At 40.0% G+C, this 115343-nt stretch carries 115 protein-coding genes and 5 tRNA genes (2 of these 120 cut by a window edge); 72 read left to right on the forward strand and 48 right to left on the reverse strand.

Annotated elements, in window-relative coordinates; genetic code table 11:
- The 10 genes from yidC to agaF form a co-directional block, all read left to right on the forward strand.
- Positions 1–1601, forward strand: the 3' portion of a protein-coding gene (gene yidC, locus L4F91_RS01565; protein WP_395896897.1) for a membrane protein insertase YidC. 13 nt of this gene lie to the left of the window's left edge; the window shows 1601 of its 1614 coding nt (coding positions 14–1614); its start codon lies beyond the left edge, outside the window; it ends in the stop codon at positions 1599–1601.
- Positions 1602–2113: 512 nt separating this feature from the next.
- Entirely contained in the window at positions 2114–3472 is a 1359-nt protein-coding gene (gene mnmE / locus L4F91_RS01570; protein ID WP_395896899.1) for a tRNA uridine-5-carboxymethylaminomethyl(34) synthesis GTPase MnmE, read from the forward strand.
- A 180-nt stretch (positions 3473–3652) separates the two neighbouring features.
- The gene (gene ribF / locus L4F91_RS01575; RefSeq protein ID WP_395896901.1) at positions 3653–4600 is read left to right on the forward strand and encodes a bifunctional riboflavin kinase/FAD synthetase; all 948 of its coding nucleotides are present in this window, start codon (positions 3653–3655) and stop codon (positions 4598–4600) included.
- Between the two features lie 185 nt (positions 4601–4785).
- A complete protein-coding gene (ileS, locus tag L4F91_RS01580) occupies positions 4786–7605 on the forward strand; it encodes an isoleucine--tRNA ligase (protein ID WP_395896903.1) in 2820 nt (939 codons plus the stop codon).
- An 89-nt stretch (positions 7606–7694) separates the two neighbouring features.
- Positions 7695–8189: a signal peptidase II gene (gene lspA / locus L4F91_RS01585; RefSeq protein ID WP_395896905.1), complete on the forward strand. Its 495-nt coding sequence runs from the start codon at positions 7695–7697 to the stop codon at positions 8187–8189.
- On the forward strand, positions 8186–9130 hold the full coding sequence (gene ispH / locus L4F91_RS01590; protein ID WP_250350950.1) for a 4-hydroxy-3-methylbut-2-enyl diphosphate reductase: 945 nt from the start codon (positions 8186–8188) through the stop codon (positions 9128–9130). The genes lspA and ispH overlap by 4 nt, the downstream gene beginning before the upstream one ends.
- A 375-nt stretch (positions 9131–9505) precedes the next feature.
- A complete protein-coding gene (gene agaV, locus L4F91_RS01595; RefSeq protein WP_250350949.1) occupies positions 9506–9979 on the forward strand; it encodes a PTS N-acetylgalactosamine transporter subunit IIB in 474 nt (157 codons plus the stop codon).
- Between the two features lie 18 nt (positions 9980–9997).
- Positions 9998–10774 carry a PTS N-acetylgalactosamine transporter subunit IIC gene (agaW, locus tag L4F91_RS01600; protein ID WP_250350948.1) on the forward strand — a complete coding sequence of 259 codons (777 nt, stop codon included), beginning with the start codon at positions 9998–10000 and terminating at the stop codon, positions 10772–10774.
- A complete protein-coding gene (gene agaE / locus L4F91_RS01605) occupies positions 10764–11606 on the forward strand; it encodes a PTS N-acetylgalactosamine transporter subunit IID (protein WP_395896908.1) in 843 nt (280 codons plus the stop codon). The genes agaW and agaE overlap by 11 nt, the downstream gene beginning before the upstream one ends.
- 59 nt (positions 11607–11665) lie before the next feature.
- Positions 11666–12100 carry a PTS galactosamine/N-acetylgalactosamine transporter subunit IIA gene (agaF, locus tag L4F91_RS01610; protein WP_395896910.1) on the forward strand — a complete coding sequence of 145 codons (435 nt, stop codon included), beginning with the start codon at positions 11666–11668 and terminating at the stop codon, positions 12098–12100.
- A 2-nt stretch (positions 12101–12102) separates the two neighbouring features.
- Here the strand turns inward: agaF and greB are convergent, their stop codons facing one another.
- The 3 genes from greB to L4F91_RS01625 are packed head-to-tail and all read right to left on the reverse strand — an operon-like array spanning position 12103 to position 13300.
- Positions 12103–12579 (reverse strand): transcription elongation factor GreB, encoded by a 477-nt coding sequence (gene greB / locus L4F91_RS01615; protein ID WP_250350945.1) that lies wholly within the window; start codon positions 12577–12579, stop codon positions 12103–12105.
- 33 nt (positions 12580–12612) lie between these two features.
- Positions 12613–13032: a type II toxin-antitoxin system VapC family toxin gene (locus L4F91_RS01620; protein WP_265762298.1), complete on the reverse strand. Its 420-nt coding sequence runs from the start codon at positions 13030–13032 to the stop codon at positions 12613–12615.
- A gap of 7 nt (positions 13033–13039) precedes the next feature.
- Complete coding sequence (locus L4F91_RS01625) at positions 13040–13300, reverse strand: type II toxin-antitoxin system Phd/YefM family antitoxin (protein WP_250350943.1); 261 nt, start codon at positions 13298–13300, stop codon at positions 13040–13042.
- 160 nt (positions 13301–13460) lie between these two features.
- On the opposite strand from L4F91_RS01625, the gene L4F91_RS01630 reads away from it, so the two are divergent.
- Together L4F91_RS01630 and brnQ are read left to right on the forward strand one after the other, a co-directional pair.
- Positions 13461–15779, forward strand: coding sequence for a Tex family protein (locus tag L4F91_RS01630; protein WP_395896913.1), 2319 nt, complete (start codon positions 13461–13463; stop codon positions 15777–15779).
- Between the two features lie 12 nt (positions 15780–15791).
- The gene (gene brnQ / locus L4F91_RS01635) at positions 15792–17114 is read left to right on the forward strand and encodes a branched-chain amino acid transport system II carrier protein (protein ID WP_395896915.1); all 1323 of its coding nucleotides are present in this window, start codon (positions 15792–15794) and stop codon (positions 17112–17114) included.
- Between the two features lie 31 nt (positions 17115–17145).
- Here brnQ and glpE read toward each other — a convergent pair whose 3' ends face one another.
- Positions 17146–17481 (reverse strand): thiosulfate sulfurtransferase GlpE, encoded by a 336-nt coding sequence (gene glpE / locus L4F91_RS01640; protein WP_250364076.1) that lies wholly within the window; start codon positions 17479–17481, stop codon positions 17146–17148.
- Between the two features lie 130 nt (positions 17482–17611).
- Here glpE and ubiA point away from each other — a divergent pair, with 130 nt between their 5' ends.
- From ubiA to L4F91_RS01665, 5 genes are all read left to right on the forward strand, one after another.
- Positions 17612–18487 carry a 4-hydroxybenzoate octaprenyltransferase gene (gene ubiA, locus L4F91_RS01645; RefSeq protein WP_250350939.1) on the forward strand — a complete coding sequence of 292 codons (876 nt, stop codon included), beginning with the start codon at positions 17612–17614 and terminating at the stop codon, positions 18485–18487.
- A gap of 82 nt (positions 18488–18569) precedes the next feature.
- Positions 18570–19094, forward strand: a complete 525-nt coding sequence (gene hslV / locus L4F91_RS01650; RefSeq protein WP_017805350.1) for an ATP-dependent protease subunit HslV — start codon at positions 18570–18572, stop codon at positions 19092–19094.
- Positions 19094–19414 carry a DMT family transporter gene (locus L4F91_RS01655; RefSeq protein WP_395896918.1) on the forward strand — a complete coding sequence of 107 codons (321 nt, stop codon included), beginning with the start codon at positions 19094–19096 and terminating at the stop codon, positions 19412–19414. Before hslV ends, L4F91_RS01655 begins: the two co-directional genes overlap by 1 nt.
- A gap of 46 nt (positions 19415–19460) precedes the next feature.
- Entirely contained in the window at positions 19461–20792 is a 1332-nt protein-coding gene (gene hslU / locus L4F91_RS01660; protein ID WP_395896920.1) for an HslU--HslV peptidase ATPase subunit, read from the forward strand.
- A 28-nt stretch (positions 20793–20820) separates the two neighbouring features.
- Entirely contained in the window at positions 20821–21234 is a 414-nt protein-coding gene (locus tag L4F91_RS01665; protein ID WP_395896922.1) for a hypothetical protein, read from the forward strand.
- 109 nt (positions 21235–21343) lie between these two features.
- Here L4F91_RS01665 and ligA read toward each other — a convergent pair whose 3' ends face one another.
- Both ligA and zipA read right to left on the reverse strand, forming a co-directional pair.
- A complete protein-coding gene (gene ligA / locus L4F91_RS01670) occupies positions 21344–23374 on the reverse strand; it encodes an NAD-dependent DNA ligase LigA (RefSeq protein ID WP_250364079.1) in 2031 nt (676 codons plus the stop codon).
- A 119-nt stretch (positions 23375–23493) separates the two neighbouring features.
- The gene (zipA, locus tag L4F91_RS01675; protein ID WP_395896924.1) at positions 23494–24486 is read right to left on the reverse strand and encodes a cell division protein ZipA; all 993 of its coding nucleotides are present in this window, start codon (positions 24484–24486) and stop codon (positions 23494–23496) included.
- 149 nt (positions 24487–24635) lie between these two features.
- Between zipA and cysZ the strand changes: the two genes are divergently transcribed.
- Together cysZ and cysK are read left to right on the forward strand one after the other, a co-directional pair.
- Entirely contained in the window at positions 24636–25484 is an 849-nt protein-coding gene (gene cysZ / locus L4F91_RS01680; protein ID WP_395896925.1) for a sulfate transporter CysZ, read from the forward strand.
- 118 nt (positions 25485–25602) lie between these two features.
- Positions 25603–26553 (forward strand): cysteine synthase A, encoded by a 951-nt coding sequence (cysK, locus tag L4F91_RS01685; RefSeq protein WP_250364082.1) that lies wholly within the window; start codon positions 25603–25605, stop codon positions 26551–26553.
- A 280-nt stretch (positions 26554–26833) separates the two neighbouring features.
- Here the strand turns inward: cysK and L4F91_RS01690 are convergent, their stop codons facing one another.
- From L4F91_RS01690 to L4F91_RS01705, 4 genes are all read right to left on the reverse strand, one after another.
- Positions 26834–27124, reverse strand: a complete 291-nt coding sequence (locus tag L4F91_RS01690; RefSeq protein WP_250350932.1) for a type II toxin-antitoxin system RelE/ParE family toxin — start codon at positions 27122–27124, stop codon at positions 26834–26836.
- A complete protein-coding gene (locus tag L4F91_RS01695) occupies positions 27114–27374 on the reverse strand; it encodes a type II toxin-antitoxin system Phd/YefM family antitoxin (RefSeq protein WP_395896929.1) in 261 nt (86 codons plus the stop codon). Before L4F91_RS01695 ends, L4F91_RS01690 begins: the two co-directional genes overlap by 11 nt.
- Before the next feature lie 131 nt (positions 27375–27505).
- Positions 27506–27796: an Arm DNA-binding domain-containing protein gene (locus L4F91_RS01700; RefSeq protein WP_250350930.1), complete on the reverse strand. Its 291-nt coding sequence runs from the start codon at positions 27794–27796 to the stop codon at positions 27506–27508.
- A 227-nt stretch (positions 27797–28023) separates the two neighbouring features.
- A tRNA-Ser gene (locus tag L4F91_RS01705) sits at positions 28024–28113 on the reverse strand.
- 231 nt (positions 28114–28344) lie between these two features.
- Here L4F91_RS01705 and mfd point away from each other — a divergent pair.
- From mfd to mltF, 3 genes are all read left to right on the forward strand, one after another.
- Positions 28345–31779: a transcription-repair coupling factor gene (gene mfd / locus L4F91_RS01710; RefSeq protein WP_395897789.1), complete on the forward strand. Its 3435-nt coding sequence runs from the start codon at positions 28345–28347 to the stop codon at positions 31777–31779.
- Between the two features lie 86 nt (positions 31780–31865).
- On the forward strand, positions 31866–32450 hold the full coding sequence (gene lpcA / locus L4F91_RS01715) for a D-sedoheptulose 7-phosphate isomerase (RefSeq protein WP_250350929.1): 585 nt from the start codon (positions 31866–31868) through the stop codon (positions 32448–32450).
- A gap of 111 nt (positions 32451–32561) precedes the next feature.
- Positions 32562–33950 (forward strand): membrane-bound lytic murein transglycosylase MltF, encoded by a 1389-nt coding sequence (gene mltF / locus L4F91_RS01720; protein WP_395896933.1) that lies wholly within the window; start codon positions 32562–32564, stop codon positions 33948–33950.
- Positions 33951–34404: 454 nt separating this feature from the next.
- On the opposite strand, the gene mutT is transcribed toward mltF, so the two are convergent.
- The 3 genes from mutT to secM form a co-directional block, all read right to left on the reverse strand.
- Positions 34405–34806 (reverse strand): 8-oxo-dGTP diphosphatase MutT, encoded by a 402-nt coding sequence (gene mutT / locus L4F91_RS01725; protein ID WP_250350927.1) that lies wholly within the window; start codon positions 34804–34806, stop codon positions 34405–34407.
- Positions 34807–34920: 114 nt separating this feature from the next.
- On the reverse strand, positions 34921–37629 hold the full coding sequence (gene secA, locus L4F91_RS01730; protein ID WP_250350926.1) for a preprotein translocase subunit SecA: 2709 nt from the start codon (positions 37627–37629) through the stop codon (positions 34921–34923).
- Positions 37630–37717: 88 nt separating this feature from the next.
- Positions 37718–38029, reverse strand: a complete 312-nt coding sequence (secM, locus tag L4F91_RS01735) for a secA translation cis-regulator SecM (protein WP_395896936.1) — start codon at positions 38027–38029, stop codon at positions 37718–37720.
- A 106-nt stretch (positions 38030–38135) separates the two neighbouring features.
- Here secM and L4F91_RS01740 point away from each other — a divergent pair, with 106 nt between their 5' ends.
- Complete coding sequence (locus L4F91_RS01740; RefSeq protein WP_250350924.1) at positions 38136–38450, forward strand: DciA family protein; 315 nt, start codon at positions 38136–38138, stop codon at positions 38448–38450.
- Here L4F91_RS01740 and L4F91_RS01745 read toward each other — a convergent pair.
- The 8 genes from L4F91_RS01745 to L4F91_RS01780 form a co-directional block, all read right to left on the reverse strand.
- Entirely contained in the window at positions 38438–39304 is an 867-nt protein-coding gene (locus L4F91_RS01745; RefSeq protein WP_250364101.1) for a Dam family site-specific DNA-(adenine-N6)-methyltransferase, read from the reverse strand. The two genes, L4F91_RS01740 and L4F91_RS01745, sit on opposite strands and share 13 nt — an antisense overlap.
- A gap of 5 nt (positions 39305–39309) precedes the next feature.
- Entirely contained in the window at positions 39310–40398 is a 1089-nt protein-coding gene (aroB, locus tag L4F91_RS01750) for a 3-dehydroquinate synthase (protein WP_395897791.1), read from the reverse strand.
- A 20-nt stretch (positions 40399–40418) separates the two neighbouring features.
- Positions 40419–40967 (reverse strand): shikimate kinase AroK, encoded by a 549-nt coding sequence (aroK, locus tag L4F91_RS01755; RefSeq protein ID WP_326938203.1) that lies wholly within the window; start codon positions 40965–40967, stop codon positions 40419–40421.
- Positions 40968–41101: 134 nt separating this feature from the next.
- Positions 41102–42514, reverse strand: a complete 1413-nt coding sequence (locus L4F91_RS01760) for a type IV pilus secretin PilQ (RefSeq protein WP_395896938.1) — start codon at positions 42512–42514, stop codon at positions 41102–41104.
- 9 nt (positions 42515–42523) lie between these two features.
- Complete coding sequence (locus tag L4F91_RS01765) at positions 42524–42889, reverse strand: pilus assembly protein PilP (RefSeq protein ID WP_395896940.1); 366 nt, start codon at positions 42887–42889, stop codon at positions 42524–42526.
- Positions 42886–43425: a hypothetical protein gene (locus tag L4F91_RS01770; protein ID WP_395896943.1), complete on the reverse strand. Its 540-nt coding sequence runs from the start codon at positions 43423–43425 to the stop codon at positions 42886–42888. The genes L4F91_RS01765 and L4F91_RS01770 overlap by 4 nt, the downstream gene beginning before the upstream one ends.
- Positions 43406–43930, reverse strand: a complete 525-nt coding sequence (locus L4F91_RS01775) for a hypothetical protein (RefSeq protein ID WP_395896945.1) — start codon at positions 43928–43930, stop codon at positions 43406–43408. The genes L4F91_RS01770 and L4F91_RS01775 overlap by 20 nt, the downstream gene beginning before the upstream one ends.
- Positions 43920–44708 (reverse strand): competence protein ComA, encoded by a 789-nt coding sequence (locus L4F91_RS01780; RefSeq protein ID WP_395896946.1) that lies wholly within the window; start codon positions 44706–44708, stop codon positions 43920–43922. The genes L4F91_RS01775 and L4F91_RS01780 overlap by 11 nt, the downstream gene beginning before the upstream one ends.
- Before the next feature lie 157 nt (positions 44709–44865).
- On the opposite strand from L4F91_RS01780, the gene L4F91_RS01785 reads away from it, so the two are divergent.
- Positions 44866–47439 carry a penicillin-binding protein 1A gene (locus L4F91_RS01785; protein WP_395896948.1) on the forward strand — a complete coding sequence of 858 codons (2574 nt, stop codon included), beginning with the start codon at positions 44866–44868 and terminating at the stop codon, positions 47437–47439.
- Between the two features lie 109 nt (positions 47440–47548).
- Here the strand turns inward: L4F91_RS01785 and L4F91_RS01790 are convergent, their stop codons facing one another.
- Together L4F91_RS01790 and asd are read right to left on the reverse strand one after the other, a co-directional pair.
- Positions 47549–48181: an FKBP-type peptidyl-prolyl cis-trans isomerase gene (locus tag L4F91_RS01790; protein ID WP_395896950.1), complete on the reverse strand. Its 633-nt coding sequence runs from the start codon at positions 48179–48181 to the stop codon at positions 47549–47551.
- A 25-nt stretch (positions 48182–48206) separates the two neighbouring features.
- A complete protein-coding gene (gene asd, locus L4F91_RS01795; RefSeq protein WP_395896952.1) occupies positions 48207–49091 on the reverse strand; it encodes an archaetidylserine decarboxylase in 885 nt (294 codons plus the stop codon).
- A gap of 943 nt (positions 49092–50034) precedes the next feature.
- Here asd and bioA point away from each other — a divergent pair.
- The 18 genes from bioA (at position 50035) to hflC (ending at position 66658) form a co-directional block, all read left to right on the forward strand.
- On the forward strand, positions 50035–51324 hold the full coding sequence (gene bioA, locus L4F91_RS01800) for an adenosylmethionine--8-amino-7-oxononanoate transaminase (protein ID WP_395896953.1): 1290 nt from the start codon (positions 50035–50037) through the stop codon (positions 51322–51324).
- Positions 51317–52486: an 8-amino-7-oxononanoate synthase gene (gene bioF / locus L4F91_RS01805; RefSeq protein ID WP_395896954.1), complete on the forward strand. Its 1170-nt coding sequence runs from the start codon at positions 51317–51319 to the stop codon at positions 52484–52486. The genes bioA and bioF overlap by 8 nt, the downstream gene beginning before the upstream one ends.
- A 5-nt stretch (positions 52487–52491) precedes the next feature.
- Positions 52492–53196 carry a DUF452 family protein gene (locus L4F91_RS01810; protein WP_395896955.1) on the forward strand — a complete coding sequence of 235 codons (705 nt, stop codon included), beginning with the start codon at positions 52492–52494 and terminating at the stop codon, positions 53194–53196.
- Positions 53196–53957 carry a malonyl-ACP O-methyltransferase BioC gene (bioC, locus tag L4F91_RS01815; RefSeq protein ID WP_395896957.1) on the forward strand — a complete coding sequence of 254 codons (762 nt, stop codon included), beginning with the start codon at positions 53196–53198 and terminating at the stop codon, positions 53955–53957. Before L4F91_RS01810 ends, bioC begins: the two co-directional genes overlap by 1 nt.
- Positions 53958–53967: 10 nt before the next feature.
- The gene (bioD, locus tag L4F91_RS01820) at positions 53968–54615 is read left to right on the forward strand and encodes a dethiobiotin synthase (protein ID WP_265778660.1); all 648 of its coding nucleotides are present in this window, start codon (positions 53968–53970) and stop codon (positions 54613–54615) included.
- An 83-nt stretch (positions 54616–54698) separates the two neighbouring features.
- Positions 54699–55223 carry a 23S rRNA accumulation protein YceD gene (gene yceD, locus L4F91_RS01825; RefSeq protein ID WP_250364115.1) on the forward strand — a complete coding sequence of 175 codons (525 nt, stop codon included), beginning with the start codon at positions 54699–54701 and terminating at the stop codon, positions 55221–55223.
- A 17-nt stretch (positions 55224–55240) separates the two neighbouring features.
- A complete protein-coding gene (rpmF, locus tag L4F91_RS01830) occupies positions 55241–55411 on the forward strand; it encodes a 50S ribosomal protein L32 (protein ID WP_005544470.1) in 171 nt (56 codons plus the stop codon).
- Between the two features lie 23 nt (positions 55412–55434).
- Complete coding sequence (gene plsX, locus L4F91_RS01835) at positions 55435–56466, forward strand: phosphate acyltransferase PlsX (RefSeq protein WP_265778661.1); 1032 nt, start codon at positions 55435–55437, stop codon at positions 56464–56466.
- Between the two features lie 141 nt (positions 56467–56607).
- Positions 56608–57558, forward strand: coding sequence for a beta-ketoacyl-ACP synthase III (locus L4F91_RS01840; RefSeq protein ID WP_395896971.1), 951 nt, complete (start codon positions 56608–56610; stop codon positions 57556–57558).
- Between the two features lie 47 nt (positions 57559–57605).
- Positions 57606–58550: an ACP S-malonyltransferase gene (fabD, locus tag L4F91_RS01845; protein WP_250364118.1), complete on the forward strand. Its 945-nt coding sequence runs from the start codon at positions 57606–57608 to the stop codon at positions 58548–58550.
- A 17-nt stretch (positions 58551–58567) separates the two neighbouring features.
- On the forward strand, positions 58568–59296 hold the full coding sequence (gene fabG, locus L4F91_RS01850) for a 3-oxoacyl-ACP reductase FabG (protein WP_250364119.1): 729 nt from the start codon (positions 58568–58570) through the stop codon (positions 59294–59296).
- A gap of 295 nt (positions 59297–59591) precedes the next feature.
- Positions 59592–59822, forward strand: a complete 231-nt coding sequence (gene acpP, locus L4F91_RS01855) for an acyl carrier protein (RefSeq protein WP_005544465.1) — start codon at positions 59592–59594, stop codon at positions 59820–59822.
- Positions 59823–59987: 165 nt separating this feature from the next.
- On the forward strand, positions 59988–61322 hold the full coding sequence (locus tag L4F91_RS01860; protein ID WP_250364120.1) for an anaerobic C4-dicarboxylate transporter: 1335 nt from the start codon (positions 59988–59990) through the stop codon (positions 61320–61322).
- 146 nt (positions 61323–61468) lie between these two features.
- Complete coding sequence (htpG, locus tag L4F91_RS01865; protein ID WP_395896976.1) at positions 61469–63352, forward strand: molecular chaperone HtpG; 1884 nt, start codon at positions 61469–61471, stop codon at positions 63350–63352.
- Positions 63353–63422: 70 nt separating this feature from the next.
- Positions 63423–63686: a DUF5339 family protein gene (locus L4F91_RS01870; RefSeq protein ID WP_250350899.1), complete on the forward strand. Its 264-nt coding sequence runs from the start codon at positions 63423–63425 to the stop codon at positions 63684–63686.
- Positions 63687–63716: 30 nt separating this feature from the next.
- On the forward strand, positions 63717–64454 hold the full coding sequence (locus L4F91_RS01875) for a 4'-phosphopantetheinyl transferase family protein (RefSeq protein WP_395896979.1): 738 nt from the start codon (positions 63717–63719) through the stop codon (positions 64452–64454).
- 84 nt (positions 64455–64538) lie between these two features.
- Complete coding sequence (gene hflK / locus L4F91_RS01880; protein WP_395896981.1) at positions 64539–65771, forward strand: FtsH protease activity modulator HflK; 1233 nt, start codon at positions 64539–64541, stop codon at positions 65769–65771.
- The gene (hflC, locus tag L4F91_RS01885; RefSeq protein WP_250350896.1) at positions 65771–66658 is read left to right on the forward strand and encodes a protease modulator HflC; all 888 of its coding nucleotides are present in this window, start codon (positions 65771–65773) and stop codon (positions 66656–66658) included. The genes hflK and hflC overlap by 1 nt, the downstream gene beginning before the upstream one ends.
- 62 nt (positions 66659–66720) lie before the next feature.
- Here hflC and yjgA read toward each other — a convergent pair whose 3' ends face one another.
- Positions 66721–67254 carry a ribosome biogenesis factor YjgA gene (gene yjgA / locus L4F91_RS01890; protein WP_250350895.1) on the reverse strand — a complete coding sequence of 178 codons (534 nt, stop codon included), beginning with the start codon at positions 67252–67254 and terminating at the stop codon, positions 66721–66723.
- Positions 67255–67373: 119 nt separating this feature from the next.
- Here yjgA and pmbA point away from each other — a divergent pair, with 119 nt between their 5' ends.
- Together pmbA and hpt are read left to right on the forward strand one after the other, a co-directional pair.
- Positions 67374–68723, forward strand: coding sequence for a metalloprotease PmbA (gene pmbA, locus L4F91_RS01895; RefSeq protein WP_395896984.1), 1350 nt, complete (start codon positions 67374–67376; stop codon positions 68721–68723).
- A 243-nt stretch (positions 68724–68966) separates the two neighbouring features.
- Entirely contained in the window at positions 68967–69509 is a 543-nt protein-coding gene (hpt, locus tag L4F91_RS01900) for a hypoxanthine phosphoribosyltransferase (protein ID WP_250350893.1), read from the forward strand.
- A 63-nt stretch (positions 69510–69572) separates the two neighbouring features.
- Here the strand turns inward: hpt and L4F91_RS01905 are convergent, their stop codons facing one another.
- The gene (locus L4F91_RS01905; protein ID WP_250351602.1) at positions 69573–69878 is read right to left on the reverse strand and encodes a DUF5339 domain-containing protein; all 306 of its coding nucleotides are present in this window, start codon (positions 69876–69878) and stop codon (positions 69573–69575) included.
- Between the two features lie 427 nt (positions 69879–70305).
- Between L4F91_RS01905 and L4F91_RS01910 the strand changes: the two genes are divergently transcribed.
- The 19 genes from L4F91_RS01910 (at position 70306) to recC (ending at position 84725) form a co-directional block, all read left to right on the forward strand.
- Positions 70306–71871: a cytochrome ubiquinol oxidase subunit I gene (locus tag L4F91_RS01910; protein ID WP_250350892.1), complete on the forward strand. Its 1566-nt coding sequence runs from the start codon at positions 70306–70308 to the stop codon at positions 71869–71871.
- 14 nt (positions 71872–71885) lie between these two features.
- On the forward strand, positions 71886–73022 hold the full coding sequence (gene cydB / locus L4F91_RS01915; RefSeq protein ID WP_250350891.1) for a cytochrome d ubiquinol oxidase subunit II: 1137 nt from the start codon (positions 71886–71888) through the stop codon (positions 73020–73022).
- Between the two features lie 11 nt (positions 73023–73033).
- A complete protein-coding gene (locus tag L4F91_RS01920; protein ID WP_103853713.1) occupies positions 73034–73132 on the forward strand; it encodes a cytochrome bd oxidase small subunit, CydX/CbdX family in 99 nt (32 codons plus the stop codon).
- A gap of 4 nt (positions 73133–73136) precedes the next feature.
- Positions 73137–73439 carry a cyd operon protein YbgE gene (gene ybgE / locus L4F91_RS01925; RefSeq protein WP_250350890.1) on the forward strand — a complete coding sequence of 101 codons (303 nt, stop codon included), beginning with the start codon at positions 73137–73139 and terminating at the stop codon, positions 73437–73439.
- A 171-nt stretch (positions 73440–73610) separates the two neighbouring features.
- On the forward strand, positions 73611–74009 hold the full coding sequence (gene ybgC, locus L4F91_RS01930; RefSeq protein ID WP_250350889.1) for a tol-pal system-associated acyl-CoA thioesterase: 399 nt from the start codon (positions 73611–73613) through the stop codon (positions 74007–74009).
- 44 nt (positions 74010–74053) lie between these two features.
- Positions 74054–74737 (forward strand): protein TolQ, encoded by a 684-nt coding sequence (gene tolQ / locus L4F91_RS01935; protein ID WP_395896988.1) that lies wholly within the window; start codon positions 74054–74056, stop codon positions 74735–74737.
- A gap of 49 nt (positions 74738–74786) precedes the next feature.
- The gene (gene tolR, locus L4F91_RS01940) at positions 74787–75209 is read left to right on the forward strand and encodes a colicin uptake protein TolR (RefSeq protein WP_250351601.1); all 423 of its coding nucleotides are present in this window, start codon (positions 74787–74789) and stop codon (positions 75207–75209) included.
- Between the two features lie 16 nt (positions 75210–75225).
- On the forward strand, positions 75226–76440 hold the full coding sequence (tolA, locus tag L4F91_RS01945; RefSeq protein WP_395896990.1) for a cell envelope integrity protein TolA: 1215 nt from the start codon (positions 75226–75228) through the stop codon (positions 76438–76440).
- A gap of 39 nt (positions 76441–76479) precedes the next feature.
- Complete coding sequence (gene tolB / locus L4F91_RS01950; RefSeq protein WP_395896992.1) at positions 76480–77787, forward strand: Tol-Pal system beta propeller repeat protein TolB; 1308 nt, start codon at positions 76480–76482, stop codon at positions 77785–77787.
- A 10-nt stretch (positions 77788–77797) separates the two neighbouring features.
- Positions 77798–78265, forward strand: coding sequence for a peptidoglycan-associated lipoprotein Pal (gene pal, locus L4F91_RS01955; RefSeq protein ID WP_395896994.1), 468 nt, complete (start codon positions 77798–77800; stop codon positions 78263–78265).
- A 181-nt stretch (positions 78266–78446) separates the two neighbouring features.
- A tRNA-Lys gene (locus L4F91_RS01960) sits at positions 78447–78522 on the forward strand.
- 28 nt (positions 78523–78550) lie between these two features.
- Positions 78551–78626: transfer RNA gene (locus L4F91_RS01965), tRNA-Lys, on the forward strand.
- A gap of 28 nt (positions 78627–78654) precedes the next feature.
- Positions 78655–78730, forward strand: a tRNA-Lys gene (locus L4F91_RS01970).
- 28 nt (positions 78731–78758) lie between these two features.
- Positions 78759–78834 (forward strand) — tRNA-Lys (locus tag L4F91_RS01975).
- A 267-nt stretch (positions 78835–79101) separates the two neighbouring features.
- Entirely contained in the window at positions 79102–79626 is a 525-nt protein-coding gene (locus tag L4F91_RS01980; protein WP_250350884.1) for a prepilin-type N-terminal cleavage/methylation domain-containing protein, read from the forward strand.
- Positions 79627–80349, forward strand: a complete 723-nt coding sequence (locus L4F91_RS01985) for a type II secretion system protein J (RefSeq protein WP_250350883.1) — start codon at positions 79627–79629, stop codon at positions 80347–80349.
- Positions 80346–81023, forward strand: coding sequence for a DUF2572 family protein (locus tag L4F91_RS01990; RefSeq protein WP_250350882.1), 678 nt, complete (start codon positions 80346–80348; stop codon positions 81021–81023). Before L4F91_RS01985 ends, L4F91_RS01990 begins: the two co-directional genes overlap by 4 nt.
- The gene (locus L4F91_RS01995; RefSeq protein WP_250350881.1) at positions 81004–81309 is read left to right on the forward strand and encodes a DUF5374 domain-containing protein; all 306 of its coding nucleotides are present in this window, start codon (positions 81004–81006) and stop codon (positions 81307–81309) included. Before L4F91_RS01990 ends, L4F91_RS01995 begins: the two co-directional genes overlap by 20 nt.
- Before the next feature lie 11 nt (positions 81310–81320).
- Positions 81321–84725: an exodeoxyribonuclease V subunit gamma gene (gene recC, locus L4F91_RS02000; protein ID WP_250350880.1), complete on the forward strand. Its 3405-nt coding sequence runs from the start codon at positions 81321–81323 to the stop codon at positions 84723–84725.
- Between the two features lie 34 nt (positions 84726–84759).
- Here the strand turns inward: recC and L4F91_RS02005 are convergent, their stop codons facing one another.
- The 5 genes from L4F91_RS02005 to ulaG form a co-directional block, all read right to left on the reverse strand.
- Positions 84760–85578 carry a pyridoxal phosphatase gene (locus L4F91_RS02005; protein WP_250350879.1) on the reverse strand — a complete coding sequence of 273 codons (819 nt, stop codon included), beginning with the start codon at positions 85576–85578 and terminating at the stop codon, positions 84760–84762.
- A gap of 27 nt (positions 85579–85605) precedes the next feature.
- Positions 85606–86301, reverse strand: a complete 696-nt coding sequence (gene araD, locus L4F91_RS02010) for an L-ribulose-5-phosphate 4-epimerase (protein WP_395896388.1) — start codon at positions 86299–86301, stop codon at positions 85606–85608.
- Positions 86295–87155, reverse strand: coding sequence for an L-ribulose-5-phosphate 3-epimerase (locus L4F91_RS02015; RefSeq protein WP_395896998.1), 861 nt, complete (start codon positions 87153–87155; stop codon positions 86295–86297). Before L4F91_RS02015 ends, araD begins: the two co-directional genes overlap by 7 nt.
- A gap of 38 nt (positions 87156–87193) precedes the next feature.
- Positions 87194–87940: an HTH-type transcriptional regulator UlaR gene (gene ulaR, locus L4F91_RS02020; protein WP_250350876.1), complete on the reverse strand. Its 747-nt coding sequence runs from the start codon at positions 87938–87940 to the stop codon at positions 87194–87196.
- A gap of 253 nt (positions 87941–88193) precedes the next feature.
- Positions 88194–89285, reverse strand: coding sequence for an L-ascorbate 6-phosphate lactonase (gene ulaG, locus L4F91_RS02025; RefSeq protein ID WP_250350875.1), 1092 nt, complete (start codon positions 89283–89285; stop codon positions 88194–88196).
- Between the two features lie 332 nt (positions 89286–89617).
- Between ulaG and L4F91_RS02030 the strand changes: the two genes are divergently transcribed.
- Genes L4F91_RS02030 through L4F91_RS02040 form a run of 3 tightly spaced genes read left to right on the forward strand, consistent with a single transcriptional unit; the run spans position 89618 to position 92630 of the window.
- A complete protein-coding gene (locus L4F91_RS02030) occupies positions 89618–91396 on the forward strand; it encodes a PTS ascorbate-specific subunit IIBC (protein ID WP_250350874.1) in 1779 nt (592 codons plus the stop codon).
- Positions 91397–91453: 57 nt separating this feature from the next.
- Entirely contained in the window at positions 91454–91927 is a 474-nt protein-coding gene (locus L4F91_RS02035; protein ID WP_250350873.1) for a PTS sugar transporter subunit IIA, read from the forward strand.
- A 22-nt stretch (positions 91928–91949) separates the two neighbouring features.
- Entirely contained in the window at positions 91950–92630 is a 681-nt protein-coding gene (locus tag L4F91_RS02040; protein WP_395897001.1) for a 3-keto-L-gulonate-6-phosphate decarboxylase UlaD, read from the forward strand.
- 265 nt (positions 92631–92895) lie between these two features.
- On the opposite strand, the gene hemB is transcribed toward L4F91_RS02040, so the two are convergent.
- The 10 genes from hemB to L4F91_RS02090 all read right to left on the reverse strand — a co-directional run bounded on the left by hemB (position 92896) and on the right by L4F91_RS02090 (position 101966).
- Positions 92896–93918: a porphobilinogen synthase gene (hemB, locus tag L4F91_RS02045; protein ID WP_395897003.1), complete on the reverse strand. Its 1023-nt coding sequence runs from the start codon at positions 93916–93918 to the stop codon at positions 92896–92898.
- Between the two features lie 37 nt (positions 93919–93955).
- Positions 93956–94723 carry a twin-arginine translocase subunit TatC gene (gene tatC, locus L4F91_RS02050; RefSeq protein ID WP_250350870.1) on the reverse strand — a complete coding sequence of 256 codons (768 nt, stop codon included), beginning with the start codon at positions 94721–94723 and terminating at the stop codon, positions 93956–93958.
- A 9-nt stretch (positions 94724–94732) separates the two neighbouring features.
- The gene (gene tatB, locus L4F91_RS02055; protein ID WP_265762253.1) at positions 94733–95272 is read right to left on the reverse strand and encodes a Sec-independent protein translocase protein TatB; all 540 of its coding nucleotides are present in this window, start codon (positions 95270–95272) and stop codon (positions 94733–94735) included.
- A 3-nt stretch (positions 95273–95275) separates the two neighbouring features.
- The gene (tatA, locus tag L4F91_RS02060) at positions 95276–95503 is read right to left on the reverse strand and encodes a Sec-independent protein translocase subunit TatA (protein ID WP_250350868.1); all 228 of its coding nucleotides are present in this window, start codon (positions 95501–95503) and stop codon (positions 95276–95278) included.
- A 138-nt stretch (positions 95504–95641) separates the two neighbouring features.
- The gene (gene ubiB, locus L4F91_RS02065; RefSeq protein ID WP_395897006.1) at positions 95642–97279 is read right to left on the reverse strand and encodes a ubiquinone biosynthesis regulatory protein kinase UbiB; all 1638 of its coding nucleotides are present in this window, start codon (positions 97277–97279) and stop codon (positions 95642–95644) included.
- Positions 97280–97283: 4 nt separating this feature from the next.
- Positions 97284–97913: an SCP2 domain-containing protein gene (locus L4F91_RS02070; protein WP_395897008.1), complete on the reverse strand. Its 630-nt coding sequence runs from the start codon at positions 97911–97913 to the stop codon at positions 97284–97286.
- Between the two features lie 12 nt (positions 97914–97925).
- Positions 97926–98759, reverse strand: coding sequence for a bifunctional demethylmenaquinone methyltransferase/2-methoxy-6-polyprenyl-1,4-benzoquinol methylase UbiE (gene ubiE, locus L4F91_RS02075; protein WP_395897010.1), 834 nt, complete (start codon positions 98757–98759; stop codon positions 97926–97928).
- A 135-nt stretch (positions 98760–98894) separates the two neighbouring features.
- Positions 98895–100280, reverse strand: coding sequence for a DASS family sodium-coupled anion symporter (locus tag L4F91_RS02080; protein ID WP_250364141.1), 1386 nt, complete (start codon positions 100278–100280; stop codon positions 98895–98897).
- Positions 100281–100509: 229 nt separating this feature from the next.
- Positions 100510–101010 carry a ribonuclease E activity regulator RraA gene (rraA, locus tag L4F91_RS02085; RefSeq protein WP_395897012.1) on the reverse strand — a complete coding sequence of 167 codons (501 nt, stop codon included), beginning with the start codon at positions 101008–101010 and terminating at the stop codon, positions 100510–100512.
- Between the two features lie 50 nt (positions 101011–101060).
- Entirely contained in the window at positions 101061–101966 is a 906-nt protein-coding gene (locus L4F91_RS02090) for a 1,4-dihydroxy-2-naphthoate polyprenyltransferase (RefSeq protein WP_395897794.1), read from the reverse strand.
- A gap of 102 nt (positions 101967–102068) precedes the next feature.
- Here L4F91_RS02090 and tsaA point away from each other — a divergent pair, with 102 nt between their 5' ends.
- Positions 102069–102788 carry a tRNA (N6-threonylcarbamoyladenosine(37)-N6)-methyltransferase TrmO gene (gene tsaA / locus L4F91_RS02095; protein WP_265778681.1) on the forward strand — a complete coding sequence of 240 codons (720 nt, stop codon included), beginning with the start codon at positions 102069–102071 and terminating at the stop codon, positions 102786–102788.
- 57 nt (positions 102789–102845) lie between these two features.
- Here tsaA and L4F91_RS02100 read toward each other — a convergent pair whose 3' ends face one another.
- Positions 102846–103583 (reverse strand): MIP/aquaporin family protein, encoded by a 738-nt coding sequence (locus L4F91_RS02100; RefSeq protein ID WP_395897014.1) that lies wholly within the window; start codon positions 103581–103583, stop codon positions 102846–102848.
- A 399-nt stretch (positions 103584–103982) separates the two neighbouring features.
- Between L4F91_RS02100 and glpK the strand changes: the two genes are divergently transcribed.
- Entirely contained in the window at positions 103983–105491 is a 1509-nt protein-coding gene (gene glpK, locus L4F91_RS02105) for a glycerol kinase GlpK (protein ID WP_250364143.1), read from the forward strand.
- A 164-nt stretch (positions 105492–105655) separates the two neighbouring features.
- Positions 105656–108193, forward strand: coding sequence for an autotransporter outer membrane beta-barrel domain-containing protein (locus L4F91_RS02110; protein ID WP_395897016.1), 2538 nt, complete (start codon positions 105656–105658; stop codon positions 108191–108193).
- Between the two features lie 118 nt (positions 108194–108311).
- Here the strand turns inward: L4F91_RS02110 and L4F91_RS02115 are convergent, their stop codons facing one another.
- From L4F91_RS02115 to rpe, 4 genes are all read right to left on the reverse strand, one after another.
- A complete protein-coding gene (locus tag L4F91_RS02115; RefSeq protein ID WP_265778677.1) occupies positions 108312–108944 on the reverse strand; it encodes a hypothetical protein in 633 nt (210 codons plus the stop codon).
- 129 nt (positions 108945–109073) lie between these two features.
- Positions 109074–110075: a tryptophan--tRNA ligase gene (trpS, locus tag L4F91_RS02120; protein WP_265777714.1), complete on the reverse strand. Its 1002-nt coding sequence runs from the start codon at positions 110073–110075 to the stop codon at positions 109074–109076.
- Positions 110076–110098: 23 nt separating this feature from the next.
- Positions 110099–110773, reverse strand: a complete 675-nt coding sequence (locus L4F91_RS02125; protein ID WP_265762249.1) for a phosphoglycolate phosphatase — start codon at positions 110771–110773, stop codon at positions 110099–110101.
- Positions 110773–111447 (reverse strand): ribulose-phosphate 3-epimerase, encoded by a 675-nt coding sequence (rpe, locus tag L4F91_RS02130; protein ID WP_265754347.1) that lies wholly within the window; start codon positions 111445–111447, stop codon positions 110773–110775. Before rpe ends, L4F91_RS02125 begins: the two co-directional genes overlap by 1 nt.
- Before the next feature lie 144 nt (positions 111448–111591).
- On the opposite strand from rpe, the gene L4F91_RS02135 reads away from it, so the two are divergent.
- Complete coding sequence (locus L4F91_RS02135; protein ID WP_250350854.1) at positions 111592–112203, forward strand: LysE/ArgO family amino acid transporter; 612 nt, start codon at positions 111592–111594, stop codon at positions 112201–112203.
- Between the two features lie 53 nt (positions 112204–112256).
- Here L4F91_RS02135 and L4F91_RS02140 read toward each other — a convergent pair whose 3' ends face one another.
- The 3 genes from L4F91_RS02140 to L4F91_RS02150 all read right to left on the reverse strand — a co-directional run bounded on the left by L4F91_RS02140 (position 112257) and on the right by L4F91_RS02150 (position 114413).
- Positions 112257–112646, reverse strand: a complete 390-nt coding sequence (locus tag L4F91_RS02140) for a RidA family protein (RefSeq protein WP_265762247.1) — start codon at positions 112644–112646, stop codon at positions 112257–112259.
- A gap of 181 nt (positions 112647–112827) precedes the next feature.
- A complete protein-coding gene (locus L4F91_RS02145) occupies positions 112828–113418 on the reverse strand; it encodes an aminotransferase class IV family protein (protein WP_265762246.1) in 591 nt (196 codons plus the stop codon).
- On the reverse strand, positions 113418–114413 hold the full coding sequence (locus tag L4F91_RS02150) for an aminodeoxychorismate synthase component I (RefSeq protein ID WP_265762245.1): 996 nt from the start codon (positions 114411–114413) through the stop codon (positions 113418–113420). Before L4F91_RS02150 ends, L4F91_RS02145 begins: the two co-directional genes overlap by 1 nt.
- Positions 114414–114469: 56 nt before the next feature.
- Here L4F91_RS02150 and L4F91_RS02155 point away from each other — a divergent pair, with 56 nt between their 5' ends.
- Positions 114470–115039 carry an anthranilate synthase component II gene (locus L4F91_RS02155; protein WP_250364152.1) on the forward strand — a complete coding sequence of 190 codons (570 nt, stop codon included), beginning with the start codon at positions 114470–114472 and terminating at the stop codon, positions 115037–115039.
- Positions 115040–115158: 119 nt separating this feature from the next.
- On the forward strand, positions 115159–115343 hold the 5' end (the start) of the coding sequence (locus L4F91_RS02160; RefSeq protein WP_265762244.1) for a Dps family protein. Its footprint extends 295 nt past the window's final position; the window shows 185 of its 480 coding nt (coding positions 1–185); the start codon lies at positions 115159–115161; its stop codon lies beyond the right edge, outside the window.

Genomic DNA, 115343 nt, shown 5'->3' on the forward strand with positions numbered 1-115343 from the left:
GTAGCCTGTTAGTGCTCGCACTACTCTTTATTTCTTTTCTTGTTTATCAGCAATGGCAAGTGGACTATCATTCACCTAAGCCAGTTGCCACTGAACAAGTTCAGACAACGAATAATCAAAGTGAATTTGCTTCAAATTCGGATCTAACTAACCTTGCACAAGGTAAAGTAATTACTTTAGAAAATGACGTTTTCCGCTTACAAATTAATACATTAGGTGGAGATGTTGTCGGTTCTGAATTATTAAAATATGATGAAACGTTACATTCTAATACGCCATTCATTTTGTTAAAAGATACGCCTGAGCATATTTATATTGCACAAAGTGGTCTGGTTGGTAAAAACGGGATTGATACCAAAGCCGGTCGTGCAAACTACCAAGTAGAGGGGGATACCTTCAAATTGGCAGATGGGCAAAATGAACTTGTTGTCCCTTTCGTGTTTGAAAAAGAGGGGGTAACTTATCGCAAAATTTTCGTATTAAAACGTGGTGAATATGATGTGGCAGTGAATTTTGAAATTGCTAACCAAAGCAATCAAGCCATTGAAGTTGAACCTTATGCCCAATTAACCCATACATTGGTTGAAAGCTCAGGTAGTATGGCGATGCCAACCTATACAGGCGGTGCTTATTCTTCTTCTGAAACAAATTATAAAAAATATAGTTTCAAAGATATGGAAGAAAAAGATCTTTCGCTACAAACCAAAGTGGGCTGGGTTGCAATTTTACAACACTATTTCGTTTCTGCTTGGATCCCAAATCAAGATGCAACCCATCAATTTTATTCTACAACTGACAAAGCACGTAACTTAGGCTCAATCGGTTATCGTGGACCAGCTATTGATATTCCATCAGGTGCAACAGAAACCATCACCAGCAAATTATGGACAGGGCCTAAATTACAAAATGAAATGGGACAAGTGGCAAACCATTTAGATCTTACCGTTGATTACGGCTGGGCGTGGTTTATTGCGAAACCCTTATTCTGGCTACTTACCCACATTCACGATTTAGTGAAGAACTGGGGGCTTGCGATTATTTGTGTAACCTTAGTGGTGAAAGGGCTTTTATACCCATTAACTAAAGCACAATACACTTCAATGGCAAAAATGCGTATGCTGCAACCGAAAATCCAAGAAATGCGTGAGCGTTATGGGGAAGATCGTCAGCGAATGAGCCAAGAAATGATGAAATTATATAAAGAAGAAAAAGTAAACCCACTCGGTGGTTGTTTACCAATTTTATTACAAATGCCAATTTTCATCGCCTTATATTGGACGTTTATGGAAGCCGTTGAATTACGCCACGCCCCATTCTTCGGTTGGATTCAAGATTTATCAGCACAAGATCCATATTATATCTTGCCTATTTTAATGGGCGTGTCGATGTTTTTATTACAAAAAATGTCGCCAACTCCAGTGGCTGATCCAATGCAGCAAAAGGTAATGACCTTTATGCCAGTGATTTTTACCGTATTCTTCCTATTCTTCCCGGCAGGATTGGTACTCTATTGGTTAGTCTCTAACCTTATCACTATTGCGCAACAACAATGGATTTACCGTGGGTTAGAGAAAAAAGGATTACATTCCCGTAAAAAATAACTTGCTAGCGTAGATAATTGATTTATGGGCGACCCAAGTGTTCGCCCATTTTAGATCAAAAAATCCCTTTAATTCATTGATTTTTTATATAACTGGCTGTTTGAAAAGAACGTTAGTGATTACTTTTAATCTGTAATACAATTATCCCCGTGTAGGGGCGAACCTAAGTGTTCGCCCATTTTAGATCAAAAAATCCCTTTAATTTATTGATTTTGTTATATGACTGGCTGTTTGAAAAGAACGTTAGTGATTGCTTTTAATCTGTAATACAATTATCTCCCTGTAGGGGCGAACCTAAGTGTTCGCCCTAGCTATTGAATTGAAAAATTGCCTTATGGTAACGCTTGAATGAACAATGGCAATGGTTGGACGGTAATCAGGAAACAGGTTCACCATTGGTCGAAGAAATCTAATAAAATAAAGATTATTCACCGCACGGCTTATTGTGCTTTTACAAGTATGAGATAATATTTGAGCATTTTTAAAAGTGCGGTCGTTTTTTAGGAAAAATTATGTCAAAAGAAACCATAGTCGCCCAAGCCACGCCGATTGGACGTGGCGGTGTCGGTATTTTACGGGTATCAGGGCCACTCGCCCAACAAGTGGCTGAGACGGTGCTAGGCAAAAGCCTTAAGCCTCGTATTGCCAATTATTTACCCTTTAAAGATAGCGATGGCACGGTGTTAGACCAAGGGATCGCGCTATTTTTTAAAGCCCCAAATTCTTTCACCGGTGAAGATGTATTAGAGCTACAAGGCCACGGTGGGCAGATTATTTTAGATCTCTTGCTCAAACGCATTTTGCAAGTTAAAGGCGTGCGCTTGGCTCGCCCGGGGGAATTTTCTGAACAGGCATTTTTGAATGATAAATTGGATCTTACCCAAGCAGAGGCGATTGCAGATCTGATTGATGCCACTTCTGAACAAGCGGCACGTTCTGCGCTGAAATCCCTCCAAGGGGAATTTTCTAATAAAATCAATCAGCTTGTTGATGATGTCATTTATTTACGCACCTATGTGGAAGCTGCAATTGATTTCCCTGATGAAGAAATTGATTTCTTAGCTGATGGTAAAATTGAAGCCAAATTGCGTGAGATTATTGCTCAACTTGTTGCTGTGCGAGCGGAAGCCAAGCAAGGGGCGATTTTGCGCGAAGGAATGAAAGTGGTGATCGCGGGGCGGCCAAATGCGGGCAAATCTAGCCTATTAAATGTCCTTGCTGGACGTGAAGCGGCGATTGTGACAGATATTGCTGGTACAACCCGAGATGTGCTGCGTGAGCATATTCATATTGACGGAATGCCATTGCATATTATTGATACCGCAGGTTTGCGTGATGCCACCGATGAAGTGGAGCGTATTGGGATTCGTCGTGCATGGGACGAAATTGAGCAAGCCGATCGCATCATTCTGATGTTAGACAGCACGGATAGCGAAGAAAATCTCGCCCAAGTGCGGTCAGAATTTTTAGCAAAATTGCCGAACAATATCCCTTTGACCATTGTGCGTAATAAAGCGGATTTAAGTGGTGAAGCGGAAACCATTCGCGAACAAAATGGACAAACCTCAATCAGCCTTTCGGCGAAAACACAAGTTGGTGTGGACTTACTGCGTGAACATCTCAAACAATCAATGGGCTATAACACCAGTACAGAAGGTGGTTTTCTTGCACGCCGTCGCCATTTAGAGGCTTTAGAACAAGCGGATATTCACTTGCAAGCAGGACTCATTCAGCTGACCGAGTTTTATGCCGGTGAACTGCTCGCCGAAGAATTGCGAATGGTACAAAATCACCTGAGCGAAATCACAGGACAATTTACCTCTGATGATCTGCTTGGCAATATTTTCAGTTCATTTTGTATTGGTAAATAAGTGAGTGAAAATCAAAGTGCGGTGTGATTTTGCCAATTTTTTAGCTGAAGTAACTTAGTGACAAAATGATAGCTAACACAAATTGAGCGAGTATTTCCTCACTGACAAGCCACAGAGGGCTTGAATAAATCAGCGCCATATGGTGTGTATGGCGAAAAATGAAAGAGTACGGAATTTTTAATGCAATTAATTCAAGGGTTAAAACAACTACCAGCCACTTTGCGACAGCAAGGCTGTGCCTTAACGATTGGTAATTTTGATGGGGTGCATTTAGGGCATCAGGCAGTGTTACGCCACTTGCGTGAAAAAGCCACCAGCCTTTCTTTACCAATGGTGGTGATGCTTTTTGAACCGCAACCAAGCGAATATTTTATGGCAGATAACGCCCCGCCACGTTTGATGCGGTTGCGTGATAAATTGAGTGCATTGGCTGAATTAGGCGTAGATTATGTGATTCGCATAAAATTTGACCGCACTTTTGCCCAGCTTTCTGCTGAACAATTTATTCAACAATACTTGGTACAGAAACTCAATGTGAAATTTTTAAGTATTGGTGATGATTTCCGTTTTGGGGTTGGGCGTACAGGGGATTTTGTTCTGTTACAACAAGCGGGAGAGCAATACGGCTTCCGTGTAGAAGATAATTGCAGTTTTCGTTTAAATGAACAACGTATCAGTAGTACAGCGATCCGTCAAGCCTTAGCTGATGATAATTTAGCCCTTGCCGAGCAGCTTTTAGGCAAGCCTTATTGCATTTATGGGCGCGTGGTGCAAGGCAATAAATTAGGGCGAACCATCGGTTTTCCAACGGCAAATATTCGTCTGCAACGCCAAGTGAACCCTGTGAAAGGCGTTTATGCCGTTCGAGCCAAATTGCCTGATGGCACGGAATATGAAGGTGTAGCAAATATTGGTCGCCGCCCAACTATCAATGGTATAAAACAGCTATTAGAAGTTCATCTCTTTGATTTTAAAGGCGATATTTACGGGCAAGCTCTTCAGGTGGCGCTCTGTCATAAAATTCGAGATGAAGTCAAATTTCCGTCTTTTGACGATCTTAAAGCACAAATTGCAAAAGATGTGGACGTGGCGAAGGATTATTTTAGCCACGCAAAAAGAACCAGATAAATAGCTTAAAGTGCGGTAAAAAATTTGCGAAAAAATCACCGCACTTTAGGAACTGTTGATAATTCAGGATTGAATAACAATTCCCACGCCCCCATTCTTTAACATTGGGCTATTTATGCGTATAATGCCAAGGTTATTGTGCATTTAATGCAAGATTTTATTTTATACAACGTGGAAAAAACAAAATGTCGAATGAAAACGTAGATTACAAAAATACGCTAAACCTGCCAGCAACAGGTTTTCCGATGCGTGGTGATCTGGCAAAACGTGAGCCAGCAATGCTAAAAAATTGGTATGAGAAAAAACTTTACGAAAAAATCAGACAATCTGCTCAAGGAAAAAAATCCTTTATTTTGCACGATGGGCCTCCTTATGCTAACGGCTCAATTCATATCGGGCACGCTGTAAATAAAATTCTGAAAGACATTATTGTAAAATCCAAAACCGCCGCAGGTTTTGACAGTCCTTATATCCCGGGATGGGATTGCCACGGCTTGCCGATTGAATTGAAAGTAGAAGGTTTGGTAGGGAAACCGGGCGAAAAAATTTCTGCTGCACAATTCCGCCAAGAATGCCGTAACTATGCCCGTGAACAAGTGGAAGGGCAAAAGAAAGATTTTATCCGTCTAGGCGTCTTGGGCGATTGGGATAATCCTTATTTAACAATGAATTATGACACTGAGGCCAATATCATTCGCACGCTGGCTAAGGTGGTCGAAAACGGGCATCTTTACAAAGGCTATAAACCTGTGCATTGGTGTTTGGATTGTGCTTCTTCTTTGGCAGAAGCCGAAGTGGAATATGAAGATAAGACTTCCCCGTCTATCTATGTAACATTCCCTGCAACGGATGAAAGTGCGGTGCTAAATAAATTTAATTTAATCCAAGCAGGTAGCGGTGAAGTAGCGGCAGTGATTTGGACAACCACCCCTTGGACATTGCCATCAAACCGTGCCATTGCAGTGAATGCAGAGCTGGTTTATCAATTATTACAATTTGGCAATAAGCGTTTAATTTTAGCGAAAGCATTGGTCGAAAGCGTGCAAAAAGCCTTAGGTGAAGAAAACGTGAAGGTGCTAGGTGAAGCAAAAGGGGCTGACTTAGAACTTCTCCGTTTTAACCACCCGTTCTATGAGTATAGTGTGCCAGTGATTTTAGGCGATCACGTTACCACCGATGGCGGTACAGGTTTAGTGCATACCGCACCAGATCACGGTCAAGACGACTATTTGGTTGGCTTGAAATATGGTTTAGAAATGGCGGCATTAATTAATGATGCAGGCGTATTTAAAGCTGAAACGCCATTTTTTGCGGGTAAAGGCGTGTTTGAAAGCAATGATTTGGTTATTGAAAAACTTACAGAAACAGGTAACTTATTGAAATTAGAAAAAATTCGTCATAGTTATCCGCATTGCTGGCGACACAAAACGCCAATTATTTTCCGTGCGACACCGCAATGGTTTATTGGAATGGAAACAAATGGCTTACGTCCGCAAGCGCTAAGCGAAATCAAAAAAGTACGTTGGATTCCAGATTGGGGGCAAGCACGCATTGAAACAATGGTGGAAAACCGCCCAGATTGGTGTATCTCTCGTCAGCGTACTTGGGGCGTGCCAATGGCGTTATTTATCCATAAAACCACAGAAGAATTGCACCCTCGCACACTTGAACTTATTGAGCAAGTTGCGCAACTCGTGGAACAATCCGGCATTCAAGCGTGGTGGGATCTGGATCCGAAAGATTTGCTTGGTGAAGATGCTGAACATTATAAAAAAGTGCCAGATACCCTTGATGTTTGGTTTGATTCAGGATCAACGTATTCTTCGGTTGTGAAAGCACGTCCAGAATTTAATGGGCAGGAAGCCGATATGTATTTAGAAGGCTCGGATCAGCACCGTGGCTGGTTTATGTCATCATTAATGCTTTCAACTGCAACGGATAACAAAGCCCCTTATAAGCAGGTACTAACCCACGGTTTCACCGTTGATGGCAAAGGGCGTAAAATGTCTAAATCTATCGGTAACATTGTTACCCCACAAGAAGTGATGGATAAATTTGGTGGCGATATTTTACGTTTATGGGTGGCTTCAACGGATTATACAGGGGAAATGTCTGTTTCAGACGAAATCTTAAAACGTGCAGCCGATAGTTATCGCCGTATTCGTAATACCGCACGTTTCCTTTTGGCGAACTTAAATGGTTTTGATCCGAAACGTGATTTAGTTAAACCAGAAGAAATGATCGTACTCGATCGCTGGGCGGTAGATTGTGCTTTAAATGCACAAAAAGAAATCCAAGAAGCGTATGATAATTATCAATTCCACGCCGTTGTTCAGCGTTTAATGAAATTCTGTTCAATTGAAATGGGATCATTTTATTTAGATATTATCAAAGATCGTCAATACACCACCAAAGCGGACAGCCTTGCACGTCGTAGCTGTCAAACAGCCTTATGGCATATTGCCGAGGCGTTGGTTCGTTGGATTGCGCCAATTTTATCTTTCACTGCCGATGAAATCTGGCAATATATCCCAGGTGAACGTGCGGAATTTGTGTTTACAGAGGAATTCTATAACGGCTTATTCCCATTAAACGCAGAAGAAACAATGAATGATGCCTATTGGCAACAAGTGTTGAAATTGCGTGATGAAGTAAACCGTGTGTTAGAGCAAGCCCGTGCAGATAAAACCATTGGTGCCGCATTGGAAGCAGAAGTAACCCTTTATGCCAACGATGAATATGCGAAGATCTTATCGCAACTTGAAAATGAATTGCGTTTCGTCTTAATCACGTCAAAAGCTCAAGTCAAACCATTGGCTGAAGCCGATGTTGAAGGGGGCGAGGTAGAAGGCTTTAAGGTGAAAGTGGTGCGTTCTGCAAATGAAAAATGCCCACGCTGTTGGCACTATTCTGATACCATTGGTACAAACCCAGCACACCCGACGCTGTGTTCGCGCTGTGTTGAAAATGTCGATGGCAAAGGCGAAGTCAGACGTTTTGCGTAAAAATTCATAAAAATTCCACCGCACTTTAATTTGCTGAAATCATAAAGTGCGGTGATTTTTTAAGGCGTTTTATAAAATAAGGAAACCCAATGTTAAAAAACTCAGGACTTGCTTTTCTCTGGCTAAGTGCAGTGGCGTTTTGTTTAGATTTATTGACTAAATATTTCGTGGTCAGTCATTTTGAGCTATATGAAAGTATCCAAATTTTGCCTATTTTTAACCTCACCTATGTGCGGAATTATGGTGCGGCATTTAGTTTTTTAGCGGATCATTCAGGCTGGCAGAAAAGTTTTTTTATCTTACTTGCCATTGGGATTTCCGTAATACTCACGGTTTTCTTAGCAAAAAATAAAGCGAGCCAACGCTTACAAAATAGTGCCTATGCGTTGATTATTGGTGGGGCATTAGCCAATATGGCTGATCGGGCTTATCGCGGCTTTGTGGTGGATTTTTTTGATTTCTACTGGCAACAATGGCATTATCCCGTGTTTAATGTAGCGGATATTGCTATTTGTATTGGCGCGGCATTGCTTGCTATTGATGCGATTAAAAATAATGAGAAAAAAACGGAGAAAGCCAAGTGAAAATTATTTTAGCCAACCCACGTGGCTTTTGTGCTGGGGTAGATCGTGCAATTAGCATTGTCGAATTAGCCTTAGAAATTCACGGTGCGCCGATTTATGTGCGCCACGAAGTGGTACATAACCGCTTTGTGGTTAATGGATTGCGTGAACGTGGCGCCGTGTTTGTAGAAGAATTAGATGAAGTGCCAGATGGTGCTATCGTCATTTTTTCTGCCCACGGCGTTTCTCAAGCTGTTCGTCAAGAAGCCAAAAGACGTGCATTGAAAGTCTTTGATGCGACTTGTCCGTTAGTAACCAAAGTGCATATGCAAGTGGCACGAGCTAGCCGAAAAGGCACTAAAGCTGTGCTAATCGGACACGAAGGCCACCCAGAAGTAGAAGGTACAATGGGGCAATATGATAATGCAGAAGGCGGAATTTATTTGGTGGAAGATGTGGAAGATATAGCAAAATTAGCCTTAACAAAGGATGATGACATCACTTTTATGACGCAAACCACCCTTTCTATTGATGATACCAGTGAAGTGATCGCCGCGTTGAAAGAGAAATATCCCGCTATTCAAGGACCGCGTAAAAATGATATTTGTTATGCCACCACCAATCGCCAACAAGCGGTAAGAGAATTAGCTAAGATGGCGGATTTAGTCATCGTAGTTGGCTCAAAAAACTCTTCAAATTCCAACCGCTTAGCAGAACTTGCCACAAGAATGGGGGTAACGGCTCAATTGATTGATGATGCTAATGATATTGACATTGCTTGGCTCAAAGAGGTCTCCACCATAGGCATTACCGCCGGCGCTTCTGCGCCAGAAGTGCTAGTGCAATCTGTGGTAAATCGCTTAAAAGAACTAGGTGTAACGCAAGTAGAAGAGCTACAAGGCTGCGAAGAAAACACCGTGTTTGAAGTACCAAAAGAGCTGCGAATTAAAGAGGTGCATTGATCCTCAATCCGTTACGAAACCACTTATAGGATAAGTGGTTTTTTTATCGCTAATCAAAATTAAGAATAATACCCTTGCTTTCTTATTATCGTTAGTTGAAATCATTATTTCATATCAGTTGTAACTTATTGTCTTATTTATTTGAAAGGTAAGTGATGTGTATTTTGCGTATAATCTATGTGCTTGTCTTTTTTCTTTTTATTATTCTATTTTAAAATGAGACCGCATAAGCTGATTTTTATGATGCTAATGTTCCTTACTATACGATAAAAATATTTTTAGATCTTCATCACACTTCCTTATTTTGTTCTTTGCATTTCCTATTTTTTAGGCGTAAAAAGAAGATACTCAGAATGAGTTATCAAGGAGTGTACTATGCCAAATATTGTGTTAAATCGAATTGATGAGCGTTTAATCCACGGGCAGGTTGGGGTGCAGTGGGTTGGTTTTGCGGGAGCTAATTTGGTGCTGGTTGCTAATGATGAAGTGGCCGAAGATCCAATGCAACAAAACCTAATGGAAATGGTATTAGCGGAAGGGATCGATGTGCGTTTTTGGCCATTACAAAAGGTGATTGATAATATCCATCGCGCAGCGGATAGGCAAAAAATCTTGCTTGTGTGCAAAACACCGAGTGATTTTTTAACCTTAGTGCAAGGTGGGGTACCCATTGACAAAATCAACGTAGGCAATATGCATTATGAGGAGGGCAAAACGCAGATCCATAAAACCGTATCCGTAAATGAGAAAGATAGAGCGGCATTTGAACAGCTACGTCAGCTTGGTGTGCAGTGTTTTATCCAAGGTGTACCAACCGAAGAGGCAATAGATTTATTTAAATTATTGTAAGAAAGAAGAGAGGAAACGATGGAAATTGGACTTTTACAGGCACTCTTATTGGGTGTACTCGCATTTTTTGCAGGTCTTGACCTCTATAATGGTTTAACACATTTTCATAGACCCGTTGTATTAGGACCTATTGTAGGGGCGATTTTAGGGGATTTACAAACAGGGATCTTAGTTGGCGGTACCCTCGAATTAGTCTGGATGGGGCTTGCACCATTGGCAGGTGCGCAACCACCCAATGTGATTATCGGCACTATTGTGGGAACTGCATTTGCCATCACGACGAAAACCGATCCGAAAGTTGCGGTTGGCGTGGCAGTGCCTTTTGCTATTGCGGTACAAATGGGAATCACCTTTCTGTTCTCTGTTATGTCAGCGGTGATGTCTCGTTGTGATCAAATGGCGGAAGAAGCGAATCTCAAAGGCATTGATTATGTGAACTATCTTGGTTTGTTAGTGCTAGGTACATTCTATTTCTTCTGTGCGTTCTTGCCAACTTACTTTGGCGCGGAATATGCAGGGAAAATCATTGCAATGTTGCCAAAAGAAGTGATTGACGGCTTGGGTGTCGCTGGAGGCATTATGCCGGCCATCGGGTTTGCAGTATTGATGAAAATTATGATGAAAAATGCCTATATCCCTTATTTTATTCTCGGTTTTGTGGGGGCAGCTTGGCTTAAGCTTCCTGTGTTAGCGATTGCTGCTGCGGCGGTTGCAATGGCTCTCATTGATTATATGCGTAAGGGGAATACTGAAACGAAAGCAACGCCAAAAGAGGAGTTTCAAGATGGAATCTAAAGCACGTCAAAACGTACAAAATGATAATGTGTACGAAGATCAAACAATGGGAAAAGAACTGACTAAAGCTGATATTAATACGATGGCGTGGCGTTCTTTATTACTTCAAGCCTCTTTCAATTATGAGCGTATGCAAGCAGCAGGTTGGTTATATGGAATTAGCCCTGCATTGAAAAAAATTCATACTAACAAAGCGGATTTAAGCAAGGCAATGAAAGGGCATTTGGGCTTTTTTAATACCCATCCATTCCTTGTTACGTTCGTTATGGGAATTGTGCTGGCAATGGAGCGCTCCAAACAGGAAGTAAACGCCATTCAAAGTACAAAAATTGCAGTGGGTGCGCCCTTAGGCGGCATTGGGGATGCCTTATTTTGGTTTACCTTGCTACCCATTTGTGGCGGGATCGGTGCAAGCCTTGCTTTACAAGGCTCAATCCTAGGGGCGATTTTCTTCTTTGTCGTATTCAATATCGTGCATTTCGGTTTACGTTTTGGTTTAGCACACTATGCCTACAAAATGGGAGTTGCGGCTATTCCAACCATTAAAGCTAACACGAAGAAAGTGTCACACGCTGCTTCAATGATTGGTATGACTGTGATTGGCGCACTAGTTGCCACTTACATTCGTTTCCAAACTACCGCAGAAATCACCGCAGGCGATGCCGTGGTGAAAGTGCAAGCGGATGTGCTTGATAAACTTATGCCAGCTTTCTTGCCGTTGGTGTACACCTTATTGATGTACTACTTGGTGAAACGTAATTGGTCGCCATTACGCTTAATTATTCTCACCGTCGTCATTGGTATTGGCGGACGTTTTGCGGGTATCTTATAAAATGAGTGATGACAAATGCCGAGTATTTGCTCGGCATTTTTTATCAATAAGGAGAAAAAATGACAATCTTGATCGTGAGTGGACACGGACATTTTGCAACAGGACTACAAAGCGCGTTGGAACAAATTATCGGGCAATATCCCAATGTGGCATTTTTTGATTTTGATGATAAGCAAATCACGCCCGAACAGCTACATCAAAACATCGCACAATATCTCACAGCGGAAAATGCAAGTGCGGTACTTTTTTGCTGTGATATTTTAGGCGGCACCCCATTTCGTCAATGTGCAATGATTGCCCAACAGTTTGAGCGCACGGAAGTTATTGTTGGCACGAATTTACAAATGTTGATTGAAACCATAATGGCAAAGGATGAACTGACATTTCCAGAATTGGTGGCGCAAGCCCTAGCCAGTGCAAATCAAGGCATCACGACCCTTTCAGCACAACAAAAAATAAAAAGAACGGCTCGCGTGGAAGATGAGGGGATTTGAAGCTATATCTCATACCAAATTTTATTCACAAATAATGTTACCAAGCCCGATGGTGTATGGACTTTCACTTCATCATCGACTTCTTTGCCAATCAACGCGCGGGCTACGGGGCTGTCGATGGAAATCCAATTCTTAGCTGGATCAAATTCATCGCAGCCCACAATACGGTATTGACTTTCCTCTCCATTTTCATTTTCAAGGCTAACCCAAGCACCAAAAAAAATTTTGCCTTCTTGTCTTGGGTGATAATCTACAATCTGCAACACTTCTAAACGTTTTGTCAAAAAACGCACACGGCGATCAATTTCACGCAAACGGCGTTTACCATAAATATATTCGGCATTTTCACTACGATCGCCTAACGCAGCGGCATCAGAAACCGCTTGGGTAACTTTTGGGCGCTCTTCTTTCCATAGAAATTTTAATTCTTGATCTAATTTATTCCAGCCACTGCGTGTGATGTAGTTTGATTTTGGCATTTTGCTATTCCTTTACCTTTGAATGGATAAAACTTATTTATCAAATGGATTCAATAATTTTACGCCCATACGCGAGAAATCTGCGGTATTTCGTGTAACCAGCGTCAGACCATATTGAATAGCGCTGGCAGCAATCCAAGCGTCATTCTCAGGACAATGATCGGGAATGTGTAAGGTAGCACAAATTTTCGCTGTTTTATCATCAAGATGAAGGATACGATTTGAAAAGCCTGTCTTTATCGTATGTTCAAACCATTGACGGAGTATTTTTCCTTGCCAAGGATCTTTACGTTCTTTGGCTAAAATGCCACGTTCCAATTCCATCATTACGATAATATTCGTATAAATTTGTTGTTCATTAATTCCAGATAACCAATTAATGACCCCTTGGTTCGCTTTACCACTTTTAATTTTACGAATTTCACTTAATACATTGGTGTCAATAAAATACATTTTTCCCTTATTCATCAAACTCAAGCGGCGTGCGTTGCTTTATTGAACGAGGTGGAATGTCTAACTCAATATCCGCCTCATCTTGTGGCGTTAATGCCTCTAAAGCATTACGAGGAGAATGAGATTGCAACATTTTCTGGTAATCTGCATAGCTCATTAATACATAAGTGGGTTCACCGCGATTTGTTACAATAACAGGCGCGATTTGTGCCGCTTTTTGTGCCTGATTGAGATGCTGGTTAAATTCTCGGCTAGTCATAATCGTCATTTTTATCTCCTTGTAGCAATGTTTCTACAATTTAGTGTAAAAGTAAAAAAATAACAAGAAAAATTGTAGGCTAACTTTATGAGCAAAGAAACATTTGAGCAAAGCCCATAAAACCAGTATCCTATGGCGAATTTTTACTTTTACTAATGAATAAACGCTAATGTTAAATCAACAAATTTCACAGATCATTGCCGCTGAATTAACGGTGCAACCACAGCAAATTCTTGCTGCCATTCAATTATTAGATGAAGGCAATACCATTCCTTTTATTGCGCGTTATCGTAAAGAGGTCACTGGTGGCTTAGATGACACTCAATTACGCCATTTTGAAACGCGCTTGATTTATTTGCGTGAGTTAGAAGATCGCCGTCAAACGATTTTAAAATCTATTGAAGAACAGGGCAAATTAACGGACGAATTACGCAACCAAATCCAACAAACTCAAAGCAAGACGGAGTTAGAAGATTTATATTTGCCGTACAAGCCGAAACGCCGTACCAAAGGGCAAATCGCCATTGAAGCTGGGCTTGAACCGCTGGCTGATCGTTTATGGAATGATCCAAGCCAAGATCCTGAAACCGTAGCAAGCGCTTATATTGATGCGGAAAAAGGCTTTGCCGATAGCAAGGCGGTGTTAGATGGCGCACGTTATATTTTAATGGAACGCTTTGCGGAAGATGCCCAATTATTGGCGAAAGTGCGTCAGTATTTACAAAAAAGTGCGGTATTAATTTCTAAAGTTTTAGAGGGCAAAGAACAAGAAGGCGAAAAATTCCAAGATTATTTTGATCACCAAGAGCTTTGGCATAATGTGCCTTCTCACCGCGCTTTGGCAATGTTCCGTGGACGCAATGAAGGCATTTTACAGTTAAGTTTAAATGCGGATCCCGAACAAGAAGAAGGGGCGCGTCAAAGTTATTGCGAGGAAATTATTCGTCAGCATCTGGGCGTACATTTTAACCAACAGCCAGCGGACAAGTGGCGTGAGCAGGTGATAAGCTGGACGTGGCGGATTAAGGTTTCACTCCATTTAGAAACGGAATTAATGAGCCAATTGCGTGAAAAAGCAGAAGATGAGGCAATCAATGTATTTGCTCGAAATCTTACCGCACTTTTAATGGCGGCACCAGCCGGGGCAAAAAACACAATGGGGCTAGATCCCGGTTTGCGAACAGGGGTAAAAGTGGCGGTTGTGGATAATACGGGTAAATTATTGGCAACGGATACGGTTTATCCACACACAGGACAAACGGCAGCAGCAATGGCAAGCCTTTATCAATTAATCGAACGCCATAATGTGGAACTGATTGCTATTGGTAATGGTACGGCATCAAGAGAAACGGAGCGTTTTGCTAAAGAGGTGGTAAAACAAATCTCAGGGCAAAAACCACAAACAGTGGTAGTCAGTGAAGCGGGGGCTTCCGTGTATTCAGCATCAGAATTAGCCGCACAAGAATTTCCACAGCTTGATGTGTCTTTACGGGGGGCGGTGTCTATTGCGCGCCGTTTGCAAGATCCATTGGCAGAATTAGTGAAAATTGAGCCGAAAGCCATTGGCGTGGGGCAATACCAGCACGATGTCAATCAAACTCAACTGGCGCGTAAATTAGATGCGGTGGTGGAAGATTGTGTAAACGCGGTAGGCGTGGATCTCAATACCGCCTCTGTACCGTTGCTTTCTCGCGTGGCAGGAATGACCAAAACGCTCGCACAAAATATCGTGCAATTTCGTGATGAAAATGGCCGTTTTGAAAACCGCGAAGAGCTGAAAAAAGTTTCTCGTTTAGGGCCAAAAGCCTTTGAACAATGCGCAGGCTTTATGCGTATTTCAGCTGGGCAAAATCCTCTTGATGCGTCAGGTGTTCACCCAGAAACCTATCCTGTGGTGGAAAAAATCTTGCAAGCAACTCAGCAATCCATTCAAGATTTAATGGGCAACGCCAGTGCAATTCGTCAGTTAGATGCAAAACAATTTATTGATGAACAATTTGGTTTACCAACGGTGCAAGATATTTTCAAAGAATTAGAAAAGCCGGGACGTGATCCGCGTGGCGAGTTTAAAACCGCCACCTTTATTGACGGTGTGGAAGAAATCAGTGATTTGAAAGCAGGAATGATCCTTGAAGGCACGGTAACCAATGTAACCAATTTTGGGGCGTTTGTGGATATTGGTGTTCATCAAGATGGGCTTGTGCATATTTCTTCGCTTTCTAATAAATTTGTTGAAGATCCGCACGATGTGGTGAAAACCGGTGATATTGTAAAAGTGAAAGTCTTAGAAGTGGATGTGGCCCGCAAGCGTATCGCTTTAACGATGCGTTTAGATGAACAAGCAGGGGATAAAGCAGAAAATAATGAAAAAAATCACCGCACTTTAGCGGCAAAAAATCCTCGTAGCCCACAGCCACAGCGTAAACCACAAAATAATAGTGTAATGGGTAACGCCTTTGCCGATGCGTTGAAAAACTGGAAAAAATAAAGGGAAAGTTGAATGACAAAAAATACCTTTATTATTGGGTTTATGCTTTTTGCGATTTTTTTTGGTGCGGGAAATCTGATTTTCCCGCCTAAATTAGGCTTTGAAACAGGAACGGCATTTTTGCCTTCTATTTCAGGCTTTGTGCTAACTGGTGTGGGCTTGCCATTGCTTGGTATTATTGTGAGTGCTTTTTACCGTGGTGGATATATTGTGGCATTAAGACAAATTCATCCGTGGTTTTCTGTGCTGTTTTTGGTCTCCATTTCCCTTGCAGTTGGGCCTTTTTTTGCCGGACCAAGAACCGGCGCAATGTCTTATGAAATGGTGATGATTCCCTTTCTTAAAGAAGCCGATAGCCTTTCTCAATTATTATTTACTTTTGTATATTTTATGCTCAGCTTATGGTTGAGCCTAAATCCGTCTAAAATGGTGGAACGTATTGGCTCTATTCTCACGCCAGTATTGTTGCTTGCGATAATTGCTTTAGTGGTAAAAGCGGGGATAATGCTGGTTGGGAAAACACCTTTGCCAATGCCGACTGTCGCAAGTCATACGGATTTTTTCAATGGAGCAATTAACGGCTATTTAACGATGGACGCATTGGCTTCCATCGCATTTTCTACGATGGTGTTAGGGGCGATCAAATCCAGTGCGGTAAAAACCGTTTCATTACAAAAACAAACCATTTTTGCCGCAATAATCGCCGGTATTGCCTTAGCATTGATTTACATTTCCCTTGGCTGGGTAGGCAATCACTTAATGATTAGCCCTGACGTGCTGGCACAGTTACAGCAAAATAAGCAGGATCTTGGCACTTATATTTTAAATCAGGTTACGACAATGGCTTTTGGTGAGCTAGGGCGAATGGTGCTGAATATCATTGTATCGTTGGCTTGTTTGACTACCGCGGTTGGGCTGTGTGCTTCGGTTAGTAGTTATTTTCACCAACAATTTCCGCGATTTTCTTACCGCACTTATGCCATCTTATTTTGTCTGATTAGCTTTGTGATCGCCAATCTTGGCTTGAAAGAAGTGATTGGGCTTTCTTTGCCTGTGTTGATGATTTTATACCCTATTACCATTACGGTGATTTTGCTGTTGCTACTGAATTTATTTTTGCCAATGCCGATCTTGGCTCACCGCTTAGCGATTGGTTTGGTGACATTGGTGTCGATTTTATCCGTGCTAGGTTCAGGCAAAATTGATTTGCTCGACCAACTTCCACTTAAGCCTTATTCCATAGAATGGCTACCTTTTGCATTTGTGGGCTTGGTGGCAGGATATTTGTTAGCTAAATCAAAAGAAAAAGTGATTTTTCCGATTAAATCAGAATAAACAGAAGGCGGTATCTCCGCCTTTTTCTTGTTTAATTTTCTGGTACAGCTTCGCCTTCTAGCGGTAAATCAGCTTGTTCCCACCCCATAAAGCCACCCTGCATACTATATACGTTATCGTAGCCTTGCTCGATAAGAAACGCACCTACATTGCGGCTGCTAATACCGTGATAACAGCTCACGATGATAGGATCATCATAATCTACTTTTTGTTGAAATTCGCCATAGCTTTGATTCGTCAAGTGAAAAGCCCCTTTTGGGTGGCTATGCGTAAAACGAGGGAAATCGCGAATATCCACCAACGTGGCATTTTCTTCATTCATCATTTGCCAAGCTTGCTGTGGTGTGATTTCTTTAAGTGCGGTCATTTTTTTCCTTGCTTTTAGCGGTGAATAAAAGAATAAAACGCTATCTTATTGATATAGATCAATTTGTTCAAGACCTTTTCCCTTTTTTCAAGTAAAATAACCGCACTTTTGATTTAGCTAATTTAGGACTATGCCACAACTTTCGGAAAAACTGACTGCTTACGCACAATTAATGCGTTTTGACAAACCCATTGGCACATTATTGTTATTGTGGCCAACACTTTGGGCATTGTTTTTGGCAGAGAAAAGCATTCCGCCTGTTTCGGTGTTAATCGTTTTTGTCCTTGGCGTCATCATTATGCGTGCCGCCGGTTGTGTAATCAATGATTATGCCGATCGCCATATTGATGGCAAAGTGAAACGCACTTCACAACGCCCTTTGGCAACAGGAAAAGTCAGCGAGAAAGAGGCGAAATTACTTTTTGCCGGGCTTATTTTCTGCGCTTTTATTTTGGTGCTATTTTTGAATTATTACGCGATTGGTTTGTCATTTATTGCCGTCTTGTTAGCCTTTATTTATCCCTTTATGAAGCGTTATACCCATCTTCCCCAGTTTTTCTTAGGGGCAGCTTTCGGCTGGTCTATTCCAATGGCTTATGGCGCATTAATTGAACAACTTCCTTTGGAATGTTGGTTATTATTTATTGCCAATCTTGCTTGGACAGTGGCTTATGACACCCAATATGCAATGGTGGATCGTGATGACGATTTACGAATTGGGGTGAAATCCACGGCGATCTTATTTGCGCAATATGACAATAAAATCATTGCATTATTGCAATCTATTGCTTTGGGGCTGTTGGTTATTATCGGCTACCAATCTCATTTGCATTACAGCTATTTTATTGTACTTGCGCTAACCGCACTGCTTTTTATTTATCAATGTAAACTCACCCGTCATCGTCGTCGTGAAGACTGCTTTAACGCCTTTCTTAATAATAATTATGTGGGATTAGGCATTTTTCTTGCTTTTCTTATGGGAATCGCTGGGACAGCATTTTTCTAAAAGAAATACAGATTATTATCTTGAAATTTAAATTTTTGCCCTAACCTTATAGCCATCTCTTTTAGCTAAAAAAGGAAAAAGTATGACCACAATAGTAAGTGTTCGTCGCAACGGGAAAGTTGTTGTCGGTGGCGATGGCCAAGTCTCTCTCGGCAATACGGTAATGAAAGGCAATGCCCGTAAAGTTCGCCGTTTATATAATAACAAAGTGTTAGCAGGATTTGCTGGAGGAACAGCAGATGCCTTTACCTTATTTGAATTATTTGAGCGTAAATTAGAAATGCACCAAGGGCATTTACTAAAAAGTGCGGTGGAATTAGCGAAAGATTGGCGGACAGATCGTGCGTTACGCAAGTTAGAAGCGATGCTTATTGTCGCCGATGAAAAAGAAAGTTTAATTATTACGGGGATTGGTGATGTGGTTCAGCCAGAAGAAGATCAAATTCTGGCGATTGGTTCAGGCGGCAATTATGCGATGTCTGCGGCACGTGCGTTAGTACAAAACACCGATCTTTCTGCCCGTGAAATCGTAGAAAAATCACTCAAAATTGCTGGCGATATTTGCGTTTATACCAACACAAATTTCACCATTGAAGAATTGCCATAATGGCGTGGCTTTATTTAGTTTGTGCTGGCTTGCTTGAAATTGGCTGGCCAATTGGACTAAAAATGGCCACTCAACCCAATAAAGTGGTGCTAGGTTCATCACTTGCCGTTGTTTTTATGGTGGGCAGTGGATTATTACTTTACCTTGCACAACGGACTATCCCAATGGGAACCGCCTATGCGGTATGGACAGGAATCGGTGCTGCTGGTGCGTTTATCGTTGGCGTGCTTTGTTACAATGATGCACTCACATTTTGGCGAGCATTGGGAGCAATAATGATTGTAAGTGGTGTTATTGTACTTAAATTAGCATCACATTAATTCCATTTATTCATACTATAAATGGCTTATCAAAAAGGATTAAATTATGTCTGAAATGACCCCTCGTGAAATTGTTTCTGAATTAGATCAACATATTATCGGACAAGCTGATGCTAAAAGAGCCGTGGCAATCGCATTGCGTAATCGCTGGCGTAGAATGCAATTACAAGAGCCATTACGCCACGAAGTAACACCAAAAAATATTTTAATGATCGGGCCTACTGGGGTGGGTAAAACGGAAATTGCCCGCCGTTTAGCAAAATTAGCCAATGCGCCTTTCATTAAAGTGGAAGCCACCAAATTTACCGAAGTGGGCTATGTTGGGAAAGAAGTGGATTCGATCATTCGTGATCTAACCGACAGTGCGATGAAATTAGTCCGTCAGACAGAAATTGAAAAAAATCGTTTCCGTGCAGAAGAAGCGGCAGAAGATCGCATTTTAGATGCACTCTTACCACCAGCGAAAAACCAATGGGGCGAAGTGGAAAATCACGATACCAATAGCAGTACTCGTCAAGTGTTCCGCAAAAAATTACGTGAAGGACAGCTTGATGATCGTGAAATTGATATTGATGTTGCTGCCCCTTCAATGGGCGTTGAAATTATGGCGCCACCGGGAATGGAAGAAATGACAAGCCAGTTGCAATCAATGTTCCAAAATCTTTCCAGTGGCAAAACCAAAACTCGCAAAATGAAAATTAAGGACGCATTCAAAGCCCTTGTTGATGATGAAGCGGCGAAATTAATTAACCCTGAAGATCTCAAACAAAAAGCAATTGAAGCGGTAGAACAAAACGGTATTGTCTTTATTGATGAAATCGACAAAATCTGTAAAAAAGGCGAATACAGCGGTGCAGATGTTTCCCGTGAAGGCGTACAGCGTGATTTATTGCCATTAGTTGAAGGCTCAACGGTTAGCACCAAACACGGAATGGTAAAAACCGATCATATTTTATTTATTGCTTCTGGCGCATTCCAAGTGGCGCGCCCTTCTGATCTCATTCCTGAATTACAAGGTCGTTTGCCAATTCGGGTAGAACTCTCGGCACTAAGTGCAGAGGATTTTGAGCGAATTCTTACTGAACCAAACGCCTCTCTAACAGAGCAATATAAAGCGTTAATGGCAACAGAAGGCGTAAACATCACCTTTACCCAAGATGCAATTAAGAAAATTGCTGAAGCGGCTTTCCGCGTAAACGAAAAAACGGAAAACATCGGTGCGCGTCGCTTACATACGGTGATGGAACGCTTAATGGATAAAATCTCGTTTAATGCCAGCGATATGAATGGTGAACAGGTAACCATTGATGGTGCTTATGTTGCAGAAGCCTTAGGCGAAGTGGTAGAAAATGAAGATTTAAGTCGTTTTATTCTCTGATAATATAAGACAAATTATGGAGGTCTTGATGACAAATAAAAAAAACACAATTATTATTTATATTTTTATGCTCGTCACGTTTGTAGGAGCGATTATAGGAATTTTTTATGATTTTCTTTCAACGGCTATATGTTGTTTAATGTCCTTCATAGCTATTTTTTCGCCTTATATAAAATACTGGCGTAAACTTTTTTATTCAATATTCTTCCTTTTGATTTTGGCGTTAGCTGTCGTTATTTTTATAACCCCTTCTCTCTGTGATGAAAATGCACTTAGCGCTAAACTTTTCTCTTTTAGGAAAGATCAAGTTGATATGTTCCTGTCAGGAATAATAATTCCTCTGTTATATATTTTGTTTTCTAATCGCATAAGTAACGCTTTAAAAGCTGTACTTAGAGAGGAACGAAAAAAATTGAAGAATAATAATGCTGCAAGAAAATAAGTAATAAGATCAACTAATTGATTATATTTACTTTTATAAATATTTGCTGAAATAAAGAGCGGTAGAAAATTTCAAGATTTTTTACCGCTCTTTATTATTTTCGGCATAATTAAATTGAATTCGCCATAGCGAGAAATTCCTCTTCGGTTAAAATCTTAACCCCTAATTCAAGGGCTTTGTTGAGTTTTGAACCTGCGTTATCGCCTGCGATCAAATAATCTGTTTTGGCAGAGACACTGCCTGTTACTTTACTGCCGAGTTGTTGCAATAAGGCTTTGGCATCATTGCGTGCCATTTGGGTGAGTGTGCCAGTGAGTACCACGGTTTTACCTTTCAGTGGATTTTCGCCCACTTCTTGCACTTGAACATCGTCCCAGTGTATGCCTTGATTGATAAGATCATTCACCACATCTACATTATGCTGTTCACGCCAGAAGACAAAAATACGATTTGCCACAACTTCGCCAACATCTGGAACTTCTTGGAGTTGTGCGATCTCTGCCTGTTTAATAGCATCCAGATTTTTGAAATGATTAGCGAGATTTTGCGCGGTCGCTTCTCCAACATCTCGAATGCCTAAGGCAAAAATAAAGCGTGCAAGCGTGGTATTTTTGGCTTTTTCTAAGCTATTTAACGCATTTTCTGCCGATTTTGCCCCCATACGTTCTAAACGCATTAAGGTTACTTCATCTAATTTAAACAGATCCGCTGGGGTGTGAATAAGCTCACGATCTACCAGTTGCTCAATCAGTTTTGCGCCCACACCATCAATATCCATTGCTTTACGAGAAACGAAGTGTTTGAGTGCTTCTTTACGTTGTGCCTCGCAGAATAAACCACCGGTGCAACGCGCTACGGCTTCACCATCAATACGCACGATCACAGAACCACATACAGGACAATGGCTTGGAAAAATAATGGGTTTAGCATCGGCTGGACGGCGATCTGCCACTACGCCAATAATTTGTGGGATCACATCACCAGCACGACGGATAATGACTGTGTCGCCAATAGCGATATTCAAACGTTCGATTTCATCGCCATTATGTAAGGTGGCATTGCTGACGGTAACCCCGCCAACAAAGACCGGTTCAAGTTTTGCCACAGGTGTGATCGCACCCGTTCTGCCCACCTGAAATTCCACATCATTTAGCACGGTGAGTTCTTCTTGCGCGGGGAATTTATAAGCAATTGCCCAACGTGGTGCTTTGGAAATAAAGCCAAGCTGTTCCTGCAATGCAATATCGTTAATTTTTAGCACCGTACCATCAATGTCGTAGCCTAAATGAGGGCGTTTTTCTGCCATAGTGCGGTAGAATTTCAGCACATTTTCGACACCATTACAGCGTTCAATTTCTTTATTAATAGGAATACCGATAGATTTTAGCCATTGTAGGCGATCAAAATGGGTATTAGGTAGCGACACGCCTTCGGCAACGCCAATACCATAAGCATTCAGCATTAATGGGCGTTGGCGAGTGATTTTGGGATCAAGCTGACGCAATGAGCCTGCTGCCGCATTGCGAGGATTGGCAAAGGTTTTTTCCCCTTTGGCTAACGCCATTTCATTGAGTTTTTCAAAACCTGCTTGTGGCATAAACACTTCACCGCGAACTTCCAAACGTGTGGGGGGATTGTCAGTTAAAAGTTGCAAAGGAATATTGCGAATGGTACGAATATTCGCCGTGATGTCCTCTCCAGTCGTTCCATCGCCACGGGTGGCGGCTTGGGTGAGGATACCATTTTCATACAAAATACTTACCGCTAAACCATCTAATTTGGGTTCACAACAGAAGGTTAATGGATCGGGCAACACGCCCAAACGATCTTGAATACGTTTTACAAAGGCAGTAAATTCCTCATCAGAAAATGCGTTATCTAAGGACAGCATTGGAATTTCGTGGGTTACCTGAGCAAAGCCCGAAAGCGGTTTTGCCCCCACGCGTTGGGTGGGCGAATGGCTATCCGCAAATTCAGGATATTCCTGTTCTAATTGTTTAAGTTTTTTAAATTTTTTGTCATATTCATAATCAGATATTCTTGGGGCATCTAGTACATGATATTCGTATTCTGCACGCATCAATTTCTTTTTTAATAGTTTGATTTCTCTTCTTATACTTTCTAAATTTGCTTTTTTCATTGTAACTTTCCTTCTAAAAAATCATCGCACTGTTGTTTTACCACAAGGCAAATAATTAAGGCGGACACTTTGGCCCGCCATTTGCGATAAAAGAAAGTGCGGTGCTTTTTTCTGTCTTTTTAAGCACTCACTTTGGCGAAATAAGTTTTTTCCGCATTGTCATCAAAAATTTCTTGTTTATCGGTAAGTACAAAACCACCCAGTTCTTCGGCAATGGTTTTGGCAGCACGGATCATCATTCGCAAATTGACTAAATCATTACCGTGCGACGGTAGTTGCATAAATAACGCAATGCCCACTGTGTAGAAATCTGCCATATTGTTTGGCTCAAACGTACCGGGCTGTTGAATATTGGCTGCACTGAATAGCACAGGGCTTGCAACGCTGAGATCCAAATGGCGGTGGTAAATTTGTTGATATCCAAAAAGAAAACCAAGGTCATCAAGCACTTTGGCTAATTCCGCCCCATTAAAATCACGATTTTCTGGTGAGACAACATAGAGCATTAGAAAATCTGCTGCTTGCGTTGTCTGTTTTTCTTCCACTTGTGGTGTTGGCGTGTTTTCTGTGATTTCCTCAAATTCGATGGTTGGACGTTCACGTTCAATTTGAAGGTGAGTTTCAGATGCGCTAGCTAGCACCTCAGATAATTTGTGTTCGGCGTGAATCCCTTCATCAGTATTGAGGGTTGCTTCAATTTCCGAGATAGTTGCCGTTGCCAAATGTTGGGGTGTTTGATAGTTCACAACTGGCTCAACACTGGCTTGAATGGGTTCTGGCTCATTTGGCAAGCTAATTTTAATTTGATTAATTGCCTGCTCTACATTTTGAGATTCTTCTCGTTGAGGTGTTGCAAAGGTATATTGTTCAGCCTCAAAATCTAAATGCTGTTGGGCTGGCTGAAGGTTTTCAGGCACAGATTGTGAAGCATTTTCATTCTGAATGTGCTGATTAATATTTTCTTGTGGCTGGCGAACGCGATAATCTTTGCTAAATGTATTTCCATTTTCAAAAATTTGCGATTTTTCACGGCGGTTAGACCATATTCCATGAATTACTAAGGCAATTAAGGCAATTACCCCTAAAATAATCAAAATAGTATTCAAATCCATTACTTGCATTCTCCCAACATTAAATTAAAGGGCGGAATAAATTTGCCGATAGCTTACCATATTTTGCAAATTCGGTGATATGTAAAAATTGATTTTTTTTACCGCACTTTGTATGCTACATCGCATTTTATTTGATTAGGAAACAAAAAATGTTACAAGCAAAGGAACTTAGCGAAGGTTTTCATTATTTCGTGATGGGCTGGCATTTGATTACACAAAAAGGCTTAAGACGTTTTGTTATTATGCCGGTTTTGCTCAATATCTTATTACTTTCAGGCTTGTTTTGGCTATTTATCAGTAATATTGGTGGATTAATTGATGAATTGATGAGTTATGTGCCTGATTGGTTAGCATGGCTTAGTGGGATTTTGTTAGCATTATCCATTTTTATGATTTTAACCCTGTTTTATTTTGCATTTACTATGCTTTCAGGCTTTATTGCAGCCCCGTTTAATGGCTTATTAGCGGAAAAAGTGGAGCAAAGGCTCACGGGGGAAAATCTGATTGAAATGAGTACAATTGATTTCCTCAAAGATATTCCTCGAATGTTAGGGCGTGAATGGCAAAAATTATGGTATAGCCTACCAAAAATAATTGCCTTGTTTTTATTAAGTTTTATCCCTATATTAGGGCAATCCGTGGTGCCTGTGCTAACCTTTTTATTTACTGCGTGGATGATGGCGATTCAATATTGTGATTATCCTTTTGATAACCATAAAATTCCTTTTCGCATTATGCGTAATGAATTAGGTGAAACGCGTACGCTCAGCTTAACCTTTGGTAGCTTAGTAACTTTTTGTACCTTTGTACCAGTCATTAATTTAGTGATTATTCCCGTCGTAGTATGCGGTGCAACAGCAATGTGGGTGGAAAAATATCGAGATAATGCCTTATTTGCATTTAAACCACATAAGCAGTCAGCGCAAAATCACCGCACCAAAATTGTTAATCATCAACAAGAGCAATTAAAACATCAGTCAAATCGTTTTATTAATTAGTTGAAATGAGTGCGTAAATAGCCGTTGGTTATAAAATATAGCCAACGGCTATTTTTTATCGCAGAAAAACTATGCTAAAACTAACCGCACTTTCAATTAAATTAAATAGGTGAACACAATGACGATTTACAGTGATAATTCTTATTCAATCGGCAATACGCCATTAGTCCGTTTAAAACATTTTGGTAATAATGGAAATCTGGTCGTAAAAATTGAAGGGCGAAATCCAAGTTTTAGTGTGAAATGCCGTATTGGGGCGAATATGATTTGGCAAGCGGAAAAAGATGGCATTCTCACCAAAGAGAAAGAAATTGTTGATGCCACTAGCGGTAATACAGGCATCGCACTCGCTTATGTGGCAGCAGCGCGAGGTTATAAACTGACTCTCACTATGCCTGAAACAATGAGTTCTGAACGTAAACGTTTATTAAGAGGTTTAGGTGTCAATCTAGTGCTAACAGAAGGCGCAAAAGGAATGAAAGGGGCAATTGCTGCCGCAGAAGAAATTGTGGCCAGTGATCCTAACCGTTATGTGATGCTCAAACAATTTGAAAATCCAGCGAATCCTGATATTCATCGTCAAACTACGGGCGTAGAAATTTGGAATGACACAGAAGGCAAGGTAGATGTTGTGGTAGCTGGCGTGGGAACAGGGGGGACAATCACGGGGATCTCACGTGCGATCAAACTAGATAAAGGGAAACAAATTCTTTCTGTTGCCGTTGAACCCGAAGAAAGTCCAGTCATTACGCAAACCTTAAATGGCGAAGAAGTGAAACCCGGTCCACATAAAATCCAAGGTATTGGTGCAGGGTTTATCCCGAAAAACCTTGATCTTTCTTTAATTGATCGCGTAGAGCAGGTAAACAGTGAAACCGCTATTGCCACAGCGCGCCGTTTAATGGCGGAAGAAGGTATTTTAGCGGGGATTTCATCAGGTGCGGCGGTCGCAGCAGCCGATCGTCTGGCAAAATTGCCTGAATTTGCCGATAAACTGATCGTTGCGATCCTTCCTTCCGCCGCAGAGCGTTATTTAAGTACTGCATTGTTTGAAGGGATTGAGGGGTAATCGTCATTTTACAATGAATAGACTAAGGGATTTATTTTACGGAATAAATCCTTTTTTAATGACAAAAAAGAGAATTTTGAAAGATAGAATGGCGGTGAGAGGGTATTTCAATTCTTTTGCCTAACTTACTGTATTTTCTATGGTTTTCTATTTTCTTTATCTGCTTCAGGGATCTAAACCCCTTGCTTGAGTATAAAGTAGGAATAGAAAAGGCGGCAAGGCTAGGGATTTTTACAAGCGATTTCCCCATTTTGTTCCGTTCAGCTAGCACAAAATCCCGTTACTGGGTTTTTCTTAATAGGGCTTTTTTATAGGCTTCTAGTCGATTTCTTTTGCCAACTGAAAGCACGATCACCGTAATTTTATTGTCATTTACATCATAAACAAGCCGATAGCCTGCTGATCGCAATTTGATTTTATAGAGTGTTTGATAACCGTGCAATTTATCACTTGGAACGTGAGGGTTTTCTAACCGTTCAATAAGTTTTGCTTTGAATTGCTGGCGTAAGGTGTCGCCTAATTTTTGCCATTCCTTTAATGCCCGTTTATCGAAAAGCAGTTTATAGGTCATCTAGGCTAACCTCTACAGGGTTAAGGGTGGCAAGACGTTTTGTGGCAATTTCGCCTAATTCTTTATCTTCTAGCATTTCTTGGATAGCAGCAAACAGTGCGGGATTGATACAGTAAAAAACGGGTTCATTACGGTTTAGAATAGCGATTGCACCTTCTTCTACTGTACCTTCTGATACGATCCCCATTGGATTTTTTTTCAAGTCGCTAATGCTTGCGGTGTGGCGGGTTAAGATTTGATGAATTGCCATTATGTTATTCCTTATTATGTTTAATTCGGTCAAATATTAGCACTATTAAAAATCTTATAAAAGATTTTTAAGTCTTGATGTAGTAAAAAAGGCGGTGATAAAACCGCCCAAAGTTTACAGCCTAACGAAAGCTAATCTAGCATATTGATGTTCTCAATTAATGCTAAGGCGTTATAGTTTTTAATAATAAAATCAGCTAAGTAAGAAATCGTCATATTTAACGCTTCTTCAAGGGAAATAATATCAGCCCGCCCAAGGTTCTTTTTTCTAATCGCCTTAGTATCGGGTAAGCGGTAAATATAACGATAAGACTTGCTACCCTTAGGGGTCATCACTAAAAAGAGTTTATGCCCTAATGAATAGCGTTCTTCTTTGCCTGTGGCTTTCAGTTTATTGATAAAAGTCTGGTTAATTTTAGTCATAGTGTTAGCTCTTGATTTAATTAAAAAATTTCAAGAAATGATCCCTAAAATCTAAAAAATCCATTTTTGTAAGTGAGAGCTAACAAAAAAGGGATCATTTGGGATCATTTCGCCAAGAACAAAAACACGCAAAAAGAACAGAAAAAACAGAACGAACTATAAAAAGCCTTGTTTTTTAGTAAGTTAGTGAAAAATACGAACAAAAAGAACTGAAAAAATATCAGCTATGGCGGTGAGAGGGGGATTCGAACCCCCGATGCACTTTCGCACATACACGCTTTCCAGGCGTGCTCCTTCAACCACTCGGACATCTCACCATTGGGAATAGAGGCAGAATATAAAGATTTCATCGGCTTTCGTCAAGCGTTTTTCTGTCTTCATCACCTAACTGATTAAAATAGGGACAGTCAATGCGAATGGTCATTTTTGGCATTTTTATACTGTGTAAAAAAACAGTGTTCTTCTTTGCAAATGCGTGGATTTCCGTTAGACTAGCCGTATTTTTAATCTTAAAAAATACGGAAAAAAACACCGCACTTAGTATTATGATGTATTTTGATTTGAATATCCCAACAAAAGCGAATGATCACAAAATTTTAGCTAATGTCATTGCAGGTAGTGATGTTTTAGCAATTGCTGAAATTGCCCAACAACATCAAGGACTAACAGTTGTCGTTACGCCAGACACACGAAGTGCGGTACGTTTATCTAAAATTTTGGCAGAAATTATCTCTGAGCCGATTACCTTTTTTCCTGATTGGGAAACCTTGCCTTATGACAGTTTTTCGCCACATCAAGATATTATTTCTTCCCGACTCAGTGCGTTATTCCATTTACAAAATGCAAAAAATGGCATTTTTATTTTGCCAATCAGTACCTTAATGCAAAAAATTTGCCCACCAGCGTATTTGCAACATAATGTTTTACTGGTTAAAAAAGGTGATCGTATTGTTATTAACGATTTCCGTTTACAGTTAGAAAATGCAGGATATCGTGCTGTGGAACAAGTGTTGGGACACGGGGAATACGCATTGCGCGGGGCGTTACTCGATCTCTTTCCTATGGGAAGTGCGGTGCCTTTTCGTTTAGATTTTTTTGATGAGGAAATTGAGAGCATTCGCACCTTTGATGTGGATAGCCAGCGAACATTAGAAGAAATTCCTTCTATCCGTTTATTACCAGCACAAGAATTTCCTACGGATCATAAAGGCATTGAGTTTTTCCGTACAAAATTTCGTGATACTTTTGGTGAAATTCGCCGTGATCCAGAGCATATTTATCAGCAAGTGAGCAAAGGCACATTGGCAGCTGGGATTGAATATTGGCAACCTCTGTTTTTTGAGCAAATGGCAACCTTATTTGATTACCTGCCTGAACAGACTTTATTTGTTGATTTTGCTAGCAATCAGCAACAAGGCGAGCGTTTTTATCAAGATTGTGAGCAACGTTATGAAAGTCGCCGTGTTGATCCTATGCGCCCTTTATTACCACCAGATCAGCTTTGGTTGCCGATTGACCAAATTAATCATCAGCTCAAACACTTTCCTAAAATCACCTTGAAAGCGGAGAAAGTGGCACGCGCTTCTGTACGTCAGCAAAACTTACCCGTGCAAAGCTTGCCGGATTTAAGCTTAAAGCTACAACAAAAAGAACCTCTCCAAAATTTGCGTGAGTTTATGACGCAATTTAATGGGGATATTGTGTTTTGTGTTGAAACAGAAGGGCGTCGAGAAACCCTGCTTGATTTGCTTAGTTCGTTGAAGTTAAGACCAAAGCAAATTACGCATCTTTCCAATTTACAAGCGAAGCAAAATTTACTGATTTGTAGCCAAGATCGAGGCTTTATTATTGATAAAGGCAACGATTCCATTGCATTGATTACGGAAACGGAATTACTTGGTGAACGTGTGCAACAGCGTAGCCGAGATCGACAAAAATCGGTTAATCCAGATACTTTAATCCGCCATTTGGCTGAACTGAAAATTGGTCAGCCTGTGGTGCATTTAGATCACGGTGTAGGGCGTTATGCAGGCTTGGTGACACTAGAAAATGCAGGGATAAAATCGGAATTTTTACTGTTGCAATATGCTAATGATTCTAAACTTTATGTGCCTGTTACTTCACTCCACTTAATTAGCCGTTATGTAGGTGGTTCAGAAGAAACTGCACCATTGCATAAATTAGGCAGTGATGCTTGGGCGAAAAGCCGTCAGAAAGCGGCTGAGAAAATTCGTGATGTGGCGGCAGAATTATTAGATGTGTATGCTCGACGGGAAGCACAAAAAGGCTTTGCATTTCATTATGATCGCGATGAATTTAGGCAGTTTTCAGCTACTTTCCCTTTTGAGGAAACCCTAGACCAAATGACCGCAATCAATGCGGTGATTTCTGATATGTGCCAGCCGAAAGCAATGGATCGTTTGGTGTGTGGTGATGTTGGGTTCGGTAAAACAGAAGTGGCAATGCGTGCCGCATTTTTAGCGGTGATGAATCATAAGCAGGTTGCCGTACTTGTGCCGACCACGCTCCTTGCACAACAACATTATGAAAATTTCAAAGATCGCTTTGCTAATTTACCTGTGAATGTGGAAGTGCTTTCCCGCTTTAAAACAGCAAAAGAGCAAAAAACGCTGCTTACAGCTTTAGCAGAGGGGAAAATTGATATTTTGATTGGCACACATAAACTTATTCAGCCAGAAGTTAAATTTAACGATCTAGGCTTGCTGATTATTGATGAGGAACACCGTTTTGGCGTGCGTCAAAAAGAAAAAATTAAGCAATTGCGAGCTAATGTGGATATTCTCACCCTTACGGCAACGCCGATTCCACGCACGCTAAATATGGCAATGAATGGTATTCGCGATCTCTCTATTATCTCCACGCCACCAGCACGCCGTTTGACGATTAAAACCTTTGTACGGCAAGCTGATGATTTAATTATCCGCGAAGCCATTTTGCGTGAAATTCTACGTGGTGGGCAGGTTTATTATTTGCATAATGATGTGGCGAGTATTGAAAATTGTGCCGAAAATTTAACCGCACTTGTGCCTGAAGCGCGCATTGTTATTGGACACGGACAAATGCGTGAACGCGAGTTAGAGCGTGTGATGTCAGATTTTTATCATCAGCGCTACAACGTACTGGTTTGCTCGACCATTATTGAAACAGGGATTGATGTGCCTACTGCGAACACCATCATCATCGAGCGTGCGGATCGTTTTGGTTTAGCCCAATTACACCAACTGCGTGGGCGAGTGGGGCGTTCTCATCACCAAGCTTATGCCTATTTATTGACGCCTCATCCGAAAGCGATGACAAAAGATGCGGTAAAACGCCTTGAGGCATTAGAAAGTCTCGATAACCTTGGCGCAGGTTTTATGTTGGCAACGCAAGATTTAGAAATTCGTGGAGCTGGGGAATTACTTGGTGATGAACAAAGCGGACAAATTGAAAGCATTGGTTTCTCTTTGTATATGGATCTGCTAGAAAGTGCCGTGAATGCGCTGAAAGAGGGACGTGAGCCTTCCCTTGATGAACTCACTCAGCGTCAAGTTGAAATTGATTTACGCATTCCTGCCTTGTTACCTGATGATTATTTAGGCGATGTGAATATGCGTCTTGGTTTTTATAAACGCATTGCTGGTGCTGAAAACGCCCAAGAGCTTGATGAATTAAAAGTGGAATTAATCGATCGCTTTGGCTTATTGCCGACACCTGCAAAAAATTTATTACAGATTGCCCAGTTGCGTTTGCAAGCTAAGCCATTACAGATTATTCGTATGGAAGCCACGGCGCAAGGTGGCTTTATTGAGTTTTCTCCTAAAGCCAGCCTTGATCCGACAAAATTCTTGCAACTTATTCAGCAATCACCGGCGGTATATCGCTTTGACGGCCCAACGAAATTTAGATTTCAGCGTGATTTAACAGAGAATAAAGTGCGGTTGGATTTTGTAACGGAATTACTCCAAACATTAAACGCATAGCAACGGAAATATAATGAATTAATGGCAAAATCGTGATAGATTAACGCCATTTTAATTTTGAGGCGTGTTTGCAAAAGGAGAATAAAATGTACTTAGATCAAATTAAAGCCGAGCTTAACGAAGCACAAGATGTGCTTAATAAATTCGTCAATGATGAAAAAAATATTGAATTAATTCAACAAGCTGCGTTGTTAATTGCGGAGAGTTTTAAACAAGGTGGAAAAGTGCTTTCGTGCGGAAATGGCGGATCGCACTGCGATGCAATGCATTTTGCTGAAGAACTCACTGGGCGTTATCGTGAAAACCGCCCCGGCTACCCTGCCATTGCGATTTCTGATGTCAGCCATTTAAGCTGCGTGAGTAATGATTTTGGCTATGATTATGTGTTCTCTCGTTATATTGAGGCAGTGGGGCAAAAAGGGGATGTACTCTTTGGTTTATCCACTTCAGGTAATTCTAAGAACATTTTGAATGCGATTAAAGCGGCAAAAGAGAAAGGAATGAAAGTGATTGCCATGACAGGTAAAGATGGGGGACAAATGGCGGGGCTTGCCGATGTCGAAATTCGCGTGCCACATTTCCGTTATGCCGATCGCATTCAAGAAATTCATATCAAAGTGATCCATATTTTAATGATGTTGATTGAATTTGAAATGGCGAAAGCAGCATAATTTCGCTTTCATTTATTTGATAAGTGCGGTACAAAATTAAATGATTTTTTACCGCACTTTTAACTTTAACTAAACACAGACAATGTGTTGTGATGATAGAGTAGAGCAAGATTGAAAGGTTTATTTTTACGTATAGTGAGTGCCGTTGCCTTATTATTGTGGGCCATTGATATGGTGTTCCCGTGGCAACGCATAATGCAATCGGAAGATAATCCTTATGCAATGGTGCAAACCAAAGGTAAATTGATTGTTGGCACACTGAATAATCCCATTTCTTATTTTATTGGTTCAGAAGGCGCAACGGGGTTTGAATATGAACTCACGAAAGCCTTTGCAGATTATTTAGATGTGGAATTGGATATTCGCCCAATGGAGAGTGTTCAAGCACTGTTTTCTGCCTTATCCGCGCATCAAATTGATTTAGCGGCAGCGAATTTGCTTTATCAACCCGAAAAGTTAGAACAATTTCAGCTTGGTCCTGCGTATTCTTCTGCCTCGTGGCAACTGGTTTACCGTAAAGGAGAAAATCGCCCTACTTCGTTAGAAAAATTAAATGGACGCTTAGTGGTGGCGAAAGGCTCTGAACTCAATCTGTTACTTAATCGTTTTAAAGAACAATATCCTGATTTGCAATGGACAACCGTGGATCAAAGCCAAGAAGAATTATTACTGCAAGTCGCAGAAGGTAAACTGGATTACACCATTGCCAATTCAATAGATATTTCTATTACGCAACAAATTAAGCCACAGCTGGCGGTTGCCTTTGATGTTACTGACGAAGCGACCATTCATTGGTATTTCGCGAATAATACCTATAATGAACTTCAAGCCGCATTGCTCGATTTTATGAATAATGCCATTGAAACAGGGCTTATTGCACGCATTGAGGAAAAATATTTTAACCATTTAGCCCAATTTGACTATGTGGATACCCGTTCTTATTTAAATGCAATTGAAACGATTTTACCGAAATATGCGGATCTTTTTGATAAGTATAAAGGGGAGTTAGATTGGCGTTTATTGGCTGCGATTGCCTATCAAGAATCCCATTGGAATCCAGAAGCCACCTCGCCAACAGGCGTACGCGGAATGATGATGCTGACTAAGGCAACAGCGGAACGAATGAAAATCAACAATCGTTTAGATGCGGAACAAAGCATTAAAGCGGGATCGGAATATTTGCATTTATTACTGGCGCAAATGCCAAATACCATCCGCCAAGAAGATCGTATTTGGTTTGCTTTGTGTGCGTATAATATGGGGCTTGGTCATTTGCTTGATGTACGCCGCTTAACAAAGAGCCTTGGTGGCGATCCCGATAACTGGCTTGATGTGAAGAAAAATCTGCCTTTATTGGCGGAAAAACGTTATTACACTAATTTAAAATATGGCTATGCACGAGGTTATGAGGCTTATCAATATGTTGAAAATATTCGTCGCTATATGAACAGCATTGTGAATTATCACCGCATACAGCAAAACCAAGAAGCACCACACTAAGGTTTACCCTAACATAGAAAATCATTTAGAGGATTTTCCTTAGGCTGTGAATAGAAAAGAGAAGGACATTATGGCAATAAAAAGAAAAACATTTTTGAAGAAAAATAACACGAAATTATTCCGTTTATCTCAGGTACGAGCGTTAAGACTAAAACGTTTGAAGCAAAGAAAATTCCGCTTACACGAACGTCATTCATTGCAATTTGTGATACAGGATATTTGTTGCTAAGGCGCTATTTGGGTAACGGGACTAAAAATAGCCAAAATCGCACACAACACAAGACAACGTGTTGTAGAGCATAGAGGAATTTTCTCAAGCAATTTAACCACGTTTTATAAGATTTTTTGGGTGAGATCACCACGTCGTTGGCGTGCTAAATGGGCATAGCACCTAATTCGTTGAAAAAAGAAAAGCATTATATTTTTCATATAATGCTTTTTTATTGGTGATAACTTATTGATTTTCAGCTAGTAAACGTTGAATAAGCTTGCTGTTAGCGGGCGGAAATTGACTGGCATCGAGTTCAGATTGTGCAATCCACATTCCTTCCTGCCCTTCTCGACCAAAAGGTTCGCCCACCCATTGTTCCACAAGGTAAAAATAAAATTGAATGACCTTGCTGGGATATTCAAAGGTAAAACGCTCAAATAACTCGGCGTTGAGAATATGAATACCGATTTCTTCTTCAAGTTCTCTGGCAAGGGCTTGCTCGGGCGTTTCACCTTTATCGACTTTCCCGCCGGGGAATTCTAAAGATTGCGCAAAATCCTGCCCTTCAAGGCGTTGAGTAAGATAAATTTGCCCAAATTCATTACGAATGATCCCGGCTGCAACTTGGATAATCGGTTTTGCCATTTTTTCTCCTTAGGGTTTGTGGATAACTCAAATGTAAAATGAATGATCAACAGACCCTCTATAAAGTGCGGTAAAAAAATCAGAAATTTTTACCGCACTTTTATATTTTATCAATTAACGATAGTTCGCCGCACGATTGCCGTGGCAATGTTTGTATTTTTTCCCTGAACCGCACGGGCAAGGCTCATTACGCCCAATCTTACGATCTGAAGGCGGCAATGGCGTTTGTTCCGCCTGTTCATCGTCAGTGTTATATTGCATTTGCGCCTGTTCACGGGCAGCCATTTCTTGTTGTAATCTTTCTGCTTGTTCAATTTCTTCTTGCGTACGGATTTGTACACGGCTTAGTGTCGTGATAACGCTGAGCTTTAATGCGTCAAGCATATCTGTGAACATTTGGAAAGATTCTTTCTTATACTCTTGTTTTGGATCTTTTTGTGCATAACCACGCAAGTGAATGCCACGGCGCAGGTGATCCATTGCCGATAAATGCTCTTTCCAAAGTTCATCAAGGGTTTGTAACATAATGCCTTTTTCAAAATGGCGCATTGATTCCGAACCAACTAGTTCTTCTTTACGTTTATATTCCGCAACAGCCGCTTCAATAATGCGTTCACGCAAGGTTTCTTCGTGTAAGGCATTATTTTCTTCTAACCATTGTGCGATAGGTAAATCTAACGCAAAATCTTGTTTTAAACGTTGTTCTAACGCGGGAATATCCCACATTTCTTCCAGAGAATTTGGTGGAATATATTGATCAATAACCGTGTTAAACACATCTTGGCGGATCACTTCAATGGTGTCAGCGATGTTTTCATTATCCAGTAATTCATTACGTTGCTGATAAATCGCGTGGCGTTGATCGTTCGCAACGTCATCAAATTCTAATAAGTTTTTACGCCCGTCAAAGTTATGTGCTTCCACTTTCGCTTGCGCTGAGGCAATTACTTTGGTGAGCAACTTAGATTCCATTGCTTCCCCCGGTGTGCTGAAGGCTTTACGCATCATATTCAATTTACCTTCGTTCAGGTAAATTCGCATTAAGGCATCATCTAAGGATAAGTAGAAACGTGATGAACCGGGATCGCCTTGACGTCCTGAACGTCCACGCAATTGGTTATCGATACGGCGTGATTCGTGGCGTTCTGTGCCGATAATATGCAAACCGCCAGCTTGTTTTACAATGTCGTGGCGTGTTTGCCAGTTGGCTTTGATCGCGTCGATTTGTGCGTCAGTTGGATTATCTAATTTCGCCACTTCTGCTTTCCAATTCCCGCCAAGTACAATATCTGTACCGCGTCCTGCCATATTGGTGGCAATAGTCACGGCAGCGGGATAACCAGCATTAGCAATGATTTCAGCTTCTTGTGCGTGGAATTTGGCATTTAACACACTGTGCTTAATTCCCGCTTTGGTTAACGCATCAGATAATAATTCTGATTTTTCAATCGATGCTGTCCCTACTAATACAGGTTGGTTACGGGCAATGCAGTCTTTGATTTCTTCGATAATCGCCGCAAATTTGTATTGTTCATTTTCAAACATTAAATCAGTACGATCATCACGAATCATTGGTCGATTGGTTGGGATCACAATGGTTTCCAAGCCATAAATTTGTTGAAATTCAAAGGCTTCCGTATCTGCTGTTCCGGTCATTCCGGCTAATTTTTCATAAAGACGGAAATAATTTTGGTAAGTAATGGATGCCACCGTTTGGTTTTCATTTTGGATTGGCACCCCTTCTTTGGCTTCAATGGCTTGGTGTAAACCTTCTGACCAACGACGCCCTGCCATTGTACGCCCTGTATGTTCATCAACAATGATAATTTCACCATCTTTTACGATGTAATCAACATCACGCTCAAAGAGGGTATGCGCACGCAATGCAGCATAAACGTGGTGTAATAGTGCGACTTTGGCTGGGGAATAAAGGGATTCTGACTCTTGCATTAATCCTTGTTCAATCAGCCAGGTTTCGATTTTTTCTTGCCCACGTTCAGTCAGATAGGCTTGTTTTGTTTTTAAATCTAAGGTGTAGTCCCCATCACCTTGATAGTCTTCGGTGTCTTCTTTATCTTGTTTAATTAAATGTGGGATTAACTTATCAATGGCAATATAAAGTTCCGAACTATCTTCCGCAGGCCCTGAAATAATCAGCGGAGTACGAGCTTCGTCAATCAAAATAGAATCCACTTCATCCACTAAGGCGTAGTAGAGTTCTTTCTGGAAACGTTCTTGAGCAGAATGAGCAAGGTTATCGCGTAAATAATCAAAGCCTAATTCGCTATTTGTTGCATAAGTAATATCTGCGGCATAAGCTGCACGTTTTTCCTCAGCAGGTAATCCCGGAATATTTACGCCCACAGTCATACCTAAAAATTCAAATAAAGGACGGTTAGTTTCTGCATCTCGGCGAGCAAGATAATCGTTTACCGTTACAACGTGTACCCCTTTCCCAGTTAAGGCATTAAGATAGCAAGGTAAGGTAGCGGTCAGCGTTTTCCCTTCCCCAGTACGCATTTCTGCAATGCAGCGATCATTCAGCACCATACCACCAATTAATTGCACATCAAAATGACGCATACCAAGTACACGTTTGCTTGCCTCACGCACCGTAGCAAAAGCTTCAGGTAATAGACTTTGTAAGGTTTCACCGTTTTTTAGGCGTTCACGAAATTCTGCGGTTTTGCCTTGTAATTGTTCATCGCTTAACGCTTCAAATTCCGGTTCCATTTTGTTGATTTTTGCCACTTGTTTGTTTAAGCGACGTAGAATGCGGTCATTACGACTGCCAAAAATTTTTGTAAAAATAGTTCTAAACATAATCTTATTTCTTTTATATCAATAGGTTAAATTAAACTTCAGCAAGGCGCTGAAATCATTCAAAGGATATATATTTGGCGGAAAAAGGCTAAGCGGCAGGGCCTGCGCGGATTGGTGTAGCCGCACGCAATACAGGAAAAATAAAGTGCGGTGCTTTTTGATGGAGAATTTTTGGGGCAACAAAATGGTTTTTCGTTGGTTTGTGTTGCTGTTGAATAATTTGTTTGTGCGCAACAAGCTGATGACAAGCAAGCTGTTGCGTTTGGCGTTGTTCCCGAGAATAATTTTCACAAGTAAGCCCCGCATTTTCTACACCTTGTGCATTAGGCAAGGCAAAGATCGCAATCATACTGAGTAGGAATTGCGACCAAAAATTCTGTGTGCTTTTAGATGAAATCATTCGGTAACTTATTTTTAATCAAAAAATCGCTGTCATTGTAGCGGAAAATCACTACAATGTCTTACTTTGATGTGTAATATTAGGTCAAAAAAGTAGAAAACAAGTAATGCGATACAGTAAACCCACCAATGTACAAGATGTGTTAGAAAATTCTCGCCTTGGCAAAATTATGCAAAAAGGCATTTTGTTACAACAATTAAACGAGCAATTAGCGCGGTTATTTCCAAGTCAATTTAACGGTTTTTATCGTGTGGCGAATTTTTCTGAAACGGTATTGGTGATTGAAGTGGCAAATGCGATGGTGCGCCAAGGTTTGTTATTCAGAGAAAAAGAGCTATTAGCAAAAGTAAAGGAGTTAAATCCGCAAATTCAGCAACTTCAATTTAACGTCAATCCTGCCTTGCTCAGTCAGCCTCGTTGAGTTTGGTTGCCGTGAAAAGTCGCGATTAACTCATTGACTTTAATCCGTTTATGAGAGGCTTGGCTGATTGAACGTTGCACTTTTAAACGTTTGATTTTCGCCCCTTGATAAATTTGACGTGTAAATTTGGTATCGTGATTGGAAATCAAGACAGGAATTTGATGTTCCTTGGCGGTATGTTGTGCTAAGTTTGCCAAGGCTTGTTGATGCGCTAAAGAAAAATCATTCCCCGCATAACTGGTGAAATTGCTTTCTTGCTTAATCGGCGCATAAGGCGGATCACAATAAATAACGGAATTTTCATCCGCAAATTTAAACGCTTCGTGAAAATCGGCGCAAATAAACACCGCACTTTGTGCTTTGTGGGCAAAATAACGTAGCTCAAGTTCCGGGAAATAATGGGTTTTATAACTTCCGAAAGGCACGTTAAATTCCTGCTTGCTGTTATAACGGCATAACCCATTGAAACCAAAACGGTTGAGATACAAAAACAAAACGGAACGTTCAAAGTGATTGCTGGATTGATTAAATTGGCTGCGCTGTGCGTAATAATACTCAGGTGTATTGGCATCAGGGTGGAAAAAGACCGTTTTCACTGCCTCAATATACAAATTTACATCTTGCTTAACCGTATTAAACAGATTAATTAAATCCGCATTAATATCTACCAAAATATAGCGTTCAAATTGGCTATTCAAAAAAACTGCCCCAGCGCCGACGAAAGGTTCAATAAGGCATTGTTTTTTCTTAGGAAATAATTTATTAATTTGATCGGTAAGACGAAATTTTCCGCCTGCCCATTTTAGAAAAGGGCGGTATTTTTGTTGTGGGAAAATTGTCGCATTAGGATACATTGAAGTTAGTCAGTTTGTGTGCAACGGGCAATGGCTGCAAGAACAAGATCTTTGTCGCTATCGGTAGCAACATAAGCCTGTCCAAGTGATTTCAGCAATACGAGGCGTAATTTTCCGGCTAATACTTTTTTATCACGCATCATATGTGGTAGGTAATCTTCAGGTTGCATTGTATCTGGCGAAACCGTAGGTAAGTTTGCGCGCGCAAAAAGTTTTTCTAAACGCCCCACATCTTGTACGGATAAATCGCCTAACATTTCAGAAAGGGCTGCTGCCATCATTGAGCCAGCGGCGACGGCTTCACCGTGTAACCATTGCCCATAGCCTAAATGGGTTTCAATGGCGTGACCAAAAGTATGACCTAAATTGAGTAAGGCTCGGTCGCCTTTTTCGGTTTCATCTCTTGCCACCACATCGGCCTTAATTTGGCAACAACGGGCAATACAGTGCTGTAACGGGGCTTGTTCAAGGGCAACCAATTCATCAATATGTTGTTCTAACCATTCAAAGAATGGGTAATCTAAAATAGCGCCGTATTTAATCACTTCCGCTAAACCTGCATTGACTTCGCGTTTCGGTAAGGTATGAAGGGTGAGGGTATCTACAATCACCGCACAAGGTTGATAAAACGCCCCAATCATATTTTTACCGAGTGGGTGATTCACGGCGGTTTTTCCACCAACAGAAGAATCGACTTGAGCAAGTAGCGTGGTTGGAATTTGGATAAAACGTACACCACGTTGATAACTGGCTGCAGCATAGCCCACGACATCGCCAATCACCCCGCCACCTAACGCAATCAAAGTCGTGTCGCGACCGTGATTTTTTTCTAATAATGCAGTGAAGATCAGATTGAGCGACTCAAGATTTTTATATTGCTCACCATCGGGTAACAATACGTGATCAACTTGGCAACCAAGCTGAGTTAATGTTTCGGTGACTGGAACAAGATAATGTTGTGCAATGGTTGGATTACTCACAAGCATCACTTTATCGCCTGCTTTTAGGGGATAAACACTAGGCTCGGAGAGCAAACCTGCGCCGATATAAATAGGATAACGACGTTCTTTTAATTCAACATTTACGCACAACATCATTTTTTCCTTTTGCTTAATTAGCCGTTGATATTTTCAATTAAATCAACGATTTGATTTGCCATTACTTTGGCACTTTGATCATCAGTGGGTAAGGTAATATCCGCTACTTCTTGATACAGCGGATTACGAATTTTTGAAAGTTCCTCAAGCACTTGACGTGGATCTTCTACATCTTGTAGTAACGGGCGTTTTTTATCGCGTTGCGTACGTTGAAATTGTTTTTCTACGGTGGTTTCTAAATAGATCACAATGCCACGCGCAGAAAGATGGTTGCGGTTTTCTTTTGACATTACCGCTCCGCCACCCGTGGAAAGCACAATGCCTTGTTTTTGTGTTAATTCATTAATAATACGTTCTTCGCGCTTGCGGAAACCTTCTTCGCCTTCAACATCAAAAATCCAGCTAATGTCAGCACCGGCACGTTGTTCAATTTCCGCATCGGTATCAATAAAATCCATTCCTAACATTTGCGCTAATTGACGACCAATAGTGCTTTTTCCCGCGCCCATTGGACCTACTAAGAAAATATTACGTTTTTCTGCCATTTCTCGTTGTTCTTCTTTAATAAAATTTAAAATAATTGATCTTAACGACAAATAAAAAGACAACCATAAAAATAAATATGGTTGGAAAAGATCACCCAAAAAATAAGTGCGATTATCGCAATAAATGCCTACCTTTTTCAACCGTCAAAATAAATTTATTTGCGAGATTTGGACGAAATTTTCAAAGAAGATGGCGAAGTGCGGTGATTTTTTGGTGGATTTTTCACCGCACTTGGTTTTTCTGCGCGTTGCCCTTTTTTGATCAAATGTGGTGTAACGAAAATAACCAGTTCCCGTTTTTGATGACGTTCCACTTCTTTACTGAATAAACGTTTAATCACGGGAATATCACCTAGCACCGGCACTTTATCTAAGGCTTTGGTAATGGTGTCGTGGAAAATACCCCCTAGCACAATGGTTTCCCCATCTTGGGCAAAGACTTGCGTGTTAATTTCTTGCTTATCAATGGCAATCACTTCGTTTTCACCGTAAGCAACACGTCGCCCCGGCGCATTTTGGCTGACGACTAAATCCAGTAAAATGCCGTTATTTTTTGATAAATGAGGGGTAACGTCTAATCCTAGCACGGCTTCGCGAAACTCAATGGTCTGGCTATCATTTTTACTATTATTCACCACATAAGGGATTTCCGTCCCTTGCTTGATGCTAGCGCTTTTCTTATTCGTTGTAAGCAAACTTGGGCTAGCGATGATTTCCACGCTATTTTCGCGCTCCAACGCAGTTAATTCTAAATCAAGCAATCGTCCATTAATTTTGGCAATTTGCAGTGCCACTGAGCCGGCGGGCGTATTCGTGGTGGCAAAATTCACATTAAGATTATCGGTAATATTGGCAAAGCCATTCGCATTCAGACTGCCACTCACTTTATGGCTTGCCTCTGTCGGCGTGAAAATCCCCCAACGCACGCCAAGTTCTTTCAGGCTTTCATCACTAATGGTAACAATACGCGCTTCAATAGCGATTTGCTCAATGGGTTTATCCATTTCCATTACTATCCCTTTAATTTGTTTCAATATTGCTTTTTCATCTTTAATGATCAAGAGGTTGCTACGATCGTCAAAGCTTATACTGCCATTTCCAGAAAGCAATGAACCACTGCCTGAAGTCAGTGTTTTCATCATTTCAGAGGCTTTAGCATAGTGTAATTTTATCGTCATTGTGGATAGCGTGGGCAACACGGGGGCGCTCATTTCGGGCAATGTATCGACAAATTCAATGGGAAGGGGATTGGCACTTTCTGATGAAGAATGTGGCGTGGCTTTGCTCAAATAATAAATGCCATTTTCCTGCCAAAATTGGAGTTGTTTAATTTTAGCCACCACTTGCAGAAATTGCGCAAGCGTTGTTTGTTGCAGTTGTAACGAAATTGAGCCTTGCAATTCATCATCGATCACTAAATTCACGTTTTGTTGTGCCGCGAGTTGTTGCACGGTATGTACCAAAGGGGCTTGCTGTAAGCGAATTGAAAAGGTTTCATCGGTTTTTTCGCTTGCTGAGGCAAGCAATGAAAAACTCAGAAAAAATGCACCGCACTTTAATAATCGCATTTTTCTCTCCTAAAAGGTTAGATAAACAACTTGTGATTGCGCACAGTCAAAAAGTGTAATTTGCTGTGGTGAGATTTCCGTAATCTGTAATCTTTCTTGAGCGATCACATCTTGGTTTTTAACAAAGATAATTTGTTGATGTTGATGACTAAAAATGGCGTTGAAATGTTCTGGTAACTGAATAATGCCGACTAACTTAAGTTGCTGGAAAGAGGAATTTTCCGCCAAGACTTTTTGATGACTAGGGCAGTGTGCAGAATTTGCTTGATTGATAACTTTCGTTTGTGTTGTACGTTGAGTATGATCAAAGGGATCCTGTGCTTGCGCAGAAAAAAAGGCATTGAACAGGATCAAAAAAAGAAACGATTTTTTCATTGCTTATCCTTATATAAAGAAAGTTTAAAGCGAACCTCAGTGATGAGTGAGCGTTGTGAGAGTGGATTTTCTTGTGTTTTGTAAATGTGAAGTTGTAATACATTGAGCTGTGGCGTGCGATCTAAAAGTGCGGTCAAAAATTGGCGTAAATGCTCAAATTTGCCAGCTAACTGCATTGTTAAATAAGGGGCTTGGTAAAAATGCCACTGGCTATTTTTGACTTGTAATTGAAAATCCTGTGGGCGTAGTGCTTGGTTTATTTCAGCGATATCGCGTGTGAGTTCGGGGGTAAAGGAGCGTTGTTTACTTTGCTGTAATGAACTTAAAATTTGTTTTTGATGATCCAAATCTTGCGTTAATTGCACAATTTGACGCGCAGTTTGCGCATTTTGCTGTTGGGCTTGCTGATATTCGATCACCAAGAAAAACAACGGCAAAAAGGTGCAAATGAGCAATATGGCATATTGCTTGAAGGTGGAAAGTTGGGCGAACTTGCCAAGTAAATTATGCGGATTGTTAAAAAGTAGCATCATCATCTTGTTCATTGCTTAATTGAAATTCAAACGTCAGTTGTGAACCCGTGGGCTGAAATTGAGTAAGTTGTGAGTGGTTAAATTGTTCTAATTGCGTAATACGTTGCTGTAATCGTTCAAATTCTTGCTGATTTTCCGTAAAACCGCTGAGTAATAATTTTTGTTGTGTCAGCGCCACTTCATTTAATTCCCCTTGTTGCAAAGGAAGCGCCGCAAGCCAGTTTAAAAATTGAACAATGCTTTGTGCTGGTAAAGGTTGTTGTTCTTGTTGAGAAACATAGTTTTGCCTTAACGCATTAATTTGTTCAATGGTTTCGGCTAAACGCTGTGAGAGGCTTTCATATTGCTCATTTTTTTGTGGTGCGATGGCTTGCTCTGCGTGCAAAACGTGACGCATCATAATCTGACCAGCAAGGCTAATGACTAAGCAAATGCCTGCCCGAATCAGCAATTTTTTTACATTCTTATGATGAGTCGCCAATCGCCACGGTAGTAAATTAATCGCCATTCCCTGCCCCTTCTTGTCGCCATAACGCATTACCTAACGCGATAAAAGGCAAATGGGTTTCTACGGTCTGCCATTGGCTAGGCAAGGGTTGGGCTTGTACATCACCGCAATAGACATAAATTTGTTCAGGCTGAAAGGAATAACGTTGGCAGAACATTTCAGCAAGTGCGGGGAGATTTTTATCAATATGTTGTATAAATTGCATCGTGGGTGCGTTGGGCTGAATGGTAAAGGTGTATTGCTCATCTTGGTAAAGAAAAAGTACCTGACTTTCCGTGCCAATCCCCGTCAGGTAGTGAAATGCTCGGATAATAGCGTGAATACAGCAATCCAGCACTTGAATGGGCAAAGGGGCGTAAGCGTTTAGATAATCCAAGGCGGTTTGTCTTTTTATCGCAACAATACTCAGTTTTGCGCCCTGTTTGAGCGTTTCTAATTGATAATCAAACCAAATTTCTTCAAGAGGAAGAGGCAAGGCTTGTGAGAATAAAAATCGGCATTGTTGCTCACATTCTGCGGCCGTTAAAATTTGTGGTAATAACAGAGTTTGTATCCACGTGTATTGTGGTGAGATTGAGGTAATAAACCTCATTGTTTTCAAGGAATGGCAACTTGATGATGGCATATGTCGTGCAAGCTGTGGTAACGAAATTGGTGAGGATAGCGTGCAACACTGCACTTGATTGGTTTCATCAAACCAAACACATTGGTAATTTTCGCCCTTTTTCCATACACCCACTTGTTGTTTTTGTGTGGCGCAATGCGTTATTTTCCTCATTCTTTCTACCTAATATTCATTTTAAATGCACTTTTAGCTTTGGATTTCTTTGACTAAACTTTATACTTACGTTTTAAGGAAGTAGTTAAGCTAAAATTTTGGGTTTTAGTTTTTCTGATTTTTTTCAATTTTGCACGAATGAAGAGAGAATTTTACGATGCGGATCGCAAAATTAATTTTAAGTAGCTTGCTGACAATCATTATTTTAGGCTGTGTTGTCGCAGGAATTTTTTATGTTCAATTAAAATCAAGCTTGCCAAGTGTAGATTCCCTAAAAACGGTGGAATTACAACAGCCGATGCAGATTTATACGGCTGATGGCAAGCTCATTGGTGAAGTGGGAGAACAGCGCCGTATTCCTGTAAAACTGAATGAAGTGCCAAAAAAATTAATTGATGCCGTATTGGCAACAGAAGATAGCCGTTTTTATGAACATCACGGTTTAGACCCTGTGGGGATTGCGCGTGCAATTAGTGTCGCGGTAATGAAAGGGGGGGCATCTCAAGGGGCAAGTACTATTACTCAGCAGCTTGCACGAAATTTCTTTTTAACGCCAGAAAAAAACATCGTGCGTAAAGCAAAAGAAGCCATTTTGGCGATCGAAATTGAAAACACCCTAAGCAAAGATGAAATTTTAGCGCTTTATCTGAATAAGATTTATCTTGGCTACCGTGCTTATGGTGTTGCTGCAGCGGCAAAAACCTATTTCGGCAAATCGCTCGATCAACTTACTTTATCAGAAATGGCGGTCATTGCAGGATTACCAAAAGCGCCCTCCACAATGAACCCTCTCTATTCGCTTAAACGAGCCACCGCACGCCGAAACGTGGTGCTTGGACGAATGTTAGAAATGAAATATATCAACCAAGCAGAATATGATGAAGCGATTAACGAACCGATTGTGGCAAGCTATCACGGCGCACAATTAGATTTTAAAGCGGATTATGTTACTGAAATGGTTCGCCAAGAAATGGTGAAACGTTTTGGTGAAGAAAATGCCTATACCAGCGGCTATAAAGTTTATACGACGGTGCTTTCTGCTGATCAGGCAGAAGCACAAAAAGCAGTGCGTGATAATTTGCTTGCCTATGATATGCGTCACGGTTATCGTGGTGCAACGGTGTTATGGAAAAAAGAGGAAAGCGCGTGGGACGAAGATAAAATTATCGACGCCCTAAAAAAACTACCTAATTCAGCCCCTCTCGTACCTGCTGCGGTATTAGAAAATAGTAAAGCTGGCACAAAAGTATTATTAGATGATGGCAGCAGCCTAACCCTTTCGCCAAACGCAATGCGCTGGGCGGGTAAAAAACAGCCAAAAGCAGGTGAACAAATTTGGTTGCGCCAACGTGGTAATGGAGAGTGGCAACTTTCCCAACTCCCTGAAGTCAATTCCGCGTTGGTTTCTCTCAATAGTGATAATGGCGCGATTGAAGCATTAGTCGGTGGCTTTAGCTTTGAACAAAGCAAATTTAACCGTGCCACTCAATCTTTAGTGCAAGTGGGATCATCTATCAAACCTTTTATCTATGCAGCCGCCTTAGAAAAAGGGCTAACCTTATCAAGTGTGCTACAAGATTCCCCGATTGTGATCAAAAAACCGGGGCAAAACGTGTGGACACCGAAGAATTCACCAAACCGCTATGATGGGCCAATGCGCTTGCGCGTGGGGCTAGGGCAATCCAAAAATATGATTGCGATCCGAGCAATCCAAATGGCAGGCATTGAGTTTACTGCGGATTTCCTACAACGCTTTGGTTTCCAACGCGATCAATATTTTGCCAGTGAAGCCTTGGCTTTAGGTGCAGCGTCATTCACCCCACTTGAAATGGCGCGTGCTTATGCCGTGTTTGATAATGGGGGGTTCTTGGTAAATCCTTACCTTATCGAAAAAATCCTAGATAATAGCGGCAAAGAACTGTTTGTTGCGAACCCACAAATTGCGTGTGTAAGCTGTGATAACATTCCTGTGATTTATGGGGAAACTGAAAAATTAGATGGCTTTAAAAACCTTGATTTAGAAAAACCAGATAATTTAGCCGCCACGGATAGCAGCACCAATGGTGAGGAGCTAGATCAAGATGAACAGCCTAACGATATTCCAGAACTTGATCGTCAAAATAAAAAGTTAGATGAAAATGCACTGGATTTTATGGCACAAGATAAAAAAGCCAATGCCCAAGTGCAGTATGCCCCTCGTGTCATTAGTGGTGAACTGGCGTTCTTAATTCGCAGTGCGTTGAACACCGCAATTTATGGCGAACAAGGCTTAGGTTGGAAAGGAACCAGCTGGCGAATGGCAAATCAAATTAAGCGTTCGGATATTGGCGGAAAAACAGGGACTACCAATAATTCAAAAGTGGCTTGGTATGCAGGTTTTGGGGCAAATATCACCACGGCGGTCTATGTTGGCTTTGATGATAATAAACGTAATTTAGGAAAAGGCGAGGCTGGCGCACAAACAGCAATGCCTGCGTGGATTGATTATATGAAAACAAGCTTGAAAGATGTACCCGAGCGTATTCTTCCACTTCCACAAAATATTATAGAAAAGCGTATTGATACAGGTTCTGGTTTGCTTTCTAATAGTGGTGGACGTAAGGAATACTTCATCAAAGGTACTGAACCTAAACGCGCTTATGTGAAAGAACGTGGTTATTATGTACCGCCTGAATTATTGGAGCGTTTAAACGGTGGAGTGAAATCCTCTGAGCAACAAGAACTATTCTAGCCTGACTTAAGTGAGCGCATAAAAACAAAGTGCGGTTGTTTTTTCACGCATTTTTCTAATTGAAAAAAGACCTAGCCATTAGCTAGGTCTTTTTTACGGAGAAGATCAATTAAAGAATATCTAACAATTCCACTTCAAAAACAAGGGTGCTAAATGGTGGGATTGACGTACCAGCACCGCGTTCACCGTAGGCAAGGTTATGTGGAATAGTGAGTTTCCATTTTGAGCCTACTGGCATCATTGAAAGGGCTTCAACCCAACCTGCAATCACACCACTTACAGGGAATTCCGCCGGCTGACCGCGTTGTACAGAGCTGTCAAAAACGGTGCCATCAGTAAGGGTACCTGTGTAATGAACGCGTACTTGATCTTGTTTACTTGGGATCTTGCCATTGCCTTCAACTAAGATTTCATATTGTAAGCCTGAATCTGTTACTTGCACGCCCTCTTTTTTTGCGTTTTCCGCAAGATAGGCTTTACCTGCTTCTTCAATTTGTTTGAATTGTGCTTTCGCCGCCTCGGCAGCTTGTTGTTGAAGTTGTTGTAAGGCTTGAGTCACTTCGTTTAAATCAATCGCTGGAGGATTTTGATTTAACACATCGAAAATCCCTTTGGCAACGGCTTCAGGCTTAACCGCTAATTTACTTTCTACTAATTGTTGACCAATTTGTAAACCGATACCATAGCTACCTTTTGCTGAGATATCATCTAAAGAGACTTGATTAAAAAATTGTTCTGACATTGTTTTTTCCTTTTTATTAAATAAATTACTGTTTGTAGGCTAAGACTTCACCCATATGGACTGGTGTATCAACGGCTAATTGCTCGGCTAATTTCACTTGATTTTGTTGGAATAAGTTAATTACCGTAGAACCAAGTTGGAAAGCCCCCATTTCTTGTCCTTTGTGCAGTTTTACCGCATTTTCACCCTCATAGGTCCAAACTTTCACTTCATTTGAGCGTGGAGGATTAATAATGCCAGCCCATTGCGTGCTAATGCTCGCCGTGATGGTCGCACCAACTAAAATTTGTACCATTTGCCCAAATTCTGTATCAAAAAGACAAATGACACGCTCATTACGTGCAAATAGATTTGGTATATGCTCGGCTAAAAATGGATTTACTGAAAAAAGCGCACCCGGAACATAAATCATTTTGCGTAATGTACCATCACAAGGCATATGTACACGGTGATAATCTCTCGGTGAAAGATAGATAGTGGCGAATTCACCATTTTTAAAGGTCTGGACTAATTCGTCATCATTCGCTAATAGATCCTCTAAATGAAAATTATGCCCTTTAGCTTGTAATAAACGATTGTCGTCAATGTGTCCTAATTGGCTGATTCTGCCGTCCGCAGGTAAACAAAGTGCGGTAGGATTTTCATCAATTTTTCTTGCACCTTCTGCTAAGGGACGGATAAAAAATTCATTGAACGTCGCATAATCATTAAAATGAGGTTTTGCGGCCTCTTGCATATTGACTTGATATTTTTTAGCAAATAATTTGATGACAAAATGGGTAACAACTCCCCAGCGTTGTTTAGCAAACCAACCCGCAAGTTGAGTTAAATAAAGCTGCGGCATCAGATATTGAAATGCCACTTTTACACGTTGCCAATAAGTTAAAGGCATTTGCGTTTTTACTGTCATAAAGTTTTCCTTTGTTAAAATGGAAAGGGGATTATATCAACTTATCCTACTTGTGCAATGATATGCAGAATTTGCCTTGATTTCTCGTGGGAATAGGGGTAGTGTTCATTTTCGATTATATGGCTGTAGGGGCAGATCTGTGTGTCTGCCCGAAACATTAATGATTACGGACGGACACACAGATCTGTCCCTACAGAAAAATGATATGAAATACGGGCGAATACATCGTTCCCCTAAAATAGGTTGGAATAATAGATTAAAAATAGTAATGTTCGTCCTCTATTATAATTGGTGTAGGGGAGACTTATGTGTCAGCCCGAAACATTAATGATTATACGGACGGACACATAGGTTCGTTCCTAGTGAAAAATGATATGAGATGCGGGCGAATACATCATTCCCCTAGCATAGGTTGGAATAATAGATTAAAAAATAGTAATGTTCGTCCTCTATTATAATTGGTGTAGGGGCAGATCTATGTGTCTGCCCGAAAAATTAATGATTATATGGACGGACACATAGGTTCGTTCCTAGTGAAAAATGATATGAGATGCGGGCGAATACATCATTCCCCTAGCATAGGTTGGAATAATAGATTAAAAAATAGTAATGTTCGTCCTCTATTATAATTGGTGTAGGGGCAGATCTATGTGTCTGCCCGAAAAATTAATGATTATATGGACGGACACACAGGTCCGTCCCTACAGAAAAATGATACGAGATGCGGGCGAATACATCGTTTTCTAGAATAGGTTGGAATAATAGATTAAAAATAGTAATGTTCCTCCTCTATTATAATTGGTGTAGGGGCAGACCTATGTGTCTGCCCGAAACATTAATGATTATACGGACGGACACATAGGTTCGTCCCTACTGAAAGATGATATGAGATACGGGCGAGTACATCGTTCCCCCTAAAATTTGCTGGAATAATAGGATAAAAATGCAAGAACAATCCCTTCTTAATATTGATAAAAATCATATCTGGCATCCTTATTCATCAATAAATAGCGATGCGCCTATTTTTGCGGTGGAACGTGCTGACGGGGTGGAGATCACATTAAAAAATGGCAATACCTTGATTGATGGAATGTCCTCTTGGTGGGCAGCATTACACGGTTATAATCACCCCAAATTGAATCAAGCGGCGAAAGCCCAGTTAGACAAAATGAGCCATATTATGTTTGGCGGATTGACTCACGATCCTGCGGGAGAATTAGCACAACGCTTGGTGAAATTATTGCCTGAAGGACTGGATAAAATTTTTTTTGCAGATAGTGGCTCTGTCGCGGTTGAAGTCGCGATGAAAATGGCGGTGCAATATCAGCAAGCAAAAGGTGAAACTGGACGATATAAATTTGCCACGATACGTTCGGGCTATCACGGCGATACTTGGCACGCAATGTCAGTGTGTGATCCTGTTACGGGAATGCACAGCCTGTTTGCTAAAGGCTTGCCCGTGCAATATTTTTTACCGCAACCTAAAACCCCCTTTGATGGACAATGGCAAGAAGCGGATATTCAACCGCTTAAAGCGTTACTTGCAGAAAAGAGCGGTGAAATTGCCGCCTTAATTTTAGAGCCGATTGTACAAGGCGCTGGCGGAATGTATTTTTATTCGCCCACCTATTTAGAAAAAGCACGGGCGTTGTGTGATGAATATGGCGTATTGCTGATTTTCGATGAAATCGCCACAGGATTTGGACGCACAGGCAAGCTGTTTGCCACCGACTATACTGCCATTAAAGCGGATATTATGTGCTTAGGCAAAGCCTTAACGGGCGGTTATTTAACACTTTCTGCAACGGTAACCACCGCGCATATTGCCCAAACCATTTGTCATGGCGAAGCAAAATGCTTTATGCACGGGCCAACGTTTATGGGGAATCCACTTGCTTGCGCCATTGCCAGTGCATCCATTGATTTATTATTAGAAAGTGATTGGCAAGGCAAGGTCAAAGCCATTGAACAACAATTAAAAACAGAGCTTGCGGTAGCGAAAGATTTTCAATCGGTGAAAGACGTTCGTGTATTAGGGGCCATTGGGGTGTTAGAAATGAAATCCCCTGTGGATTTAGCCGTATTACAGCCAAAATTTGTTGAAAAAGGCATTTGGTTACGTCCTTTTGGGCATTTGGTGTATATTATGCCACCTTTTATTATTTCGCCAACGCAACTTAGCCAGCTCACGCAAGGCTTATTGTCTGTACTTAAAGAGGTTTACAATGAATAATCATCTCGCTGATTTTGCACAAACCTTGGCTGAACTCAAGGCGGTTGGGCAGTTTCGTCAGCTTCCTCAGTTAGATCATCAAGGCAAAATGATCGAAAAAGATGGGCGCTTAATGCTCAATATGTCTTCTAATGATTATTTAGGTCTTGCCAATGATGAGGCATTAAAAACCGAATTTTTACAAAAATACGGCGAAAAATTACCGCACTTTACTTCTTCATCTTCCCGTTTATTAACGGGATCTTTTGCGGTTTATCAACAATTAGAAAGTCTAATGGCGCAATGTTTTGGGCGAGAGGCGTGCTTATTGTTTAATAGTGGCTATCACGCTAACATCGGTATTTTGCCCGCAGTGGCGAATAAAAAAACGTTAATTTTAGCCGATAAACTGGTTCACGCCAGTATTATTGATGGCATTCGTTTGAGTGAAGCGGATTTTGTACGCTATCGACATAATGATTTTACCCATTTAGAAACCCTATTAAGTAAGCATCAGAACCAATATCAACGAATGATCATTGTTACCGAAAGTGTATTTAGTATGGACGGTGATGTGGTGGATTTGCCTCAGCTCGTGGCTCTCAAGCAACGCTTTGGCAATGTCTTATTATATGTGGACGAAGCCCACGCTATTGGTGCTTACGGCAAAACAGGGCTAGGTATCGCTGAACAGCAAGGCTGTATTCAAGAGATTGATTTTTTAGTTGGCACTTTTGGTAAGGCTTTAGCTTCAATGGGCGCTTATGTGGTATGCGATGAATTGATTAAAGCATATTTAATAAATAAAATGCGACCATTGATTTTTTCTACTGCTCTGCCTCCGCTGTGTGTGGCGTGGACGACATTTTTATTTGAAAAACTTCCGCACTTTACCCAACGACGCCAGCATTTACACCAGTTAAGTGAAAAAGTGCGGTCATTTTTTAAGCAGAATTTAGCCCTGTCTCTTGTTAGTGAAAGCTGCATCATTCCTTATATTATTGGCGATAATGAAAAAACAGTGGTAACGGCACTTGCGTTACAAGAGCAAGGCTATTATTGTTTGCCAATCCGACCACCTACAGTGCCTAAAGGCACATCGCGTATTCGCTTATCTTTAACCGCAGATATGACAGAACAAGACGTGGACGCTTTTCTCACAACCTTAGTAAAATTTGAGTAACAACAATGCAAACAGAATTGATCAAAGGCGCAGAACATAGCCCGAATTTAATCCTCTATTTTGCTGGTTGGGGAACGCCAGCCAGCGCCGTTTCTCACTTGGTGTTACCAGAAAAAACGGATTTATTACTGTGCTATGACTATCAAGATCTGAATTTTCATTTTGATCTTTCTCATTATGCACAGATCCGCATCGTAGCTTGGTCAATGGGCGTGTGGGTGGCAAATCAAGTGCTAGGACAAATGCCTCTTGTGAGTGCCACCGCAATAAACGGCACAGGCAAACCTTGTGATGATACAATGGGCATTCCGCAAGCCGTATTTATCGGTACACTGGAACAGCTAGATGAACGCCATTTAGTGAAATTTCAACGCAGAATGTGCGGTGATAACGCCACATTTGAGCAATATTGTCAATTAGAAGGACAACGTGATTGGCAACAAGTGCGGTCAGAATTAGGCGAACTTTATCAATATATTCAACAGGATGAGGGGGACACTATTGATTGGACACGCGCCATTATTGGTGAGAGAGATCGCATTTTTCCTAGTCCGAATCAGCGTGTTTATTGGCAAACTTATATGAGTGAAAAGACAGGTAATATCCCACAACCGAGTGCGGTGCAAAATTCCACAGAATTTGTCTTGCAAACAATGCCATTGCCTCACTATCCCTTTGCACAATTTCATACTTGGGCTGAGTTATTTTAATGAACGTGGTGGATAAATCTCGTGTTGCACAATGCTTTAGCCAAGCCTTACCCAGCTATGACAGTCAAGCTAAAGCACAACAGCAAATTAATCAACAACTGTTGCAACTTTTATTGCAAACGGGGCGCACTACGTTTTCACAGGTGTTAGAAATTGGTTGTGGAACAGGGCATTTTAGCCAACTTTTGGCACAACATTTACAAGTAAAATCTTGGGCGTTTAATGATTTATGTGATGTAAAAAATCAACTTGATACATTATTCCCACAAGATAATTTTGTTTTTTATCAAGGAGATGGAGAAATTTATCCCTTTCCTACCGATTATGATCTGATCGCTTCAGCATCAGCAGTACAGTGGTTTGCCGATCCGCAAGCGTTCGTCAATAAATGTGCCGATTTATTACGTGAAAAAGGCATTTTACTTATTAGCACTTTTGCACCGAAAAATTTAGCAGAAATTCGTGCTTTGACGGGAATTGGTTTGGACTATCCTGATCTATCGCAGTGGCAACAATGGTTGAGTGCTAGATTTGAAATCAAAGCGCTGTTTGAGCGAGCGATTCCGCTTTATTTTGCTAGTCCGTTGGCGGTCTTGCAACATCTCAAAGTGACTGGTGTAACAGCGACAGGACAAGGGGGCTGGACAAAAGGGCGCTTACAACAATTTATTGCAGATTACAACGCGCAATATCAAAATACGCAAGGGCAAGTGCGGTTGAATTATCAGCCACTTTTTATTTTGGCAGAAAAATTAACGTAAGAGGAATAAAATGGCAGGGCAAGTATTATTCATCTCTGGGATTGATACGGATGTGGGCAAAACCATTGCTACAGGTTGGTATGCGAAAAAGCTCGCTGACCAAGGGGCTTCTGTGATTACGCAGAAAATGATCCAAACGGGCTGTGAAGACGTTTCAGAAGACATCATACAGCATCGTAAATTACAAGGCATAGGCTTATTGCCAGAAGATAAGCAAGGGCTGACTTGTCCTTATTTATTTTCTTACCCTTGTTCGCCGCATTTAGCAGCACAGCTAGAAAATCGAAAAATTTCTACCGCACTTATCCGTCAAGCCACAGATGAACTAGCAAGCCGTTATGATTATGTTTTACTGGAAGGTGCTGGGGGCTTGTGTGTGCCTTATGATGATCAACATACCACATTGGATTATATTGCCCAGCAACAATATCCCCTTATCCTTGTTACTTCAGGGAAATTAGGTAGCATTAATCACACCTTACTCAGCTTGTTAGCCTGTAAACAGTATCATATTGAAGTAAAAGGATTAATTTATAATCGCTATCCATTAGGTGATGAAATGATTAACAAGGAAACGGCACAATATTTGCAAAATTATTTGCAAAAACATTTTCCGCAAGCGGAATTTCTCTCTTTAGAAAAATTAACGTCAATCTGATAAAAAGGAAATTTGGCTTTTTCACATAAAAAATTATAATTTCCTTTGACTATTTGCACATCAAAAGGTAATATTCACGCCCTATGCAAAAGGTAAAATTACCCCTTACAACTGATCCAGTAAGAGATGCGCAACGTAGGTTGGATTATGATGGTTATTATGCGATCAAGCAACTTTGCCGTCTGGCTGAATCAGTAGATAAAGTGCTCAGCGATGCACAGGTAACATTATCATTTTTCATTGATCCACAAAAATTAGTTGTTATGAAGGGCAACGCACGCGTTGAGGTGGCACTTACTTGTCAGCGCTGTGGAGAACCTTTTAATCAGCTTTTAGAAACTGAATTTGCATATAGCCCTGTTTCTCATTTGGATCAAGCTGATGCGTTACCAGACATTTATGAACCAATAGAACTTAACGAATTTGGTGAAATAGATTTATTGGCAACGATTGAAGATGAACTTATGTTATGTCTGCCGATTGTGCCGATGCATTCATCTGAACACTGTGAAGTGTCCGTGGCTGAACAGGTTTTTGGAACATTGCCTGAAGAGTTGGCAAAAAAACCGAACCCGTTCGCTGTATTAGCTAGTTTAAAGCAAAAGTAAATTTAGGAGTATAGCCAATGGCTGTTCAACAAAATAAAAAATCTCGTTCACGTCGTGATATGCGTCGTTCACATGATGCCTTAACTACTGCTGCAGTATCAGTAGATAAAGCAAGTGGCGAAACTCATTTACGTCATCACGTTACCGCTGACGGTTATTACCGTGGCCGTAAAGTGATCAACAAGTAATTCCTTTTCTATAAGGTATTGACTTGAGCCGTCTAACCCTTGCGTTAGATGTGATGGGCGGGGACATTGGTCCCCGTGTTACTATCCCCGCATCAATAAAAGCGTTGGAGCAAGATCCAATGCTTTCTGTTTTATTATTTGGCGATAGCCAACAAATTCTTCCTTTATTAGAAAACCTCTCTTCATCTTTGCAAGAACGAATTAAAGTTTGCCACTGCACTAAGGTTATTGATAATAGCCAAGATTTATCTTATGCCTTGCGTCATAGTAAAGGGACGTCAATGCGTTTAGCCATTGAGGCCGTGCAGAAAGGTGAGGCACAGGCTTGTGTCAGTGCAGGGAATACTGGGGCATTAATGGGCTTAGCAAAAATTTTATTGCAACCGCTTAAAGGAATCGAGCGCCCAGCACTCGTTTCACTTATTCCTACGATTAATGGCGATCGCAGTGTGATGTTAGATTTAGGGGCAAATATTGATTGTTCTGCACAGAATCTTTATCAGTTTGCCTTAATGGGTGCAATTTTTGCGGAAAGTTGTCTTGGATTGGTTTATCCCCGTATTGCGTTATTGAATATTGGTATTGAAGAAATTAAAGGGCATAAGTCTATTCGTGAGGCCGCCACCCTGTTGAAGCAAAATCCGGCGTTAAATTATATCGGATTTATTGAAGGGGATTTATTACTTAATGGTAAAGCAGATGTTATCGTAAATGATGGTTTTGCGGGTAATATTGCGCTCAAAACCTTAGAGGGTGCAGCGAAGAATGTGATTTCTTTATTCAAAGGGCATTCAACATTGAATAAAACAAATCATATTTGTAAATTTATTGGGCGTTGGTTCGTCAAAACTTTTTTATTAAAAGGAAGTTTTCAGCGATTAAGACAAATTAATCCTGATCAATATAACGGTGCAACCTTAATCGGTTTAACTGCCGTGGTTGTAAAAAGCCACGGTAGTGCAAATATTGATGGTTTTGCTTATGCAATCCTTGATGCCGCACAGCAAGCAAGGTATAACCTTCCAGAAAAAATTTTGGCAGGGTTAGAAAAGTAATCTCGGAGATGATTATTCTGTCAAGCTGATAGGATAAACGGTGTTTTAGTAAAAATGTGCAAAAAACAGACCGCACTTTTAATACACTTTTTTTTTCAGCGGGCTTTCCTCGTTAGTGAACATTAATTATTTGAAATTATTATGTATAGTAGAATTTTAGCCACTGGTAGCTATGCACCAGAGCAAGTGAGAACAAATGCGGATTTAGAAAAAATGGTGGATACCTCGGACGAATGGATTACGACTCGTTCAGGTATTAAAGAACGTCGCATAGCTGGTGAGAATGAAACTGTTGCAACAATGGGCGCAGCAGCAGCAAAAAATGCTTTGGCAATGGCAAATCTTGATCCACAAGAAATTGATCTGATTGTGGTGGGGACAACGACAAATTCTCATTCTTATCCAAGTGCCGCCTGTCAAATACAAGGCTTATTAGGAATTAAAGATGCGATTGCATTTGATGTCGCAGCAGCTTGTACAGGCTTTATTTATGCGCTTTCTGTTGCTGATCAATTTGTGCGTAACGGACAGGTAAAAAAAGCCTTGGTGCTTGGTGCAGATCTAAATTCTCGCCATCTTGATGAAACAGATCGTAGTACTGTGGTGCTATTCGGTGATGGGGCAGGGGCTGTGATTTTGGAAGCAAGCGAAAAAGCGGGAATTATTTCTACCCATCTACACGCTTCACCAGATACAGAAGATATGCTCGTCTTACCGCAGGCGCAACGTGGTAATGAGCAGTCTGGTTATATTTCAATGCAAGGCAATGCGACCTTTAAACTAGCAGTAAGTCAATTATCTAACGTGGTGGAAGAAACCCTTTCTTTCAATAACTTAGGTAAAAAAGATCTGGATTGGTTAGTGCCACATCAAGCAAACTTACGCATTATTAGTGCCACTGCGAAAAAACTAGAAATGGATATGGCACAAGTGGTTATTACACTTGATCGCTATGGTAATACCAGTGCCGCAACCGTTCCTACCGCGCTAGATGAAGCAATACGCGATGGTCGTATTCAGCGCGGTCAATTACTTTTATTAGAAGCCTTTGGTGGTGGTTGGACTTGGGGATCAGCCTTAGTTCGTTTTTAACTTTATCTGCTAGAATAGCAACTCAATTTCAAAAATAGGATATAAGAATGAAAAAATTTGCAATGGTTTTCCCCGGACAAGGATCACAAACAGTGGGAATGTTAGCGGAATTAGCTGAGCAATTTCCTGTTGTAGAACAAACCTTTAAGCAAGCTTCAGAGGTACTTGGCTATGATTTATGGCAATTAGTCCAGCAAGGACCCGCTGAAGAATTAAATAAAACGTGGCAAACTCAACCCGCTCTTTTAGCGGCATCTGTTGCAATTTATCGAGTATGGCAACAGCAATATCCACAGTTAGTGCCTGCTGTTATGGCGGGGCATAGCTTAGGTGAATATTCAGCCTTAGTCTGTGCTGGCGTAATTGATTTTCAAGATGCTATCCAATTAGTTGAGTTACGTGGAAAATTAATGCAGCAAGCCGTGCCAGAGGGAACTGGGGCAATGTATGCCATTATTGGATTAGATAATGAATCGATCATTAAAGCCTGTAAAGAGGCAGAGCAGGGTGAAGTGGTTTCAGCGGTGAACTTTAATTCACCGGGACAAGTGGTAATTGCCGGTGCAAAAGCTGCAGTAGAACGAGCCGCAGCGGCTTGTAAAGAAGCGGGCGCAAAACGTGCTTTACCACTTGCAGTAAGCGTACCATCCCATTGTGCATTAATGAAACCAGCAGCTGATCAATTAGCGGTCTCTTTAGAAAGCATTGCTATCAAAGCCCCTGAAATTGCGGTGATTAACAATGTTGATGTAAAAGCAGAAGAAAAAAGTCACGAAATTCGCACCGCACTTGTTCGCCAGCTATATAGCCCTGTACGTTGGACTGAAAGCGTAGAAGCAATGGCGCAGAATGGTATTGAAGTATTACTTGAAATCGGACCGAATAAAGTATTAACAGGACTAACGAGTCGTATTGTGAAAGAATTAACGGCTGTTGCGGTAAATGATCTTGCCTCATTAGAAAAGGCGCACACTTTATTAACTGAAGCCTAAAAATTAGGAGAAACATTATGCAAGGTAAAATTGCGTTAGTAACAGGAGCAACCCGTGGCATTGGTCGTGCAATTGCCGAAGAGTTAAGTGCTAAAGGGGCTTTTGTGATTGGTACAGCGACCTCTGAAAAAGGAGCGGAAAGTATTTCAGCTTACTTAGGTGAGAAAGGTAAAGGTTTAGTTTTAAATGTTGCAGATCAGCAATCTATTGAAGATGTATTAGCGAAAATTAAAGCAGACTTTGGTGATATTGATATTCTGGTTAATAACGCAGGGATCACCCGTGATAACCTATTAATGAGAATGAAAGAAGAAGAATGGTTTGATATTTTACAAACTAACCTTACTTCTGTATTCCATCTTTCTAAGGCGATGCTACGCTCAATGATGAAAAAACGTTTTGGGCGTATTATTACTATCGGTTCTGTGGTTGGTTCAATGGGTAACCCTGGACAATCAAATTATTGCGCTGCAAAAGCGGGGCTTATCGGCTTTAGTAAAGCATTAGCAAAAGAAGTGGCTTCCCGTGGTATTACGGTTAATGTTGTTGCGCCCGGCTTTATTGCAACAGATATGACCGATGCGTTAACCGAAGAACAAAAAGCAGCGACTTTAGCTAACGTACCGGCTGGGCGTTTAGGCGAGCCAAAAGATATTGCCAAAGCAGTGGCTTTCTTAGCCTCTGATGATGCTGGCTATATTACAGGAACCACATTACACGTTAATGGCGGTATGTATATGGCTTAAGATAGAAACATTTCGTGGAGGTATTCCATTAAATTTGTTTGATCTATCTTGAATTTAACGCAATTTATCGAATGAAAACATAGCCAAAAACTAGCCTTAATGCTAGAATCATTGGTAGCGATGTAAATTATTTACGTTGGCTGTTGCGTTAGCAGAGTAAGCTAACGTATTTTAACAAGTGTATTTTCATTAAGAATTTGTGGTTTGACCTTGTAAAAAGAGGTTGCAACTTAGCAAAAAATAAATACACTATAAAACCATTATTTTATGGCTAACTATAAATAGGAAAAAGCAAATGAGCATTGAAGAACGCGTAAAAAAAATCATTGTTGAACAATTAGGTGTTAAAGAAGAAGATGTAAAACCAGAAGCTTCATTCGTTGAAGATTTAGGTGCGGATTCTTTAGATACTGTTGAATTAGTAATGGCTTTAGAAGAAGAATTTGATATTGAAATTCCTGATGAAGAAGCAGAAAAAATTACGACAGTTCAATCTGCAATTGATTACGTTCAAAACAATCAATAATTATAGTTAAGGCGGTTTTTAGACCGCCTTAATTTTTTCTCTTTTCTGTAAAATTTGATTTAGATAGCCTTTTCATTAAATAATTTCTCTTCCCATATTGTAGAAAATAGTAAATAAAGTATTATTGTGAGTAGAATTTTTTATAACTCATTTTAGGGATACACTATGCTTTATTTAGAATTTTTATTTCTACTTTTAATGCTTTATATCGGTAGCCGTTATGGCGGGATTGGTCTTGGTGTTGTTTCAGGAATAGGTCTTGCCATTGAGGTTTTTGTATTACGAATGCCCGTAGGGAAAGCGCCTATCAGTGTAATGCTAATTATCTTAGCAGTTGTTACTTGTGCTTCCGTATTAGAAGCCGCGGGTGGGTTAAAATTTATGTTACAAGTGGCAGAGCGGATTTTGCGTAATAACCCTAAGCGCGTTACGCTACTTGGGCCAATCGTCACTTATTTGATGACCTTTATGCTTGGTACAGGCCATTCTGTGTATTCTATTATGCCAATTATTGGTGATGTTGCGCTAAAAAATAAAATTCGTCCAGAAAGACCAATGGCTGCAGCCTCTGTTGCCTCTCAGTTAGCGATTACATCAAGCCCACTTTCTGCGGCAGTGGTATATTATCTAGGTAAAATTACGGAATTACCGGGATTTGAGCATATTAGTTTATTGGATATTATTTGTGTTACTGTTCCTGCTACGTTTGCCGGTACGATTGCACTTGCGTTATATAGTATGCGTCGTGGTAAAGAATTAGAACAAGATCCAGAATATCAACGCCGTTTACAAGATCCTATTTGGCGTGAACGTATTTTAAATACAACAAGCACCACATTGAATGAAGAATTACCACCCGCAGCGAAACAGTCTGTTTATCTTTTCATTCTTTCACTTATTGTGATTGTTTGTATCGCAATGTTCCCAGAAGTACGTACTATTGGCGAGGGGACAAAAGCCATTTCAATGTCTATCATTATTCAAATGATGATGCTATGTTTCGGTGGGATTATTCTCTTAGTGACAAAAACTAACCCGCAAATTGTGCCTAATGGTGTGGTATTTAAATCAGGAATGGTTGCGGCAATTGCGATTTTTGGGATTGCGTGGATGAGTGATACATATTTCCAGTATGCTATGCCACAATTTAAAGCGGGCATTACTGAAATGGTAAAAGCCTACCCCTGGACATTTGCTTTCGCCTTGTTTGCTGTTTCTGTTGTGATTAACAGTCAAGCCGCTACGGCAGTAATGATGTTGCCTGTTGGTATTGGTTTAGGCTTACCAGCACCGCTACTGGTTGGTTTAATGCCAGCAACTTACGGTTATTTCTTCATTCCAAATTATCCGTCAGATATTGCAACCGTGAACTTTGACGTAACAGGAACAACCAAAATTGGTAAATACTATTTCAATCACAGCTTTATGATGCCGGGCTTAATTGGCGTGGTTGTCGCTTGTATGGTTGGTTATGTCATCGCAGAAATTGTGATTAGATAATTGATTTCATAATAAAAAAGTGCGGTGGTTTTTCACCGCATTTTTATTGTGTAGAAATGCTTAAACTTTCATCGAATAAAACCTCGCCCATTGAAATTCCTTCATTTATTCTTATATAAGATCCCATTAAAAAGAGAGGATACAATATGAACAAAAATCAAGAAACCCGTGGATTTCAGTCTGAAGTTAAACAATTGCTTCAATTAATGATCCACTCACTTTATTCCAATAAAGAAATCTTTTTACGTGAGCTAATTTCAAATGCTTCTGATGCAGCGGACAAGTTGCGCTTTAAAGCCCTTTCTGCCCCTGAACTGTATGAGGGCGAGGGTGATTTAAAAGTACGTATCAGCTTTAATGAGGAAAAAGGCACGATCACCATTAGCGATAACGGCATTGGGATGACACGCGAGCAAGTTATCGACCATTTAGGCACAATTGCCAAATCAGGTACGAAAGAATTTTTGAGCGCCCTTGGTGCAGATCAAGCTAAAGATAGTCAGCTTATTGGACAGTTTGGTGTGGGCTTCTATTCGGCCTTTATTGTGGCGGATAAAGTTACGGTGAAAACCCGTGCCGCGGGCGTGCCTGCCGATCAAGGCGTGTTGTGGGAATCCACTGGTGAAGGTGAATATACCGTTGAAAATATTGAGAAAAAAGATCGTGGCACCGAGATTACTTTACACTTACGCGAGGAAGATAAAGGGTTTGCCAATGCGTGGCGTTTGCGTGAAATCATCAGCAAATATTCCGATCATATCGGCTTGCCAGTAGAAATTTTAACGCAAGAATATGACGATGAAGGCAAAGAAACGGGCGTAAAATGGGAAAAAATTAACAAAGCGCAAGCACTTTGGACGCGTGCAAAAGGCGATATTTCTGATGAGGAATATAAGGAATTTTATAAGCATTTAAGCCACGACTTTGCTGATCCGCTTTTATGGACGCACAATAAAGTGGAAGGCAATCAAGAATATACGAGCCTGCTTTACGTGCCATCTAAAGCGCCTTGGGATCTGTTCAACCGTGATCATAAACAAGGCTTGAAGCTCTATGTGCAACGTGTATTTATTATGGACGATGCGGAACAATTTATGCCGAACTATCTGCGTTTTATGCGTGGTTTAATTGACAGCAATGATTTACCGCTTAACGTATCTCGCGAAATTTTGCAAGATAACAAAGTTACCGCCGCCTTACGTAAAGCGCTCACCAAGCGTTCATTACAAATGCTAGAAAAATTAGCAAAAGACAACCCAGAGCAATATTTACAATTCTGGAAAGAATTTGGTTTGGTCTTAAAAGAAGGGGTTGCAGAAGATTTTGCTAATCGTGAGCAAATTGCACGCTTATATCGCTTTGCTTCAACACATAATGATAGCAACGAGCAAACCGTTTCTTTAGATGATTATGTTTCACGAATGAAAGAAGGGCAAACAGCCATTTACTACATCACCGCAGATAGCTATATTGCTGCGAAAAATAGCCCGCACTTAGAGCTATTTAATAAGAAAGGCATTGAAGTCTTATTGCTTTCTGATCGTATTGATGAATGGATGCTTAGCTATCTCACTGAATTTGATGGCAAACCATTGCAACCAATCACAAAATCCGATCTCGATTTAGGTGATTTGGCTGACCAAGAACAGGAAGAGCAAAAAGCCCAAGATCAAGCCTTTGGGTCTTTTATTGAACGAGTAACCACCTTATTAGGAGATCGCGTAAAAGCGGTGCGTTTAACCCATCGTTTAACAGATACCCCTGCTGTGGTATCAACGGACAATGATCAAATGACTACCCAAATGGCAAAATTGTTTGCAATGAGTGGTCAGCCTGTACCTGAAGTGAAATATACGTTCGAGTTAAATCCAGATCATCATTTAGTGAAAAAAGTGGCTGATATGGCAGATGAAGAACAATTTGCAAACTGGATTGAGTTACTGCTTGAGCAAGCGATGTTTGCTGAACGTGGTTCATTAGAAAACCCAACAGCATTCATTAAACGTGTAAATGAGTTGTTATCTAAATAAATTCGGTTAGAATAGAAGCGTTGTCTCAAATGCGGCAACGCTTATTTTTTGACTTATAAAAAGGAATGGTATGAAAAAATTTATTGTCGTTATCAGCTTATTGCTATCTGCGTGTAGTTCAGTATTGAATATCAGTCAATCGGATAAATTAGTGAACAGTTGCCAAACCTATTTCAATATTTTAGATGAGAATGTTGCCACTTCCACGTTACCTGCGGAAACCTTGCAGGCATTGCAACAAGATTTTGCGCAATATCGCAAAGCATTTACTCAACTTTCTGCCGAGAAACAAGCGCAATTCTGCCGTGCGCGTTTAGCACGTTTTCAGCATTAATTTTCTTTCCCTGCGTAACAAGGAGCATCAATGAGCATTTTTATTGCGTGGGGAAATATTCATCAGTCTTATCCTTTCGAGCAAATTCCAACAGCATTACTCACGCCAAAATTGCGTCAAACACCGCCTGAACAACCGCGTTTGCTGCAACGTTATCGTTGCCGTTGGGTGGCGCATTTTTTATTATGGGAGTTATTAAAAACAGCAAAAATTTCCACCGCACTTTTATCTCAGATTGCTTACAGCCAAAGCCTGCGTCCTTATTTTCCTGACCCCACGATTGATTTTAATATTAGCCATTCGGGAGATTGGGTGGCGGTGATGCTAAGCGTGAATGAAAAAGCAAGCCAAAAGCAAAGTGCGGTAGGAATTGATATTGAATTTCCGCAAAAAGCCCGAGATTATGCTGCCTTGCTTGGCTATTTTGCCTCAGAACAAGAACAGCAATGGTTTGCCAAACAGCCTGATAAAAAAAACGCCTTTTATCGCATTTGGTGTTTGCGCGAAGCACTGCTGAAATCTCAAGGGGTTGGCATTGTAAAATTGTCTGAAGTGGATCACCAAGCAGATGATTTGCAATTATTTTCTGCGCATTGCCCACAAGGGGAAGCCATATTCACGCAAGAATTGCCCTTTTATTTGTCCGCTTTTGCTAATGAAACGCTTGCCGCCGCGCATTATTTTTATTGGAATGACAAAGGGTTGAAACAAATCGAATTAAAGCAAAAAATTGGCTATAAAGTAAACCCCACTTTAACGGATTTTTGAAAGGAAAGGGAATGAGAAAAGGGGGGCAATCCGCCCTAGACTTCACGATATATTTTGTTTAGACTGATAACAATTTTTTGACAAATGGAGAAAAAAATGTCCTTAAATGGTTCAGATCAAGATCCTTGGGGAAAACCGGGGAATAACCCAAATCAATCGGATAACAAAGCCAATCCGAATGACCAATGGGATAAGCGCAATAAGCAAGAGCAATCCCCACCTGACCTTGAAGAAGTCTTTAGTAATTTATTGAAAAAACTTGGCGGTGGTCAAAATGGTGGTAACCATCACGGCGGTAAAGGTGCCTCTTTTGGCTTAGGTAAATTATTACCTATTGCCGCAGTAATTGGGGTGATTGTTTGGGGCGTGAGTGGGTTTTATACCGTGAAAGAAGCGGAACGAGGTGTTGTGCTACGCTTTGGCGAATTGGAAAAAATCGTCCAACCGGGTTTGAACTGGAGACCGACTTTCGTGGATAAAGTCATTCCTGTCAATGTAGAACAAGTGAAAGAATTGAAAACTCAAGGTGCAATGCTTACCCGCGATGAAAATATGGTGAAAGTAGAAATGACCGTACAATATCGTGTGAGTGATCCAGCGAAATATTTATTCAGCGTGACCAATGCTGACGATAGCTTAAACCAAGCTACCGACAGTGCCTTGCGTTATGTGATCGGACATATGTCAATGGATGATATTTTAACCACAGGGCGTTCAATTGTACGTGAAGACACTTGGAAAGCCTTGAATGGAATTATTCAGCCTTATGATATGGGACTAGAAGTGCTTGATGTAAACTTCCAATCAGCCCGTCCGCCAGAAGAAGTCAAAGCGGCGTTTGATGATGCGATTAAAGCACAAGAAGATGAACAGCGCTACATTCGTGAAGCTGAAGCTTATGCCCGTGAGCAAGAGCCTATCGCACGTGGTAATGCGCAACGTATTATCGAAGAAGCTACTGCCTATAAAGATCAAGTGGTGTTAAATGCGCAAGGGGAAGTAGAACGTTTCCAACGTCTCTTACCTGAATTTAAAGCAGCACCGCAATTATTGCGTGATCGATTATATATTCAAACAATGGAAAAAGTGATGGCAAACACACCGAAAGTCTTGCTAGATAGTAACAGCAATAATTTAAGTGTGTTACCGTTGGATAAAATTTTATCGCAAAAAAATAGCGAAAAAAGCACCGCACCTAATTCATCAAATTCACAAAGTGCGGTGAAAAATCAGGAAATTTATTCCGATACTCGCCGTTTTTCCAACAGTGAGAACGATCAACAATCATCTGAAAACCGCCAAGGGAGATTTAACTAATGCGTAAGATTTTAACCCCTGTTTTACTGGTATTGCTCGCGGTGATTTATTCTAGCCTTGTGATTGTTGATGAAGGCACGCGTGGTATTATGTTGCGTTTCGGCAAGGTTCATCGTGATTCAGACAATAAAGTGGTTGTCTATGAACCGGGTTTACATTTCAAAATCCCCTTTATTGATTCAATGAAAGTGTTAGATGCCCGCATTCGCACCCTTGATGGTGCGCCAGATCGCTTTGTTACCGTTGAGAAAAAAGATCTTTTAGTGGATTCTTATGTGAAATGGCGAATCAGTGATTTCGGCCGTTTCTTCACAGCAACAGGTGGCGGGGATTATACACAAGCCTCTAATTTACTACGCCGTAAAGTGAATGACCGTTTACGTTCTGAAGTGGGTTCACGCACCATTAAAGACATTGTATCAGGCACACGCGGCGAATTAATGGTTGGCGCACGCAAAGCCTTGAATACAGGGCAAGATAGCACCTCAGAATTAGGTATCGAAGTAGTAGATGTGCGGGTAAAACAAATCAATCTACCTGATGAAGTGTCTTCCTCAATTTACCAACGTATGCGTGCGGAGCGTGATGCAGTGGCTCGTGAGCATCGTTCACAAGGTAAAGAAAAAGCTGCCTTTATTCAGGCTGATGTAGATCGTAAAGTTACCGTTATTTTAGCCACAGCCAATAAAACAGCACAAGAATTACGAGGCAATGGCGATGCGACAGCCGCTAAATTATATGCTGATGCTTTCGCACAAGAACCTGAATTTTACAGCTTTGTGCGTAGTATGAAAGCCTACGAAAAAAGTTTTGCAGAATCAAACAATATGCTGATTCTCAAACCAGACAGCGACTTCTTCCGCTTTATGCAAGCGCCGAAGAAATAGGTAAGTAACATCCGAAACTAAAATGGCACATTAACGTGCCATTTTTATTGAGATATTCGAAATTATTCCTCAATCGCTAATTCTTTTAAGTATTGAAAGAGTTCACGATAGGCTTTTGGTGGTTTGTTTTGTGCTTTTTCTTTTTGGGCTGTACGGATTAAGTTACGCAAATGCTGGCGATCTGCATTAGGATAATCATTCAGTAAGTCGCCTAATACCTCATCCCCTTTGATGATAAGTTCATCACGCAATAATTCTAATTTGTGCAGTAAGGCTTGTTGATGGTTGTGCTTATTTTCTATTTTATCCAACGCTTCTTGAATAGCCGTGGTATCAATCTGGCGTAGCAGTTTGCCAATATATTGTAATTGGCGACGCTTGGCTTCTTTTTGTAAACGTTGGGCAAGTTCAATCGCATCAAGAATATTTTCTTCCAGTGGTATTTTTTCCAAGTTTGTTTTAGTCAGATTAACTAATTTTTCACCAAGCTGTTTTAACGCTTCTGCGTCGCGTTTTATTTCACTTTTACTTACCCAAATAATCTCTTCTTGTTCGTCATCTTCCCAATCAAATTGTTCTTTCTTACGTTTTGCCATAAGGGTTTCCTAAATCGAAATGCATTAAATAGCCGTTAGTGTAGCATAATTTTGTCTAAATTAGCGAGATAAGGGAAAATGGGATAAAATACGGCAAATTTTGATAAGAGGTTAAAAAAATGCAACAAAATTCCACCGCACTTTTAAAACAGCAAGAGCAAGAATTACGCGAGGCTGTAAGTTATGCCATTGATATTGCAACAAAAGCTGGGGCTAGTGCTGAAGTTGCTGTGACCAAAGTGAATGGGCTTTCTGTTTCCACGCGTTTGCAAGAAATTGAAAATGTGGAATTTAATAATGATGGCGCATTGGGCATTTCGGTTTATTTAGGACAACAAAAAGGCAATGCTTCCACTTCGGATTTAAGCCCTGTGGCAATAAAAAATGCCGTGGAGGCAGCACTTGCCATTGCGAAATATACCTCACCTGATGATTGTGCCGGTTTGGCTGATCGCGATTTAATGGCGTTTGAGGCACCAGATTTATCTCTTTATCATCCTGCTGAAATTGATGTGGATCAGGCGGCTGCGTTAGCGTTACAGGTGGAAAAAACGGCGTTAGATTATGATGAACGCATTGTAAATAGTGAAGGCGCTGCTTTTAATTCTCATACAGGTGTGCGAGTTTATGGTAATAGTTATGGAATGTTACAAAGCTATTTGTCTAGCCGTTATTCCCTTTCTTGTTCAATGATCGCCGCTAACAATGATCAGCTTGAGCGTGATTACGAATATACGGTTTCGCGTTACCCCGATAAATTAGAAAATCCCGCTTGGGTGGGTGAAAATGCGGCGAAAAAAGCCTTATCGCGCCTCAATCCGCAAAAAATTGCGACTCAAGAAGTGCCAGTGATCTTTCTAAATGATGTCGCCACAGGGCTGATTAGCCATTTAACGGCGGCGATTAGTGGTGGCAGTTTATATCGCAAAGCGAGCTTTTTGTTAGATGCTTTAGGAAAACCTATTTTGCCAGATTGGTTTCACATTAGTGAGCGCCCACATTTAATCGGTAAATTGGCCTCCTCTCCTTTTGATAGTGAGGGGGTGCGAACCCGAGATAGGGAAATCATTGAGCAAGGTATTTTGCAAACTTATTTATTAACCAGTTACAGTGGACGAAAACTTGGTATGCAAAGTACAGGACACGCTGGCGGTATTCATAATTGGCAAGTAACTCCGAATTTGCAAGGTGGTTTACCTGCACTCTTGAAAGAAATGGGAACAGGTTTACTTGTTACGGATTTAATGGGGCAAGGGGTAAATTTAGTCACGGGTGATTACTCTCGTGGCGCATCAGGTTTTTGGGTTGAAAAGGGGGAAATTCAGTATCCTGTGGCAGAAATTACTATTGCTGGCTTGCTCCCTGAAATGTTTAAGCAAATTATCGCAGTGGCAGATGATGTGGAACACCGCTCTAATATTCAAACAGGGTCGATTTTGTTAGAAAGAATGAAAGTATCAGGAAATTAATTTACAAATGAGAATTATTCCTATTGACATTGTTTTTTAGTTTGTTAAAATGCCTCTGTTTGTTAAGTATTGTTATTAAAAATGATCATTCATTTTTAAGATGCTCCAAACAAGTAGAGTAGAAAGTAAATTCGTTAGGGTATTTAAAAGGCTGAGACTTATATCTCGGCCTTTTTTTTGCTACAATTTAGCCGTTTTTAACTCGATCATTTGTGCCATTGGGGGCTTAAAGGTAAATTAATAATGAAAAAACACTATGTAGATGTGATGATTTCGGAACAAGATGTGCGTACTAGAATTGGTGAATTGGGGCGCGAGATTACTCAATATTACCATCAGCAACAAGTGGAAAAGTTGATTGTGGTTGGTTTGCTACGTGGCTCATTTATGTTTATGGCTGATTTGGTACGTGAAATTGATTTACCTGTGGAAGTAGAATTTATGACCACGACAAGCTATGGTAGTGGAATGACAACCAATCACGATGTGAAAATTAGCAAGGATCTTGATGGCGATATTCGTAACGAACAGGTTCTCGTTGTAGAAGATATTATTGATACCGGTTACACCCTGCAAAAAGTGCGTGAAATGCTAAAACTGCGTGATCCTGCGTCATTACGTATCTGTACGCTATTGGATAAACCTTCACGCCGTGAAGTGGAAGTGCCAGTAGATTGGGTGGGGTTCACTATTCCTGATGAGTTTGTTGTGGGCTATGGCATTGATTATGCACAACGTTATCGGAATTTGGGCTATATTGGCAAAGTGGTTTTGCAGGAAGAATAAACGGCTATCTGAGATAACATAAAAGGCTTGTTTTGTAACAAGCCTTTTTAATTATTAATGTTATTAAAGTGTATTTTGTTGTTTAGAGGCAAGTCTCGCTAGTGCCGCATCACAACTTTTCATTTGGGTTGCAAGTTCCATTTCAAGGATCTGCTTTTTACTTTGATTTAGTTTACTCTTAATTTTATTCAACTGAGTGTGTGTACCCGGTTGTTTTTCCGCTTCAGCAATGAGGTTTTCTGTTTCTTTGAAGAGTTTAGCGCATTGCTGAGGGAGGATATTTTTTTCTGTTTGTTGTGGCGCTGCTGAAATTGAAACGCTCATCAATGCGGTTACAGCCAGTGTTGCTACCAACATCATTCCCTTCATTATTTTCATTAAAACTCCCTTATTTTCAAATCTGTAAACATATAATAAAAAATGAGCTTTGCGAAAGTTAGCAAAATCTGGGAGTAAAGTCTAGTTATTCATCGTTTTTTATTCTATTTTGCGAGGCAACGCACAATTCTTGTTGTAAAAATGTTAAGAGAAACTATAATTTGAACCCTGTCAAAAAAACGCATACTTTCTATGGGTTTATTTTTGATGTAAATCTAAAAAATGTGATCGGTGTTACATTATTTGCTATTTTTTATCCACACTTTTAGTAGTAGAATACATACCGATCTTGAGTTATCTGGATAGTTAATGTTGAAGATAATTCAATTAATTGAGCTTAAGGGCAATCCTTTAAGAAATTGGGGTGGTTACAAAGTAATCATTAATGAAGAACTTGTAGCATTTACAAGGAGTTGAGATGTTAGACGTTGTTGAACTCTCTAGATTGCAGTTTGCTTTAACTGCGTTATATCACTTTTTGTTTGTGCCATTAACGTTAGGTTTATCTTTTGTTCTGGTAATAATGGAAACCTTATACGTGGCAACAGGCAAAGAAGTTTACAAAGATATGACAAAATTCTGGGGTAAGTTATTTGGTATTAACTTTGCTCTTGGGGTAACAACTGGTATTACAATGGAATTCCAGTTTGGGACTAACTGGTCATATTATTCCCACTATGTAGGCGACATTTTTGGTGCGCCATTGGCAATTGAAGCACTCTTAGCCTTCTTCTTAGAATCCACGTTTGTCGGATTATTTTTCTTTGGTTGGGATCGTTTATCAAAAGGTAAGCATTTACTTGCAACTTACTGTGTTGCCTTTGGGTCTAACCTCTCTGCAATGTGGATCTTAGTAGCAAATGGTTGGATGCAATCTCCTATTGGTTCAGAATTTAATTTTGAAACAATGCGAATGGAAATGACCAGCTTTATGGAACTTTGGTTGAACCCTGTTGCACAAAGTAAATTCTTACATACTTTATCAGCTGGCTATGTATCTGGTGCATTCTTTGTGTTAGCTATTAGTGCCTATTACATCTTAAAAGGTCGTGATATTGGCTTTGCGAAGCGTTCTTTCTCTGTCGCATCGGTATTCGGTATGATTGCCGTTGTGTCGGTGTTAATTATGGGTGATGAATCTGGTTATGAAATTGGTCAAAAACAACCAATGAAATTAGCTGCGATGGAAGGGGAATGGCATACTGAACCGGCTCCAGCAAGTTGGAATGCAATTGTTATTCCAAACCAAGCTGAAAAACGCAATGATTTTGCCTTACAAATTCCTTATGCTGCTGGAATTATCGTAACCCGCTCTTTTGATAAAACCTTTGCAGGGATCAATGACATCGTTGAGAAAAATGAACAACGTGTACGCCAAGGTATGATTGCTTATGATTTACTTGAGAAATTAAGAGCAGAGAAAAAGGCGACAGGCCAAGTTAATGAAGAAACCAAAGCACAATTCAATGCTGTACGTAATGATTTAGGCTATGGCTTATTGTTAAAACGTTATACAGATAAAGTGGTTGATGCGACAGAAGAACAAATCAAACAAGCTGTTGCAGATACAGTGCCAAAAGTTGGGCCAACGTTCTGGTCATTCCGTGTAATGATGGCATCAGGTGGTTTAATTCTCCTTCTAATGCTTGCTGCTGTCGTACAAAACGTACGTAAAACCGTTGGCCGTAGCCCATTATTGTTAAAAGCCATATTATGGGGACTTCCATTACCGTGGTTTGCAATTGAAAGTGGGTGGTTTTTAGCGGAATACGGTCGTCAGCCTTGGGCAGTTTATGATATGTTACCAGTTGGTGTAGCGGCCTCTAATTTGACTAAAGGCGATCTTTGGTTCTCAATTGGTTTAATTTGCGCACTTTACACAATCTTCTTAGTAGTAGAAATGTATTTAATGTTTAAATATGCTCGTCTTGGTCCGAGTGCATTAAAAACAGGTCGTTACTATTTTGAACAATCATCTAAATAAGCAGGAGCCTAACTATGATTGATTACGAATTTCTACGTTTTGCTTGGTGGGTTCTCGTTGGTGTATTACTGATTGGTTTCGTAGTAACCGATGGATTTGATATGGGCGTTTTAACCCTTCTTCCTTTTGCGGGTAAAAAAGAAGTGGAAAAACGTATTATGATCAACTCAATCGCTCCCCACTGGGACGGAAACCAAGTGTGGTTATTAACTGCTGGCGGCGCAATGTTTGCGGCTTGGCCAATTGTTTATGCAACCTCATTTTCTGGTTTCTTTATTGCAATGATTTTAGTATTAGCCGCATTATTCTTCCGCCCAGTTGGATTAGAATATCGTGCGAAAATTGATAATCCTGTATGGCGTAAGGCTTGGGATTGGGGCTTATTCATTGGTGGATTTGTGCCATCCGTTGTATTTGGTGTGGCTTTTGGTAACTTGTTGCAAGGCGTACCATTCTACTTCAATGATATGCAACAAATTTTCTACACTGGATCATTCTTTGAATTATTAAACCCATTTGCATTACTTTGTGGTTTAATCAGCTTGTCAATGCTTATTACCCAAGGTGGGGCGTGGTTACAATTAAAAACCACTTCTGAATTGCGTGAGCGTGCAAGAGTGATTACCCAAGTGGGTGCAATGGTAACCTTAATTACCTTTGTGTTAGCAGGGGTATGGTTGTACTTTAAAGATGGCTATGTGGTAACCAGTGTGATTGATCACAATGCCCCATCATCGCCATTGAATAAACAGGTTGCGGTTGAAGCAAGTGCTTGGTTTAAAAATTATTTTGATGCTCCAGTATTGTTCATCTTCCCTGCGCTAGCAGTAGGTGGCGCATTATTAAATGTATTGGCATCGAAAGCAAACCGTTGTGGATTTGCCTTCTTATTCTCATCATTAACTATGGCTGGTGTGATCTTAACTTGTGGTGTAGCAATGTTCCCATTTGTGATGCCATCAAGCTCTCACCCTGATATGAGCCTATTAATGTGGGATTCCACATCAAGCGAATTAACCTTAACCTTAATGTTTGGTCTTGCATTAGTGTTTGTGGTGATCTTATTGTCTTATACCATTTGGTCATATATCAAAATGTTTGGTCGTTTGGACAGTGATTTCATCGAAGACAACAAAAACTCATTATACTAAGGAGCGAAATTATGTTTTATGTTTTATGGGTAGTGGGTGTCTTGTTTGCCATAATGCTAAGTGCAGTGATCACAATTGGCATTGAAAAAACAGGTAAATTTGACGAGTAAGTCAATGATTAATAAAGCGTATCATTTAGTAAATAAGGGCTCTTGGCGAGCCCTTTCGTTGATCTTGGCTATCGCATTAACCCTCTGTTTTTTCTTTAATATTAATGCATTTGTCACACAATTAAGAACGACAGCACCTATTTGGGTAATATTTATTTTGTGGGCAACGGTTATTTTATGGATTCACGGCATTGGGTTTGAAATTCGGGCGACCATTTGGAAACTTTTATTTTTTCCTTATATTGGTTATATCGTCGGAATTGTTGCTTTAATCTACAATTTCCTTTTGCCAGCTTTCTCTCATTAATTAAAGTGCGGTGTTTTTTTGCCAAATTTTTCTTATATTAACAAATAAAGTAAAAATCTTTTTAATTTGCACCGCACTTTATTTCTTGCTAATCCTGATTAAGCTCTCTACAATACGCGCAATTTTCTGTATTAAAAAAGAACGATTAAACAAACTCAGGTTTGACCATATATGCAAAGATTTTCTTTACCCGTACGCGTTTATTATGAAGATACCGATGCTGGTGGTGTTGTTTATCACGCTCGCTATCTGCATTTTTTTGAGCGAGCCAGAACCGATTATCTACGTGCATTAGGGTTTTCTCAACAGACATTGCTTGAGGAACATAATTTAGCCTTTGTTGTCAAAACAATGCAGATTGATTATCGTCTTGCTGCAAAGCTAGATGATTTATTAACAGTGGAAACAGAAGTAAGTGCGATTAAAGGCGCAACAATTTTGTTTTTGCAGCAAATAAAACGCAATGATGTGCTGATTTGCAGCGCTGAAGTCAAAGTAGCGTGTGTAGATCTCACAAAAATGAAACCCGCTGCGATTCCTCAGGAAATTAAAGCAGCATTTAAAGTGTAAATAGGCACTCACCTATTTTTATTCTCTTTCTTGGAGCGAGATAAATGACCAGTGAATTGAACTTTTTGGAATTATTTTTAAAAGCCAGTATTGTGGTTCAAATTGTAATTGTAATATTGATTGCATTTTCTATTATGTCTTGGGCAATCATTATTCAACGTAGCCGTATATTGACAAAAGCGTTAAAAGATTCAATAACCTTTGAAGATCGCTTTTGGTCTGGTGAAGAATTAAATAAATTATATGACGGATTATCTAATCGCCGCGATGGACTAACAGGCAGTGAACAAATTTTCTATGTAGGGTTTAAAGAGTTTTCTCGCTTAAAACAAGCGAATCCAGATGCGCCAGAAGCCATTATTCAAGGTAGCACCCGTGCAATGAATTTAGCAATGAACCGTGAAATTGAAGATGTGGAAACACGTGTTCCATTCTTGGCAACCGTCGCATCAATCAGTCCATATATCGGCTTATTTGGCACGGTTTGGGGCATTATGCACGCCTTTATGGCATTAAGTGGTGCAAAACAAGCGACTTTACAAATGGTCGCACCGGGCATCGCCGAAGCCTTGATTGCAACAGCAATTGGTTTATTTGCTGCTATTCCTGCGGTGATGGCGTATAACCGTTTAAGTTTACGCGTGAATAAACTTGAGCAAAATTATGGTAACTTTATTGATGAATTTACTACCATCTTGCATCGTCAAGTTTTTGGTCGTCATCAATAGTCTGTCGCACAAAGTGCGGTAATTTTTAGTAAAGTTTTTAGAGGCAATGATGTCTTATCGTCGTAAACGTCGTGATATAAAATCTGAAATCAATATAGTGCCATTTTTAGATGTGTTATTAGTGCTGTTGCTTATTTTTATGGCAACAGCGCCGATTATTTCACAAAGTGTGCAAGTGGAATTACCTGATGCGGTAGAAAGTCAATCCGTGTCTAATGAGGATAAAGTCCCCGTTATTTTAGAAGTCTCGGGTATTGGGCAATATAGCCTTTCCATTGGTGGCGAACGCAGTGAAAACCTCACAGAGGAAATGGTTACCCAAATGGCTAAACAAGAATATGATAAAGACAGCAACACAATGTTCTTGGTTGGCGGAGCGAAAGATGTGCCTTATGAAGAAGTGATTAAAGCACTCAATTTACTGCATCTAGCAGGCATAAAATCTGTTGGATTAATGACAAACCCAATTTAAGGTAAGTAGGTCTATTGTGCGTAATAATCAACGAAATAACGGAATTGGTGCATTTGCCATTTCAATTATTCTGCACATTATTCTATTTGGCTTGTTAATTCTTGGCTCTCTTTATTACAAAGTGGAAATAATGGGGGGCGGTGAAGGTGATGGCGATGTCATCAGTGCTGTTATGGTCGATACGGGATCTGCCGCACAGGAATGGGGACGTTTGCAACAACAGAAAAAAGGTCAAGTGGATAAACCCACTCAACCACAGCAAAAAGAACCTGATCCACAAGAGCAAAAACAAGCACAACTAGAAGAACAAAAGCGTCAGCAAGAATTGGAACGCCAAAAGCAGCTTGAAAAACAGCGTGAGCAAGAGCGTCAAAGACAGCTTGAACTGAAAAAGCAACAAGAACAGCTGGCTGAACAACAAAGACAACGCGAAGAACAAGCACGCATCGCATTAGAAAAGCAGAAGCAACTAGAAGCTAAAGCGAAACAAGAAGCGGAAGCAGCGAAGCTGAAGGCCGAAGCTGAAGCAAAACGTTTAGCGGCACAAGCCAAAAAAGCGGAAGAAGAAGCAAAAGCAAAAGCCGCTGAGCAAGTCAAAAAAGCGAAGGAACAAGCCGAAAAAGAGGCAAAGTTAAAAGCGGAAAAAGCGGCGGCTGAGGCTAAAGCAAAAGCAGATGCAGAGCAAAAAGCGAAAGCCGAAAAGGCAAAGGCTGATGCTGCGGCTAAAGCGAAAGCAGACGCTGATGCTAAAGCAAAAGCGGAGGCTAAGGCAAAAGCAGATAAAGCTAAAGCAGAAGCAAAAGCCAAAGCGGAAGCAGATAAACGTCGCGCACAACAATCTGCACTAGATGACTTCATCAATGGCGGTGATATTGGTGGCGGCAGTGCTAAAGTTGGTGGCAATGCCAATAAAAAAGGAAGTCAAGGTAATGGAGCGGGTTTAGGTGCTGGTGATGGCGGTAAGACAGGCGATCGCTATGCAGGCGTAATTAAGAAAGAAATTCAGCGCCGTTTCTTAAAAGATCCGAGTTTTGCCGGTAAAACCTGCCGTATTAAGATCCAGTTAGAGCGTGATGGGACTATTTCAAATTATCAACGGATTTCAGGTCCTGATGATATTTGTTCTGCAGCAATGAGTGCGGTGGCGAGAACTAGAAAAGTGCCGGCTGCACCATCAGATGCAATTTATAATAAATATAGAACGCCAATCATTGATTTTGATCTAAAATGATCGGCGACTAGGTCAATAATTAAACCTAAGGTGAATTAAATGAAAATGATTATTCGTATAACACAATTATTAACGATGTTATGGATATTATTAGCAAATACAGCACTTGCTGATGATGAAGTCCGAATCGTTATTGATGAAGGGGTGGATGGGGCGCGTCCTATCGCCGTCGTACCATTCAAATGGAATGGTTCTGGGTCAATGCCAACAGATGTAGCTGAAATTATTTCAGCAGATTTACGCAACAGTGGCAAATTCAATCCAATTCCAACATCAAGAATGCCACAACAACCCACTTCTGCCTCAGAGGTTACTCCTGATGCGTGGTCATCTTTAGGCATTGATGCCATTGTTGTTGGGCAAGTTACACCAAATGGCAATGGATATAGCATTGCTTATCAACTTGTTGATACGATTGGCGCATCAGGTAATGCCGGGGCTGTATTAGCACAAAATCAATATGCTGTTCCAGCCAGTGCAATTCGTTTAGGCTCACATACTGTAAGCGATGAAGTCTTTGAAAAACTGACGGGTATTCGTGGTGCATTTAGAACCAAAATTGCTTATGTTGTACAAAAAAATGGCGGTTCTAAACCTTATCAAGTACGTGTTGCCGATTATGATGGACATAATCAATTTATTGTTACCCAAAGCTCACAGCCATTGATGTCGCCTGCTTGGTCACCCGATGGAAATAAGCTCGCTTATGTTTCTTTTGAAAACCGTAAATCTCAGCTTGTTGTGCAAGATTTACGTTCAGGTGCACGCCGTATAGTAGCTTCATTTAAAGGACATAATGGCGCTCCTGCGTTTTCTCCAGATGGCTCAAGATTAGCCTTTGCTTCATCAAAAGATGGCGTTTTAAATATCTATGTGATGAATTTAGCCAGCGGTAGTGTTTCACAATTAACGAGTGGCTCAGGGAATAACACCGAACCTGCGTGGTCACCTGATGGACAATCTATCATTTTTACTTCTGATAGAGCCGGTTCCCCACAAGTGTATCAAATGAGTGCAAATGGTGGCGGCGCGACCTTATTAAGCTCAGGAGGACGTACCTATAGTGGACAAATTTCTGCTGATGGAAATACATTAATTATGATCTCAGCAGATCATATTATGAAAAAAGACCTTTCTACTGGACAAACTGAAATGCTTAGCTCAACATTTCTTGATGAAAGCCCTAGCATTTCACCAAATGGTATAATGATCATTTATAGCTCTACACAAGGCTTAGGAAAGGTGTTACAATTGGTTTCTGCTGATGGGCGTTTTAAAGCACGCCTACCGGGAAGTGATGGGCAAGTTAAATTTCCAGCTTGGTCCCCATATTTAAGTAAAAACTAGGAGAAAGTTAATGAAAAACTTTGCAAAATTATTAGTTGTTGCTGGTTCCGTAGCTGTATTAGCGGCTTGTAGCTCTTCAAAAAATGAAAGTGCGGTAGACGCTTCAGCGACTGCCCAAACTTTTGGCGGTTACTCAGTTCAGGATTTACAACAACGTTATAACACCGTTTATTTCGCATTTGATAAATACAATGTTGAAGGCGAATATCAACAAATTTTAGATGCTCATGCTGCATACTTAACAGCAACTCCAGCATCTAAAGTATTAGTTGAAGGTAATACTGACGAACGTGGTACACCAGAGTATAACATTGCATTAGGTCAACGTCGTGCTGACGCAGTAGCAAACTATTTATCTGCTAAAGGTGTTCAAGCAGGTCAAGTTTCAACTGTTTCTTACGGTGAAGAAAAACCAGCTGAGTTAGGCCACACTGAAGCAGCTTATGCGAAAAACCGTCGTGCGGTATTAGCATACTAATATTATTTATAATAAAAAAGCCAAGTCTTATGCTTGGCTTTTTTATTTTCTGCTATTCATTATAGCTCTTTTGTTTCGATTTGTTGGTTATTCGTTCAAACAAACAAAAATTTAAAAATTTTTATTGATTATTAAAATAAAAACAGTATTATAAGCCTCCGTTACGCAATGATACCTATTCGGGTCGTTAGCTCAGTCGGTAGAGCAGCGGACTTTTAATCCGTTGGTCGAAGGTTCGAATCCTTCACGACCCACCAATCAAACGTAACTGCCTAAATATATTTAGGGTCGTTAGCTCAGTCGGTAGAGCAGCGGACTTTTAATCCGTTGGTCGAAGGTTCGAATCCTTCACGACCCACCAATCAAACGTAACTGCCTAAATATATTTAGGGTCGTTAGCTCAGTCGGTAGAGCAGCGGACTTTTAATCCGTTGGTCGAAGGTTCGAATCCTTCACGACCCACCAATCAAATATAACTGTCTAAATATACTTAGGGTCGTTAGCTCAGTCGGTAGAGCAGCGGACTTTTAATCCGTTGGTCGAAGGTTCGAATCCTTCACGACCCACCAATCATTAATTTCCCTATTAAATTAAAAAATCATTTTTTGCTTTGTTATTTTTTATTGATTAGACCGTTTATCCTTCATTTTATTTTCTCATTATTTTTGCGATCTTGATTCCAAAAATTTGCTCATTCCCTATTAAAAAAGCACCGTGTTTGTTAGGCTCTGCCTAGTGCATTAAAAGCAATGTAACGAAAACAATTCTTACAAAGAAATATTGTTGAAAAAATATAAGATAAACAAAGTGCGGTTGAAAAAATCAGCGTTTTTATTATGGATAAAATGAAAGGTTTCACCTTATTAGAATCGCTTATCGTGTTATTGATTTCTAGTTTGTTATTGCTTATGGCTTTACCTGTATGGCAACAGCACCAGGAGCAATGGCTGCTAGGCAAAGAACAACAACGCTTATATTTATTTTTGCGTACGATTCAACGGCGAGTAGAAAATTCTAATCAAGTATGGTTTTTAGTGGCAAATCGAGAGTTAGTAAGCCAGAAATGGTGCATTGTTGCACAAGTTAAAAGTAAAAAAATATGCAATTGTTTACAGCCGCACTTATGTGCAGAAGAGCTAATGGCGAATATTTATCAACCATTGTTTCCAACAAAAACAATGATTAGCAGTAAACATTATTTTCCACAAGAGATGGCAAGAATCAGCGGTATCCGTAATACGATTCAATCTGATTGTTTTTTATTGCAAGCTGGGCAGGTTAAAACCTTATTTTCTTTTTTTAATGTGGGTAGTCTGAAACTCAAACCAGCAAATTCACTCAGTGCTTGCGGAGAACCTTAGATGAAAGGCTATTTAAAAGGACAAAGTTTATTCGGTTTAATGTCAGCGTTGGGAATATCCAGCTTATTACTGATTGGCATAGTGAAATTTTATCAACATAGCCAATGGCAAATTCAGCAAATGAATGCGCGTCTGTTTTTACAAGCAGAGATAGAAAGAACGTTGCAGTTAATTAGCAAAGATTTACGCCGAACCGGATTTCGTGCCGCAGTTGAAAAACGTAAAGTGGATAATTTCGCCTTGTTTGAGCAAGATGAACGAGGCACAAGCTTAGTACTTAGCCAATCTGCAGGGGAAAAACCGAATAGCTGTGTGTTATTTTTCTATGATTTGGATAATTCAGGCTGTATTGGTTCCACTTATACCAAGGGGCTATGTCGTGAAAATGGCAAAAATCGGACAAAAGAAATTGAGCGTGAGTTATTCGGTTATCGTTTAAAACATAAAATGCTGGAAACACGTTTGACTTATAAAAATACCGTTAAGCAAAAATGTGCAAAAGAAGAGTGCCAAGGCTACCTGCAACAGCTCGCTTGTGAGAGAGGCGGTTGGGTAGATTTATTTGATAACCATAAAATAGCAATAACGGATTTTTCTTTACAATGGCTAAAAGAATCCGTATTGCTTACGGCATATTTAAAAGGGCAATTGACGCAACAACCGCATATTGAATATGAAAGCCAAGTAGTGATTCCCTTGCTTAATCAAGGCGGTACAGAATGAACGCGCAAAAAGGTATGGTTACCCTGACGTTATTATTACTGCTTAGCTCATTCTTGATGATTACAATGTGGTTTAACCAAGAGGAACTGCATTTTTATCGCGCAATGAACGCACAGCAAAAATTTTATGTACAAAATGATGCCGTACTGTTGCCAATCAGCAGACAAAATTTGGATCAAGAATGTGAAAAATTACCTTTAGATTATAGCCATTCTGTTTATCGTCTTGAATTTAAAAATACGCTGAAAAATCACCGCACTTCTGATTCTTCTTCCCATTTTGCTTGGTGTGAGCGAGTGAGCCTATTTCAAAGAATGCCAAGTCGCGGCATCAATGCGGGGGAATTTTCACATTATTTTGATCCTGCGATCACGCCGCTGTTTGCAAGGTTTTTATCGCAAGGGAATATTGGCAACTATCCACTCTACTGGTTTTCCGAGCAAGAAAAGCATTGGGAGATCAATGGCAATATTTATGCCGTCGTTGTCGCCGAAGGTGATTTAATCTTATCAGGTAAAGGGGAACTGCGCGGTGCGGTGATTACGCAAGGACAGTTATATCAAGGGGAGAATGTGAAATTGGTTTACAACAAGCAAACGCTGCAAGACGTGGTTCAGGCATATCGCTTTTGGCGCTTAGCAAAAAGGAGCTGGTATGATTTTGAGTCTTTATAGGCCGTTAAAATATCAAGGAATGAATTTGCTTGCTTTGCTGATGACTTTAACGCTATTTAGTGGTATTTTTCTGTCCATTAATCAATGGCTCGCTTATCAACGGCAAAGTGCGGTGAAAATTTATCAAGATTTACAAGCCATTTCTATTGCACATAATCAGCAACAACGTCTGTTTATGGGGCTGAGCTGTCAAACTCACATTGAGCAAAATCAGCTTATTTTTCATCTTAATTGTCACGAAAATAAGGTAACTGTGCGTTATCCCACAGGGGAAACCAATTTATAAAAGGAAATTCTGTGCTAACCGTTTATTATTCCAATTTGCTTGAAACACAAAAAGATATTCTGTTGCATTTAATCAAGACAATGCCATTGAATGATCCGCTACAATCGGAAATTATTTTAGTGCAAAGCCCGGGAATGGCGCAGTGGTTACAATGGCAAATTGCCGAAAAGCAAGGGATTTCAGCGAACTTGCAATTTCCTATGCCAGCCACCTTTATTTGGCAACTTTATCGCGATAATTTGTTTAATATTACACAGCAAAATCAATTTGCTAAAGAGCAGATTGTATGGCGTTTGATGCGATTGATCCCACAATATTTATCCCAACCTGCCTTTTCACCATTGCGTGATTATCTGAATACAGCACCTCAATCGGCACAACAAAAGTTATATCAATTAGCGGAAAAAGTCGCAGATTTATTTGATCAATATTTGGTGTATCGTCCAGATTGGATCAGTGCGTGGGAAAAAAAGGAAGACCGCACGATCGCTCAACAAATTGCTACGCAGAAAAGTACAGATAAACCCCAGTTGGTGACTCAAATTGCACAGCATATCGAATGGCAAGGCATTTTATGGCGTGCTTTAGTGGCGGAAATTCAACAGCAAAATGGCAATGAAGACGTCTGGCACCGAGCGCATTTACACCAACAATTTCTCCAGCTATTGCAACAGAAAATGCCTGTGAAACTGCCTAAACGCATTTTTGTTTTTGGGATCTCAGCGTTGCCAAAAGTGTACCTAGAAATTCTTAACGGCATTAGTGCATTTTGTGATGTGCATTTATTCTTCACTAATCCTTGTCGTGAGTATTGGGGAGATATTGTGGATAGCCAATATTGGCGAAAATTACAACAGCGATCTCGCATTGATCACCAAAGCCAACAGGTTAGCCCATTATTTTCTCATCAGCAAATTGCCCAGCTAGAACAAAAACAGCACGAATACACCGCCGAACAAGAATTGTTGCAAGTGGGAAACCCGTTACTTTCTTCTTGGGGAAAACAAGGGCGCGATTTTCTTTATTTGCTCACAGATTTGCAAAGTAACGAAATTAATGCTTATGTAGAATTGTCGAAAGAGGGATTGTTGCACCAAATTCAGCAACGCATTTTAACGCTTACCCCGACAGGTATTGCGCCACTGCATTTTGAACCACAAGATCTTTCTTTTTCAATTCACGCTTGTTATAGCGCAATGCGTGAGGTGGAGGCATTGCAAGATTATTTACTGCACTTATTTAATCAAGATCCAACGCTTACACCAAAAGATGTGGTCATAATGGTGGCGGATATTGATAAATATACGCCTTACATTCGTGCCGTCTTTGAGCAAGGGAAACCTCATCTTCCCTTTTCGATTTCAGATAATAAATTGTCGGAAAATGATGTCATTGTCTCCGCGTTTATCAAATTGCTAAACTTGAAAGAGAGCCTTTTTACTGCACAAGAAGTGTTGGATTTTCTCGATATTCCAAGTATTCGCGCACGTTTCCATATTGAATTGGAAGACTTGCCTTATATCCATCACTGGGTGGTGCATTCTGGTATTCGTTTTGGTTTGGAGAAATATCGGGATGGCGTACAAGAAAATTATAATGCGTGGAAAGCTGGGCTTGAACGAATGCTGTTGGGCTACGCAATGCGAGAAGAAAACGGCATTTGGCAAGACAGCCTTGGTTTTGATAATAGCTATGGTCTAAAAGGGCAATTGGCCGCCTATTTGGCAGAATTTATCGAGCAACTTTACCAATGGTATCGTACACTTTGTGGCGAGCATTCCGTTGAGCAATGGCAGCAAGCCTTATTCCAGCTTGTTGAAATGTTTTTCCAATTTGACGAAACGAGCCAAGAAACCCAATGGTATCTCAAAGATTGTATTGAAACTTTTGTGGAACCCTTAATCAATGTGCAATTTAATCAATTACTTAGTGCAGAAGTTGTCGCTGAGGTGATGAGCCACTATTTGCAAGAAAATCCACATAATTTACGTTTTTTAGCAGGAAAAATGAATTTCTGCACCTTATTGCCAATGCGCTCCATTCCATTTCGTGTAGTGTGTTTGCTTGGAATGAATGAAGGGGAATATCCACGGCAAACTACGCCAAATAGCTTTGATCTAATGCAATATCATCAACAAAAGGGGGATCGTTTCAAGCGGGATGATGATCGTTATCTTTTCCTTGAAGCATTGGTTTCCGCACAGGATTATTTCTATCTTAGCTATGTCGGGCATTCAATGATTGATGATGCACCAAAAGAACCTTCCGTGCTTGTTAATCAATTACTCGATTATGTGGCAGAAAACTTGCCTTTGCCTGAGGAGGATGCGTGTGCAGACCCAAATGAATATTGGCGTAAAAAATTGGTGATTCACCATCCAATGACTGCTTTTAGCGAGAAAAATTTCACTAAAAAGCACCGCACTTTTGCGCATAAATGGTTGCCATTAGTGAACAAAATCACATCGCAAGAGCAAGGTTTTATTCAGCCATTGAATAATGGGCATCTTGTGCAGAACGTTGAATTAAGCCAACTTATTGCTTTTGTTCAGCACCCGATAAAATTTTTCTTGGAACAGATTTTAGGTATTTATTTGAAAAATGAAGAAAACGCATTAAAGGATACAGAAAATTTTGATTTCGATAATTTGGAACGCTACACCATTAATCAGCAATTGCTGTATCTGAACGATGATGAGTTTAGCCAGTTTTTCCATAAGTTACAAATTAAAGGGGGAATGCCAAGAGGTGGTTTTGCCCAAGTGGAAGCACAACAACTTAGCCAAGCGATTCTTGGTCTGAAAAAAGACGTCGCAGCATATTTAAAGCAAGAAAGTCAAAGTGTGGTGGCAGAATTGGATTTCGCCTTGCCAACTCAAACCCTGCGTTTAACGGGAGTGATAAATCAGCTTTATCCCCTTGCTAACGGCACAATGGAACGCGTTACTTGGCGGGTAGGAGGGAAAATCCGTGATAAAGATCTGATTGAAAATTGGATCTATTATTTACTGCAATGTGCTACGCAAGAAAATGTAGCACCCTCTCATAGCTATGCTAAAAATGCGCAAGTGCGGTTTAAAATTTTGCCAAAAAGTACCGCACTTACCCAATTACAATGCTACCTTGAGGCTTATGTTCAAGCTCAGCAATCCCCTTGCTTAGTGCTAACGGAAAATCTGGAGAAATATTTTAATGCGCTAAATAATGAAAAAGGCAAAAATGATGCCGAAACAATTCAACAAAAGTGTTTTGCCATATTGCGTGAAAGTATTTATGGCAATGATTATCACAATGCGAAAGAAGATAAATACTGGCAACGGGTGCTAAGTGAGCAAGAATTAACACAACTGGATTTGACTGCAATGAGTCATACAATGCAAGATTGGTTTGAGTTAATGCTAGCAAGCTGTGAATAAAAGGAAACCGCTGAGGAGGATCAGCGGTTTTGTTTTAGTGTTTGAAATATTCGGCTAATACTTGTGCAATGCCCGGTTCATCATTACTTGTGGTAGTGAGCTTGGCTTGACGTTTTACTTCTTCTTCCGCATTCCCCATTGCCACTCCCAGTCCTACTGCGGTGAGCATACTGGTGTCATTGTGGTTATCGCCGAAAGCAATCACTTGCTGTGGTGCAATATTCCACTGCTTTAAGACCTCTAATAATCTTGCTCCTTTAGTATTACTAGCGTTGGCAATATCTACACGATCGACCCAAGACCATTCACAACTAAATTGTTCAATAGGCAACTCTGCCACGACTTGGTTCATAATTTCTTTATTTTGTGCGCTAATCACGCATTTCCAGATTGGTTTATCGTGATCGATTACGGTTTGAATGCTTTCTACTTTTCGTACCAAAGGACGTACACTCTCAGGACAACTTGCGACCCATTTAAGAAATTTTTCCATATGGGGATTTAGCTCGGCATAATTCATAGCATTGCGCGAATACATTAACAAATGACAATGATGTTTGGCAGCCGTATCATAAATTTGTTGTGCTTGCTGTTGTGAAAGCGGATTGGCCGCTAACACCTCATCATTTTGTACATCATAAACATAGGTACCATTGCAACAAATAATTGGCGTGGTTAAACCCAGTTCCATATAATATGGAATGACTGCCGTATGATGCCGCCCTGTTACCAGTAATATTTTAATGCCTTGCTGCTGCAGTTTTTTTATCGCGTCTTTATTTTGCGTTAAAATTTGACCTTGAGAATTTAATAATGTGCCATCGAGATCGAAGGCGACGAGTTTATAATCCATTTTTTTATCCTTTAGACATATAAATAACTACTGCCCATAATACGCATTTTTGCCGTGTTTACGCAAATAATGTTTATCCAATAACACGGGTTGCATTGAGGTTAAATTTGCATTTAACTGATGGCTGAATAAATTCATATAGCCAATTTCTTCTAACACAACCGCGTTATGCACCGCATTTTCCGCATCGCTTCCCCACGCAAAAGGTCCGTGTGAATGGACTAATACGGCTGGCACCTCTTTCGCATTAATCTTGCGTTGGCGGAAGGTTTCTACAATCACATTGCCGGTTTCAAGCTCGTAATTCCCGTTAATTTCTTCGTCAGTCATTTTTCGCGTACAAGGAATGCTGCCATAAAAATAATCCGCGTGGGTTGTGCCGGCGGCAATTAAATCTAATCCAGCTTGCGCCCAAATGGTGGCGTGCCGTGAGTGGGTATGCACAATCCCGCCAATGTCAGGAAATTGACGATACAGAGCAAGATGGGTTGGGGTATCTGAAGACGGTTTTTTATTTCCCCACACGCGTTCCCCTGTATGCATATCGACAATCACAATATCCTCTGCCGTCATTTTGTCATAGTCCACCCCTGATGGCTTAATGGCGACCAGCCCTGAAGTGCGGTCTATTTCGCTGACATTTCCCCACGTAAAGGTCACCAAATGATGTTTTGGTAGGGCAAGATTGGCGTGTAACACTTTTTCGCGTAATTCGGCTAGCATTGGAATCCTCCTTGTTGCATTTGTTGTTCAATAAAACGGCGTGCATTGATGATTTCTTCAATCGGTTCATCGGCTTTTTCTGTCCACATTTCAATGAGAAACGCCCCGCGATAATTTAGCTCGGCAAGGGTTTTAAAGCAGGTAACAAAATCTACGCAGCCTTTGCCAAAGGGGACATCGCGGAATTGCCCTTTGCAGGTTTCGGTAACTTTATAGGTGTCTTTCAAATGAATCGCGGAAATTTTGTCGATGCCTAATTGTAATTCTTCGACCACATTATCATTCCACGCAGAAAGATTGCCGAGGTCAGGATAGACAGTAAACCAAGGGGAGCGAATGAGGTTATCCCATTTTTTCCAGCGGGTAATGGAACTCATAAAGGGGGTATCCATAATTTCCATTGCAAGTGTGACTTGATTGCTTGCCGCTAACTCAACCGCCCATTCCATTCCTTGTTGAAAGCGTGCTAATGTACTTTCGTCTTGTTCTTCGTAATACACATCATAACCCGCTAATTGAATGGTGCGGATACCCACATCTACCGCCAACTGAATGGCTTTTTCCATAATCTCATAGGCTTTTTGGCGAAGCGTTTCGTCGTGACTGCCAAAAGGAAAGCGGCGATGGGCAGAAAGGCACATTGAGGGAATGGTGACGCCCGTATTGATAATGGCTTGCACCAGTTCAAGGCGTTGTGTCTTGCTCCAATCTAATCGGCTCAATCGTTCATCTGTTTCATCAATGGAGATTTCGACAAAATCAAAGCCACAGGCTTTGGTGATGGAAAGTCTATCTTGCCAGCTGATGTTTTTGGGTAGGGCTTTTTCATAAATGCCGAGTTTGTGTTTTCTCATTGTTTCGTCCTAAAAAAGTTACGTAATTTTTACCGCACTTATACTAGACGTACTTCAAGCCCTCTTGCGGTAAGTTGCTCAATGACTTGGGGATCGGCTTCTTTCCCTGTAATAAGGAGATCAATATTTTCTAATTGGGTAAATAGCATTCCTACTTGTTTACCTAATTTTGAACTGTCTAATAACACAACATATTTTTCTGCTTTAGAAGAAAGTTGCTGCTCCGAATGTGCGATAATCATATCTGTCTTAAAAAGCCCATCAACGGTAAATCCTCGCCCACTTGTAAACATAATATTTGCGGAATAATTTGTTTCATTTTGTTGATTAAGTGAGAGCGTGATGGCTTTTTCTTGATTATATTGTCCTCCCATAATGACAAGATCTGAATGATTTTGCTTAATAAGATCATTAACTAAAGGGATATAGTTGGTAATAATCTGTACTTTTCTGCCACACAAATAGCGTCCTAGCATTTGCATTGTTGAGCCACAAGTAATAATGACGCTTTCATTGTCTTTGCATAATCTTGCGGCTGCTTGAGCAATACGTTGTTTCTCGTCAAAATGATTGATACTGCTTTTTTCACTGGTTAAGTGAAAGGTGGTTAAGGCTTCCGCACCATTTCTAATTTTTCGTAATTTTCCTTGTTGATGTAATTTATTAATATCTCTGCGTGCAGTTGCCGGTGAAATATTTAATAAATCAATAATTTCTGCGGTAGAAAGCAGGTGATTTTCGGCTAGCCGTTCCAACAATAACTTATGGCGATAAGTTTCGTTCATTTTTCCCCCTAAAAAAGTACAACATTGTAAATTAAATTATTATACGCGCATTCGTAAATGATTTTAAATCATCTTAAATCAGATGTAATCATTTTGTGTGAGCGAATTTTTCTTTAATTTCTTTGTTATCATTTAATTACAGCAAGGGATCAAGCCGAAATAATTTACCAGCAATAACATTTTTTAGAATGATGAATATGCCCATAGGGAAATCAAGGCAAAAGAGGGATTTTCTCTTTCGCCTTGAGATTAATTAAAGCATTGCCTTGAATGGAATATTAGGTTCTTGTTCAAAGCAATCATCAAAACCACGTGGATGATGATATTCAATAAGATCTTTATCACGTGGGTAAATATATTTACCCCCAACTTCCCAGATGAATGGGTGAAACTTATATTGAAGCCGTTCTTTACGCATTTTCCATAAGGCAATAATTTCATCAGTACTTGCCATAAAATTTGTCCAAATATCGTGATGAACAGGAATGATGACTTTACAACGTAAACTTTCCGCCATTCTAAGAAGATCAATGGAGGTCATTTTATCCGCGATACCAACAGGGTTTTCACCATAATTATTCAATGCAACATCAATATCAAATTCTTTTCCGTGTTTTGCAAATTGAATTGAAAAGTGGGAATCTGCGCCGTGATAGATAGTTCCGCCGGGGGTTTTGAAAACATAATTGACCGCTTTACGTCCCATTTCTTCATCGCTTGGGCATAGCCCTTTGAGTTCTCCACCTTGCTCTTCTGCACCTTCCACTGGTAGGGTAACTAAACAGGTTCGATCAAAAGAATCTAATGCGTGGATTTCTACGTCTTTGATTTTAACGACATCACCCGGTTTTACGGTAATGAGGCGATCTTCAGGAACTCCCCATTTTTTCCATAATTCGGTACAGTGCCAAGGACCAACAAATTTTACGTGATCAAGTTTAGGATTATTGACAATGGCAGCGGCAACATTTACGTCGATATGGTCGCTATGGTAGTGAGAGGCTAAAATAAAATCTACTTCATTGATTGCAAACGGATCAATGACCATTGGTGCTGCACGTAAATTAGGTTGTAATTTACGAACGCCTGCCATATTAGCCATTTGGTGTCCACGTACCATATCTTTCACTTTTTTGGTGGATTTTCCACGGCTACACCAAAGATCCATACATAAATTTGCACCACCGGGGGTTTTTATCCATACGCCAACGCAACCTAGCCACCACATTGCAAAATTTCCTTCGGGTACAACTTCCTGTTCTATTTCTTCATTTAACCAAGTTCCCCACTCAGGGAAGGTAGAAAGGATCCAACTTTCTCGTGTTATTTCATTTACATTTGGCATTGTTTGCTCCTTACTTTTTTGTAATTAGTAGTCAAAATAAATCCTTTTTAATCATAATAAATCATTTTTATAAATGAAAGGATATTTTGTCTGTTTTGTGATCTATATCATATTTTGCTTTGATTTAAAGGGATTTTAGCTAGGCTCATTACTAAATGTAAATAGAGGTTTGATTATTTGGAAAGAATTTTAATTTGTGATCTCACTCACAAATAATCAAAAATAATCTTTTTATTTGATTGTTTTTGCGTATTATAGTGATGATTTTACTTTTGCTGTTTGAAAGTGAACATTATTATCAATGATAAATTCAATCTGAGGTAGTAAATATTATGGAAACAATTATGCACTATTTTGGGATCTTTAATACGCAGGTTTTATCTAAAGCTCCCTTTTTACTTGGGATTGTCGCCTGTTTAGGCTATATCTTACTGAAAAAAGACACGACAACGATTATTAAAGGAACAATTAAAACGATTGTTGGATTTATGATCGTTCAAGCGGGATCAGGTTTCTTAGTGACAAACTTTAAGCCTGTGATTGCAGGATTATCCAAATTTCACCATTTGACAGGCGCGGTGATTGATCCCTATACCAGTATGCAAGCCACCATTCAAACAATGGCAGACAATTATGGTTGGGTTGGCTACGCTGTTATTGGCGCATTATTTTTAAACATTTTATTAGTGGTGTTTAGGCGCTTTACGGGTATTCGGACAATTATGCTTACAGGGCATATTATGTTTCAGCAGGCGGGGTTAGTTGCCGTATTTTATATGATTATTGGTGCTTCAATGTGGGAAACGGTGATTTATACCTCCGTGCTAATGGCATTATATTGGGGAATTTCTTCTAATATTATGTATAAACCGACGCAAGCGGTGACAGGTGGCGCGGGCTTTTCTATTGGACATCAACAACAAATTGCTTCTTGGGTTGCAACAAAGTTAGCGCCCAAATTAGGCGATAAAAATGACAGTGTTGATAATATGAAATTACCAAAATGGTTGCATATTTTCCACGATAGTATTTCTGCAACTGCATTAGTAATGACCGTATTTTTCGGCATTATCTTGCTTTCTTTTGGATTAGATAATTTGCAAGCGATGGCAGGAAAAACCCATTGGTTTATGTATATTCTAGAAATGGGATTAAAATTTGCGGTTGCCATTCAAATTATTGTTACTGGCGTAAGAATGTTTGTTGCAGAGCTTTCTGAAGCATTCAAAGGTATTTCAGAGCGGCTAATTCCTAATTCCGTACTTGCCATTGACTGTGCGGCAATTTATGCCTTTTCTCCAAATGCGATGGTATTCGGTTTTATATGGGGGGCAATTGGGCAATTTGTCGCAGTTGGGTTATTACTTGGGTTCAATTCGCCAATCTTAATCATTCCGGGTTTTATTCCAATGTTTTTCTCTAATGCCACAATCGGCGTTTTTGCAAACCAATTTGGTGGCTGGAAAGCTGTGATGAAAATTTGTTTTGCAATGGGGATCATTGAAGTAATGGGATCGGCGTGGGTGATTCAGCTTCTGGCAACACAAGGCGCCGAATTTAATGGTTGGATGGGAATGGCTGACTGGGCATTATTTTTCCCACCAATTTTACAAGGGATTGTCAGTGTGCCGGGGTTCTTCTTCATTATTTTAGCACTTGCAATGGTTTATATGTTCTTTGCTTCCCGTAAATTACGTGCTGATGAAGCGGCAGCGGCTGCGGCAGGGAAAACATTAGAACAAATGGACGGCTATGGTAATGATGACAGCGTAGCACAAGATTTAGTTGCAGAAGTACAAGCAGAAAGCCCTATGGGCGAAAATCCAGTACGTATTTTGGCGGTATGTGGTTCAGGTCAAGGTTCATCAATGATGATGAAAATGAAAATTAAAGGCTATTTAGACAAACACGGGATTGCCAATATTATGGATTCTTGCGCGGTAACTGATTACAAAGGAAAATTAGATGGTGTAGATATCATTGTGTGTTCTAAGCACCTTGCCGATGAAATTCAGGGTGGTGAGCGAGTTTCAGTGCTTGGGGTACAAAATATGTTAAATCCAAATTCCTTCGGTGAAGAGTTAAAAGCGTTAATTAAGAAATATCAGTAATAGTCCTCTTACCGCACGCTATAATAAGTGCGGTAAGAATTTCGCGAGGTTTTTTATATGCTAAAACAATCATTAATTGAAAATAATTCAATCAAGTTACATCAAAAAGTAGAAAATTGGGAAGAGGCGATTAAACTTGGGACAGATATGCTTGTTGCATCAGGTGCAATAACGCCTCATTACTATGATTCTATTATCAATATGATCAAACAAATGGGACCTTATATTATTCTATCACCGGGGCTAGCTATGCCACACGCAAGACCCGAAGATGGCGTAAATCGCACCGCCTTTGCGTTAGTCACTTTAGATACCCCCGTGCAATTTGAAGGAGAAGAAGAACCTATTAAAGTATTAATTACGTTAGCAGGCAGTGATTCTAATCAGCATATGCAAGGGATTATGGAAATTACCCAAGTGTTAGAAGATGATGATCCAAATAGTGAAACGGGTGTTGATCTAGAAAAAATACTTCAATGCCAGAGTGCCGAAGACGTCTATCTTGTTATTGATCAAGCATTATCAAATTAACTGTTATAAGAAGGAAGAAATTATGTCAAAACCCTTACTACAAATCGCATTAGATTCTCTTTCATTAGAAAAAGCTGTTGCGGATGCTAAACAAGCGGAAGCTCTAGTGGATATTATTGAAATTGGTACCATTCTCGCGTGTGCTGAGGGAATGAAAGCCGTTAGTACATTACGAGCCTTACATCCTAATCACATTCTCGTTTGTGATCTTAAAACAACGGATGGCGGAGCTATTTTAGCAAAAATGTCTTTTGAAGCGGGGGCTGATTGGCTAACGGTTTCGGCAGCCGCTCATCCAGCAACCAAAGCCGCGTGTAAAAAAGTGGCGGATGAATTTAATCAGGCTCATCCAGATCTTAAAGTGAAAAAAGAAATTCAAATTGAGATTTATGGTAACTGGACACTTGAAGATGCCAAACAATGGGTTGAGCTTGGTGTGACTCAAGCAATTTATCACCGTTCTCGTGATGCAGAGTTAGCAGGCAAAGGTTGGACAGACGAAGACATTGAAAAAATGAAATCTCTTGAAGCACTAGGGTTACAACTTTCTATTACAGGAGGAATTGTGCCAGAGGATATTCATTTGTTTAAAGGGATCAAAAATGCAAAAGCCTTTATTGCTGGCAGAGCATTAGTGGGAGAAAAAGGTCAAGTTACCGCAAAAGCTATTCGTAATGAGATTGACAAATATTGGCCTTCATAAATTTCAAGAGGCTGTTTGAAGAGTTTCATTTTGGATTTGTCTGGCTATAACAATGCGCGATATGTCCGTAATTAACCAGTTTAACTGGGTAAGAGGAAAATTCTCTCTATAATAATTGATATAGCTTGATAACTAAAATGACGCACTGTGTTTTATGCGTACAATTAATGTCATTTAGCGATGCTAAGAAAGTACCCGCTCTAAATAAAAACTAAAAAGAGCGGGTATAGGTGTAAATTTGTACGCTTTTATTTACTTTGATACTTTATTTATTCTGATTTTCTAAATAAAGCCATTCAGCTACTTGTTTGGCAAAGTAGGTAAGAATGCCGTCAGCACCTGCGCGTTTAAAACAAAGCAGGCTTTCCATAATACATTCTTTTTCTTTCAACCAACCATTTTGAATTGCTGCCATATGCATTGCATATTCGCCTGATACTTGGTAAGCAAAGGTGGGTACCCCAAAGTGTTGTTTAACACGGTAAACCATATCCAAATAAGGCATTCCGGGTTTTACCATAACCATATCTGCCCCTTCCTGAATATCTAGCGCCACTTCTTGTAGTCCTTCATCACTGTTAGCAGGATCAAGCTGATAGGTTTTCTTATCGCCACCTTTGAGGTTACTCGATGAGCCTACCGCATCACGGAATGGACCGTAATAATTTGAGGCATATTTAGCGGAATACGCCATAATTTGTGTATTGATAAAACCTTTTTCTTCAAGTGCGGTGCGAATTTTGCCAATTCTTCCATCCATCATATCACTTGGTGCGACAATATCTGCGCCAGCTTCTGCGTGGGAAAGGGCTTGTTTCACTAGCACTTCAGTGGTGAGGTCGTTTAACACATAGCCATCATTATCGATAATGCCATCTTGTCCGTGTACCGTGTAAGGGTCAAGCGCGACATCCGTTAATACCCCTAATTCAGGATAAGTAGCTTTAAGTGCTTTTACTGCACGCTGTACTAAGCCATTCGGATTATAGGCTTCTTCTGCCATAAGTGATTTTTTACTTTGATCAATCACTGGAAATAAGGCGATAACCGGTACCCCATATTTCACCAATAATCCTGCTTCGATCAGCAATTGATCTAAAGTTAAACGCTCCACTTTTGGCATAGATGGCACAGGTTCACGATAATTTTCCCCCTCTATAATAAATACAGGATAAATGAGGTCATCTACGCTGAGTTTATTTTCTGCCATTAAGCGGCGACTAAAATCCTGTTTGCGCATACGGCGTAAACGGCGTGCTGGGAAACCAGTGAAAATTTGTGTGGTCATTGTATTCTCCAAAATTAAAGGGGCGTTTGCCCCTATGTTATTTAATTATTTCTTGTTCGTTTTCTTCATTTGGATTGTCAGCATTTTCTTTTGGACGATAAAAACGTGCAAAAAGTAATCCTACTTCAAATAATAAGCACATTGGAATCGCAAGTAAGGTTTGTGAAAAAATATCAGGGGGAGTCAGTAGCATACCAATAATAAATGCGGCGACAATAATATAAGGACGTTTTTTCTTTAGGTTTTCAATTGTTGTTACACCAGACCAGCAGAGTAAAATAATCGCAACAGGTACTTCAAAACAAACCCCAAAAGCTAAAAAAAGCGTCAGCACGAAATCTAAATAGCTACTAATGTCTGTGGCAATGGCAACGCCTTCTGGGGCGGTTTTGGTGAGAAAGCCAAACACTAAGGGAAACACCACATAATAAGCGAAAGCTACGCCTAAATAAAACAGCACGGTACTTGAAAATAAGAGCGGATAAATAAGGCGTTTTTCGTGTTGATAAAGTGCGGGGGCAATAAATGCCCAAATCTGATATAGCAAAAAGGGAACAGCAATAAATAATGCCACAACACCCGTTAATTTTAGTGGGGTAAAAAAAGGCGTTGCAATATTGGTTGCTATCATACTTGCCCCTGATGGCATCACGCTTAATAAGGGGGAGGCAACAAAATTGTAAATATCATTGGCAAAATAGACTAAGCCTAAGAAAATTACTGCGACAACAAGAACGCAACGTAATAAGCGATCGCGAAGTTCCAATAAATGACTGATCAGAGGTTGGGTTTCTTCAATACTCATAGAACGCCTTTATGCTTTTTCTGATTTAGATTCAGGTGAAGAGCTGACTTCTGCCAAGCTATCATCTTCAGGATAATAGGCACTGGTCAGTTCAAGCTGAGATTCATCTTGTTCGGCTAATTCTGCAATATCAGCAGGAGAAAGTTCACTTTCATTAGATAAGGTATCAGTTGCGTGTTTTTCATCAGAATTTTGCACCGAACTTTTTAGCTCTTGAACTTGTTGTTCAAAAGTTGTTTGTGTGCTTGCTGCTTTTTCCTCTAAATTTGCTTTAATTTTTTCCGCTGAGGCTTTGAGATCTTCCACAGTTTGGCTTAATTCAGGAGAAAGTTGTTTTAAATTGAGATGTTCAGCTTTTTTGATACTTTCTTGCAACTCTTGTAATTTCAGCTCTTGGCTTAACTCATTTTGTACATTTGCGGCAAGTCCACGGATCGTACTCACCCAGCCCATAACTGTACGAATGGCAATAGGGAGACGCTTAGGGCCTAGTACCACTAAGCCCACAATGGAAATTAACAGTAATTCAGAAAAACCAATATCAAACACGGATTATGCCTGTTCTTTGTCTTTTACAGTTTCTGTTTTTGCTTGTTGTGCGTCATCGGCAATTTTTTTCGGCTCTGCGGGTGTTTCATCGTCTTTCATCGCATTTTTAAAGCCTTTCACTGCAGTGCCTAAATCTGAACCCACGTTACGCAATTTTTTTGTACCAAAGAAAACTAATACAATTAACAAAACAATGAGTAATTGCCAAATGCTTACGCCACCTAAACCCATTTTTTACTCCTATAACTAATTTAATAATTTAATAAAATTGTGTGAAAATATAACTTTTTTATTCATCTTGAACAATAGACAATTTACATTATTTCACATTTTATTGATTTATCACCTAATTTTGCGCGCGAATTGAGGTTATGGCATTATCAAGGCAATGAGCCAAAATAGCCCGCCACCCGTCAATAAAGCAATATTTGCCCATAAAGGTAAGGCAGAAAATTGCCATAATGTTCCGAAGAAAAGGACTGTTCCCATTATCACCGCCAACGCTTTTTTCTGCCAACGTTGTTGTTGCGCTAATTTTTTATTAATGGCATTTAGTTGTTGATGAATGTGGTTTTGTTGTTTTAGTGCATCCATTAAGGTGGCGGGAAACTGTGGTAAATGCTCAACAATATAAGGTAGCGTTGTTTTTAGGTTTTTCACCATTGCCTTCATTCCCATTTGTTCATCTAGCCAGTTTTGTAGAAACGGTTTTGCCGTATCCCATAAATCAAGTTGTGGATAAAGCTGTCGTCCTAAGCCTTCAATATACAGTAAGGTTTTTTGTAATAAGACGAGTTGAGGTTGCACTTGCATATTAAATTCGCGTGCGACATTAAATAAATTGAGCAAAACTTGAGCAAAGGAAATTTCTGATAGCGGTTTAGCAAAAATCGGTTCACACACTTCTTGGAAGGCTTGTTCAAAGGCATCAATATTCGTATCTTGTGGCGTCCAACCTGCATCAACGTGCATTTGCGCAACGCGACGATAATCACGATTAAAAAAGGCAACAAAACTTTCTGCCAAATAGCGTTTATCATTATCGTTTAAGCGTCCAACAATACCGCAATCAATGCCAATATATTGCGGATTTTCAGGATGATGTGGATTAACAAAAATATTTCCCGGGTGCATATCGGCGTGGAAAAAACTATCACGGAATACTTGGGTAAAGAATACTTGTACGCCACGTTCTGCGAGTAATTTCATATTTGTGCCATTGGCTTTTAGTGTCTCTACATCAGAAACAGGAATACCGTAAATTCGCTCCATTGTGATGACATTGCGGTAGCAAAATTGTTGATACATTTCTGGAATATAGAGCATTGGGCTATCTGTAAAATTGGCTTTCAGTTTGATTGCATTAGCCATTTCAATACGCAAATCTAATTCATCACGTAAGGTTTTTTCATATTCACGAATCACTTCCACCGCGCGTAAACGATACCCTTCACTGGATAAACGGGGAATCCAGCTGGCTAATTTGTACATCCAGCTTAAATCAGCCTCAATTTGTGGCTGGATATTGGGGCGTAGCACTTTGAGTACCACTTCTTTGCCCGCAAGCGGTTGAGTGGCATTAAATCTTGCGGTATGAACTTGAGCGATAGAAGCCGAAGCAAGGGCGGTTTCGTCAAAATCTTCAAACCACGTTTCTAGTTTATCCCCAAAGGCTTGTTCAATTTGTTCTCGTGCTAATTTCCCGTCAAAAGGTTCAACTTGATCTTGCAATAAGGCTAATTCATCAGCAATATCAGGGGGGAATAAATCTCGTCTGGTTGAAAGCATTTGCCCAAGTTTGATCCACACCGGCCCAAGTTCTTGTAAAGCAAGACGTAAACGCAAGCCGAATGCCAGCTCTTTATGCTGATTACGTAACCAAAATAAGGTTTTACGCCAACAACGCAAGGGACGTGTGTAGGCATTATGAGGCAGGGCGTCATCTATCCCATAAATTAAAAATGTACGGATAATTTTGTATAAGCGTTTGAAATCGTTAAAAGTCATTAGATTAATTTAATATTGTTTCAAGTTGTATGAGTTTCTGTTCTAAAAGTGCGGTGCGTTTTTCTAGCATTTTTACTTGCTGATTAAAATCATCAATGGCCAAGCTGGGAGAGATGACTTCCCATTCTTCGGTTAGGCGTTCACCCCAATATTGCTGGCTTTGCCGTAATTTTGTTGTTGTCATTTGCCCAAAATTGCGTAAAAAATTCACCGCACTTTGTGCCACCACATCCCCCACAAAAGGCGAAAGTAATTCAGCTGGATCTTTTTCTAAAAATTCTAAGAGTGCGGTAAAATCCTGCAATACTTGTAAATCACCTTGCAATAAAATAGATTGATCATTGAGATAAGAAGATAATTGCTGTTTGTTTGGCATTTTCATTAGCATTTGGGCTTTCAAACTGACTGTACAATCAACTTCATCTTCATATTGGTTGAGGAGATCAATCCGTTGTGGTGAAAAAACAAAATAAATTGGAAAATCAATTTGTTGCAAATTAATTTTAAGGACTTTACCGTTAAGTTTACGCAAATAAATTTCGCTATGTGCCGTGCGTTTGAGTAAATAATTTAGTAAGGATTCTAACGCACCGTTGAGCCACTGAGGCAGCATTAATTGTTGCAAGAAGTTCATTTTTTGACTCGCTTAAAATTTATAGCCTCGATGCAAGGCAACAATGCCTGCGCTGAGGTTGTAGTAATTCACTTGCTCAAAGCCGGCTTGTTCCATCATCGTTTTGAGATCCTCTTGTTTGGGATGCATTCGGATAGATTCAGCTAAATAACGGTAACTATCGCCATCATTCACTACCACTTCGCCGATTTTCGGTAAAATATTGAAAGAATAAAAATTATAGATTTTGCTTAGTGGATCTAAAATCGGTTTAGAAAATTCCAACACTAACAAGCGCCCACCGGGTTTTAACACACGGAACATTGAACGCAATGCTTTGTCCTTATCTGTGACATTACGTAAGCCAAAACTAATAATTACGCAATCAAAGGTGTTATCGGCAAAGGGCAAGGTTTCTGCATTAGCTTGTACATAATTGATGTTGCCCACTACGCCAAGATTACGCAATTTTTCTCGTCCCACATTGAGCATTGAAGAATTAATATCTGCCAAAATGACTTGTCCACTTTCACCGACAAGGCGAGAAAATTTCGCGCTGAAATCCCCTGTTCCCCCTGCTAAATCTAGCACTTTTTGCCCTTTTCGTACGCCGCTGCAATCAATCGTAAAGCGTTTCCAAACACGGTGAATACCAAAAGAAAGCAAGTCATTCATTAAATCATATTTGTCTGCCACTGAGTGGAACACGTTGGCTACCAGCTTTTGTTTTTCTGCTTTTGCCACAGTTTGGAAACCAAAATGGGTGGTTTCTTGTTCGTTATCAGTCTGAATTTGTTGCGTGTCAGCTTGTGCAAAGTGCGGTGCATTTTCTGGCAATTTTTTGTGGGTATTGTTTTGGGAAGTCATAACCTTGTCCGAAAAATAAGATGAATGTGCCTTAGGATAACAAAAAATAGCGGATTTCTCCGCTATTTTTATTAGAAAATGCTTTTGTGAAGAAAACAAAGCTAAAAGCTGGCGTTCATCTTAAATAGCATCATTTTAGAACCATAACAAATAGGCTAATGTGCCAATAACAAATACGCTAATAAGATTGAGCAAGATACCCGCTCGGATCATTTCGCGCTGTTTCACTTCGCCTGTACCAAACACAATGGCATTTGGTGGTGTGGCAACTGGTAGCATAAAGGCACAAGATGCGCCTAAACCAATAATAAGGGCTAAGCCTAATTCTGGCATACCTAATGATTGTGCGATAGAGATAAAAATTGGCACTAATAGGGCCGCACTTGCCGTATTTGAGGTAAATTCTGTTAAGAAGATGATAAACGCAGCGACCAACAAGCCGATAAGATAGAAATGCCCTCCTTCAATTAAGAAAACAATGCCATCAGCTAAAATACGGCTTGCACCTGAATCACGCAACACGGAACTGAGGGTTAAACCACCTCCGAACAGCATTAATACGCCCCAATCGGTGTTATTTTGTAACTGTTTCCAAGAGGCGACACCTGTGGCACAAATAATTACCGCAGCAAGCAGAGCAATGACACTATCAAAACTCACAATTTTTTTCTCTAAACCAAGTAATGAAGAAAGTATAGGATTAATTTTGCTGCTAAATACCCAACATAGTGCGATTAAGATGAAAATCACTAGCGTAATAATTCGTTTAGAATTAAATTCAATTTTTTCAAAATCTTGTTTGAAATGTAGATTGAGTTTTGGGCGGAATACCATATATAACGTACCAATCATAATTGGCATTAATAGGAGCATCACAGGAATACCGTAACTCAACCAATCTGAGAAGGTCAGTTTAAGTTGCGTTGCGACAATGTTATTTGGCGGGCTACCTACGAGTGTTCCCATACCACCGATACTGGCACTATACGCAATACCTAATAATACGAATACATAGGTGTTATGCTCACGTTCTTTATCCATTTGGCTTAAAATCCCCATTGCGAGAGGCAGCATCATTGCGGCAGTTGCGGTGTTACTCATCCACATTGATAAAAATGCGGTAATAGTAAAGAGATAAAGCACTGCAACTAATAAACGACCACCAGCCAATGCCATAATTTTATTGGCGATCATTCGATCAATATTTTGCTGATGAAGTGCGGTGGCTAATGCAAATCCACCAAAAAAGAGAAAAATATTTGGATCGGCAAAAGCAACCAAAGCCTGTTTGGTGGTGACCAAATCTAACATAATAGCAAGTAAGGGAACTAAAAGCGCAGTAATTGTTACGTGTAAGGCTTCGGTTAGCCATAATACCGCAATAAACGCTAACATTGCCAAGCCTTTATTTGCTTTGGGATCAAAAGGAAGAAAATTTAATAAAGCAAAGAAAAGTACCATATCGGCAATCAGAATAATGCCATTACGATGTGATGTAGTTTGGGTTGATGTTGTATTCATAGTTATTCCTCTTTATGTGCGTTATTGGCGCTAACTTTTTGGGGTTAGCCATAAAGACAAGCTAACGTTATCAAGTTGTTAATAAAAAGCAATAAAAAAATTGTGGTTTTGTGAGGCAGGTCAGAAAAATAGCTGAATAAACAGTAAAAAGTCGCAATCAAGCAAAAAGATGAAAAAAGCTAGAGTAGAAAAATAATGGCAAGAAAAACTTGCCATTATCTTAATCGAATTATTCTTCTTCGGAATCGTCCAACGCTAAAGGCTCTTGCGAAAGGATGATGCCCGTTAAATCTGCATACACATAATCTTCAGGGTAAAACGTAACCCCACCAAAATTCACAGGGACATCAATCTCGCCCTGTGTATCATCGTTTGCCCCCACAGGAATTGGGGCAAGGGCTTGAATACCGATATCTAAATTTTCTAACTGCTGAATTTGACGAACCGCACCGTAAACGATAATCCCTTCCCATCCATTGTCTACGGCAAGTTGAGCAAGTTCAGCATCAATCAAGGCTTGACGCACTGCACCGCCACCGTCCACTAATAACACGCGACCTTCACCGTTTTCTTCCAAAATTTCGCCAATTAACCCGTTGCTTTCAAAGCATTTTACGGTAGTAATTTTGCCGTAAAAGGAAGTTAAGCCACCGAAGTTAGAAAAAATCGGTTCTACAACATCAACTTGATCTAAATAAATATCGCAGAGAGTAGAAGTATCAATACACATAAGTTCACCTGTTATACGCTGAAAATGATTGTTCTAGTATATGCCTATTGCTAGCCCACTAGCAAGCCGAAACTAAAAAGTAAGTTAGTTAAAAGGGCGAGCATTGACATTTGCCCAAGCATCGGGCGCAATAATAATGGGTCTTTACTGTGATAAACGAAGGCAGCGTGTTTCATTAGTAATGGATAGGCAATAAGGAAAATAAAACTCACTAATTGGTGGAAATTGGCTAAGGCAAAAAGCAGATAACAGATGGCGCCTGTGGCTAATAGAAGGCAATGATAAATCCGCCCTTTTTTTGCACCTAATCGTACGGCTAAGGTATTTTTACCCGCCTTTTTGTCTTGTTCTATATCTCGTAAGTTATTGATATTCAAAACGGCGGTAGCAAATAATCCAGTTGCAAGTGCGGGTAAAAAAATCATCAAATTTAGTTGGTGAGTTTGCAAATAATAGGTTCCACATACCCCCAAAATCCCAAAAAATAATAACACGGAAATATCGCCTAATCCCATATAACCATAGGGCTTTGCACCTACGGTATAAGTAATCGCCGCAATAATGGCAAGCCCCCCTAACAGGGAAAAAGCCAAGAGATCAGCATAACTTTGATAAGCTATGGCAATTAACAGAAAGCCGAAAAATAAACTGGCTAAAATGAGGGCAATTAACCCTTTTTTCAGTTGCTTTGCACTAATCACGCCGTGTTGAATACCACGCAATGGTCCGATACGCTCTGCAGTATCACTGCCTTTTTGGTGATCACCATAATCATTGGCAAAGTTAGAAAGAATTTGTAACAACAAGGTGGTTATCAAACATAATAGACAGATTTGCCAGCTAAATTTATGAGCCCAGTAGGCAAGCGCCGCCCCCATAACAATTGAAGCGGCAGCTAAAGGTAGGGTTTTCGGTCTTGCCGTTTCCACCCACATTTTAATGACTTGTTTATCCATATTTTTCACTATCTTTCTAAATTCTAATTTTGGCGTAAAATATTCCAAAGAATTGGCTATTGTACTCATTTATCTTCGCCATTTTAACTGTTTAAGGAAAATATGTCGCAACTTAATTTAACCCTTTCCCCTATCGGAATCATTCATAGCCCTTATAAAGAGAAATTTTCCGTGCCACGCCAACCTAATTTAGTGCAAGATGGGGTTGGCACAATCCGCTTACTACCGCCTTATAACCAACCTGAGGCAGTACGTGGTTTGGAACACTTTTCTCATTTATGGCTTATTTTCCAGTTTGATAAAGTCCCCGTAGGCAAATGGCAACCGACAGTTCGTCCACCACGCCTTGGCGGTAATCAACGCATAGGCGTATTTGCTTCACGCGCGACACATCGCCCAAATCCACTTGGTTTGTCTAAAGTTGAATTAACGGGGATAGAAATAAATAAGGGGCAAGTATTACTTCATTTAGGCGCGGTTGATTTAGTTGATGGCACACCAATTTTTGATATTAAACCTTATCTTGCCTATGCCGACAGTGAACCGAATGCAAAATCAAGCTTTGCCCAACAACCCCCTGAAGCAAGATTGCAGGTTGTTTTCTCACCCAAAGCGCAAACGCAATTAATCAAGTGCGGTGCAAAATACCCAAATTTTCAGCGTTTCATTAGCGAAGTGCTACAACAAGATCCCCGTCCTGCTTATCACCAAGCGAGTACCTCTGAGCGAATTTATGGAATGCGATTGTATGATTTTAATATTCGTTGGTTGGTGAAAAATGGCGCGTGGGTGGAAGTGATTGATATTGAAGAATCAGAATAGGGCGAGCTACTATAAAAAAGCGTTCAAATATCAGCCATTTGAACGCTTTTTAAAATCTTACATTAATACGTTGTAAACTACCCCAGCTAACACTGCTCCTGTAATTGGACCTAATACAGGTACCCAGCTATATTGCCAATCTGCTGATGTGTTTAAGGTTTTACCTAATAATCCAAGGGTTAAGCGAGGCCCGAGATCTCGTGCAGGGTTGATCGCATAACCTGTTGTACCACCTAAACTTAAACCAATTGCCCATACTAAAATAGCGACGGGTAATGCGCCGAGAGAGCCTAATCCGATAGGCGTTGTGGTGCCTTCTGGAAAATCAAGGCTTGCACCGGAGAGATAGAAAATCACAAATAATAAAACAAAGGTGCCAATTACTTCACTGATAAAATTGTTAGCATAGTTGCGTATAGCCGGTTCTGTGCAGAAACACGCACGTTTTGCACCTTGATTTTCCGTTGCGGTGAAATGATCTTTATAGAACGTATAAACGAGTAATGCGCCGAACATTCCTCCTGCGATTTGTGCCATAATATAGCCGAAAATCATTGATGGATCGAAACTCCCAATAACTGCCAAGCCAAGGGTTACGGCAGGGTTAAGATGCGCACCACTGTAAGGCCCTGTTACAACAACTGCCACATAAACAGCAAAGGCCCAAGCTGTGGTAATGACAATCCATCCTGAACTTTGTCCTTTGGTTTTATTTAAGCATACATTAGCAACCACGCCATTACCCATTAAAATCAGTAATGTGGTACCAATAAATTCCGCCAGATAAGCATTCATAATGCACTCCTTTTCATCTTTTCGTTTGCTCTGTGATTTTCTTTCGTTTAGAACCAAAAAGGCATTTTTGAATATTATTGGTGCGTATTTCATTATTAATAGAAATGTGTTTAAAGCAATACTTTTTATAAGGATTTAGCGACTTTTTATCTAATTTGTTAGCTTGATCACATTTTTAATTTATTGATTAATATTGAAATATAAAAAATAACTCATAAGAAGTAGAGGAAAAATATTTTGTGAAACAGATCAAATTTTTACATATTGATTATTTTAAATTTGAGCGTTTTCAATTATTTTTTATTTTTAGTAGTTCTTTCGTTTTAGCTCAAAAAAGGTTTCGGATAGTAAGATTGGTGCGACATTTTACTCATCTCATAAATAAAAGAGGACTGAATTATGGCAGAAAAAAAATATATCATCGCTTTAGACCAAGGTACAACAAGTTCCAGAGCGGTATTGCTCGATCATAATGCTAATGTGGTTGAAATTGCTCAACGTGAATTTACCCAAATTTATCCTCAAGCAGGCTGGGTAGAACATAATCCAATGGAAATTTGGGCAACACAAAGTTCAACATTAAATGAAGTCGTTGCCAAAGCCGGGATTTCTTCTGATAGCATTGCTGCAATAGGGATTACAAACCAACGTGAAACAACCATTGTATGGGAAAAAGAGACGGGAAAACCCGTTTACAATGCGATTGTATGGCAATGCCGGCGTACCGCTGAGATTACGGATAAATTAAAACAAGAAGGCTATGAAGATTATATCCGCAAAACCACGGGGCTTGTTGTCGATCCTTATTTCTCAGGAACAAAAGTTAAGTGGATTTTGGATAATGTCGAAGGTGCAAGAGAAAAAGCTGAACGCGGAGAATTACTTTTTGGTACGGTAGATACTTGGCTTGTGTGGAAACTCACTCAAGGACGTGTTCACGTTACGGATTACACCAATGCTTCTCGCACAATGCTGTTTAACATTCATACCAAACAATGGGATGACAAAATGCTCGACATTTTGGATATTCCAAAATCAATGCTCCCCGAAGTGCGTAATTCTTCAGAAATCTACGGGCAAACCAATATCGGCGGAAAAGGTGGCGTGCGTATTCCCGTGGCAGGTATTGCAGGCGACCAGCAAGCGGCGCTTTATGGACATCTTTGTGTTCACGCAGGGCAAGCCAAAAATACCTATGGTACTGGCTGCTTTATGTTAATGCACACGGGGGATAAAGCCGTTCAATCACAAAATGGCTTACTCACAACCATTGCTTGTAATGCCAAAGGTGAGCCAGAATATGCCTTAGAAGGCTCAATTTTTATGGGTGGCGCATCAATTCAATGGTTGCGTGATGAACTTAAAATTGTTCACGATAGCTTCGACAGCGAATATTTCGCACAGAAAGTGCCAGATTGTAACGGTGTTTATGTGGTTCCTGCCTTCACAGGCTTGGGTGCGCCTTACTGGGATCCTTATGCTCGTGGCGCAATTTTGGGCTTATCTCGTGGCGCAAATCGCAATCACATTGTTCGTGCAACACTTGAGTCTATCGCTTATCAAACTCGTGATGTATTGGAAGCAATGCAATCTGATTCAGGGGAAAAACTGAAATCCTTGCGAGTGGATGGCGGTGCGACGGCCAATAATTTCCTTATGCAATTCCAAGCCGATATTCTTAACACCCCTGTTGAACGTCCTGTGGTGAAAGAAGTCACCGCATTAGGTGCAGCATATCTTGCCGGGCTTGCCACAGGATTTTGGAAAGATTTAGACGAGCTACGTGATAAAGCCGATGTGGAACGTACTTTCCTGCCTGATGACGATGAAGCTAAACGAGCAAAACGTTATAAAGGCTGGAAAAAAGCGGTCAAACGTGCCTTAGAATGGGAGAAAGAGGAAGATTAGCATTAACATTTCTTCTTGGAAAAAGTGCGGTGGTTTTTCACCGCACTTTTTATATGGGATTTTTATAGATTGTTATTTTTTAGAGCTATATTTTTTGTGGTACGATACGAAGAGATATTTATCTAAACACGATTGTTTTTTCATCATAAGCTAAGGATAATCCAATGCAAAGATTTTCACCAAAACTCACTTTAGGGGCGATATTAGTTGCCTGTTACTCGCAAGCGAATGCGATCGATTTAACTTGTTCTAATCAATATGGGTGTAATTTTATGACTCATATTTCTAAATCTAATACCTATCAAATTTATGAACCTTTATTTTCAAGAGAAGATGGGCATCTTTTATCAGAAGGAGAATTTCCTGCTAATGATGATAAATCTTTCAATATTACCGTTCTAAAAGGAAATTATAAAAATAGAGAAGCCACTTCTAATGGTATGGATCAATATGGATCAAAAATTGGTGGTGCATTATTTACAGTACTGGATCTTTCTAAGAAAAATCGTATTACTTTAAAAGAAGGGGTATCGGCTAGTTTGGATCGTTATCCTAGTGATGGCAGTGCTATTCTTGGGCTTGGGCAAGGTGATACGGGATTGATTGAACAAGGTGTAATATTAACAGTTGAGTCAAGCATTGAGCAAATTAATGGAGAGTATGAGTACGGTGGTGCAGCAGCTTACATATATCAAGGTGAGCTAATTGCAAAAGGTGGAAATATTGTTTTAAATGGTTCTGGTACAGAAGGAATTGTTTCTTATTATTCCAATCTACAATTAGATAATTTATCTATTTTAATGAATTCAGATAAAATAACTGGAATATCAGCTTCTGGTAATGTGAATTTTGAAGGAAATAATTTATCAATAACAGGAAATCAAGATAGGCAAATAGGCATTGAAATTTTAAGAGATACTCAAGAAGATCAAATTAGTATTAACTTAAGCAATAGCAAAATTGCTTTAAATGATAAAAGCACTGCATTTTCTATTGATGGAACTGATATTGGTGAGCAAGAGAATGTATCTCCTTCTAAAATAAATATTAAAAATAGTAATTTTTCATCAGGTTCTTTTTTCAAATATATAACAATGAATGTTAATGATTTGGATGATGAAGAATATCCTAAAAAAGATGCTATCAATATTCAAATTAATGGTGGAGAAATTAAAGCAAACCGTTTAGTTAATATGAACGATCAAGAAATGCTTAATTCAATAGGCACAGGGCTTGAGTTGATTAACACTTTATCTCTAAAAATCCAAGCCGATCAAGGCGCGAAATTGCAAGGTGTGAGTTATATTAACCCTAATTACGAACACGGTACGGTGGATTTAACTTTAAATGGTAATAGCCAGTGGAAATTTAAAGGTGATAGCACGCTAGATAATCTCAGTGTGAATAATTCGACAGTTGAGTTTGAGCCTGATTCCGCATTCCATACTTTAACAATTAATAAAGATTTATCTGGCAATGGTGAATTTATTTTAAATTCAGATTTAGCTTCTGAAAACGCTGATCAAATTATTGTGAAAGGCAGTGTAACAGGTAATCATCGTTTACAAGTGCGAAATTCTCGCAATGAACCCAAAAAAGAAAATGGCAAAGTTATTCTGGTTAAAACCAATTCAGGTGATGGCGTATTCAGTTTAAAAGATAAACCTTATGTTGATGCTGGAATTTATCGCTATGAATTAGCGAAAGATAATAATAATTGGGTATTGGCGCATAAAGGTAAATCAACCAATACTGAAGAACCGCAACCGCAACCGCAACCGCAACCGCAACCGCAACCGCAACCGCAACCGCAACCGCAACCGCAACCGAGCGATGAGGGAGAAAGAACATTTAGTCAATATGCCAATAATGTGATTTCAATTCAACAAGCGGCAAGAGCTTATTTATATACTCAAGGGGAAATTGTTAGCAACCGTGTTAGTTTCTTACATAACACTGAGCGCCTAACAGGGTTCTGGGTACAAAATAGCAATAATTGGAGTGAAGTGGATTCTTATCAAACACTTTTAGCTAATACATCAGGCTTTAAACAGCGTAATCATTTACTGACCGTAGGTTATGATGTGCATTTTGTCAATCAAGAGACTTCTTACTATGTAGGGCTTTATACGGGGCTTGGTCAAGGAAAAATTGATTTCGACAAAGATTACGGCAGCGCAAAAATCAAAGGTAATCATATAGGTGTTTATGGAGGAATGCAGTGGCAAAATGGCTTATTCCTTGATACTGATTACAGCTACAACCGCTTACGCTTAAGTGGTGATGAAGTTGATAAACAAAGCTTCAATGCTCATAGCTTACGCCTTGGTACAGGTATTAAATTACCGATGTTTACTAATTGGAATGTTGTACCACAAGCGAGCATATCGGCAACCAAATTCAATGGCAACACAACTTACCGTAGCAAATTGGGCGCTCAATTTATGGGAAATCTTGCGCTTTCATCGGTTAGTCTAAAACCTTACGCGGGTGTTTATTGGCTAAATGATTTTGGTTCAAATGATATTGTGATCAGTCAGTCCAAAGCTAATATTCAATCATTTGGTAACCGCGCCCAACTTGAATTAGGCGCTGCATTGAAAACTGTATTTGGTTCTTTTGATGTTTCATTGAAAAATGAAATGGGGAGTCGCTATAGAGAGAATGTACAGCTCAATCTAGGGTATAGCTATCAATGGTAATTGGCTCAAAATAAAAGTGCGGTGGTTTTTTATTAAATTTTTAAACCGCATATAAGAGAAAGGCAGTGTATCAATCTTTAATTGAACACTGCCTTTTTAGTATGAAATAAAATAAGCCTTATTTCACAAACTCACTAAATGTTAATTCATAATGGTCGCCATCTTTATCATAAGAAATATAACGAGGGAATTGCTCACCACGATATTTTTTTACCACAAAAGATTTTTCGCCAGTGCGGAATTGATAAGTGATTTCTGTTTGTGATTGATTTTGAATTTTTATTTGTCGTTCGCTTTGTTTTACGAAGACATTTTTCATCGGATATAATTTTTTGCCGTTAGTAATTTGGAAATTTTTCGGTAATTTGTCGTAATAGCTAAGCTGGAATGCTACCGTGAATAAATCAAAGGTTGGCATTTCAAGTGGCTCGCTTTTCAAACCATTTTTCACTTTACCATAAGCAATTTCATTGCCTTTGATAATCGTTTTTGCATAAGGTTTACCGTTACGTACATCTTGGTAATTGGTCATTTTGAAATCCGTTTTACTTTGCGTCCCAACGGATTTAAATTCAATGTTATACAGCGGAATATTGATCTTAGCATCAACGTGATATTGCGATCCGTTGGCGTTAAAATGCACATAGGCAGGCATTAAATAATTTGAGCTGTATTTGATATTGGTATCTAAATTTGCCCACGCATTAGGTAAAGCAAACAAGCTAAGCAAAAGCACTTTGAGTCGTTTCATTAAAATTCCTTTGAATATTTATTAAATGAAGTGTTTATTTAGATGACATTACACAATAATAGTTCATTGTAAAAGAAAGTGCGGTGAAAATTAGGCGAGTTTTTCGCCTAATTTAATGTTAAAAGTGGATTAACGCGCAACGAAGCCGATGGCTTTATAGACTGCGTCTAATGTGGCTTTCGCACGGGCTTGCGCTTTTTCCGCCCCTTCTGCGGCGATTTTATGCAATAAGGCTTCATCATTGCGGAAGTGGTGATAGCGTTCTTGTAATTGTGTGAGCATTGCAGATACTTCATCGGCGACGGCAGTTTTTAAATGACCATACATTTTGCCTTTAAACTCTGCTTCTAATTCAGCAATACTTTTGCCTGTAATGCCTGCCAAAATATCTAATAAGTTGGATACCCCAGCTTTATTTTTTACGTCATAGCGAATGACAGGTGGCTCATCAGAATCGGTAACCGCACGTTTGATTTTTTTCACCACTGATTTTGGATCTTCTAACAGCCCAATCACGTTATTGCGATTTTCGTCTGATTTAGACATTTTTTTCTCAGGCTCAAGTAACGACATCACGCGCGCGCCCGCTTTTGGAATAAACACTTCTGGAATAGCAAAATGTTCACCATAAAGTGCGTTGAAACGTTGGGCAATATCACGGGTGATTTCTAAATGTTGCTTTTGATCTTCCCCTACTGGTACTTGGTTGGTTTGGTAAAGTAAAATATCTGCTGCCATTAAAACTGGATAGGTAAATAAGCCAACGTTGACATTTTCAGCGTGGCGTGCTGATTTATCTTTAAACTGCGTCATTCGTCCCATTTCGCCAAAATAGGTATAGCAATTTAGCACCCACGCAAGTTGGGCGTGTTCTGGAACGTGCGATTGAATAAAAATGGTGCTTTTTTCAGGATCAATACCACAGGCTAAATATAATGCCAGCACATCAAGGGTTGCTGAATGTAATTTTTGTGGATCTTGACGCACGGTGATTGCGTGTTGATCCACGATACAAAATAAGCATTCATAATCTTCTTGCATTTTTACCCATTGGCGTAATGCGCCTAGGTAGTTACCGATAGTTAATTCACCAGAGGGCTGAACGCCACTAAATACGATAGGTTTGGTCATTGTTATATCCTTTTTGAATCACATTAAACAATTTGCAGAATTTGTGCGAAGTCGTCAAACACCCAATCAGGGTGGGCTTCTGCAATAGGAATATTATAATTGTAGCCGTAAGTTAATCCTACCACTGGGCAACCAGCAGAAGTGGCAGCGATAATGTCATTTTTTGAATCCCCTACAAATAACATTTGTTTTGGATATAAGCCAAATTTACCGCATAAATAATAAAGGGGAGCAGGGTGCGGTTTTATTTGTGGTAAAGATTGTCCGCCCAAGGTTTCGCTAAATAAATGATCAATACCAAAGGCTTTTAGTACAGGAAGAACGTGCTGGGTTGGTTTATTTGTTACCACAGCTAAAATAAAGCCACGCTCTTTTAATGCGGTGAGTGTTTCTTTCACATTTGGGTATAAGCGGCTGAGATTACACAGGTTTTCACCATAATAAACATTAAAGCGAGTTTTTACTTGCTCAATTTCTACCGCACTTAATGTTTTGCCTGTTTGTGCCACAGCCCATTCTAACGCTCGTGCAATTAATACGCCAGCACCATTGCCGATCCAAGTGAGTACCAATTCTTCCGGTGCTGAGGGTAAATTCACTTCGTTTAAAGCTGAATTGACTGAAAGGGCTAAATCGGGCAGGCTGTTCACCAACGTGCCGTCTAAATCGAAACCAATAAGTTTAAATTGTGATGTCATTATTTGCTTACCTTACTTAATTCTTGACGCATTTGGTCAATGACTTTTTGATAATCGGGTTGATCGAAAATGGCTGATCCTGCCACAAAGGTATCTGCGCCTGCGCGTGCAATTTCTGCAATGTTATTCACTTTCACACCGCCATCGACTTCCAAACGAATATCGAAACCGCTTTCATCAATGCGTTGGCGTGCTTGTTTTAATTTTTCAAGGGTAGAAGGAATAAAAGACTGACCGCCAAAACCGGGATTGACTGACATCAGTAAAATCATATCGACTTTATCCATAACATAGTCTAAATAGCTTAATGGCGTAGCGGGATTAAATACCAAGCCCGCTTTACAGCCATTATCACGGATAAGTTGTAACGATCGATCAATATGCTCTGTGGCTTCAGGGTGAAAGGTGATGTAATTTGCCCCAGCTTTAGCAAAATCAGGGATTAAACGATCTACCGGTTTCACCATTAAATGCACATCAATGGGCGCACTGATACCATAATCTCGCAAGGCTTTACACACTGCAGGGCCAAAGGTTAAATTCGGTACATAGTGGTTATCCATTACATCAAAATGAATTAAATCTGCACCGCACTTTAGTACGTTCTCGACATCTTCACCTAAGCGAGCGAGATCGGCAGATAAAATGGAAGGTGCAATTAAAAAAGGTTTCATTTTATCCCTCTAGATAGGCTGAAAATAAGTGTCGATAGTGTACTACTTAATCGCATAAAGTTTAAGGAAATTTCCCCTTTCTGATTGATTATTTTCACATAAGGCTTTTATAATCGCCGTTATTAGATAAATAGGGAGTAAGGAATGGAATTTTATCTGCAAGGCTTTTTAATGTGTTTTGGGCTTATCGCCACCATTGGCGCACAAAACACATTTTTACTGAAACAAGGATTGCTCAAACAGCACGTTTTAGTACTATGCACGCTCTTTTTTCTCTGTGATTGCTTGCTTTTCTCTCTCGGGGTATTTGGCTTGGGGCATTTTATTAGCCAAGAAAAAATCGCCAGTGTGGCATTAGCTTTGGTGGGGGGATTATTTTTACTCGTTTATGGTGCACGCGCTTTTCTTTCCGCCTATCGTAACAATACCGCCTTGGCATTAGAACAAGGAGCGGCTTTATCATTGAAAAAAACACTGATGATCGCCTTAGCGCTTACCTTTCTCAATCCTCACGTTTATTTGGATACCATTGTTATCGTAGGTGGTATTGCAGGAACATTAACCACGGAAGATAAAACCGCTTTTCTGCTTGGTACCATTTCCGCGTCTGGATTATGGTTTTTCAGTGTAGGTTATGGTGCAAGATTGCTGATCCCTTTTTTCCAAAGACCGATTACTTGGCGTTTATTAGATTTCTCCACAGGGATCATTATGTGGTTTATTGCTTTTGGCTTAATTAACTATGCTTTAATGTAAAAATAAGAAAACAGTGAAAAGGGCGATGATATTCGCCCTTATTTTTGCGATGATTATTTCCTTACGGCAATTGCTTCAATTTCTATGCCAACATCCTTTGGCAAACGTGCCACTTCTACACAAGAGCGAGCGGGGAAGTTTGGATGATTATTTTCCTTAAAGAAACCTTCATATTCCGCATTGACTGCCGCAAAATCATTCAAATCTTTAACGAAAACCGTTGTTTTTACAATATCTGCGACAGTTAAACCTGCCTGTTCAATAATGGCCTTAACATTTTCTAAAGATTGACGTGCTTGCGCCACAATATCCACCGGCACTTTACCTGTTACGGGATTAACTGGAATTTGCCCTGAAGTTAGCACTAAATTGCCTAAATCCACCGCTTGTACATAAGGACCAATCGCAGCAGGCGCATTTTCTGTATGAATAATTTTTGTCATTTTATTTTCCTTTTAAGTGAAAAAGATGATTTTATTTTATGCAATCTTATGGAAAACTGAAAGGGAAATCTATTTATTTAACTTTCTCATAAAAAAGCACCGCACTTTACTTATTCAACGTAGGGGCGAACCTACGTGTTCACCCATTTTGTTTTGCCATTTATGGTTTAATAAACCGTATTCAGAGATCGTCAAACGGATTTAACGCATTAATTAATCGAATTTCTTCATATTTCGCTAAATCAGTGAGAAAAATTGATCGCTCTTTGATTTTATTTTGTTGTAGCAATTTTGTGCGTTGTGTGCCGATTAAAAGAGGGCTATCAGGGGTGAACCACTGCCCACCTTGTCGGAGTATAAGATTGCCAATGGTGCAATCAGTAATTTTACCTTGTTTAACAATAATAATTTCATCACAATTGCCTTTTTGCTTCAGCAATTCGTTGAAAATAGTACGGTCGCTATATTTCAAATGGTAGTCAATCTCATCACAAATCACGGGTTGAAAATGCCGGTAGCCTTTGCGCTGATAAGGGAAACATTGAAGGCGATACTGCTCGGCATTGTAGTCAATACGACAGCGGACAATGGGACTATGGAGGTTTTTCCAAAGTGCGGTGTTTTTTTGCAGAATTTTTTCGAGGGAAAAAATTGTATAAGGTTGGTTGGCATAAAATTCGCTCACACTTTGTGCATAACGTTGTTGGTGTAAAGCCAGATTTTGCACTTGCCCGTTTTCAATGCACAGGGTTTCAAATAGGGGGAAATCCATTAGTTCGTTCCTTTTTGTGCTTTAAGTGGCACATAAATTTTCTCTAATAATTCTTGATATTCTTGTTCTGCGTTGCTTTGAATCGTAATCCCTCCACCACTATGGAAAGAGTATTGTCCGTTTTGCTGTGAAATAAAACGAATTGCAACCGCACTTTCAAGACTTTCGCCATTAAAAATGCCAAACACGCCCGTGTAATAACCCCGTTGCCCTAATTCTGCTTGTTGAATGGTAGCAACGGTTTTTTCTTTTGGTGCGCCACTGATCGATCCTGCGGGTAAAAGCTGGCTGAGTATTGTACCAATATGCGCCTGCCAGTTTGTGTTAAGATCTGCACGAATCTCTGAACTTGTCTGCCAAATTGCCCCACGTTCGGTAATAATCTTTTCTAAATATCGAAAACGCGTTACTTGCACATTTTGCCCTACCATAGCAAGGTCATTACGCATTAAATCCACAATGGTGTAATGTTCTCGCTGCTCCTTTTCAGAGTTGATTAATTGTTTCTCTGCATCAGGCAAATCCGCATTCATCGTGCCTTTCATTGGATAAGTGAAAATTTGGTTATGTGCAATTTTCACAAATGGCTCAGGCGAAAAACAAACAAACTCTTTTTTAAACAAGAGTTTATATTTCGCCTGTGTGGCAAAAAACAACGTGTTGAGATCATAATTTATTGCAATCGGCGTGGCATAAGTGAGATTGAGTAAATAGGAATTTCCTTGTTGCAATGCCTGCTGAACAATGTCAAAACCTTGCTGATAAGTGGCAAAATCAATAGGAAATTTTTCTAATCTAAAAGGTTTATCTGGGCTTGATTGGGCTGCCATTGGCAAATTATTTTGGCTTGGAAACTCAAACCAAATACCTTGCTCGGCACATTCTGCAAGGGGGCAAATAATGGGGTGTTGCTGTTCAAAATCGATCAAAAAGAAAAAAGGAATATGTTGAGCGCCTAAGTGGTTAGCACGTTGCACAAAGTAATCAAATGGCATAGGAACAATAAATCAAGTAAGATAGCAAAATGTCATCATTGTAGTGAATCCATAAGATGAACACAAATTTATTAATTATCAATAATCACGACTCTTTTACCTACAATTTGGTGGATTTAATTCGCCAGTTTGACGTGCCATTTTCCGTGCAAAATGTAGAGCATTTAAGCCTTGATGAAGTAGAAAATTTCAGCCACATTTTAATTTCTCCGGGGCCTGATGTTCCTCGTGCTTATCCACAACTGTTTGCAATGTTGGAACGCTATCAGCACAGTAAATCTATTTTGGGCGTTTGTCTTGGACATCAAACTTTATGTGAGTTTTTTGGGGCAACGTTATATAATTTAGCGCAGGTGCGACACGGGCAGGCAAAGCAGATCAAAGTGCGGTCAAATTCTGGCTTGTTTTTAGGATTGCCGAGCCAATTTCAAATTGGGCTTTATCATTCGTGGGCGGTATCGAAGCAGAATTTTCCACCTGAATTAGACATTACCGCCACTTGCGAAGAAGGGATCATAATGGCAATGCAACATCGCCATTTACCAATTTTTGGCGTACAATTCCATCCCGAATCTTATATTTCAGCGCAAGGAAAAAGGTTAATTGAAAATTGGTTGAAAACTTGAAGCTATCAATAGGTTATTATTAAATAGTTTTAGGCTATTAAATCTATCATTTATATCCATTTTATTTGTAAGGTATTTATCGTTATCATCATAGGAAATCAAACAGAGGAGAACATACTATGGCAACAAATATCGGTTTAGACAAAGCCACTTCAGAAAAATTAGCGCAAGAACTTAATAACTTACTTGCTACTTACCAAGTCTTTTATATGAACGTGCGCGGTTACCACTGGAATATCAAAGGGGTTAATTTCTTTGAATTACACGCAAAATTTGAAGAAATTTATGATGATTTAGTGGTAAA

The organism is Avibacterium sp. 20-126, assembly GCF_044358625.1.
Taxonomy (GTDB): Bacteria; Pseudomonadota; Gammaproteobacteria; order Enterobacterales; family Pasteurellaceae; genus Avibacterium.

Bases quoted from the DNA above. Each gene is read 5' to 3' on its own strand.
- mnmE (WP_395896899.1), top strand. From the start codon at position 2,114: ATGTCAAAAGAAACCATAGTCGCCCAAGCCACGCCGATTGGACGTGGC.
- ribF (WP_395896901.1), top strand. From the start codon at position 3,653: ATGCAATTAATTCAAGGGTTAAAACAACTACCAGCCACTTTGCGACAG.
- ileS (WP_395896903.1), top strand. From the start codon at position 4,786: ATGTCGAATGAAAACGTAGATTACAAAAATACGCTAAACCTGCCAGCA.
- lspA (WP_395896905.1), top strand. From the start codon at position 7,695: ATGTTAAAAAACTCAGGACTTGCTTTTCTCTGGCTAAGTGCAGTGGCG.
- agaV (WP_250350949.1), top strand. From the start codon at position 9,506: ATGCCAAATATTGTGTTAAATCGAATTGATGAGCGTTTAATCCACGGG.
- agaW (WP_250350948.1), top strand. From the start codon at position 9,998: ATGGAAATTGGACTTTTACAGGCACTCTTATTGGGTGTACTCGCATTT.
- agaE (WP_395896908.1), top strand. From the start codon at position 10,764: ATGGAATCTAAAGCACGTCAAAACGTACAAAATGATAATGTGTACGAA.
- agaF (WP_395896910.1), top strand. From the start codon at position 11,666: ATGACAATCTTGATCGTGAGTGGACACGGACATTTTGCAACAGGACTA.
- greB (WP_250350945.1), bottom strand. From the start codon at position 12,579: ATGCCAAAATCAAACTACATCACACGCAGTGGCTGGAATAAATTAGAT.
- L4F91_RS01620 (WP_265762298.1), bottom strand. From the start codon at position 13,032: ATGTATTTTATTGACACCAATGTATTAAGTGAAATTCGTAAAATTAAA.
- L4F91_RS01625 (WP_250350943.1), bottom strand. From the start codon at position 13,300: ATGACGATTATGACTAGCCGAGAATTTAACCAGCATCTCAATCAGGCA.
- L4F91_RS01630 (WP_395896913.1), top strand. From the start codon at position 13,461: ATGTTAAATCAACAAATTTCACAGATCATTGCCGCTGAATTAACGGTG.
- brnQ (WP_395896915.1), top strand. From the start codon at position 15,792: ATGACAAAAAATACCTTTATTATTGGGTTTATGCTTTTTGCGATTTTT.
- glpE (WP_250364076.1), bottom strand. From the start codon at position 17,481: ATGACCGCACTTAAAGAAATCACACCACAGCAAGCTTGGCAAATGATG.
- ubiA (WP_250350939.1), top strand. From the start codon at position 17,612: ATGCCACAACTTTCGGAAAAACTGACTGCTTACGCACAATTAATGCGT.
- hslV (WP_017805350.1), top strand. From the start codon at position 18,570: ATGACCACAATAGTAAGTGTTCGTCGCAACGGGAAAGTTGTTGTCGGT.
- L4F91_RS01655 (WP_395896918.1), top strand. From the start codon at position 19,094: ATGGCGTGGCTTTATTTAGTTTGTGCTGGCTTGCTTGAAATTGGCTGG.
- hslU (WP_395896920.1), top strand. From the start codon at position 19,461: ATGTCTGAAATGACCCCTCGTGAAATTGTTTCTGAATTAGATCAACAT.
- L4F91_RS01665 (WP_395896922.1), top strand. From the start codon at position 20,821: ATGACAAATAAAAAAAACACAATTATTATTTATATTTTTATGCTCGTC.
- ligA (WP_250364079.1), bottom strand. From the start codon at position 23,374: ATGAAAAAAGCAAATTTAGAAAGTATAAGAAGAGAAATCAAACTATTA.
- zipA (WP_395896924.1), bottom strand. From the start codon at position 24,486: ATGGATTTGAATACTATTTTGATTATTTTAGGGGTAATTGCCTTAATT.
- cysZ (WP_395896925.1), top strand. From the start codon at position 24,636: ATGTTACAAGCAAAGGAACTTAGCGAAGGTTTTCATTATTTCGTGATG.
- cysK (WP_250364082.1), top strand. From the start codon at position 25,603: ATGACGATTTACAGTGATAATTCTTATTCAATCGGCAATACGCCATTA.
- L4F91_RS01690 (WP_250350932.1), bottom strand. From the start codon at position 27,124: ATGACCTATAAACTGCTTTTCGATAAACGGGCATTAAAGGAATGGCAA.
- L4F91_RS01695 (WP_395896929.1), bottom strand. From the start codon at position 27,374: ATGGCAATTCATCAAATCTTAACCCGCCACACCGCAAGCATTAGCGAC.
- L4F91_RS01700 (WP_250350930.1), bottom strand. From the start codon at position 27,796: ATGACTAAAATTAACCAGACTTTTATCAATAAACTGAAAGCCACAGGC.
- mfd (WP_395897789.1), top strand. From the start codon at position 28,345: ATGTATTTTGATTTGAATATCCCAACAAAAGCGAATGATCACAAAATT.
- lpcA (WP_250350929.1), top strand. From the start codon at position 31,866: ATGTACTTAGATCAAATTAAAGCCGAGCTTAACGAAGCACAAGATGTG.
- mutT (WP_250350927.1), bottom strand. From the start codon at position 34,806: ATGGCAAAACCGATTATCCAAGTTGCAGCCGGGATCATTCGTAATGAA.
- secA (WP_250350926.1), bottom strand. From the start codon at position 37,629: ATGTTTAGAACTATTTTTACAAAAATTTTTGGCAGTCGTAATGACCGC.
- secM (WP_395896936.1), bottom strand. From the start codon at position 38,029: ATGATTTCATCTAAAAGCACACAGAATTTTTGGTCGCAATTCCTACTC.
- L4F91_RS01740 (WP_250350924.1), top strand. From the start codon at position 38,136: ATGCGATACAGTAAACCCACCAATGTACAAGATGTGTTAGAAAATTCT.
- L4F91_RS01745 (WP_250364101.1), bottom strand. From the start codon at position 39,304: ATGTATCCTAATGCGACAATTTTCCCACAACAAAAATACCGCCCTTTT.
- aroB (WP_395897791.1), bottom strand. From the start codon at position 40,398: ATGTTGTGCGTAAATGTTGAATTAAAAGAACGTCGTTATCCTATTTAT.
- L4F91_RS01760 (WP_395896938.1), bottom strand. From the start codon at position 42,514: ATGCGATTATTAAAGTGCGGTGCATTTTTTCTGAGTTTTTCATTGCTT.
- L4F91_RS01765 (WP_395896940.1), bottom strand. From the start codon at position 42,889: ATGAAAAAATCGTTTCTTTTTTTGATCCTGTTCAATGCCTTTTTTTCT.
- L4F91_RS01770 (WP_395896943.1), bottom strand. From the start codon at position 43,425: ATGATGATGCTACTTTTTAACAATCCGCATAATTTACTTGGCAAGTTC.
- L4F91_RS01775 (WP_395896945.1), bottom strand. From the start codon at position 43,930: ATGGCGATTAATTTACTACCGTGGCGATTGGCGACTCATCATAAGAAT.
- L4F91_RS01780 (WP_395896946.1), bottom strand. From the start codon at position 44,708: ATGAGGAAAATAACGCATTGCGCCACACAAAAACAACAAGTGGGTGTA.
- L4F91_RS01785 (WP_395896948.1), top strand. From the start codon at position 44,866: ATGCGGATCGCAAAATTAATTTTAAGTAGCTTGCTGACAATCATTATT.
- L4F91_RS01790 (WP_395896950.1), bottom strand. From the start codon at position 48,181: ATGTCAGAACAATTTTTTAATCAAGTCTCTTTAGATGATATCTCAGCA.
- asd (WP_395896952.1), bottom strand. From the start codon at position 49,091: ATGACAGTAAAAACGCAAATGCCTTTAACTTATTGGCAACGTGTAAAA.
- bioA (WP_395896953.1), top strand. From the start codon at position 50,035: ATGCAAGAACAATCCCTTCTTAATATTGATAAAAATCATATCTGGCAT.
- bioF (WP_395896954.1), top strand. From the start codon at position 51,317: ATGAATAATCATCTCGCTGATTTTGCACAAACCTTGGCTGAACTCAAG.
- L4F91_RS01810 (WP_395896955.1), top strand. From the start codon at position 52,492: ATGCAAACAGAATTGATCAAAGGCGCAGAACATAGCCCGAATTTAATC.
- bioC (WP_395896957.1), top strand. From the start codon at position 53,196: ATGAACGTGGTGGATAAATCTCGTGTTGCACAATGCTTTAGCCAAGCC.
- bioD (WP_265778660.1), top strand. From the start codon at position 53,968: ATGGCAGGGCAAGTATTATTCATCTCTGGGATTGATACGGATGTGGGC.
- yceD (WP_250364115.1), top strand. From the start codon at position 54,699: ATGCAAAAGGTAAAATTACCCCTTACAACTGATCCAGTAAGAGATGCG.
- rpmF (WP_005544470.1), top strand. From the start codon at position 55,241: ATGGCTGTTCAACAAAATAAAAAATCTCGTTCACGTCGTGATATGCGT.
- L4F91_RS01840 (WP_395896971.1), top strand. From the start codon at position 56,608: ATGTATAGTAGAATTTTAGCCACTGGTAGCTATGCACCAGAGCAAGTG.
- fabD (WP_250364118.1), top strand. From the start codon at position 57,606: ATGAAAAAATTTGCAATGGTTTTCCCCGGACAAGGATCACAAACAGTG.
- fabG (WP_250364119.1), top strand. From the start codon at position 58,568: ATGCAAGGTAAAATTGCGTTAGTAACAGGAGCAACCCGTGGCATTGGT.
- acpP (WP_005544465.1), top strand. From the start codon at position 59,592: ATGAGCATTGAAGAACGCGTAAAAAAAATCATTGTTGAACAATTAGGT.
- L4F91_RS01860 (WP_250364120.1), top strand. From the start codon at position 59,988: ATGCTTTATTTAGAATTTTTATTTCTACTTTTAATGCTTTATATCGGT.
- htpG (WP_395896976.1), top strand. From the start codon at position 61,469: ATGAACAAAAATCAAGAAACCCGTGGATTTCAGTCTGAAGTTAAACAA.
- L4F91_RS01870 (WP_250350899.1), top strand. From the start codon at position 63,423: ATGAAAAAATTTATTGTCGTTATCAGCTTATTGCTATCTGCGTGTAGT.
- L4F91_RS01875 (WP_395896979.1), top strand. From the start codon at position 63,717: ATGAGCATTTTTATTGCGTGGGGAAATATTCATCAGTCTTATCCTTTC.
- hflK (WP_395896981.1), top strand. From the start codon at position 64,539: ATGGAGAAAAAAATGTCCTTAAATGGTTCAGATCAAGATCCTTGGGGA.
- hflC (WP_250350896.1), top strand. From the start codon at position 65,771: ATGCGTAAGATTTTAACCCCTGTTTTACTGGTATTGCTCGCGGTGATT.
- yjgA (WP_250350895.1), bottom strand. From the start codon at position 67,254: ATGGCAAAACGTAAGAAAGAACAATTTGATTGGGAAGATGACGAACAA.
- pmbA (WP_395896984.1), top strand. From the start codon at position 67,374: ATGCAACAAAATTCCACCGCACTTTTAAAACAGCAAGAGCAAGAATTA.
- hpt (WP_250350893.1), top strand. From the start codon at position 68,967: ATGAAAAAACACTATGTAGATGTGATGATTTCGGAACAAGATGTGCGT.
- L4F91_RS01905 (WP_250351602.1), bottom strand. From the start codon at position 69,878: ATGAAGGGAATGATGTTGGTAGCAACACTGGCTGTAACCGCATTGATG.
- L4F91_RS01910 (WP_250350892.1), top strand. From the start codon at position 70,306: ATGTTAGACGTTGTTGAACTCTCTAGATTGCAGTTTGCTTTAACTGCG.
- cydB (WP_250350891.1), top strand. From the start codon at position 71,886: ATGATTGATTACGAATTTCTACGTTTTGCTTGGTGGGTTCTCGTTGGT.
- L4F91_RS01920 (WP_103853713.1), top strand. From the start codon at position 73,034: ATGTTTTATGTTTTATGGGTAGTGGGTGTCTTGTTTGCCATAATGCTA.
- ybgE (WP_250350890.1), top strand. From the start codon at position 73,137: ATGATTAATAAAGCGTATCATTTAGTAAATAAGGGCTCTTGGCGAGCC.
- ybgC (WP_250350889.1), top strand. From the start codon at position 73,611: ATGCAAAGATTTTCTTTACCCGTACGCGTTTATTATGAAGATACCGAT.
- tolQ (WP_395896988.1), top strand. From the start codon at position 74,054: ATGACCAGTGAATTGAACTTTTTGGAATTATTTTTAAAAGCCAGTATT.
- tolR (WP_250351601.1), top strand. From the start codon at position 74,787: ATGTCTTATCGTCGTAAACGTCGTGATATAAAATCTGAAATCAATATA.
- tolB (WP_395896992.1), top strand. From the start codon at position 76,480: ATGAAAATGATTATTCGTATAACACAATTATTAACGATGTTATGGATA.
- pal (WP_395896994.1), top strand. From the start codon at position 77,798: ATGAAAAACTTTGCAAAATTATTAGTTGTTGCTGGTTCCGTAGCTGTA.
- L4F91_RS01980 (WP_250350884.1), top strand. From the start codon at position 79,102: ATGGATAAAATGAAAGGTTTCACCTTATTAGAATCGCTTATCGTGTTA.
- L4F91_RS01985 (WP_250350883.1), top strand. From the start codon at position 79,627: ATGAAAGGCTATTTAAAAGGACAAAGTTTATTCGGTTTAATGTCAGCG.
- L4F91_RS01990 (WP_250350882.1), top strand. From the start codon at position 80,346: ATGAACGCGCAAAAAGGTATGGTTACCCTGACGTTATTATTACTGCTT.
- L4F91_RS01995 (WP_250350881.1), top strand. From the start codon at position 81,004: ATGATTTTGAGTCTTTATAGGCCGTTAAAATATCAAGGAATGAATTTG.
- L4F91_RS02005 (WP_250350879.1), bottom strand. From the start codon at position 85,578: ATGGATTATAAACTCGTCGCCTTCGATCTCGATGGCACATTATTAAAT.
- araD (WP_395896388.1), bottom strand. From the start codon at position 86,301: ATGCTAGCCGAATTACGCGAAAAAGTGTTACACGCCAATCTTGCCCTA.
- L4F91_RS02015 (WP_395896998.1), bottom strand. From the start codon at position 87,155: ATGAGAAAACACAAACTCGGCATTTATGAAAAAGCCCTACCCAAAAAC.
- ulaR (WP_250350876.1), bottom strand. From the start codon at position 87,940: ATGAACGAAACTTATCGCCATAAGTTATTGTTGGAACGGCTAGCCGAA.
- ulaG (WP_250350875.1), bottom strand. From the start codon at position 89,285: ATGCCAAATGTAAATGAAATAACACGAGAAAGTTGGATCCTTTCTACC.
- L4F91_RS02030 (WP_250350874.1), top strand. From the start codon at position 89,618: ATGGAAACAATTATGCACTATTTTGGGATCTTTAATACGCAGGTTTTA.
- L4F91_RS02035 (WP_250350873.1), top strand. From the start codon at position 91,454: ATGCTAAAACAATCATTAATTGAAAATAATTCAATCAAGTTACATCAA.
- L4F91_RS02040 (WP_395897001.1), top strand. From the start codon at position 91,950: ATGTCAAAACCCTTACTACAAATCGCATTAGATTCTCTTTCATTAGAA.
- hemB (WP_395897003.1), bottom strand. From the start codon at position 93,918: ATGACCACACAAATTTTCACTGGTTTCCCAGCACGCCGTTTACGCCGT.
- tatC (WP_250350870.1), bottom strand. From the start codon at position 94,723: ATGAGTATTGAAGAAACCCAACCTCTGATCAGTCATTTATTGGAACTT.
- tatA (WP_250350868.1), bottom strand. From the start codon at position 95,503: ATGGGTTTAGGTGGCGTAAGCATTTGGCAATTACTCATTGTTTTGTTA.
- ubiB (WP_395897006.1), bottom strand. From the start codon at position 97,279: ATGACTTTTAACGATTTCAAACGCTTATACAAAATTATCCGTACATTT.
- L4F91_RS02070 (WP_395897008.1), bottom strand. From the start codon at position 97,913: ATGAACTTCTTGCAACAATTAATGCTGCCTCAGTGGCTCAACGGTGCG.
- ubiE (WP_395897010.1), bottom strand. From the start codon at position 98,759: ATGACTTCCCAAAACAATACCCACAAAAAATTGCCAGAAAATGCACCG.
- L4F91_RS02080 (WP_250364141.1), bottom strand. From the start codon at position 100,280: ATGAATACAACATCAACCCAAACTACATCACATCGTAATGGCATTATT.
- rraA (WP_395897012.1), bottom strand. From the start codon at position 101,010: ATGTGTATTGATACTTCTACTCTCTGCGATATTTATTTAGATCAAGTT.
- L4F91_RS02090 (WP_395897794.1), bottom strand. From the start codon at position 101,966: ATGGATAAACAAGTCATTAAAATGTGGGTGGAAACGGCAAGACCGAAA.
- tsaA (WP_265778681.1), top strand. From the start codon at position 102,069: ATGTCGCAACTTAATTTAACCCTTTCCCCTATCGGAATCATTCATAGC.
- L4F91_RS02100 (WP_395897014.1), bottom strand. From the start codon at position 103,583: ATGAATGCTTATCTGGCGGAATTTATTGGTACCACATTACTGATTTTA.
- glpK (WP_250364143.1), top strand. From the start codon at position 103,983: ATGGCAGAAAAAAAATATATCATCGCTTTAGACCAAGGTACAACAAGT.
- L4F91_RS02110 (WP_395897016.1), top strand. From the start codon at position 105,656: ATGCAAAGATTTTCACCAAAACTCACTTTAGGGGCGATATTAGTTGCC.
- L4F91_RS02115 (WP_265778677.1), bottom strand. From the start codon at position 108,944: ATGAAACGACTCAAAGTGCTTTTGCTTAGCTTGTTTGCTTTACCTAAT.
- trpS (WP_265777714.1), bottom strand. From the start codon at position 110,075: ATGACCAAACCTATCGTATTTAGTGGCGTTCAGCCCTCTGGTGAATTA.
- L4F91_RS02125 (WP_265762249.1), bottom strand. From the start codon at position 110,773: ATGACATCACAATTTAAACTTATTGGTTTCGATTTAGACGGCACGTTG.
- rpe (WP_265754347.1), bottom strand. From the start codon at position 111,447: ATGAAACCTTTTTTAATTGCACCTTCCATTTTATCTGCCGATCTCGCT.
- L4F91_RS02135 (WP_250350854.1), top strand. From the start codon at position 111,592: ATGGAATTTTATCTGCAAGGCTTTTTAATGTGTTTTGGGCTTATCGCC.
- L4F91_RS02140 (WP_265762247.1), bottom strand. From the start codon at position 112,646: ATGACAAAAATTATTCATACAGAAAATGCGCCTGCTGCGATTGGTCCT.
- L4F91_RS02145 (WP_265762246.1), bottom strand. From the start codon at position 113,418: ATGGATTTCCCCCTATTTGAAACCCTGTGCATTGAAAACGGGCAAGTG.
- L4F91_RS02150 (WP_265762245.1), bottom strand. From the start codon at position 114,413: ATGCCATTTGATTACTTTGTGCAACGTGCTAACCACTTAGGCGCTCAA.
- L4F91_RS02155 (WP_250364152.1), top strand. From the start codon at position 114,470: ATGAACACAAATTTATTAATTATCAATAATCACGACTCTTTTACCTAC.